This is a genomic window from Aeromicrobium sp. Root495, from assembly GCF_001426755.1.
GTDB lineage: Bacteria > Actinomycetota > Actinomycetes > Propionibacteriales > Nocardioidaceae > Aeromicrobium.
This window is the reverse complement of the sequence record NZ_LMFJ01000001.1, coordinates 355,545-467,972: the sequence shown is the minus strand read 5'-3', so window position 1 is coordinate 467,972 and position 112,428 is coordinate 355,545. Positions and strand designations below refer to the sequence as shown.

At 71.7% G+C, this 112,428-nt stretch carries 111 protein-coding genes (1 of these 111 cut by a window edge); 31 read left to right on the top strand and 80 right to left on the bottom strand.

Features of this window, described 5'->3' with window-relative positions; translation table 11 throughout:
- The 5 genes in view from ASD11_RS02530 to ASD11_RS02510 are tightly spaced (at most 32 nt apart) and all read left to right on the top strand, a layout consistent with a single transcriptional unit that may run on beyond the window.
- Positions 1-348, top strand: partial view of a hypothetical protein gene (locus ASD11_RS02530; protein ID WP_056282849.1) — the 3' end only. 2,571 nt of this gene lie to the left of the window's left edge; 348 of the gene's 2,919 nt are visible here — the last part of the coding sequence; its start codon lies beyond the left edge, outside the window; its stop codon occupies positions 346-348.
- A complete protein-coding gene (locus ASD11_RS02525; protein WP_056282847.1) occupies positions 345-881 on the top strand; it encodes a hypothetical protein in 537 nt (178 codons plus the stop codon). The genes ASD11_RS02530 and ASD11_RS02525 overlap by 4 nt, the downstream gene beginning before the upstream one ends.
- Entirely contained in the window at positions 878-1,510 is a 633-nt protein-coding gene (locus ASD11_RS02520; protein ID WP_056282844.1) for a spermidine synthase, read from the top strand. The genes ASD11_RS02525 and ASD11_RS02520 overlap by 4 nt, the downstream gene beginning before the upstream one ends.
- Positions 1,511-1,533: 23 nt before the next feature.
- A complete protein-coding gene (locus ASD11_RS02515; RefSeq protein ID WP_056282841.1) occupies positions 1,534-3,237 on the top strand; it encodes a fumarate hydratase in 1,704 nt (567 codons plus the stop codon).
- A gap of 32 nt (positions 3,238-3,269) precedes the next feature.
- A complete protein-coding gene (locus ASD11_RS02510) occupies positions 3,270-4,661 on the top strand; it encodes a class II fumarate hydratase (RefSeq protein WP_056282840.1) in 1,392 nt (463 codons plus the stop codon).
- A gap of 7 nt (positions 4,662-4,668) precedes the next feature.
- On the opposite strand, the gene ASD11_RS02505 is transcribed toward ASD11_RS02510, so the two are convergent.
- From ASD11_RS02505 to uppS, 7 genes are all read right to left on the bottom strand, one after another.
- Positions 4,669-6,003, bottom strand: coding sequence for a DUF2079 domain-containing protein (locus tag ASD11_RS02505; RefSeq protein ID WP_056282837.1), 1,335 nt, complete (start codon positions 6,001-6,003; stop codon positions 4,669-4,671).
- Positions 6,000-7,160 carry an ABC transporter ATP-binding protein gene (locus ASD11_RS02500; protein WP_056282836.1) on the bottom strand — a complete coding sequence of 387 codons (1,161 nt, stop codon included), beginning with the start codon at positions 7,158-7,160 and terminating at the stop codon, positions 6,000-6,002. The genes ASD11_RS02505 and ASD11_RS02500 overlap by 4 nt, the downstream gene beginning before the upstream one ends.
- Positions 7,157-8,125 carry a carbohydrate ABC transporter permease gene (locus ASD11_RS02495; protein ID WP_056282833.1) on the bottom strand — a complete coding sequence of 323 codons (969 nt, stop codon included), beginning with the start codon at positions 8,123-8,125 and terminating at the stop codon, positions 7,157-7,159. The genes ASD11_RS02500 and ASD11_RS02495 overlap by 4 nt, the downstream gene beginning before the upstream one ends.
- Positions 8,122-8,976, bottom strand: a complete 855-nt coding sequence (locus ASD11_RS17985) for a carbohydrate ABC transporter permease (RefSeq protein ID WP_056282831.1) — start codon at positions 8,974-8,976, stop codon at positions 8,122-8,124. Before ASD11_RS17985 ends, ASD11_RS02495 begins: the two co-directional genes overlap by 4 nt.
- Entirely contained in the window at positions 8,973-10,208 is a 1,236-nt protein-coding gene (locus tag ASD11_RS02485; RefSeq protein ID WP_156464550.1) for an extracellular solute-binding protein, read from the bottom strand. Before ASD11_RS02485 ends, ASD11_RS17985 begins: the two co-directional genes overlap by 4 nt.
- 53 nt (positions 10,209-10,261) lie before the next feature.
- On the bottom strand, positions 10,262-11,575 hold the full coding sequence (locus ASD11_RS02480) for a PhoH family protein (protein WP_442854178.1): 1,314 nt from the start codon (positions 11,573-11,575) through the stop codon (positions 10,262-10,264).
- Between the two features lie 180 nt (positions 11,576-11,755).
- Positions 11,756-12,517: a polyprenyl diphosphate synthase gene (gene uppS, locus ASD11_RS02475; protein WP_056282823.1), complete on the bottom strand. Its 762-nt coding sequence runs from the start codon at positions 12,515-12,517 to the stop codon at positions 11,756-11,758.
- Between the two features lie 17 nt (positions 12,518-12,534).
- Between uppS and trhA the strand changes: the two genes are divergently transcribed.
- Positions 12,535-13,236: a PAQR family membrane homeostasis protein TrhA gene (gene trhA / locus ASD11_RS02470; protein ID WP_056282820.1), complete on the top strand. Its 702-nt coding sequence runs from the start codon at positions 12,535-12,537 to the stop codon at positions 13,234-13,236.
- Between the two features lie 15 nt (positions 13,237-13,251).
- Here trhA and ASD11_RS02465 read toward each other — a convergent pair whose 3' ends face one another.
- Positions 13,252-14,607: a phosphomannomutase/phosphoglucomutase gene (locus ASD11_RS02465; protein ID WP_056282817.1), complete on the bottom strand. Its 1,356-nt coding sequence runs from the start codon at positions 14,605-14,607 to the stop codon at positions 13,252-13,254.
- A complete protein-coding gene (locus tag ASD11_RS02460) occupies positions 14,607-14,945 on the bottom strand; it encodes a DUF3499 domain-containing protein (protein WP_056282814.1) in 339 nt (112 codons plus the stop codon). Before ASD11_RS02460 ends, ASD11_RS02465 begins: the two co-directional genes overlap by 1 nt.
- 48 nt (positions 14,946-14,993) lie before the next feature.
- On the opposite strand from ASD11_RS02460, the gene ASD11_RS02455 reads away from it, so the two are divergent.
- A complete protein-coding gene (locus ASD11_RS02455; RefSeq protein ID WP_156464549.1) occupies positions 14,994-15,491 on the top strand; it encodes a metallopeptidase family protein in 498 nt (165 codons plus the stop codon).
- Between the two features lie 37 nt (positions 15,492-15,528).
- Here the strand turns inward: ASD11_RS02455 and ASD11_RS02450 are convergent, their stop codons facing one another.
- Genes ASD11_RS02450 through ASD11_RS02440 form a run of 3 tightly spaced genes read right to left on the bottom strand, consistent with a single transcriptional unit; the run spans position 15,529 to position 20,068 of the window.
- On the bottom strand, positions 15,529-16,956 hold the full coding sequence (locus ASD11_RS02450) for a DUF5719 family protein (protein WP_056282809.1): 1,428 nt from the start codon (positions 16,954-16,956) through the stop codon (positions 15,529-15,531).
- Complete coding sequence (locus ASD11_RS02445; protein ID WP_056282806.1) at positions 16,953-19,754, bottom strand: glycosyltransferase; 2,802 nt, start codon at positions 19,752-19,754, stop codon at positions 16,953-16,955. Before ASD11_RS02445 ends, ASD11_RS02450 begins: the two co-directional genes overlap by 4 nt.
- 59 nt (positions 19,755-19,813) lie before the next feature.
- Positions 19,814-20,068 carry a WhiB family transcriptional regulator gene (locus tag ASD11_RS02440; protein ID WP_056282804.1) on the bottom strand — a complete coding sequence of 85 codons (255 nt, stop codon included), beginning with the start codon at positions 20,066-20,068 and terminating at the stop codon, positions 19,814-19,816.
- 118 nt (positions 20,069-20,186) lie between these two features.
- Here ASD11_RS02440 and ASD11_RS02435 point away from each other — a divergent pair, with 118 nt between their 5' ends.
- Genes ASD11_RS02435 through ASD11_RS02425 form a run of 3 tightly spaced genes read left to right on the top strand, consistent with a single transcriptional unit; the run spans position 20,187 to position 22,483 of the window.
- Positions 20,187-20,852 carry a TIGR03089 family protein gene (locus ASD11_RS02435; protein WP_056282800.1) on the top strand — a complete coding sequence of 222 codons (666 nt, stop codon included), beginning with the start codon at positions 20,187-20,189 and terminating at the stop codon, positions 20,850-20,852.
- A 40-nt stretch (positions 20,853-20,892) separates the two neighbouring features.
- Positions 20,893-21,750, top strand: coding sequence for an ABC transporter permease (locus ASD11_RS02430; protein WP_056282796.1), 858 nt, complete (start codon positions 20,893-20,895; stop codon positions 21,748-21,750).
- Entirely contained in the window at positions 21,734-22,483 is a 750-nt protein-coding gene (locus tag ASD11_RS02425; RefSeq protein WP_056282793.1) for an ABC transporter ATP-binding protein, read from the top strand. Before ASD11_RS02430 ends, ASD11_RS02425 begins: the two co-directional genes overlap by 17 nt.
- A 160-nt stretch (positions 22,484-22,643) precedes the next feature.
- Here the strand turns inward: ASD11_RS02425 and ASD11_RS02420 are convergent, their stop codons facing one another.
- From ASD11_RS02420 to ASD11_RS02410, 3 genes are all read right to left on the bottom strand, one after another.
- Entirely contained in the window at positions 22,644-23,375 is a 732-nt protein-coding gene (locus ASD11_RS02420; RefSeq protein WP_056282791.1) for a S66 peptidase family protein, read from the bottom strand.
- Positions 23,376-23,382: 7 nt separating this feature from the next.
- Positions 23,383-24,858: an LCP family protein gene (locus ASD11_RS02415; protein ID WP_056282788.1), complete on the bottom strand. Its 1,476-nt coding sequence runs from the start codon at positions 24,856-24,858 to the stop codon at positions 23,383-23,385.
- Positions 24,859-24,937: 79 nt separating this feature from the next.
- A complete protein-coding gene (locus tag ASD11_RS02410) occupies positions 24,938-26,389 on the bottom strand; it encodes an LCP family protein (protein WP_056282786.1) in 1,452 nt (483 codons plus the stop codon).
- Between the two features lie 142 nt (positions 26,390-26,531).
- On the opposite strand from ASD11_RS02410, the gene ASD11_RS02405 reads away from it, so the two are divergent.
- Positions 26,532-27,677 (top strand): LCP family protein, encoded by a 1,146-nt coding sequence (locus ASD11_RS02405; protein WP_056288260.1) that lies wholly within the window; start codon positions 26,532-26,534, stop codon positions 27,675-27,677.
- A 27-nt stretch (positions 27,678-27,704) separates the two neighbouring features.
- Here ASD11_RS02405 and ASD11_RS02400 read toward each other — a convergent pair whose 3' ends face one another.
- Together ASD11_RS02400 and ASD11_RS02395 are read right to left on the bottom strand one after the other, a co-directional pair.
- The gene (locus ASD11_RS02400; RefSeq protein ID WP_056282783.1) at positions 27,705-28,025 is read right to left on the bottom strand and encodes a putative quinol monooxygenase; all 321 of its coding nucleotides are present in this window, start codon (positions 28,023-28,025) and stop codon (positions 27,705-27,707) included.
- Between the two features lie 58 nt (positions 28,026-28,083).
- Positions 28,084-29,271, bottom strand: a complete 1,188-nt coding sequence (locus ASD11_RS02395) for an acyl-CoA dehydrogenase family protein (RefSeq protein WP_442854177.1) — start codon at positions 29,269-29,271, stop codon at positions 28,084-28,086.
- Between the two features lie 226 nt (positions 29,272-29,497).
- On the opposite strand from ASD11_RS02395, the gene mqo reads away from it, so the two are divergent.
- Positions 29,498-31,012, top strand: a complete 1,515-nt coding sequence (mqo, locus tag ASD11_RS02390) for a malate dehydrogenase (quinone) (protein ID WP_082554112.1) — start codon at positions 29,498-29,500, stop codon at positions 31,010-31,012.
- 24 nt (positions 31,013-31,036) lie between these two features.
- Here the strand turns inward: mqo and purE are convergent, their stop codons facing one another.
- Genes purE through ASD11_RS02330 form a run of 12 tightly spaced genes read right to left on the bottom strand, consistent with a single transcriptional unit; the run spans position 31,037 to position 42,455 of the window.
- Positions 31,037-31,543, bottom strand: a complete 507-nt coding sequence (purE, locus tag ASD11_RS02385) for a 5-(carboxyamino)imidazole ribonucleotide mutase (RefSeq protein ID WP_056282780.1) — start codon at positions 31,541-31,543, stop codon at positions 31,037-31,039.
- Entirely contained in the window at positions 31,536-32,675 is a 1,140-nt protein-coding gene (locus ASD11_RS02380) for a 5-(carboxyamino)imidazole ribonucleotide synthase (RefSeq protein WP_056282777.1), read from the bottom strand. Before ASD11_RS02380 ends, purE begins: the two co-directional genes overlap by 8 nt.
- A 10-nt stretch (positions 32,676-32,685) precedes the next feature.
- Entirely contained in the window at positions 32,686-33,684 is a 999-nt protein-coding gene (locus ASD11_RS02375; RefSeq protein WP_056282773.1) for an adenylate/guanylate cyclase domain-containing protein, read from the bottom strand.
- The gene (locus ASD11_RS02370) at positions 33,681-34,184 is read right to left on the bottom strand and encodes a PH domain-containing protein (RefSeq protein WP_056282769.1); all 504 of its coding nucleotides are present in this window, start codon (positions 34,182-34,184) and stop codon (positions 33,681-33,683) included. The genes ASD11_RS02375 and ASD11_RS02370 overlap by 4 nt, the downstream gene beginning before the upstream one ends.
- 47 nt (positions 34,185-34,231) lie before the next feature.
- Entirely contained in the window at positions 34,232-35,419 is a 1,188-nt protein-coding gene (locus ASD11_RS02365; protein ID WP_082554110.1) for an MCE family protein, read from the bottom strand.
- The gene (locus tag ASD11_RS02360) at positions 35,416-36,585 is read right to left on the bottom strand and encodes an MCE family protein (RefSeq protein ID WP_056282766.1); all 1,170 of its coding nucleotides are present in this window, start codon (positions 36,583-36,585) and stop codon (positions 35,416-35,418) included. The genes ASD11_RS02365 and ASD11_RS02360 overlap by 4 nt, the downstream gene beginning before the upstream one ends.
- Positions 36,585-37,679 carry an MCE family protein gene (locus tag ASD11_RS02355; RefSeq protein WP_156464548.1) on the bottom strand — a complete coding sequence of 365 codons (1,095 nt, stop codon included), beginning with the start codon at positions 37,677-37,679 and terminating at the stop codon, positions 36,585-36,587. The genes ASD11_RS02360 and ASD11_RS02355 overlap by 1 nt, the downstream gene beginning before the upstream one ends.
- A complete protein-coding gene (locus ASD11_RS02350; RefSeq protein ID WP_056282762.1) occupies positions 37,679-38,641 on the bottom strand; it encodes an MCE family protein in 963 nt (320 codons plus the stop codon). Before ASD11_RS02350 ends, ASD11_RS02355 begins: the two co-directional genes overlap by 1 nt.
- Entirely contained in the window at positions 38,638-39,684 is a 1,047-nt protein-coding gene (locus ASD11_RS02345; RefSeq protein WP_056282759.1) for an MCE family protein, read from the bottom strand. The genes ASD11_RS02350 and ASD11_RS02345 overlap by 4 nt, the downstream gene beginning before the upstream one ends.
- Positions 39,681-40,850 (bottom strand): MCE family protein, encoded by a 1,170-nt coding sequence (locus ASD11_RS02340; protein ID WP_056282758.1) that lies wholly within the window; start codon positions 40,848-40,850, stop codon positions 39,681-39,683. The genes ASD11_RS02345 and ASD11_RS02340 overlap by 4 nt, the downstream gene beginning before the upstream one ends.
- Positions 40,847-41,659 (bottom strand): MlaE family ABC transporter permease, encoded by an 813-nt coding sequence (locus ASD11_RS02335; RefSeq protein WP_056282755.1) that lies wholly within the window; start codon positions 41,657-41,659, stop codon positions 40,847-40,849. Before ASD11_RS02335 ends, ASD11_RS02340 begins: the two co-directional genes overlap by 4 nt.
- 13 nt (positions 41,660-41,672) lie before the next feature.
- Positions 41,673-42,455, bottom strand: coding sequence for an MlaE family ABC transporter permease (locus ASD11_RS02330; RefSeq protein ID WP_082554108.1), 783 nt, complete (start codon positions 42,453-42,455; stop codon positions 41,673-41,675).
- 172 nt (positions 42,456-42,627) lie between these two features.
- Between ASD11_RS02330 and rarD the strand changes: the two genes are divergently transcribed.
- Complete coding sequence (rarD, locus tag ASD11_RS02325) at positions 42,628-43,557, top strand: EamA family transporter RarD (RefSeq protein WP_056282752.1); 930 nt, start codon at positions 42,628-42,630, stop codon at positions 43,555-43,557.
- A gap of 3 nt (positions 43,558-43,560) precedes the next feature.
- Here rarD and ASD11_RS02320 read toward each other — a convergent pair whose 3' ends face one another.
- From ASD11_RS02320 to ASD11_RS02240, 18 genes are all read right to left on the bottom strand, one after another.
- Positions 43,561-45,930, bottom strand: a complete 2,370-nt coding sequence (locus ASD11_RS02320) for a hypothetical protein (RefSeq protein ID WP_056282749.1) — start codon at positions 45,928-45,930, stop codon at positions 43,561-43,563.
- A 103-nt stretch (positions 45,931-46,033) separates the two neighbouring features.
- A complete protein-coding gene (locus tag ASD11_RS18785; RefSeq protein WP_268750672.1) occupies positions 46,034-46,162 on the bottom strand; it encodes a hypothetical protein in 129 nt (42 codons plus the stop codon).
- A 235-nt stretch (positions 46,163-46,397) separates the two neighbouring features.
- Positions 46,398-47,063, bottom strand: a complete 666-nt coding sequence (locus ASD11_RS02315; RefSeq protein ID WP_056282746.1) for an SDR family oxidoreductase — start codon at positions 47,061-47,063, stop codon at positions 46,398-46,400.
- Between the two features lie 4 nt (positions 47,064-47,067).
- On the bottom strand, positions 47,068-48,078 hold the full coding sequence (locus ASD11_RS02310; protein ID WP_056282743.1) for a polyprenyl synthetase family protein: 1,011 nt from the start codon (positions 48,076-48,078) through the stop codon (positions 47,068-47,070).
- A gap of 31 nt (positions 48,079-48,109) precedes the next feature.
- Positions 48,110-49,744, bottom strand: coding sequence for an NADH-quinone oxidoreductase subunit NuoN (gene nuoN, locus ASD11_RS02305; protein ID WP_056282740.1), 1,635 nt, complete (start codon positions 49,742-49,744; stop codon positions 48,110-48,112).
- Positions 49,744-51,291, bottom strand: a complete 1,548-nt coding sequence (locus ASD11_RS02300) for an NADH-quinone oxidoreductase subunit M (protein WP_056282737.1) — start codon at positions 51,289-51,291, stop codon at positions 49,744-49,746. Before ASD11_RS02300 ends, nuoN begins: the two co-directional genes overlap by 1 nt.
- The gene (gene nuoL, locus ASD11_RS02295; RefSeq protein WP_056282731.1) at positions 51,288-53,165 is read right to left on the bottom strand and encodes an NADH-quinone oxidoreductase subunit L; all 1,878 of its coding nucleotides are present in this window, start codon (positions 53,163-53,165) and stop codon (positions 51,288-51,290) included. The genes ASD11_RS02300 and nuoL overlap by 4 nt, the downstream gene beginning before the upstream one ends.
- A 4-nt stretch (positions 53,166-53,169) precedes the next feature.
- Positions 53,170-53,463: an NADH-quinone oxidoreductase subunit NuoK gene (gene nuoK / locus ASD11_RS02290; RefSeq protein WP_056282728.1), complete on the bottom strand. Its 294-nt coding sequence runs from the start codon at positions 53,461-53,463 to the stop codon at positions 53,170-53,172.
- The gene (locus ASD11_RS02285) at positions 53,460-54,227 is read right to left on the bottom strand and encodes an NADH-quinone oxidoreductase subunit J (protein WP_082554107.1); all 768 of its coding nucleotides are present in this window, start codon (positions 54,225-54,227) and stop codon (positions 53,460-53,462) included. Before ASD11_RS02285 ends, nuoK begins: the two co-directional genes overlap by 4 nt.
- On the bottom strand, positions 54,224-54,778 hold the full coding sequence (nuoI, locus tag ASD11_RS02280; protein WP_056282723.1) for an NADH-quinone oxidoreductase subunit NuoI: 555 nt from the start codon (positions 54,776-54,778) through the stop codon (positions 54,224-54,226). The genes ASD11_RS02285 and nuoI overlap by 4 nt, the downstream gene beginning before the upstream one ends.
- Positions 54,775-56,031 carry an NADH-quinone oxidoreductase subunit NuoH gene (gene nuoH, locus ASD11_RS02275; protein ID WP_056282720.1) on the bottom strand — a complete coding sequence of 419 codons (1,257 nt, stop codon included), beginning with the start codon at positions 56,029-56,031 and terminating at the stop codon, positions 54,775-54,777. The genes nuoI and nuoH overlap by 4 nt, the downstream gene beginning before the upstream one ends.
- On the bottom strand, positions 56,028-58,418 hold the full coding sequence (locus ASD11_RS02270; RefSeq protein WP_056282718.1) for an NADH-quinone oxidoreductase subunit G: 2,391 nt from the start codon (positions 58,416-58,418) through the stop codon (positions 56,028-56,030). Before ASD11_RS02270 ends, nuoH begins: the two co-directional genes overlap by 4 nt.
- A complete protein-coding gene (nuoF, locus tag ASD11_RS02265) occupies positions 58,415-59,740 on the bottom strand; it encodes an NADH-quinone oxidoreductase subunit NuoF (protein ID WP_056282715.1) in 1,326 nt (441 codons plus the stop codon). The genes ASD11_RS02270 and nuoF overlap by 4 nt, the downstream gene beginning before the upstream one ends.
- Positions 59,733-60,539 (bottom strand): NADH-quinone oxidoreductase subunit NuoE, encoded by an 807-nt coding sequence (gene nuoE, locus ASD11_RS02260; protein ID WP_056282712.1) that lies wholly within the window; start codon positions 60,537-60,539, stop codon positions 59,733-59,735. The genes nuoF and nuoE overlap by 8 nt, the downstream gene beginning before the upstream one ends.
- Positions 60,536-61,861, bottom strand: coding sequence for an NADH-quinone oxidoreductase subunit D (locus ASD11_RS02255; protein WP_056282710.1), 1,326 nt, complete (start codon positions 61,859-61,861; stop codon positions 60,536-60,538). Before ASD11_RS02255 ends, nuoE begins: the two co-directional genes overlap by 4 nt.
- 127 nt (positions 61,862-61,988) lie before the next feature.
- The gene (locus ASD11_RS02250; protein WP_056282705.1) at positions 61,989-62,717 is read right to left on the bottom strand and encodes an NADH-quinone oxidoreductase subunit C; all 729 of its coding nucleotides are present in this window, start codon (positions 62,715-62,717) and stop codon (positions 61,989-61,991) included.
- On the bottom strand, positions 62,714-63,268 hold the full coding sequence (locus tag ASD11_RS02245) for a NuoB/complex I 20 kDa subunit family protein (RefSeq protein ID WP_056282702.1): 555 nt from the start codon (positions 63,266-63,268) through the stop codon (positions 62,714-62,716). Before ASD11_RS02245 ends, ASD11_RS02250 begins: the two co-directional genes overlap by 4 nt.
- A gap of 102 nt (positions 63,269-63,370) precedes the next feature.
- A complete protein-coding gene (locus ASD11_RS02240) occupies positions 63,371-63,730 on the bottom strand; it encodes an NADH-quinone oxidoreductase subunit A (protein ID WP_056282699.1) in 360 nt (119 codons plus the stop codon).
- Positions 63,731-63,860: 130 nt separating this feature from the next.
- Between ASD11_RS02240 and ASD11_RS02235 the strand changes: the two genes are divergently transcribed.
- Entirely contained in the window at positions 63,861-64,373 is a 513-nt protein-coding gene (locus ASD11_RS02235; RefSeq protein WP_200940037.1) for an AAA family ATPase, read from the top strand.
- A 136-nt stretch (positions 64,374-64,509) separates the two neighbouring features.
- Here ASD11_RS02235 and ASD11_RS02230 read toward each other — a convergent pair whose 3' ends face one another.
- Entirely contained in the window at positions 64,510-65,205 is a 696-nt protein-coding gene (locus tag ASD11_RS02230) for a demethylmenaquinone methyltransferase (RefSeq protein ID WP_056282695.1), read from the bottom strand.
- 50 nt (positions 65,206-65,255) lie between these two features.
- Here ASD11_RS02230 and ASD11_RS02225 point away from each other — a divergent pair, with 50 nt between their 5' ends.
- Entirely contained in the window at positions 65,256-66,509 is a 1,254-nt protein-coding gene (locus ASD11_RS02225) for an isochorismate synthase (RefSeq protein ID WP_056282693.1), read from the top strand.
- Between the two features lie 25 nt (positions 66,510-66,534).
- Here the strand turns inward: ASD11_RS02225 and ASD11_RS02220 are convergent, their stop codons facing one another.
- The 7 genes from ASD11_RS02220 to ASD11_RS02190 form a co-directional block, all read right to left on the bottom strand.
- A complete protein-coding gene (locus tag ASD11_RS02220) occupies positions 66,535-66,963 on the bottom strand; it encodes a hypothetical protein (protein ID WP_056282690.1) in 429 nt (142 codons plus the stop codon).
- Entirely contained in the window at positions 66,963-67,730 is a 768-nt protein-coding gene (locus ASD11_RS02215; protein WP_056282688.1) for an SGNH/GDSL hydrolase family protein, read from the bottom strand. The genes ASD11_RS02220 and ASD11_RS02215 overlap by 1 nt, the downstream gene beginning before the upstream one ends.
- Before the next feature lie 35 nt (positions 67,731-67,765).
- On the bottom strand, positions 67,766-68,953 hold the full coding sequence (gene lhgO, locus ASD11_RS02210) for an L-2-hydroxyglutarate oxidase (RefSeq protein WP_056282686.1): 1,188 nt from the start codon (positions 68,951-68,953) through the stop codon (positions 67,766-67,768).
- Positions 68,954-68,977: 24 nt separating this feature from the next.
- A complete protein-coding gene (locus tag ASD11_RS02205) occupies positions 68,978-70,507 on the bottom strand; it encodes an aldehyde dehydrogenase family protein (protein WP_082554105.1) in 1,530 nt (509 codons plus the stop codon).
- Between the two features lie 2 nt (positions 70,508-70,509).
- A complete protein-coding gene (locus ASD11_RS02200) occupies positions 70,510-72,090 on the bottom strand; it encodes a GMC family oxidoreductase (RefSeq protein ID WP_056282681.1) in 1,581 nt (526 codons plus the stop codon).
- Positions 72,091-72,155: 65 nt separating this feature from the next.
- A complete protein-coding gene (gene menD / locus ASD11_RS02195) occupies positions 72,156-73,703 on the bottom strand; it encodes a 2-succinyl-5-enolpyruvyl-6-hydroxy-3-cyclohexene-1-carboxylate synthase (protein WP_056282678.1) in 1,548 nt (515 codons plus the stop codon).
- Between the two features lie 133 nt (positions 73,704-73,836).
- On the bottom strand, positions 73,837-74,787 hold the full coding sequence (locus ASD11_RS02190) for an o-succinylbenzoate synthase (protein ID WP_082554104.1): 951 nt from the start codon (positions 74,785-74,787) through the stop codon (positions 73,837-73,839).
- A gap of 50 nt (positions 74,788-74,837) precedes the next feature.
- On the opposite strand from ASD11_RS02190, the gene ASD11_RS02185 reads away from it, so the two are divergent.
- Positions 74,838-75,494: an SDR family oxidoreductase gene (locus ASD11_RS02185; protein WP_056282673.1), complete on the top strand. Its 657-nt coding sequence runs from the start codon at positions 74,838-74,840 to the stop codon at positions 75,492-75,494.
- On the opposite strand, the gene ASD11_RS02180 is transcribed toward ASD11_RS02185, so the two are convergent.
- Positions 75,491-76,525, bottom strand: coding sequence for an AMP-binding protein (locus ASD11_RS02180; RefSeq protein ID WP_056282670.1), 1,035 nt, complete (start codon positions 76,523-76,525; stop codon positions 75,491-75,493). The two genes, ASD11_RS02185 and ASD11_RS02180, sit on opposite strands and share 4 nt — an antisense overlap.
- Entirely contained in the window at positions 76,522-76,788 is a 267-nt protein-coding gene (locus tag ASD11_RS18340; RefSeq protein ID WP_056282667.1) for a hypothetical protein, read from the bottom strand. The genes ASD11_RS02180 and ASD11_RS18340 overlap by 4 nt, the downstream gene beginning before the upstream one ends.
- 35 nt (positions 76,789-76,823) lie before the next feature.
- On the opposite strand from ASD11_RS18340, the gene ASD11_RS02170 reads away from it, so the two are divergent.
- From ASD11_RS02170 to ASD11_RS02160, 3 genes are read left to right on the top strand one after another with little or no spacing between them, the layout of a single operon-like run.
- Positions 76,824-77,723: a 1,4-dihydroxy-2-naphthoate polyprenyltransferase gene (locus ASD11_RS02170; RefSeq protein WP_056282663.1), complete on the top strand. Its 900-nt coding sequence runs from the start codon at positions 76,824-76,826 to the stop codon at positions 77,721-77,723.
- A 40-nt stretch (positions 77,724-77,763) separates the two neighbouring features.
- Positions 77,764-78,846 carry a carboxylate-amine ligase gene (locus ASD11_RS02165; protein ID WP_156464546.1) on the top strand — a complete coding sequence of 361 codons (1,083 nt, stop codon included), beginning with the start codon at positions 77,764-77,766 and terminating at the stop codon, positions 78,844-78,846.
- Positions 78,843-79,343, top strand: a complete 501-nt coding sequence (locus tag ASD11_RS02160; protein WP_200940036.1) for a metallophosphoesterase family protein — start codon at positions 78,843-78,845, stop codon at positions 79,341-79,343. The genes ASD11_RS02165 and ASD11_RS02160 overlap by 4 nt, the downstream gene beginning before the upstream one ends.
- On the opposite strand, the gene ASD11_RS02155 is transcribed toward ASD11_RS02160, so the two are convergent.
- The 4 genes from ASD11_RS02155 to ASD11_RS02140 form a co-directional block, all read right to left on the bottom strand.
- Positions 79,336-80,487: an RNA polymerase sigma factor gene (locus ASD11_RS02155; RefSeq protein ID WP_056282658.1), complete on the bottom strand. Its 1,152-nt coding sequence runs from the start codon at positions 80,485-80,487 to the stop codon at positions 79,336-79,338. The genes ASD11_RS02160 and ASD11_RS02155 overlap by 8 nt on opposite strands.
- A 4-nt stretch (positions 80,488-80,491) precedes the next feature.
- Positions 80,492-80,899: a YciI family protein gene (locus tag ASD11_RS02150; protein WP_056282655.1), complete on the bottom strand. Its 408-nt coding sequence runs from the start codon at positions 80,897-80,899 to the stop codon at positions 80,492-80,494.
- 109 nt (positions 80,900-81,008) lie between these two features.
- Positions 81,009-82,094 (bottom strand): PLP-dependent cysteine synthase family protein, encoded by a 1,086-nt coding sequence (locus ASD11_RS02145; protein ID WP_056282651.1) that lies wholly within the window; start codon positions 82,092-82,094, stop codon positions 81,009-81,011.
- Positions 82,075-82,341, bottom strand: coding sequence for a DUF4229 domain-containing protein (locus tag ASD11_RS02140; protein ID WP_056282648.1), 267 nt, complete (start codon positions 82,339-82,341; stop codon positions 82,075-82,077). Before ASD11_RS02140 ends, ASD11_RS02145 begins: the two co-directional genes overlap by 20 nt.
- A 38-nt stretch (positions 82,342-82,379) precedes the next feature.
- On the opposite strand from ASD11_RS02140, the gene ASD11_RS02135 reads away from it, so the two are divergent.
- Positions 82,380-82,634, top strand: a complete 255-nt coding sequence (locus ASD11_RS02135) for a PLD nuclease N-terminal domain-containing protein (RefSeq protein ID WP_056282645.1) — start codon at positions 82,380-82,382, stop codon at positions 82,632-82,634.
- A gap of 21 nt (positions 82,635-82,655) precedes the next feature.
- Here ASD11_RS02135 and ASD11_RS02130 read toward each other — a convergent pair whose 3' ends face one another.
- Positions 82,656-85,010, bottom strand: coding sequence for an enoyl-CoA hydratase-related protein (locus ASD11_RS02130; RefSeq protein WP_056282642.1), 2,355 nt, complete (start codon positions 85,008-85,010; stop codon positions 82,656-82,658).
- Positions 85,011-85,057: 47 nt separating this feature from the next.
- Between ASD11_RS02130 and ASD11_RS02125 the strand changes: the two genes are divergently transcribed.
- A complete protein-coding gene (locus ASD11_RS02125; RefSeq protein ID WP_056282641.1) occupies positions 85,058-85,642 on the top strand; it encodes a TetR/AcrR family transcriptional regulator in 585 nt (194 codons plus the stop codon).
- A 93-nt stretch (positions 85,643-85,735) separates the two neighbouring features.
- On the opposite strand, the gene ASD11_RS02120 is transcribed toward ASD11_RS02125, so the two are convergent.
- The 3 genes from ASD11_RS02120 to ASD11_RS02110 form a co-directional block, all read right to left on the bottom strand.
- Positions 85,736-86,533, bottom strand: coding sequence for an MBL fold metallo-hydrolase (locus ASD11_RS02120; RefSeq protein WP_056282640.1), 798 nt, complete (start codon positions 86,531-86,533; stop codon positions 85,736-85,738).
- A gap of 23 nt (positions 86,534-86,556) precedes the next feature.
- Entirely contained in the window at positions 86,557-87,315 is a 759-nt protein-coding gene (locus tag ASD11_RS02115; RefSeq protein WP_056282637.1) for an enoyl-CoA hydratase/isomerase family protein, read from the bottom strand.
- A gap of 79 nt (positions 87,316-87,394) precedes the next feature.
- Positions 87,395-87,994: a TetR/AcrR family transcriptional regulator gene (locus ASD11_RS02110; RefSeq protein ID WP_056282636.1), complete on the bottom strand. Its 600-nt coding sequence runs from the start codon at positions 87,992-87,994 to the stop codon at positions 87,395-87,397.
- Between the two features lie 97 nt (positions 87,995-88,091).
- On the opposite strand from ASD11_RS02110, the gene ASD11_RS02105 reads away from it, so the two are divergent.
- From ASD11_RS02105 to ASD11_RS02085, 5 genes are read left to right on the top strand one after another with little or no spacing between them, the layout of a single operon-like run.
- Positions 88,092-88,916: an ABC transporter ATP-binding protein gene (locus ASD11_RS02105; RefSeq protein WP_056282635.1), complete on the top strand. Its 825-nt coding sequence runs from the start codon at positions 88,092-88,094 to the stop codon at positions 88,914-88,916.
- Complete coding sequence (locus tag ASD11_RS02100) at positions 88,916-89,635, top strand: ABC transporter ATP-binding protein (protein WP_056282632.1); 720 nt, start codon at positions 88,916-88,918, stop codon at positions 89,633-89,635. Before ASD11_RS02105 ends, ASD11_RS02100 begins: the two co-directional genes overlap by 1 nt.
- A gap of 1 nt (position 89,636) precedes the next feature.
- Positions 89,637-90,515, top strand: coding sequence for a branched-chain amino acid ABC transporter permease (locus ASD11_RS02095; RefSeq protein ID WP_056282629.1), 879 nt, complete (start codon positions 89,637-89,639; stop codon positions 90,513-90,515).
- A 2-nt stretch (positions 90,516-90,517) separates the two neighbouring features.
- A complete protein-coding gene (locus ASD11_RS02090) occupies positions 90,518-91,636 on the top strand; it encodes a branched-chain amino acid ABC transporter permease (RefSeq protein WP_082554103.1) in 1,119 nt (372 codons plus the stop codon).
- A 4-nt stretch (positions 91,637-91,640) separates the two neighbouring features.
- The gene (locus ASD11_RS02085; RefSeq protein ID WP_056282626.1) at positions 91,641-92,915 is read left to right on the top strand and encodes an ABC transporter substrate-binding protein; all 1,275 of its coding nucleotides are present in this window, start codon (positions 91,641-91,643) and stop codon (positions 92,913-92,915) included.
- Between the two features lie 12 nt (positions 92,916-92,927).
- On the opposite strand, the gene ASD11_RS02080 is transcribed toward ASD11_RS02085, so the two are convergent.
- From ASD11_RS02080 to ASD11_RS02025, 12 genes are all read right to left on the bottom strand, one after another.
- Entirely contained in the window at positions 92,928-94,235 is a 1,308-nt protein-coding gene (locus tag ASD11_RS02080; RefSeq protein WP_056282625.1) for an AMP-binding protein, read from the bottom strand.
- A complete protein-coding gene (locus ASD11_RS02075) occupies positions 94,235-95,323 on the bottom strand; it encodes an MSMEG_0565 family glycosyltransferase (RefSeq protein WP_056282624.1) in 1,089 nt (362 codons plus the stop codon). Before ASD11_RS02075 ends, ASD11_RS02080 begins: the two co-directional genes overlap by 1 nt.
- Positions 95,320-96,186, bottom strand: a complete 867-nt coding sequence (locus tag ASD11_RS02070; protein ID WP_056282623.1) for a carbon-nitrogen hydrolase family protein — start codon at positions 96,184-96,186, stop codon at positions 95,320-95,322. The genes ASD11_RS02075 and ASD11_RS02070 overlap by 4 nt, the downstream gene beginning before the upstream one ends.
- Position 96,187: 1 nt before the next feature.
- Positions 96,188-97,459 (bottom strand): MSMEG_0569 family flavin-dependent oxidoreductase, encoded by a 1,272-nt coding sequence (locus ASD11_RS02065; protein WP_056282621.1) that lies wholly within the window; start codon positions 97,457-97,459, stop codon positions 96,188-96,190.
- Positions 97,456-97,758 (bottom strand): MSMEG_0570 family nitrogen starvation response protein, encoded by a 303-nt coding sequence (locus ASD11_RS02060; RefSeq protein ID WP_056282619.1) that lies wholly within the window; start codon positions 97,756-97,758, stop codon positions 97,456-97,458. The genes ASD11_RS02065 and ASD11_RS02060 overlap by 4 nt, the downstream gene beginning before the upstream one ends.
- Complete coding sequence (locus tag ASD11_RS02055; RefSeq protein ID WP_056282616.1) at positions 97,751-98,611, bottom strand: carbon-nitrogen hydrolase family protein; 861 nt, start codon at positions 98,609-98,611, stop codon at positions 97,751-97,753. Before ASD11_RS02055 ends, ASD11_RS02060 begins: the two co-directional genes overlap by 8 nt.
- On the bottom strand, positions 98,608-100,056 hold the full coding sequence (locus ASD11_RS02050; protein WP_056282615.1) for an MSMEG_0567/sll0787 family protein: 1,449 nt from the start codon (positions 100,054-100,056) through the stop codon (positions 98,608-98,610). Before ASD11_RS02050 ends, ASD11_RS02055 begins: the two co-directional genes overlap by 4 nt.
- 2 nt (positions 100,057-100,058) lie before the next feature.
- Complete coding sequence (locus tag ASD11_RS02045; RefSeq protein ID WP_056282614.1) at positions 100,059-101,150, bottom strand: MSMEG_0568 family radical SAM protein; 1,092 nt, start codon at positions 101,148-101,150, stop codon at positions 100,059-100,061.
- A gap of 10 nt (positions 101,151-101,160) precedes the next feature.
- Positions 101,161-101,688, bottom strand: a complete 528-nt coding sequence (locus tag ASD11_RS02040; RefSeq protein ID WP_056282613.1) for an MSMEG_0572/Sll0783 family nitrogen starvation response protein — start codon at positions 101,686-101,688, stop codon at positions 101,161-101,163.
- 73 nt (positions 101,689-101,761) lie between these two features.
- Complete coding sequence (locus ASD11_RS02035) at positions 101,762-102,586, bottom strand: amidohydrolase family protein (protein WP_056282610.1); 825 nt, start codon at positions 102,584-102,586, stop codon at positions 101,762-101,764.
- Between the two features lie 94 nt (positions 102,587-102,680).
- Positions 102,681-103,298 carry a hotdog domain-containing protein gene (locus tag ASD11_RS18450; RefSeq protein ID WP_056282608.1) on the bottom strand — a complete coding sequence of 206 codons (618 nt, stop codon included), beginning with the start codon at positions 103,296-103,298 and terminating at the stop codon, positions 102,681-102,683.
- A gap of 57 nt (positions 103,299-103,355) precedes the next feature.
- Positions 103,356-104,450, bottom strand: a complete 1,095-nt coding sequence (locus ASD11_RS02025; RefSeq protein ID WP_056282605.1) for a TDT family transporter — start codon at positions 104,448-104,450, stop codon at positions 103,356-103,358.
- Positions 104,451-104,543: 93 nt separating this feature from the next.
- On the opposite strand from ASD11_RS02025, the gene ASD11_RS02020 reads away from it, so the two are divergent.
- On the top strand, positions 104,544-105,476 hold the full coding sequence (locus ASD11_RS02020; RefSeq protein ID WP_056282603.1) for a LysR family transcriptional regulator: 933 nt from the start codon (positions 104,544-104,546) through the stop codon (positions 105,474-105,476).
- Positions 105,473-106,435, top strand: a complete 963-nt coding sequence (locus tag ASD11_RS02015) for an NAD-dependent epimerase/dehydratase family protein (RefSeq protein ID WP_056282602.1) — start codon at positions 105,473-105,475, stop codon at positions 106,433-106,435. Before ASD11_RS02020 ends, ASD11_RS02015 begins: the two co-directional genes overlap by 4 nt.
- 18 nt (positions 106,436-106,453) lie before the next feature.
- Here the strand turns inward: ASD11_RS02015 and ASD11_RS02010 are convergent, their stop codons facing one another.
- Positions 106,454-107,005 carry a PepSY domain-containing protein gene (locus tag ASD11_RS02010; protein ID WP_056282601.1) on the bottom strand — a complete coding sequence of 184 codons (552 nt, stop codon included), beginning with the start codon at positions 107,003-107,005 and terminating at the stop codon, positions 106,454-106,456.
- 132 nt (positions 107,006-107,137) lie between these two features.
- Positions 107,138-107,815 (bottom strand): alpha/beta hydrolase, encoded by a 678-nt coding sequence (locus ASD11_RS02005; protein WP_056282600.1) that lies wholly within the window; start codon positions 107,813-107,815, stop codon positions 107,138-107,140.
- Positions 107,816-107,930: 115 nt separating this feature from the next.
- On the opposite strand from ASD11_RS02005, the gene ASD11_RS02000 reads away from it, so the two are divergent.
- On the top strand, positions 107,931-108,578 hold the full coding sequence (locus tag ASD11_RS02000) for an NADPH-dependent F420 reductase (RefSeq protein WP_056282598.1): 648 nt from the start codon (positions 107,931-107,933) through the stop codon (positions 108,576-108,578).
- A gap of 86 nt (positions 108,579-108,664) precedes the next feature.
- Here the strand turns inward: ASD11_RS02000 and lpdA are convergent, their stop codons facing one another.
- Positions 108,665-110,065, bottom strand: a complete 1,401-nt coding sequence (lpdA, locus tag ASD11_RS01995; protein ID WP_056282595.1) for a dihydrolipoyl dehydrogenase — start codon at positions 110,063-110,065, stop codon at positions 108,665-108,667.
- Between the two features lie 142 nt (positions 110,066-110,207).
- On the opposite strand from lpdA, the gene ASD11_RS01990 reads away from it, so the two are divergent.
- Complete coding sequence (locus tag ASD11_RS01990; RefSeq protein ID WP_056282594.1) at positions 110,208-111,983, top strand: CocE/NonD family hydrolase; 1,776 nt, start codon at positions 110,208-110,210, stop codon at positions 111,981-111,983.
- A 43-nt stretch (positions 111,984-112,026) separates the two neighbouring features.
- Positions 112,027-112,410 carry a nuclear transport factor 2 family protein gene (locus ASD11_RS01985; RefSeq protein ID WP_056282593.1) on the top strand — a complete coding sequence of 128 codons (384 nt, stop codon included), beginning with the start codon at positions 112,027-112,029 and terminating at the stop codon, positions 112,408-112,410.
- The last annotated feature ends 18 nt before the right edge of the window (positions 112,411-112,428 follow it).

Here is a 112,428-nt window from a genome sequence, read left to right as displayed (position 1 = left end):
CTGTCGGACATGTCACGCCTAGCCGACAACGCGCAGGACGACTGGAACGACCGCACGGGCGACAGCTTCAGCTTCAACGACACGTATGACGACACGTTCGACACCTCCCTGGAGAACGCCAACGCCGACAACGACAACACCGACGAGGACGGCGAGGCCGTCGAGCCGACCAACACCGACGTCCACGACGACGAGGCCATGCGCCGCTACCTCTACGGCCGCCACCTCGACGAGTGGTACGCCGAGAACCCGAAGCCTGAGGGCGGACCCCAGTACCGTGGCCGTCAGCCGGTGGCGCCGGAGAACGACTGGTCGCCGCAGGAGGACCACGTGGGAACGGATCGATGAGGCTCGCCGCCTTCCTGCTCATCGGTGCGCTCGCGCTCAGCGGCTGCACCTCCGACGACGACTCCCCGGAGCCCACCGTGACCCAGACGACTCCGTCCGACGACAGCCCCAGCACGTCTGCCTCTGCCTCTGCCCCCGGCGAGGACCAGGACGTCGTGGACGACGCCGTCACGTCCGCCATCACCTCCAAGGACACCTCGGCGCTGCGCACCGCGCTGCGTGAGGCGGGCGAGGCCGACGGCAAGGCCGCAGCAGACGGACCCCGCGAGCTGACCGCCGACGCCGATCTCCGCAGGAACTACCGGGTCGCCGGCTGGTGGAGCGACCGCTACAGCAGCGAGGCCGACTTCTCCGCGCTCTTCGACGACGGGGCGCTGCGCCCCTACGACGAGATCGCCCAGGACTCGGCCTCGCTCACGAGCCTGGCCACCCTCGCCGACCGCGTCGAGAACGACTGGCAGGACGAGACCGGCCAGCGCCTGAGCCTCAACGACACCTACGACGCCACGTTCGACGAAGCGGCCGGTCGGTGACCGAGGGGCCGGCCCCCGAGACCGACCCCGTCCACCTCCGACGCCGGGCCGACGGCGCGCTCGAGCTGCGCGTCAACGGCGTGTTCGTGATGGACGACGTCGAGACGACCTCCGAACGGCTCCTCGCCACCCACGTGCTCGACCAGGGCGCCCGTGAGGTGCTGGTGGGCGGTCTCGGCCTCGGCTTCACCGCCGCGGAGATGCTCGCCCAGGGCGCCCGAAGGGTGGTCGTGGCCGAGCTGCACAGGACGGTGGTCGCGGCCGTGCAGGACGGGCACGGGGCCGGACCGCTCGACGACGATCGCATCGAGATCGTCGTGGGCGACGTGCGCGACGTCGTGGCGGCCCAGGACCCGCAGAGCCTCGACGCCATCTGCCTCGACGTCGACAACGGGCCCGACCACCTCGTGCACCAGCACAACGCCGAGCTCTACCAGCCCGACTTCCTGCACGTGTGCGCCGAGCGCCTGCGCCCTGGCGGCCACCTCGTGGTCTGGTCGTGGGCCGACTCCAAGGAGCTCCGCCGCGACCTGCGCACCCACTTCGAGAAGGTCACCTCAATCCGCGTCCCGGTGCTCCTCGGGAACCGTGAGTCCGACTACTGGCTGATCTCCGGCAGGAAGCCGTAGCCGGCGCGGTATCGTCCCTGATCGTGGCTGACGCAGAGTTCCTCTACTCCGACCTCCTTCCGACCGGACCGGACGACACGCCCTACCGACTCGTCACGAGCGAGGGCGTCCGCACCGTCGAGGTCCCGCTGCCGGACGGGTCCACCAAGACCTTCCTCCAGGTCGACCCGGAGGTCATCCAGCGCCTCACGAGCGAGGCCGTGCACGACATCAGCCACTACCTGCGCCCCGCCCACCTCGCCCAGCTCCGCACGATCATCGACGACCCGGAGGCGTCCGGCAACGACCGCTTCGTGGCGCTCGACCTGCTGAAGAACGTCAACATCTCGGCCGGTGGCGTGCTGCCCATGTGCCAGGACACCGGCACGGCCATCGTCATGGGCAAGAAGTCCGAGGGCGTCCTCACGGGCAGCGACGACGCCGAGTGGATCGCGAAGGGCGTCTACGACGCCTACACGAACCTCAACCTGCGGTACAGCCAGCTCGCGCCGCTCACCACGTACGAGGAGAAGAACACCGGCACCAACCTCCCGGCGCAGATCGAGCTCTACTCCACGCCCGGCACCGAGGGGAAGGCCCCCGAGTACAAGTTCCTCTTCATGGCCAAGGGCGGCGGCTCGGCCAACAAGTCGTTCCTGTTCCAGGAGACGAAGGCGATCCTCAACCCCAAGCGCCTGCTCGAGTTCCTCGACGAGAAGATCCGCGGGCTCGGCACGGCGGCGTGCCCGCCGTACCACCTCGCCGTCGTCATCGGCGGCACGAGCGCGGAGTTCGCCCTCAAGACGGCCAAGTACGCCAGCGCGCACTACCTCGACGCCCTGCCCACCGAGGGCTCCATGAGCGCCCACGGCTTCCGCGACCTCGAGCTCGAGGATGAGGTCTTCAAGCTCACCCAGTCCTTCGGCATCGGCGCGCAGTTCGGCGGCAAGTACTTCTGCCACGACGTCCGGGTGGTGCGGCTCCCCCGCCACGGCGCCTCCTGCCCCGTGGCCATCGCGGTCTCCTGCTCGGCCGACCGCCAGGCGCTCGGCAAGATCACGGCGGAGGGCGTCTTCCTGGAGCAGCTCGAGACGGACCCGGCGCAGTACCTGCCGGACACCACCACGGAGAACCTCATCCAGGGCGGCGAGGTGGTCCCCATCGACCTCACCCTGCCCATGGAGGAGATCCTCGCCGAGCTCCGCAAGCACCCGGTGAAGACCAGGCTCTCGCTCACGGGACCGCTCGTGGTGGCCCGCGACATCGCCCACGCCAAGATCCAGGAGCTTCTCGACGCCGGCCGGCCCATGCCGGAGTACATGAAGAACCACCCCGTCTACTACGCCGGACCGGCCAAGACGCCCGAGGGCATGGCGTCGGGCTCCTTCGGCCCCACGACGGCCGGGCGCATGGACTCCTACGTGAAGGCCTTCCAGGCCGCCGGCGGGTCCATGGTGATGCTGGCCAAGGGCAACCGCAGCAAGCAGGTCACGGAGGCGTGCCAGGAGTTCGGCGGCTTCTACCTCGGCTCCATCGGCGGCCCGGCGGCTCGCCTGGCCCAGGACTGCATCAAGAGCCAGGAGGTGCTGGAGTACCCCGAGCTCGGCATGGAGGCGGTCTGGAAGATCGAGGTGGAGGACTTCCCGGCGTTCATCGTGGTGGACGACCAGGGCAACGACTTCTTCACCGACCCCTCCGGCACCGTGACCGTCCCGGTCACCGGCCTCAGGGTGCGGTCGGCCCAGTAGCGCTCGCGAGGGGCGCAGGTAACGTCGGCTCCATGACTGAATCTGGCTTCCGTATCGAGCACGACACCATGGGCGAGGTCAAGGTCCCCGCCGACGCCCTGTGGCGCGCGCAGACGCAGCGGGCCGTCGAGAACTTCCCCATCTCCGGCACGCCCATCGAGTCCGCGCAGATCCGCGCCCTCGCCCAGATCAAGGGCGCCTGCGCCCAGGCCAACGCCGAGCTGGGGATCCTCGAGCAGGACCTCGCCGACGCCATCGTCACCGCGGCCCGCGAGGTGGCCACCGGCGCCCACGACGCGCACTTCCCCATCGACGTCTTCCAGACCGGCTCGGGCACATCGAGCAACATGAACACCAACGAGGTCATCGCGACCCTCGCCACGAAGGCTCTGGGCCGCGAGGTGCACCCCAACGACCACGTCAACGCCTCGCAGTCGAGCAACGACGTCTTCCCCACCTCGATCCACGTGGCCGCCACCGCGTCCACCCTCAACGAGCTAGTGCCCTCGCTCGACCACCTGGCCACGTCGTTGGAGGCGAAGGCCGCCGAGTTCTCCCACGTGGTGAAGTCGGGCCGCACCCACCTCATGGACGCCACGCCCGTGACGCTCGGCCAGGAGTTCGCCGGCTACGCGGCCCAGGTGCGCAAGGGCGTCGCCCGGGTGGAGCGGGCCCTCGCGTCCACCGCGGAGGTCCCGCTCGGCGGCACCGCCGTGGGCACGGGCATCAACACGCCGCCCGGCTTCCCCCAGCGCGTCATCGAGATCCTCGCCGCCGACACGGGGCTGCCCATCACCGAGGCCACCGACCACTTCGAGGCCCAGGGCGCCCGCGACGGCATCGTCGAGCTCTCAGGGGCCCTGCGCACCGTGGCGGTGAGCCTCATCAAGATCTGCAACGACCTGCGCTGGATGGGCTCCGGTCCGCGCACCGGTCTGGGCGAGATCAACCTGCCCGACCTGCAGCCCGGCTCGAGCATCATGCCCGGCAAGGTCAACCCGGTCCTGCCGGAGGCGACCCTGCAGGTGGCCGCGCAGGTGATCGGCAACGACGCGACGATCGTGTACTCAGGCGCCTCGGGCAACTTCGAGCTCAACGTCATGCTCCCCGTCATCGCTCGCAACGTGCTGGAGTCCATCCGGCTCCTCGGCAACGCCTCCCGGGTGCTTGCGGACCGCTGCATCGACGGCATCACCGCCAACGTGGAGCGCTGCCTCGAGCTGGCCGAATCGAGCCCGTCGGTCGTGACGCCCCTCAACCGGCACATCGGGTACGAGAACGCGGCCGCCGTGGCCAAGAAGGCCGTCAAGGAGCGCAAGACCATCCGCGAGGTGGTGCTGGAGGAGGGCTACGTGGAGCGCGGCGACCTCACGGAGGCCCAGCTCGACTCCGCGCTCGACGTCATGAGCATGACCCACCCCTGAGCGAGCCTCACTGACGCTGGGCCAGCTGGTAGCCGTTCTCGTCATAGACGCTCGTCCACGACCCGCCGTGGGCCTCCTCGGCGTACGCCACGGCGTCGGGCGGTGATCCGACGCCGGCGTCCTGGTCGAGCAGGACGAACTCGGGACTCGCCTCTCCCACGCTCCCGATCCAGTAGACTCGGTGGTCGCTCACGAGGTGGGTCATGAGGCCGATGTCGGTCTCCACGCTCGCACCCTCGGGGACGAGCGAGATGACCTCGCGGGCCGCGGCCGCGCGCGGCGGGTCCTTCCACGTGTCGCCGTCGAGCAACGTCGAGAGCGGGGACCCGACGAGGGTGGTTGCCGTGACGACGACAGCAGGCAGGACGGCGAGGCGCAGGAGGGGGCGGCGCCTCATCGCGTCGACGGCAGCCACGAAGACGATGGGCATGAGCAGGAGCGAGTAGTGCCAGTCGGTGCCCCAGTAGTAGGGGTTGTCACCCACGAACCGCCACGCGAAGGTGGGCAGCACGAGCAGGACCCACGGCGAGAGCAGCGCGGCGAGGCCGGTGACCCCCAGCGTCAGCAGCACCGTGTGGGCCTTGCGACCAGGATCGTCGAGCAGGGTCTCGAGGACGCCGCGGTCCCCGCCCACGCTCGAGGCGTAGTCGTAGCCGCCACCGGGGTTGAACGAGGGGATGATCAGGACCAGCACGACGGCGGCGCCCAAGAGCCCCGCCACCGCCAGGCCCACGCCGCGGCGCCGCTCCCCCACGACCCACAGCGCGACGCCGACCATGAGCACCGTGAGCCCCAGGTCCTCCTTGACCAGCAGCAGCGGGAGGGACCAGCCGATGACGGCGCGGTACCGCTGCTCCACGAAGGCCGCCCCGGCGAGCGCGAGCAGCGGAGCACCGAAGGCCACCTCGTGGAAGTCGGCCTTCACCGCCGACTGGAGGCCGAACGAGAGCCCGTAGGCCACGCCGAGCGCCGTGCCGGCCCACCACCCGGTGTGCCGCACGGCCAGGGCGAAGATGACGTAGATCGAGAGTCCGAGCAGCACCGCCTGGGCCACGAGCAGCGTCTCGGCCACCGGCCAGATCCGGTAGAACGGCGCGAGCAGCGCGGTGACCGGCGAGAAGTGGTCGCCCAGGATGTTGAAGCCGGGGCCCTTGATGTCGACGATGGGCCAGCCGAGGCCCGCGTACCCGCGGACCGCCTGCTGGAAGATGGCGTTGTCGTACGAGGCCAGCTCGAAGCGGTCGTACCGGCGGACCGACAGCGTCGCGTAGGCCGCCGAGCACGCCACCGCCCAGAGCAGGACGGGCCAGACGGGACGCCAGGTCAGGAGTCGGTCCTTCACCGCGAGAGGCGCTCGCCGGTCTCGGCGTCGAACACGTGGATGCGGTCGCGCGGCACCACGAGCCGCACCGACTGGCCCGCCTTGAGCAGCTCGGCAGCGGACAGCTCGGCCACGCAGAAGTTCTGGAAAAGGTCGAACTCGATGAGGTCCTCGATCTCCTCCAGCCAGGCCTCCACCTCGGGCTCGATCTCGAAGCCGACGTAGACCAGCTGCGTGCCGCCGCGCCACTCGACGTCGTCGACGCGCGAGGTGAACTCGACCCGGTCGGTCACGGCCTGTCCCTCGGCCGAGGTGGCGTCGAGCCAGTCCTCGGGCCGGACGCCGACCACGACGTCGGTCCGATCACCGACGAGCCGCTCGAGCTCGCCGTCGAGGAGCATCGTGAAGACCGGGGTGACGAGCTGCTGACCCTCGGGCCGGGCCGGCAGCAGGTTCATGGCGGGCGTGCCCAGGAATCCGGCCACGAAGAGGTCGGCCGGGTGGTCGTAGATCTCCTGGGCCGAGCCGACCTGCCGGATCTCGCCGCGGTGCATCACCGCGACGCGCTCGCCGAAGGTGAGGGCCTCGGGGACGTCGGACGTGGTGAAGACGGAGGTGGTCCCGGACTCGCCGAGCCACTGCGTCGTGACGGAGCGGACGTGCGGCCTGACCCGGTCGGGCTGGGCCGAGAACGCCTCGTCGAAGAGCTGGACGTCGGCCCCGCGCACGAGGGCCTTGCCCACGGCGATGCGCTGACGCTGGGCGTCGGTGAGGTCGGAGGGCTTGGAGTCCAGCTGGTTCGTGAGGGCGAGCAAGTCGGCCACGTCGTCGATGCGCTCGGCGAGAGCCAGCTTGTCGACCTTCTTGCGCAGCCGGGCCGCGAAGGCCAGGTTGTCGTGGACGTCGAGGTGCGGGTGGAGGGCGAAGTCCTGGAAGACCAGGCCGATGCTGCGTCCTCGGGCATCGAGCGAGGTGACGACGACGTCGTCGAGCACCACCTCGCCCTGCGTGGGGGCGTCGAGTCCCGCGATGACACGCAGCAGGCCCGACTTGCCCGAGCCGGGCGGACCCACGACGGCAAGGGTGCTCCCGGACGGCACCGTGAGGCTCACGTCGTCGATCACCAGCTCGCCGCGCGGGGTGACACGCGTGAGGTTCCGCAGCTCCAACGAGGTCATCGGTAGGTCCTTCCGAGAAGCGTCAGGGCTCGACGCGGCATGACGAGCGCGATCACGAGCACCGGCAGGAGCCAGAGCAGTCCGGCCGCGGCCACGACGGCGTGGTCGTCGCGGTCGGCCGCGAGCAGGAGCGTGGCCGGCAGCGGACGCGCACCCTCGCTCGCGCTGAGGGCAGCCCCCAGCACGACGTCGTGGCACGCCACGACGACGACGAGCACGCTCGAGAGCAGCAGGCCCGGCCCGAGCGCCGGCACGGCGAACGTGCGGAGCTGCTGGCCCCGGGTGGCGCCGTCGGCGCGCACGGAGTCGAGCAGGTGCCACGGGGCGTTGCGGGCGACGGTGACCACGAACCACGTGGCGAGCGGGACGGTGACCCCGAGCATGGGGAGCAGCAGCGACCAGCGGTGGTCGAACCAGCCCAGGTCGAGCAGCTGGTCGGCCCAGGGGCCCGCGAACGCCACGAGGGGGGCGAGGAGGGCGGCCACCACGAGGCCGTAGACCACCCGACCGCCCCGGAAGGGCCGCCGCACGAGCACGAACCCTGCCGGCACTGCGACGAGCATGGCGATCACGGCCGCCGTCACGCCGACCAGCACCGACGTGGCGGTGGCGCGGCGGTACGTGGCGTCGCTCAGGACGGTGTCGAAGGCCGACCACGAGATGCCCTCGGGCCACAGCCCGCTGGGAGCCTGCGACGACGTGGCGACCGTGAACGTCCAGAGCAGCGGGAGGGCCGTGAAGACCGCCAGCACCTCCAGGCCGAGGACCGCCCACAGCGAGAGGCGCCGGGGCGTGTCGGCCACGAGCACGCCGACGGCCCCGGTGACCATCAGGACGGCGGCCACGCCGACGAGCAGCCAGCGGTCGGGTCCCGTGACGAGCAGGATCGCGACGTTGGCGACGGCGAAGCCGAGGAGGAACGACGCGGCGGCGGCGACGAGCCGCGAGCGGACGGTGGGGATCACACGACCCTCCTCACACGCAGGCCGAGGACGAGGACCGCCGCGACCACGGCCGCGAGCACGAGCAGCAGGACCGACATGGCGGCGCCCAGGCCGGTCTCGAAGGAGGAGAACGTGGTGTCCCACGTGAGCGACGTGACCGAGTCGAACCCGCCCGGACGGGCGGCGGGCGACGCGAGCAGCGGGGCCTCGAAGGAGCGGAGGGCGTCGAGGGCACGATAGGTGACGGCCACCGCCAGGGCGGGTGCGACGGCCGGCAGGACCACGCGCGTGAGGCGTTGGCGGGCGCTCGCACCGTCGACCACCGCCGACTCCAGCAGTCGAGGAGAGACGCGCTGCAGGCCGGCCAGCAGGATGATCGTGGTGATGCCGGTTCCCCGCCACACCTCGCTCGCGAGGACCGAGAGGACGGCCGAGGCGGTGCTCGTGCCGCCGAGGTCGAACCACTGCTGGACGAACCCGGTGGTGAAGGCGTCGCGCCAGACGGTGGCGGTGCTGATGCCCAGCAGTCCGAGCGGCACCAGCACCAGGACGCGGACCACGGGGGCGGCGACCGTGACGCGGCGCAGCGAGGCCGCGAACGCCGAGGCGAGGACGAGTTGCAGCAGGACCGCTGCGACCACGAGGCCGAGGGTGACGGCCACCGCGGCCCACCAGCTCCGGCTGCCGAGGAGTCCCGTGAGGTTGTCCAGGCCGACGAAGGTGTCGTCGGCCGGGGTGGAGAGCGAGGAGCGGTGGAGGGCGAGCCACACGCCGCGACCGAGCGGCCACAGCGTGGTGAGGAGGAGGAGGACGACGGCCGGCACGACCCACGGCCACGACGAGCCGAGGACCCGGCCCAGGCGCCGCCTCATCGGAGTCCACCCCCCACGAGGGTGCGCACGGCCTTCTGGCTCCGGGCGGGCGTGCTGGTGCTGCTCACGTCGTCGACGGGGAGCCACGTGTCGTCGAGAGCGACCCGTACCCGCTGCCAGTAGGGCGTGGACGGCAGCGCCACGCCCGAGGTCACGGCGGCCTCCACCACCGGTCCGAGGGGGTAGCCGGACCGCACCGTGGGCGAGTCGAAGGTGGAGGACTTGGCCGACGCGTGCCCGGCGCTGGTCATGAGCCGGGCGAGGGACTCGTCGGACTGCAGGCACGCGATGGCGTCGTAGGACTGCTTCGTGTGACGTGCGTAGAGCGGGACGCCGAGGCCGACGCCGGTGAGCGGCGCGACGCTCGTGCTGCTGACGGCGGGGTACGAGGTCCAGGACAGGTCGGTGGCCACGTCACGGAGTGCCGGGTCGGAGATGACCGAGCTGGGCGCGAGCAGGAACCCGTTGGGGTCGGCGGCGAACCGGGCGGGGGCGTCCTCCGACGGGCCCTCGCCGAGGCCGACCTCGGCGTAGTACTCCACGACCCCGGCGGCCACGCGTCCTGCGGCCGAGTCGAGGCCGAGGTCGGGCTTGCGCCCCGAGCCGTCGAGCAGCGTCCCGCCCGCGCCGGCCACGAGGGCGTTGACCCACGACGCCAGGCCCTGGCCGTCCGGGTCGTCGATCTGGACCGTGCCCCCGAGCCGCTCCGCACCGGCCAGCAGGTCGTCCCAGACGATGGGCTTGGTGGTGTCGAGACCGGCCCGCTCGGCGGTGTTGCCGCGATACCAGAGCAGGTACGGGTCGTACCACCACGGCGCCACGACGAGGGAGCCGTCGACGCTCGCCGCACCGAGGGCGGCCGGGAAGACGTCTTGGGCGAACGAGGCCTTGAGGTCCTCCGGGACGGGCGCGAGGTACTGGCCCGCGGCGAGCTCGGCGGTGAACGAGGAGTCGACGCTCAGGATGTCGATGCCGTCGTCCTCGGCCGCGAGCCGGCGCACGACGAGGCTGTGCCGGTCGTCGACGTCGGCCGGGAGTCGCACCACCTTGACGGTGTACTCACCGTCGGAGGCGGCCGTGCAGGTCTCGGCGAGCGAGTCGGCATCGACCCGGTCGGGACCCACGTACCAGCGCAGGGTGATGCCCTGGTCGCGCTGCGCCGGTCCCCCGCACGCAGCGAGGAGCACCAGCACGAGCGCGGCCATGACGCGCATCACTCCCCGGCTGCTCACGGCGACACTCTGCCACAGCAGCAGGCCTCGTTCGTGGAGCAGCCGGGAAGCGGTCAGAGACTGACGTCCTCGAGCATCTCCGTGACCAGGGCGGCCACCGGGGAGCGCTCCGAGCGCGTGAGCGTGACGTGTGCGAACAGCGGGTGGCCCTTGAGCTTCTCGACCACCGCGACGACGCCGTCGTGACGTCCCACCCGCAGGTTGTCGCGCTGGGCGACGTCGTGCGTGAGGACGACCTTGGAGTTGGCGCCGATGCGCGACAGCACCGTGAGGAGCACGTTGCGCTCGAGCGACTGGGCCTCGTCGACGATGACGAACGAGTCGTGCAGCGATCGCCCGCGGATGTGGGTGAGCGGCAGGACCTCCAGCATGCCCCGGTCGAGGATCTCCTCCACGACGTGCGGCGAGGCGACGGCCCCCAGGCTGTCGAAGACCGCCTGGGCCCACGGACCCATCTTCTCCTCGGAGCTGCCCGGGAGGTAGCCGAGGTCCTGGCCGCCGACGGCGTAGAGCGGGCGGAAGACCACGACCTTCTTGTGCTGGCGTCGCTCCATGACGGCCTCGAGTCCGGCGCAGATCGCCATGGCCGACTTGCCGGTTCCGGCGCGCCCGCCGAGGGACACGATGCCGATCTCCGGGTCGAGCAGGAGGTCGAGCGCGACGCGCTGCTCCGCGCTACGGCCCTTGATGCCGAAGGCGTCGCGGTCGCCACGGATGAGCTGCACCTGCTTGTCCGCGGTGACCCGGCCCAGGCCGCTGCCCTTGTCCGAGAGCAGGACGAGGCCCGTGTGGCACGGGAGGTCGCGGGCTGCGTCGAGGTCGATCGTGCCCTGGTCGTAGAGGTCGTCGAGGTCGAGGCTGTCGACCTCGAGCTCGGTCATGCCGGTCCAGCCCGACTCGAGGGCGAGCTCGGCGCGGTACTCCTCGGCGGCCAGGCCGACCGACGAGGCCTTGACCCGCATGGGCAGGTCCTTGGAGACGATCGTGACGTCGAGGCCCTCGTCGGCGAGGTTCTTGGCCACGGACAGGATGCGCGTGTCGTTGTCGCCCAGGCGGAACCCGGACGGCAGCGCGTCGGGGCTCGTGTGGTTGAGCTCGACGCGGATCGTGCCGCCCTCGGTGCCGATGGGCAGCGGGCGGTCGAGCATGCCGTGCTGGACCCGGAGGTCGTCGAGGAAGCGCAGCGCGGTGCGGGCGAAGTAGCCCAGCTCGGGGTGGTCGCGCTTGTTCTCGAGCTCGGTGATGACCACCACGGGGATCACCACCTCGTGCTCGTGGAACCGGGTGACGCTCGCCGGGTCCGCCAGCAGGACGCTGGTGTCGAGGACGTAGGTGCGGGCCTGGGGGGCGCTCTCACGTGAAGTCACGGCTGTCTCCTCGATGAGCCCGCGCGCCTCCTGCGCCGGCCCTCAATCGTCGGTGCGAGTGGGGCGGCTGATCTCAGGGGCGAGCGTCAACACCTTCGCAACGTACGTCCGCGAGATGGCGTCCCGGCGGCGACACGCGGGAGCGCGTCTGTAACGGCTGCGTGAACGGTGGACGCCGGGTCAGGCGCCGAAGCGGCGCTCGCGGCTCGCGTAGGAACGCATGGCGCGCAGGAGGTCGACGCGGCGGAAGGCCGGCCACAGGACGTCGGAGAAGTAGAACTCGCTGTGGACGCTCTGCCACAGCAGGAACCCCGAGAGCCGCTGCTCCCCCGACGTGCGGATCACGAGGTCGGGGTCGGGCTGGCCCTTGGTGTAGAGGTGCTCGGCGATGTGGTCGACCTCGAGCGTGTGCGCCACGTCCTCGAGGGAGCGGCCCTTGGCGGCCTCGTCGAGGAGCAGCGACCGCATGGCGTCGGTGAGCTCCTGGCGTCCTCCGTAGCCGACACAGACGTTGACCTGCATCTCGCCGTTCTCCGGCGAGCGACCTGCCCTCTCGACGAGGCGAGAGCGGGAGTCGACCGGCAGGAGGTCGAGGCTGCCCAGCAGGCGGACGCGCCAGCGGCCGTCGGCGGCGAGACGCTCGACGAGACCCTCGACGGCGGCCAGGATGCTGACGAGCTCGGCGTCGGGACGCTGCAGGTTGTCGGTGGAGAGCACCCAGAAGGTCACGGTGCCGACGCCGAGGTCGTGGCACCAGTCGAGGAACTCGTCGACCTTGGCGGCGCCGGCGAGATAGCCCTGCTCCAGGTCCTTGCGCGCGTCCTTGGCCCAGCGTCGGTTGCCGTCGACGATCGCGCCGACGTGACGCGGCAGACGGTCGGTGTCGAGGTTCTTCAGGAGACGACGCTCATATGCGCCGTACGCCAGGTCGCTGAGCCCCATGCCGCTAATCTCATCACATGACCAAGACCGAGCCCGAGGGCGTCCTGCGCGAGGTCAGTGACCGGCTTCCCCGGACCCTCGACGAGATCAAGCCCAAGCTGCGAGGCTGGCTCCACGCCGCCACCGCTCCGCTGGCCTTCGTGTCGTTCCTCGTGATGATGGTCATCGCCGACCGCACCATCGTGCGGGCCGGCGTCGCGGTCTTCATGGTCTCCGCGCTCCTGCTGTTCGGCTGCAGCGCCCTGTACCACACGCGCACGTGGTCCGACGAGGCTCGGATGATCTGGAAGCGCATCGACCACGCCAACATCTTCCTGCTCATCGCAGGCTCCTACACACCGTTCTCGCTGCTCATCCTGGAGCCCGCGCACGCGGCCATCATGCTGGGCCTCGTGTGGGGCGGTGCGCTGCTGGGCGTCGGCTTTCGCATCTTCTGGGTGGGTGCACCGCGCTGGCTGTACGTCCCGCTCTACGTGATGCTCGGCTGGGCCGCGGTCCTCTACTGGGGCGAGTTCTCCGACCAGGCCTCCACGGCCGTCCTCGTCTGCATGGTGGTGGGCGGCGGCCTGTACACCCTGGGCGCGCTGGCCTACGGCTTCAAGCGTCCCAACCCGTGGCCCCGTTGGTACGGCTTCCACGAGGTCTTCCACACGCTCACGATCGCGGCGTTCATCGTGCACTACGTGGGTCTGAGCATGCTGGCCTACGAGGTCAGGTAGCCGGACCGTCCCGGCCTAGCCGCGGATGAGGGCCAGGACCTCGTCGCGGACGCGGGACATGGTGGGCTCGTCGGCGCCCTCGACGTTGAGGCGCAGGAGCGGCTCGGTGTTGGAGGCCCGCACGTTGAACCACCAGTCCGGGGTGGTGACGGTGAGGCCGTCCATGCGGTCCTGCTCGGCGTCGGCGTACTGCTGGGCGATGGCCTCGACGACGCCCTGCTGGTCGGCGACGGTGCTGTTGATCTCGCCCGAGGCGGTGTAGCGCGTGAACTCGGCCATGAGCTCGCTCACCGTGCGGTCGCCCTCGGCCAGGGCGGCAAGGACGTGCAGCGCGGCGAGCATGCCGGAGTCGGCCAGGTAGAACTCGCGGAAGTAGAAGTGGCCGGAGTGCTCGCCACCGAAGACCGCGCCCGTGCGGGCCATCTCGGCCTTGATGAGGGAGTGGCCGACGGGCGTGCGGACCGGGACGCCGCCGTGCTCCGCGATGATCTCGGGGACGGCGCGCGAGCAGATGACGTTGTGCAGGACCGTGGCGCCCGGCTCGACGGCCAGGGCACGCGTGGCGATGAGACCGGTGATGGCCGAGGGCGCCACGACGGCGCCCTTCTCGTCGACGACGAAGCAGCGGTCGGCGTCGCCGTCGAAGGCCAGGCCGATGTCGGCGCCGGTCTCCAGGATCGCGGCCTGGAGGTCGACCAGGGTGGAGTAGTCGAGCGGGTTGGCGTCGTGGTTCGGGAAGGTGCCGTCGAGCTCGAGGTAGAGCGGGACGAGCTCGACGTCGAGCTGGGAGAACACACCCGGCACGGTGTGGCCGGCCATGCCGTTGCCGGCGTCGACGACGACCTTGAGGCGTCGGCCCGAGACGGGCGCGAGGCCGAGCAGGGTGTCGGCGTAGGTCTGGAGGAAGTCGAGCTCCTCGAGGCTCCCCGTGACCTCGGGCAGCTCGGTGCGGTCCAGGAGCGGGCCGGCTGCCTCGGCCATGGCTCCCAGCCCGGTGTCGAGTCCGATGGGGCGCGCGCCCGCGCGGCACATCTTGAGGCCGTTGTCGGGGCCGGGGTTGTGGCTCGCGGTGACCATGATGCCGGGCAGGTCGAGGGCGCCGGAGGCGCAGTAGAGCAGGTCCGTGGACGCGAGGCCGACGCTCACGACGTCGGCGCCGCGCGCCCGGATGCCGTCGATGACGGCGGCCGAGATCTGCGGGGAGGAGACGCGCATGTCGTGGCCCACGACGGCCTTGCCACGGCCGTCGCTGATCCCCGTCTCGTCGGCGAACGCCTCGCCGAGTGCTCTCGCGATCGTGGGGTCGAGCTGCTCGGGGACGGTTCCTCGGGTGTCGTAGGCCTTCACGATGGGCGCGAGACGGGGGTGCATCAGGGGTTTTCTCCCTCGGTGGAGCGGACGAGACGAAGGGGCGGGCCGTCGGGACGGGGCTCGGGCACCCGGCCCGCCTCGCGGACGGCGTCGGCGAGGGCGAGCAGGTCGTCGTGGCTCGGCTCGATGGTGGTGGGGTCCGGCGCGAGGCGCAGGACGGTCCACCCGCGCGGGGCCGAGAGACGCTGGGAGTGGTCGGCGCACAGGTCGTACGTGTGGGGCTCGGCCGAGGTGGCCAGCGGGCCGAGCACGGCCGTGGAGTCGGCGTAGACGTACGTCAACGTCGCGACGGCCTGCTGGGAGCACGCTGAGCGCGTGCATCGACGAACTGCAACCACGCCGCGAGCGTAGCCGCCCGGACCGACGCCGGCCTATAGGCTCACCGCATGACGTCCGGTACACCTGCGCCCTCCGGCGGGTCCTTCCCCGTCGAGGGCGTCATCAGCGGACCCCGACCCGGCCGGATGCGCCGCCGCCGAGGACGCGGACCCCGCGGCCCCTTCGCCCTGCCCGGCCCCTTGTCGCCGCGCTCGGTGCCGGCCCACCGCTCCCCGCGGGACTCGTTCGACCACCTCGTGGCCGCCGTCCTGGAGGCGCTCGAGAAGCACTTCGCCGCCGAGCCCGACGAGGTCGACGTGGTGGTGGAGGACGTACCGCTGCTGCCACCGGAGTGGACCGACGACGTCCCCCTGAGCTCCGTCGCGCGCCCGCCCGCGTCGGCCGAGGCCGGGACGCAGGATTCGGCCCGCATCGTCCTCTACCGGCTGCCGATCGTGGGTCGCAGCGTCGGCCCGCTCGACCTGGAGGACCTCGTGTGGCGCGTCGTCCTCGACCGCCTGGCCGAGGTCTGGCACGTCTCCCCCGACGACCTCGACCCGCGCTGACGGCACGCCGGGGCCGCGGGTCGACGCAGGACCCTGGCTAGGGACCGACGACGCGGACCCGCGGGCCGAGGGCGGTGACGGGCGTGGCAACCAGCGGGACCGACGCGATGCGTGAGCCGCTGGCGTAGGTGGCCGCCCCCACGACGTCGCCGGCGCCGCGCACGAGCACGACGGCGGCGCCCTTCGTGGTCAGCTCGTCGGCCAGGTCGAGGACGTCGGTCCGGCCGGCCTCCACCGTGACGGTGGCCTCGTCGACCTTCTTCATGGCGGCGTCGTAGGACACGAGGCGCACGGTGGCCGAGCGCCGGCCCACGCCGCTGAGGATGAGGTCGGGGACGCCCTTGGTCTCGTCGAGGCCGAGCGGCACGGCCGCTGTGCCGTCGAGCACCGGGGCGGACTCGGCCCGGGCGAAGTCGTCGGTGTCGGGCTCGAGGCGCACCGATGCGGCCACGGGCTCGTCCGACGTGAGCCTCAGCGCCACGGCGCCCGAGCCGACGGTGCGGGGCAGGACGACCTGACGCAGCCGCCCGGCACGGACCTTGAGGTCGGACAGCCCCTCGGGCACGAAGCGCCCCTTGGCGCCGAACGCCGTCACGCTGACCCGGGCCGTGGTGTCGCCCGGGTTGACGAGGACGAGGGTGCGACCCTTCTCCCCTGCGACGACGCCGGGGACCCACTGCGTCCGCGCCGGGTCGACGCTGCCGGTGGAGATCTCCGAGCCCTGGAAGACGGCGGTGGAGGTGTCGAGAGCCGACACGGTGAGTGCCCCGCGCAACCGGACCACGTGGACCGCGAGCTGGCGCTCGCCGGCCGCGAGGTCGGCCAGGCGGACGCGACGGGAGGCCCCGGCCGGGACGACGATGCCGTCGTTGTCGATCGCGTCGACGACCCCCTGGGTGTTCCACAGCTCGACGTCGACGGCGGCCGGGGTGTCGGCGGTGTTGGTGAGGAGCAGGGTGGACTGGTGCTTGGAGCCCGAGCCCAGCCCGGTGAACCAGGCGTCGTCGGCCACCGAGGGACACCCCGCGACGACCAGCCCTCCGCCGTCGTCCTTGGCGAGCCGTCCCGACACGAACCCCACGGCTCCGGTCCCTCGGCCCGACTGGGAGACCACCGTGGAGCCCTCGGGCGTGGTGGCCGAGCGCCAGGTCCGGGGATCTGCCAGTGCGTCGACCGACCTCGCGTCGGGCGCGTCGACCGAGTCCGACGTCACGAGGGGCAACGAGCGGGCGGTGGCCTCGTCGCCGGGAGACAGCTGGCCGGCCGTCGTGGACAGGCCGCCGGGGCATGCGTACGAGCCGCGGTCGAGCCGCACCTCGCGGGCCGGGGTGGACGACGGCTCGGCGGGGCCCACGACCAGGCCCGCCGCTGCGATGGCGGCCGTGACCAGGACCGGGAGCGCCAGCAGCCAGCGCGGGACACGGGTCCCGCGGCCGGCGCGCCCACCGCTCTCGATGCGACTCATGCGTCCACCTCCTCACCGAACGTGGGCTCGACGCGACGGCGCCTGACCGGGGCCGTCAGGACGAGCGCGGCGACCCAGAGGACGGCCAGCACGACGGAGCTGATCCAGCGCCAGCGTGCTGCCTCGGGCTCCTCCTGGCTCGCCGGGACGGCGAGCGTCCAGACCCGTGAGGTCTCGCTGTCGCTGCCGGCCCGCTCGAGGAGCGGCGCGGCGTCCACCCGGCCCTCGAGGTCGGGGTCGACGTCGGGCGCGTAGACGGAGTCGATGCCCACCGACGCCAAGGTCTTGACGTCGTCGGCGTCGGGTCGGGTGAGCAGGCTCTCCACGACGTCCTGCACGTCGCGGGAGCGGCCCCGCGGCAGGTCGAGCGCCTCCTGCCCGAGGTACGGGCCGGCGCCGTGCACCACGCGTGCGCTCACGCCGTCGGCGATCGTCCCCCGCAGGACCAGGACGTCGCCCGGGCGGGCCGTGAGGAAGACCGGCACGACGTCGGGCCGGGCGCGCTGGAGCGGGTCCTCGACCCCACGCCCCAACCACCAGGCAGCGGTGCCGAGCGGGAGGACGAGGGCCAGGACCGTCACGGGGACGAGCAGCCTGCGCGGGGCACCCACGAGCTCGCGGGCCGCGAGGAGCACCGCGGTGCCCAGACCCGCCACCCACACCACGACGGGCACACCGACCCAGGGGACGAGCTGTCCGCCCCCGGGCAGCGTGGAGGTGGTGGTGACGCCGAGGACCGCGAAGGCCAGGCCGACGACGGCGACGAGCCAGGACCGCAGGACAGCGGGGCGCGAGGCCTGAGGCACCAGCGCCAGCACGGCCAGCACCAGCAGCGTGGCCCCGAGCCACTCCGGAGCTGCGCCCGGCCCGCCGGCGCGTCCTAGCAGGACGTCGCGCACCGTGGCTTGTCCCGACAGGGCGTACCCCGCCTCCCACCACCAGCGCCACGGCACGGCGGCGCGCTGCCACGTCCAGGGGCCGAGCAGCAGGAGGGTCACGACGAGGGTGATGCCGACGTCGCGCCACGACACCCGGCGGGCCACCGCCAGGACCAGGAGCCCCACGAGACCGATGGGGAGCACGACGGGCGCGAAGGCGGTGGCGACCGCCCACCAGATGCCGAGCCGCAGGGCCACCTGCCAGCGCGGTCGCTCGGCGAGCTGGAGGGCCGTGTTGACCACGACCGGGAGCACGATGAGGGCCACCACGGTGCCGATGCGCCCCTGGGCCACCGCGCCCGTCGCGACGACGGCCAGGGCGTAGCCCGCGGCCCACACGATGCGGGTGGGGCGGTGCGGCGTGAGGATCCGCCCCAGGCGGTGCGCGGTGAGGCCGGCGAGCGGGACGCTGAAGAGCATCAGGGCCGACACGACCAGGCCCGGACCGAACCAGACGGGCGTGGCGACCACGGCCAGGAGCCCGGCGAACGTGGGGGCGAACCCGGAGGCGCCCAGCCCGACGTCGTGGCTGCGCTCGACCATGAGCTGCCACCAGCCGCCGGCGGTGTCGGGCGACGCCGGGAGCGCTCCACCGAGCAGCGACGCGCCGTCGAGACCGCCGAAGAGTCCGCGGCCCGCCACGAACGAGGCCACCACGAGCAGGAGGACCGTGACGAGCCACGGCCGCCGACGCAGCAGCGACGGGCCGTCCTCGAGGTCGTCGTCGTCGGGGTCCTGGTTGCCGAGCACGGGAGCCGTGGAGCGGCGGCCCACGGTCTCCGAGGTCTCGGGCCGCACGAGCGCGACCCCCACGTCGAGCACGGCGTCGAGGGCGTGCCGGTACGGCAGCCAGAACGGGGCGAGCAGGTGGCGGACCTCGCGGTGGCCCCGCCGGGCCTGCTCGGCCTTGCGGCGGCGGGCCGCCCGGATCCGACGCGGGTGACCGTAGACCGCTCGCACCGCCTGCAGCTCGTCGCCCGCGGACTCCGGGTCCTTGGCCACGAGGAACCCCAGCACGCGCAGCATGGCGCCCAGGAAGAGTCGCACCGACTGCCATCCGGCTCGCGCGCCCGTGGTGTTGGTCAAGATGGTGTGGAGGGCCGCGTGCCTGGCCTCCCACGGCTTGGGGTCGCCGACGGCGTGCGGACGGACCCGCCGGCGGCTCGCCTCGGCGTGGAAGATGATGCCCCGGGGCGCGGTACGGGTGCGGTAGCCCGCCCGGGCCACGCGCCAGCCGAAGTCGATGTCGTCGAAGAAGAGCGGGAGCTCGGGGTCGAACCCGCCGAGCTCCTCCCAGACCTTGCGCCGCACGAGCATGCCGGCGGAGTTCACGGCCAGGACGTCTCGCGCCCAGTCGTGCTGGCCCGCGTCGGGCTCACCCGTCTCGAGCCCGGTCTCCCGGGCGCCGGTGCTGGTGATGGTGAGGCCCACCTCGAGCAGCCGCTTGAGGGAGGGCCACTCGCGCACCTTGGGACCGACCACCGCGATGTCGTCGGCCGTGGTGGCCTCGTCGAGCAGACCGGCCAGGGTCCCGGACTGCACGGCGGCGTCGTCGTGCAGGAGCCAGATCCAGTCGGTGGGAGGCAGCGCCTCCACCCCGAGGCGGACGGCCTCCCCGAAGCCCGTGCCCGACCCGGCGTAGATCATGCGGTCGGCTCCGAAGGAGTCGCGCAGCAGGTCGGCGCCACGGTCGGTGGAGCCGACGTCGACCACGCGCCAGGCGGTGGGCGCGTACTCCATGTCGGCGAGCGAGGCCAGGACCTGGGGCAGCCAGCGGCCGCCCTGGTGGGCCACGAGAACGGCGCCGACGGTGGGTCGCGAGGGCAGCCAGGGGTGCTCTAGCTGCTCCTCCTCGTCCATTCCTGCCACGCTAGCGGAAGGAGCAAGGCGGCGGCTCGGACGGGCCGGGCCGCTCGGGCCTAGGCGCGCTTCTTGAGCTTGCGACGCTCCCGCTCGGAGAGACCGCCCCAGATTCCGAAGCGTTCATCGTGGCCCAGGGCGTACTCCAGGCACTCCGTCCGGACGTCGCACGTGAGGCAGACCCGCTTGGCCTCGCGCGTGGAGCCGCCCTTCTCGGGGAAGAACGCCTCGGGGTCCGTCTGGGCGCACAAGGCACGCTCCTGCCACAGGAGCTCCTCGTCCTGCTCCACGGGCAGATCCAGATCGAATGACATGGCCGTAATTACACGCTGGGTGACTAGCCCACGTCAAGCCGAATGCCAAAGATGTTGCCGATCCTCGGCGTGTCGCGCCGAATTACCCCCGATCACCGACCCCTGGCACGATGGACGCGTGACGACTCTCGCCGACCTGCTCCCGCGCCGGTCCTCCCCCGCCGGGCCGCTCGTGACCTTCTACGACGACGCGACGGGCGAGCGCGTGGAGCTGAGCGGGGTCACCACGGCCAACTGGGTGGCCAAGACGGCCAACTTCCTCGTCGACGAGCTAGACGCCGAGCCGGGGACCCGTGTCCGCATCGGCCTGCCCACCCACTGGCTGCGGCCCGTGTGGCTCCTCTCCGCCTGGGCCGTGGGCGCCGTCGTCACCGACCACGGCGCGCACGTCGGGGTGTCCGGACCGGAGCTCGAGGCCGACGAGCCCGTGCGGCTCGCCGCGTCCCTGCGCCCGCTGGGTGCACGCTTCGCCGAGCCGCCCGCCGGGTTCCTCGACGTCGGCGCCGAGGTCCCGTCGCACGGCGACGTCTTCGTGCCCCTGGACCCACCGCGACCGGACACCGCGGCCCTCGAGCTGGACGGCTCCGCGTGGACGCACGGGCAGTGGCTCGAGGCATGCGAGCCCGATCCCCGCCGACTCGTGGTCGAGGCCGCCGACCTGCAGGACGACGCCCGCCGGCTCGTGAGCGCGCTGCGCGGCGACGGCTCGCTCGTGCTGGTCGTGAACGCGGGTGCCGACACCCTGGATCGTGTCGCGGCCCAGGAGCGGGGCATCCGTCCGTGATGCGTAGACTCTGCGGAGCACGAGAGGACAGGACCCCCGCATGACTCTGGCCGACGAGGCGTCGCGCGCTGGCCTGCACAAGGTCGGTGGCCGCCCACCCTTCGGGAGCTACCTGCGCCAGGTGTGGGAGCGGCGCGAGTTCATCTATGCCCTGGCGCGCTTCCGCGTCGAGGCCGAGAACGGGCGCAATCGGCTGGGCATGGCCTGGGTCATTCTCAAGCCGCTGCTCAACGCGGGCGTCTACGGGCTCATCTTCGGACTCATCCTCAGCACCCACAAGGGCGTCGACGACTTCGTGCCGTTCCTCGTCATCGGCGCGCTCATGATCGAGTACTTCTCGACGTGCCTCACGATGGGCGCCAAGTCCATCACCTCCAACGCCGCCCTCGTGCAGAGCCTGAGCTTCCCGCGCATGGCCCTCCCGCTGGCGCTCGTGACCCAGCGCCTGCTCATGTTCATCCCCACGGTCGGCGTGATGCTCCTCGTGGCCGTGGCCTGGGGCAACCGGCCCACGTGGGAGTGGCTGCTGATCATCCCGGTCACCGTCACCTTCACGATCTTCAACACCGGCGTCACACTCATCACGGCTCGGCTCACCGTGCACTTCCGCGACATGACGCAGCTGCTGCCCTTCATCTCGCGCTTCATCTTCTACAGCACCGGTGTGTTCTTCTCCTTCGAGGAGCGGTTCCGGGACCACCCCACGGCGCTCGAGATCGTGGCGTTCCAGCCGCTCCACGAGTTCCTGACGCTGGGCCGCACGATCTTCCTGGGCGGGCCCCAGTACGAGGTCGAGCCCAAGTTCTTCATCTACAGCACCGTCTGGGCGATCGTCGTCCTGGCCCTCGGTGCACGATTCTTCTGGGCTGCGGAGGAGCGCTATGGACGCACCGACTGAGCGTCGTCCCGTCGTCGTCGCCGACGACGTGCACGTCGAGTACAAGGTCCTGGCCACGGGCAAGAAGCCCGGCGCGGCCGACTCCGGCCGACGGCTCATGCAGCGCACCCGCTCCACCCGCACCGTGCACGCGCTCAAGGGCGTCTCGTTCAAGGCCTACGAGAACGACAGCATCGGCGTGATCGGCTCCAACGGCTCCGGCAAGTCCACGCTCATGCGGGCCATCGTGGGCCTCACGCCCGCCTCGCGCGGGAGCATCTACGCGGCCTCGCGACCCAGCATGCTCGGCGTGGGCGCAGCCCTCATCAAGGACCTCTCCGGGGAGCGCAACGTCATCCTCGGCGGTCTGGCCCTCGGCCTCTCCATGGAGGAGATCCAGGCCAAGTACGACGAGATCGTCGACTTCTCCGGCATCCGCGACTTCATCGAGATGCCCATGCGCACGTACTCCTCGGGCATGACCGCGCGCCTCAAGTTCGCCATCGCCACGGCCAAGGACCACGAGATCCTCATCGTCGACGAGGCGCTCGCCGTGGGCGACAAGGGCTTCCGCGACCGCAGCGAGGCGCGCATCCGCGACATCCGCGACAACGCCGGCACCATCTTCCTCGTGAGCCACTCGATGCGCTCCATCCAGGACACGTGCAACCGCGTCATCTGGATCAACAAGGGCACGCTCATGATGGACGGGACGCCCGACGAGGTCCTTCCCGAGTACGCCAAGAGCACCTGAGCCCGGCGGCCTCCCCCGAGACGAGGGTGCCGCTCCCGAACGGGATCGTGGGCGCGCCCGGCGCGTGCCCGAAGCCCAGCTCCCCGACCATCGGGACGCCGAGCGGACCCAGCACCTCCAGCACGAGGTCGTGCACCTCCTCGACGGGGTCGCAGTCCTTTCAGCTCCCCAGCGCCACGCCTGCCACGCCCTCGAACCACCCGGCCCGCAGCAGCGCGTTGAGGTAGGCGTCGAGCCGGTACGTCCGCTCCCCCACGTCCTCGAGCAGGGCGATGCATCCGACGTGGTCGGGCACGGGTCCGGCGCCCAGGGTCATGGCCAGGAGCGCGACGGTCCCGCCCACGAGCGGGCCGGTCACCGGCGCACCGGTCTGGAGCACGACCGTGTCCGGTCCCCGCACGAGGACGGGCTCGTGCGGGGCGAACAGCGCCGAGCGCAGGCTCGTGACGGCGGCGGGGTGGTCCAGCAGCGGCGCGCTGGCCAGCATGGGCGAGAACCACGAGACGTCCGGGACGCCCAGCACCTCGCGGAGCCAGTCGTGCAGGGCCGTGACGTCCGAGCTCCCGAGGACGGGCTTGGGCTCGGCCGCGGCCATGCGCGCGACGTCGAGCCGGTCGAGCAGGCGGATCGTGCCGTACCCGCCCCGCAGGCAGAAGATCGCCCGGACCGACGGGTCGCACCAGGCGTCCTCGAGGTCGCGGGCCCGCTGCTCGTCGCCGCCGGCGAGGTACGGCGCGCGCGGGTGCCGGGCCGTGGCGCTGGGGCACGTCACCGGCACCAGGCCCCACGAGACGAGCAGGTCCTGCGCGCGCTCCAGGTTGGCGGCGACGATCGGTCCGGCCGTGGCCAGCAGGGCCACCCGGTCACCTGCCACGAGCGGGGCGGGGCTCATGGCGGGGTCAGCAGGCGCTGGTGAGGTCGCTGGCGTTGTTGGCCGATGCCTGCGAGTCGTCGTCCGACGGCGTGGCCGACGGGCTGGGCGAGGCCGAGGGGCTCGACGACGGCGACTCGGACGCATCGGGCGAGGCCTTCTTCTCGGCCACCCTGGCGTCGATCCGCTCCGACTTCTCGATCCCCTCGGCGATGAGCCGGTGGATGGCCGGGAAGTCGGGGTTCACGGTGTCGACGGCGGGAGGCACGAGCGAGACGGTGGAGATGTTCTGGCCCCGCGCCTTGAGGGCGAGGTCGGCGAACGGCCCGAACTCCTTGCCCGGGATGCTCGTGGAGATGAGCTCCTTGCTGGAGTTGCCCAGCTCGATGGCGTTGGCCAGGACCTTCTGCGGGCTGAGCTGGCCGAGCATGGCCGACATGAGGCACTTCTGCCGGCCCATGCGGGTGTAGTCGTCGGACTGCACGCGGCTGCGGGCGTACCAGAGGGCCTGCTGGCCGTCGAGCTTCTGCCGGCCGGGCTCGATGTACTTCTGCTTGTAGGCGTCGTCGTGGCCGAACATCGCGATCTGCGTCTTGACGTCCATCTCGACACCGCCGACGGCGTCGACGAGCTTGCGGAAGCCCTTGAGGTTGATCATGACCCAGTAGTTGATCTTGAGGTCGGTGGCGCCCTGGACGGCGTCGATCGTGGCCTCGAGGCCGGGGTCCTTGGCGTTCGGGTACAGGTCCTTGCGGTTCTGGGCCGTGGTGTGCACCGCGTTGATGAGGCACTCCGAGCCGCAGTTGTAGCCGTTGGGATAGGCCTGCAGCATGGGCGAGCCCTTGGAGAACGGCACGTTCTGCAGGTTGCGCGGCAGCGAGACCAGGACGGCTCGGCCCGTGTCGGCGTCGATGCTGACGACCGTGAGAGAGTCGGGCCGGATGCCGGTGCGGTCCTTGCCGGAGTCCGAGCCCATCAGCAGGATGTTGTACCGACCCTTGAGCGGCTGGCTGATCTTCTTGGCGGTGAAGACCTTGGTGACCACCTCGCGCTGCGCCTTCACGATCTGGGAGGCGTAGGCCGTCCCGCCCACCACGGCGACGCTCGTGGCCGTGGCCAGGAGCAGCACGAAGCCCCGGCGCCAGCGCGGCAGCAGCCGGGGACGCGCCAGGCGGATGGCGTCGACGAAGAGGATGAACCAGAGCACCGCGCCGCCGATGAGGACGACGCGCAGCCACAGGAGCACGGCCGGGTCGACGGCCAGGTTGAGGAGCTGGGCACGGCCGTCGCGGTGCGTCCAGAAGACGTAGCCGGCGGCGCCGACCACGCCGAACCACACGAGGGTGGCGAGCCAGCCGAGCACCTTGTGACCCTTGGCCACCTGGGCCGAGCCGGGCAGGAACACCGACATCAGCCCGAGCGTGAGGGCGCGACGGAACCTGAGGCGCGGCGAGTCGAACCTGTCGTCGTAGCCGCGGCCCAGGAGACTCGCGCGATGCGTCATGGTTCCTCGTCAGTCCGGCCGTCGAAGGTCCAGTATGACCGAAGGGTCGCGATGGTGGTGGCCAACCCGACTCATCGCGTCAGCAGGTCGAGGAGAGGTCGGCGGTGTCGTTGGCCTTGACCGGGTCCTTCTCGGCGGTCCCGACCTCGAGCGTGGGGAGCCGTGCCGCCGTGACGCCGACCCGGGGAGCGGCCTTCTTGCCCTCGGCCTTGTCGATGGCCTTGGACACCATGGACCGGACCTTCTTCCAGTCCGGGTTGCCCGTGTAGATGGCCGGCGGGACGAGGGAGACCGTGGAGAGCGGGGCCGACTTCGCCTTGAGCGCCAGGTCGATGAAGGTGGCCAGGTCGGACTGCGGGATGTCGGTGTCGAGGAGCGTCTTGCTCGAGTCGGCGATCTTCTGCACGTTGAGCAGGACCTTCTGGGGACTCAGCTGGTGCAGCATCGCGTTCATGACGCACTTCTGGCGGCCCATGCGGGAGAAGTCGTTGTTGAGCACGCGACTGCGGCCGTACCAGAGGGCCTGGTCGCCCGTGAGCTGCTGCTCGCCGGGCTCGATGTAGCCACGGATGGGCGACCCGATGCCGCCGATGGCGGTGCGCTCGCGGACGTTGAGGGTCACGCCACCCACGGCGTCGATCAGCTCGGAGAAGCCGTGCATGTTGACGAGCCCGTAGTAGTTGAGCTTGAGGCCCGTGGCCTCGGAGACGGCGTCCATCGTGGCCTGGATGCCCGGCGTGCGCTGACCGACGGTCTTGGCGCCGAGCTCCTTGGCGTGGTCGTTGGCCCAGGTGTTCAAGGCGTTGAGGTAGCAGCCGTCGCAGTCGAAGGTGTCGGGGAACGCCTTCTTCATGAAGGAGCCCTCGGGGAAGCGGATGTCCTGCAGGTTGCGCGGCATGCCGATCAGCACGGTGCGGCCGGTCTCGGCGTCGATGCTCGCGACCGTCATGGAGTCCGGGCGCATGCCGCTGCGGTCGGGGCCGGAGTCGGTGCCCATGAGGAGCACGTTGTAGCGGCCGGCCTCGGGCTTGCTCGTGGTCTCGGACGCGAAGACCGCACCGATGAACCCGTTCTGCACGCTCACGAGGTGGGCGGCGAAGAACATGACGCCGGCGGTGACCATGCAGAGCACGCCGTTGAGGCCCGTCATCCACAGCCGGTGCTTGCGCGGCAGCTGGAGGGGTCGGCCGAGTCGCCAGGCGTCGAGGAGCAGCAGGACCCACGTGACGGCGCCCAGGATCAGGAACCAGCGGCCGAGGGTGGAGATGCGCGGGTCCAGGAGGAGCTTGAGCAGGGTCTCGCGCGACGTGAGCGCCAGGAGGAGCAGGACCGAGCCGACGGCGAGGCACGTGAGCCAGACGCGGATGGCGATGCGGCCGATCGTGCGGTGACCGGTGACGAGCTGTGCCGACCCCGGCATGACGAGCGTCATGAGGGTCAGCGTGACGGCCCGGCGGAGCTGGATGCGGTCGGCTGAGGAGCGCGGGTCGCCTGCCAGAGCAGGTCGCGCAGCGGGGCCTTGGACGTCCATCGTGTCCTCACTGGGGAAGGGAATGAGGTCGTCCCGATCCTCACACAGAAGTCTCAAGGCGAGGTCGAGGTTGCCGCGCGACACGCCGAGCCGTTTCGCGCGGTGCGACGAGGGCGTGCACCCCGTCATCTACGCTCGGTCCATGCCCGAGCAGCGACCCGAAGACCGCTACGGCTGGCTCTACGGGGGTGCCGGCGAGGACGACCGAGCCACCCAGGTGGCCCCCGCCGGTCCCGACCTCCCCCCGCCCAACCTGCCGCCCCCCGGGCGCGGCGGCCGCGGCCCGGGTGGTTCGGACGGCGGCGGCGGGTCCAGCCGTCGCAGGGCCGGCACCGGCAAGCGGGTCTTCCGCATCGTCGTCGTGGTGCTCCTGGCGTGGCTCGCCTACCTCGTCATCGCGCCCTGGCACGCGTACTCCACCGTGAGCAAGGTCGAGTCCAGCCCGTCCGGCGACCGTCCCGGCTCGCAGCCGGGCACCACGTTCCTGCTCGTCGGCTCCGACAGCCGCAAGGGCCTCACCAAGGCCGAGCAGAAGGAGCTCAGCACCGGCGGCGACGGAGGCGGTCGTGGCCGCACCGACACCATCATGCTGCTGCACTCCGGCAGCGGCCCCTCGCTCCTCATGTCGATCCCGCGCGACTCCATCGTCGACATCCCGGGCTACGGCACCACCAAGATCAACGCGGCCTACGCCTTCGGTGGGCCCAAGCTCCTCGTGAAGACCATCGAGCAGAACACCGGCATCGCGATCGACGACTACGTGGAGGTCGGGTTCGGCGGTCTCGTCAACGTGGTCGACGCCCTCGGCGGCGTGGAGATCTGCCCCAAGGAGAACCTCAAGGACAAGGACTCCGGGCTCGACGTGAAGAAGGGCTGCCAGGACGTCGACGGCCGGACGGCCCTCGCCTACTCACGCAACCGCCACAGCTTCGCCTCGCAGGACATCCAGCGGGTGCAGAGCCAGCGCGAGGTCATGTCGGGCATCGCCCAGCGCGCCGCGCGCCCGTCCACGTTCCTGAACCCGTTCCGCTACTGGGGCGTCACCCACGGGGCGGCGTCGTCGGTGCAGGTGGGCGACTCCACGGGAGCGTACGACCTCGTGAAGTTCGCGCTCGCGCTCAAGGGCGCCATGGGCCAGGACGGTCTCAGCTGCACCGTCCCCGTCGCCGACTTCTCGGTGCGCTGGGACCCTGAGCGCAGCCAGAAGATGTTCGGCTACATCAAGGCCGACCGCACGCAGTCCATCGGCGACCTCTGCACCAAGGACGGCCTCCCGAAGGGCAGCTGAGCCAGCGCGCCGCTCGACGTGACCGGGTCAGTCGACGGTCATCTCGCCCAGCTCGGACCACTCCGTGCCGGGGACGGTCGCGTTGATGACGCGGGGCGTCTCCTCGAGGTGGGCGGGGAGGTCGGCCTGGGCCTGCTTGAAGTGCGCCGACGTCACGTGCGCCTCGGCGGCGTCGTCCTGGAAGGCCTCGATCAGGACGTACTCCTGCGGGTCCTCGAGGCTGCGCGACCAGTCGAACCAGAGGTTGCCCGCCTCGGCGCGCGTGGCCTCCGTGAAGGCTCGGGTGATCTGGGGCCACTCGTCGGCGTGCTCGGCCTTGACCCGGAAACGTGCGGTGATGACGATCATGGCTCCACCCTGCCCCCGCCCCGTGGACAGCGCAAAGGGGCGGGAGCAGGGCGCCCGGTCAGAGCGTGGACTGGACCCCGGCGAGGAGCTGGCGGGCCATCACGATGCGCTGGACCTGGTTGGTGCCCTCGTAGATCTGGGTGATCTTGGCGTCGCGCATCATGCGCTCCACGGGGTAGTCGCGGGTGAAGCCGTAGCCGCCGAGCAGCTGCACGGCGTCGGTCGTGACCTGCATGGCGGTGTCGGACGCGAAGGCCTTGGCCGCGGCGCCGAAGAACGTGAGGTCCTTGTCGCCGCGCTCGGAGCGGCCGGCCGCCGCGTACGTGAGCTGGCGAGCGGCCTCGACCTTCATGCCCATGTCGGCGAGCATGAACTGCAGGCCCTGGAACTCGGCGATGGCCTTGCCGAACTGCTGGCGCTCCTGGACGTAGCCGATCGCGTAGTCGAGCGCGCCCTGGGCCACGCCCACGGCCTGCGCGGCGATGGTCACGCGCGTGTGGTCGAGCGTCTTCATGGCGATGGAGAAGCCCTCGCCGACCTCGCCGATGATGCGGTCGCCGGGGATCCAGACGTCGTCGAGGTAGACCTCGAGCGTCGGCGAGCCCTTGATGCCGAGCTTCTTCTCCGGGGCGCCGAAGGAGACGCCCGCGTCGGACTTCTCGACGACGAAGGCCGTGATGCCCTTCGTGCGCTTCTCGGGGTCGGTCTGCGCGAGCACCGTGTAGTACTCGGACTCGCCGGCGTTGGAGATCCAGCGCTTCACGCCGTTGAGGCGCCAGCCGTCGCCGTCGCGCACGGCGCGCGTCTTCTGGTTGGCGGCGTCGGAGCCGGCGTCGGGCTCGGAGAGGCAGTACGAGAAGCCGCCCTCACCGCGGGCCAGCCGGCCCAGGTACTTGGCCTTGATCTCCTCGTTGCCGCCGATCTGCACCGGCAGCGACCCCAGCTTGTTGACGGCGGGGATGAGGGAGGCCGAGACGTCGACCCGGGCGACCTCCTCGATCACGAGGACGGTGGCGAGCGCGTCGGCGCCCGCTCCCCCGTACTCCTCCGGCACGTGGGGCGCGTGGAAGTCGAGTGCCTTGAGCGCCTCGTTGGCCTCGTGCGGGAAGCGTGCCCGCTCGTCGACGTCGGCGGCGAAGGGAGCGATCTTGGCCTCCGCGACCTGGCGGACCGCCTGGCGGATCGCCTGGTGCTCCTCGGAGAGGACGAACAGGTCGGGGGCGGTGTCGGTCAAGAACGCGGTCACGTGGGGGTGCTCCTCAAAGAATGCTTGGACGTCCTAGTGATTCTACGTCGCGAGAGGCTCGGACCCCGACTCGAGAGGCCTCCGGGCGACGAAGATCACAACAGGCCGATGAATGTCACACGCGTACGAGTCGCGGGACACCGGTACCTCCAGGCAGAGTTGATCTGTTGGGCCTGCAGTGTCTGGCCCTCCCCCCGCCATCCTCGACCCACTGGGAGATGACCGCGTGACCTCGAGCGCGAACGTTCCTGCTGCACGTCCCTCCGCCACCCCCGAGCGCATCACCACCGACGTGCTGCTCGTGGGCGCCGGCATCATGAGTGCCACGCTCGGAGCGATGTTGAAGACCCTCGAGCCCGACTGGTCCATCACGCTCCTGGAGCGTCTCGACCGACCCGCGCGCGAGAGCTCCGATCCCTGGAACAACGCCGGCACGGGCCACTCCGCCCTGTGCGAGCTCAACTACACGCCGCAGATGCCCGACGGCTCCGTCGACGTCAGCAAGGCCATCACCGTCAACGAGCAGTTCCAGCTCTCCCGCCAGTTCTGGTCGCACTCCATCGAGAACGGCCTGCTCAAGGACCCCGCCTCCTTCATCAACCCCGTGCCCCACGTGAGCTTCGTGGAGGGTCGCCAGAACATCGACTACCTGCGCAAGCGCTACGACACCCTGGCGGGCAACCCGCTCTTCGCCGGCATCGAGTTCATCGACGACAACACCGAGTTCGCACGGCGCCTCCCGCTCATGGCCGAGGGCCGTCCGGCCGACCAGGACGTCGCCATCAGCTGGACCGACCACGGCACCGACGTCGACTTCGGCGCCCTCACGACGCAGTACATCGACCACCTCTCCGACGAGGGTGCCGACGTCCTCTACAACCACCACGTCAAGAACCTCGAGCGCAACAGCGACGGCTCCTGGACCGCCAAGGTCAAGGACAAGGACGTCGGCCGCACCGTCACCGTCCACGCCAGGTTCGTGTTCGTGGGCGCCGGTGGCGGCGCCATCACGCTGCTGCAGAAGGCCGGGATCCCCGAGATCCGCGGCTTCGCCGGCTTCCCCGTGAGCGGTGAGTTCATCCGCTGCACCGACGAGGCCGTCGCCGAGAAGCACGACGCCAAGGTCTACGGCATGGCTCCCGTGGGCGCGCCGCCCATGTCCGTCCCGCACCTCGACACCCGCGTCATCGACGGCCGACGCTCCCTGCTGTTCGGCCCCTACGCCGGCTGGACGCCCAAGTTCCTCAAGGAGGGCTCGTTCACCGACCTGCCCTTCTCGATCCGGGCGCACAACCTCGCGCCCATGGCGGCCGTCGGCGTCACCTCCTGGGGTCTCATCAAGTACCTCGTGCTGGAGCTGGCCAAGACCCGCAAGGCCAAGGTCAACAACCTGCGCGAGTTCGCCCCGCTGGCCCAGGACGACGACTGGGAGCTCATCACCGCCGGTCAGCGCGTCCAGGTCGTGCGCAAGAAGGGCCACGGCGGTGCGCTCGAGTTCGGCACCACCGTCGTGAGCGCCGCCGACGGCTCCATCGCGGGCCTGCTCGGCGCCTCCCCGGGTGCGTCCACGGCCGTGTCGGCGATGCTCGACGTGCTCGAGCGCTGCTTCCCCTCGCGCATCGGCACGTGGGAGAGCAAGCTCAAGGACCTCGTTCCGTCCTACGGCGTCGACCTCTCCGACAACCCCTCGCTCCTCGAGGACCTGCGGCTCTACACGAACCGCACGCTCGGCCTCGACTGAGGCGGAGCCGGCGGGACGGACCGGCTAGCGGTCGCGGACGTTCGCGCCCTTGGCGCGGGCGACGTCGGCCAGCTCGGCCTGGAAGTCGAGCATCCGCTCGGTGAGCACGAGGTCACCCGTGGCCAGGATCCGCACCGCCAGCAGTCCCGCGTTGCGGGCGCCGCCGATGGAGACGGTGGCCACCGGGACGCCGGCCGGCATCTGCACGATGGAGAGCAGGGAGTCCATGCCGTCGAGGTACTTGAGCGGCACGGGCACGCCGATGACCGGCAGCGGCGTGACGGACGCGAGCATGCCCGGCAGATGGGCGGCTCCCCCGGCGCCGGCGATGACGACCTCGAGCCCGCGCCCGTGGGCCTCCCGGCCGTAGGCCAGCATCTCGTCGGGCATGCGGTGCGCCGAGACGACGTCGGCCTCGTAGGCGACACCCAGCTCGCTGAGGGCCTCGGCGGCCGCCTGCATGGTGGGCCAGTCGGAGTCCGACCCCATGACGATGCCGACCCGGGGGCGGGCCTGCGCGGACTCACTCATGTGGTGCTCCTTCGAGGAGGGCGACGGCGCGGCGTGCGGCGTCGAGCGTGGCGTCGAGCTGGGTCCCGGTCACGGTGACGTGACCGACCTTGCGGCCCGGCTTGACCGCCTTGCCGTACAGGTGGGCCTTGGCCTGGGGCACGGCGGCGAGGACGTCGACGAGAGCGGCGTCGAGGTCGTTCACGGCGCCGCCCAGCACGTTGACCATGACGGTCCACGGTGCCAGCGGCGTGGACGGCCCGAGCGGCAGGTCGAGGACGGCGCGCAGGTGGTTCTCGAACTGGCTCGTGACGGCCCCGTCGATGGACCAGTGACCGGTGTTGTGCGGTCGCATGGCCAGCTCGTTGACCAGCACCCGGCCGTCGGCGGTCTCGAACAGCTCGACGGCGAGCATGCCCGTGACGTCGAGCTCGGTGGCGACCAGGACCGCGATCTCCTGCGCCTGGGCGGCCAGGGCCGGGTCGAGGTCGGGCGCCGGGGCGATGACCTCCTTGCAGATGCCGTCCTTCTGGCGGGACTCCACGACGGGGTAAACCTCGGTCTGGCCCGAGGGGTTCCGCGCCACCTGGGCCGACAGCTCGCGTCGGAAGTCGACCCGCTCCTCGGCCAGGAGCACCCGGCCGGACGCGAAGGCCTCGGCGGCCTCGGCCGCCGAGTGGACGAACCAGACACCCTTGCCGTCGTAGCCGCCCCGCGTGGTCTTGACGACCACCGGATATCCGCCCACGGTCGCTGCGAACGCGTCGAGCGCCGCCGGGTCAGCCACGACCGCAGCCGCGGGCCCGGGGACGCCGATCTCGTGCATGCGCTCCCGCATGAGCGCCTTGTCCTGCGCGAAGAGCAGGGCGTGCGGTCCCGGACGGCAGGCGTGCCCCTCGGCGGCCAGCGCCTCGAGGTGCTCGGAGGGCACGTGCTCGTGGTCGAACGTGACCACCGGGGCGTCGGCCACCGCGGTGCGCAGGTCGGCCAGCACCGTGTGGTCCCCGACCACGTGGTCGGGGATGACCTGGGCCGCGCTCACGTCGGGTCCCTCGGCCAGCAGCCGCAGGTGGAGCCCCAGGGCGATGGCGGGCGGCTGCATCATCCGGGCCAGCTGGCCTCCGCCGATCACGGCGAGCTCACGTCCTGTCACGCGCGACAGCCTATCCGTGCGCGCGGAAGCCCCGACGCCGAGAGACCGTGATGGGCGAGACCTCGCCGAAACCACGCAGGGACCGCTGCGGCAGGGGCCGCGTCTCGAACTCCGCCGGGTCGAGCGCGCCGGCCGTGACCGAGTCGACGAGGACGCGGTTGCTCCGCGCCACGTCGGAGAGCCGAGCGGCCAGGTTGACCGGTGGGCCGAACACGTCGCCCAGCCGGTTGAGCACCGAGCCGGTGGCCAGCCCCACGCGCACGGACGGCAGCTCGGGCCGCTGGCTGATGTGCTGCACGACGTCGAGCGCCGTGACGACGGCTGCCCGAGGATCCGGGTTGACGAACAGGACGGCGTCGCCGAGCGCCTTGATGACGCGACCGCCGCCCGCCACGACGACGTCGGTGGCGCGGTTCTCGAAGTTCTCGACCAGCTCGCCCAGTCCCGCGTCGTCGAGCGTGTTGGACATCGCCGTGAAGCGGGACAGGTCGGCGAACCCGACGGTCATGGACGTGGACAGCAGCTCGGCGTCGACCGCACCGAGCGCCTCGACCCGCGCCGCCGCGGCGGCCAGCTGACGCCGCCACGCGTAGAGCATGACCCGCTCGAAGTCGGGCACCGTGGCGCGCGCGAGATCGACGGCCGACGCGAGGCGACTCTCGGCCCGGCCCTCCAGGACGTCGGCGCCGATCTGGTCGACGATCGTGGTGACCTGCCAGTCGGCGAGGCGCGCCATGGTGTGGCCCAGGGCCCGCGCGAGCCGCATGACGGTGTCCTCGTGCAGCATCCCCGACCGCATGGCACCGACGATGATCTCCACGACCTCGACGTCGGTGTCGCTGTACGCCACCTCGTCGCCGGCGTCGGGGAAGCCCAGGGAGCGCCAGAAGCGCTCCACCGTGACGAGGTCGGAGCCGGCCTTCTCCGCGACGTCGGCGCTCGTGAGGGAGCCGGCGTCGCCACGGATCAGCTGCGCGAGCTCCTCACGGAGTCGGACTCGATCGATCACACGGCTTCACCGGCGCCGTGCGCCACGTCGACGAGACTCGCGATGGTGCGGTGGAAGTCCTCGATGTGCGGGATGTCGCGGAGCTCGAGGCCGGCCTGCTCGCTGGCGTCGTGGATGATCAGCGTGCCGCAGCCCAGGACCCGGTCGTTGAGGTTCTTCTCGAAGGCCACGTCGTTGACGCGGCTCAACGGGATCACGCGACCCTGACGCGTCAGGATCCCCTTCTGCTCGACGAGTCGCTTGTTGGTGAGCGTGTACGTCCAGAGGTACCAGCGCAGGAACGGCAGCACCGTGCCCCAGAGGACGAGCACCACGGCGACCGCGAGCACGACGTAGCCGAGATTGCCGTCCCACGTGTCCTTGGTCTTGCCGAAGAGGAAGCCTCCTGCCGCAGCCACGACGATGAGGATCAGGAACGGGAGGAACAGCACCTTCACGTGCGTGCGCGTGGTGGTGATCGACTTCTCGCCGTCGAGCATGAGCTTGCGGGACAGGGCCATGACGGGATTCTCTCACCCCGGGACCTGCCCGCGTCACCCCTTCGGCATCACCGCGTCAGCAGAGGGGCCGTGAAGAGGGAGCGGAAGTCCCCCGGCCCGTCCACGGGGCCGATCACCGCGGCGCGACCCCGGTCGTCGCTGCCGGAGCCGACGTACGAGCGTTCCGAGACGCTCGCCGACCCTCGCGGGATGGTCCCCCGCGCCTCGGCACAGCCGACGTCGTCGCTCATGGGGGCCTGGGTCAGGTCGTTGGGGCTGCGCCACCGCCCGGCCGGGACGTAGCCCTGCCGGCACGGGTCGGGCGTCAGGGCCTCCACGAACGAGAAGTGGGCCAGCCCGTCGCGGCCGGGCGTCCGGGCACTGGCGAGGGCGTACGGCAGCGCGACGAGCGCCTGCTCGACGCCGTCGATGCGGTCGAACGTGATCTGCCCCAGGTCGGCGAGGCTGCCCAGCAGGGGGCCGAGCGAGGGCTGGAGGTCCTCGAACAACGCCGCCGTCTCCTGGGCGGCCGGCCCACCGCGACTGAGGATGAGGCGCAGGTCGCCGTCCTGGTCGCCGACGACCCCGGCGACGGTGCTGAGGTCCCCCAGGAAGCTCGCGATGACCGTGGACTGGTCGTCCTGGGTCTGGAGCACCGTGCCGCCGTCCCTCAGGACACGGCGCAGCGCGGGGAGGGAGGTCCTGGCCTCCTGCAGGATCGTGGCGGAGCCGTCGAGGATCTTCTGCAGGTCCTTCCCCGCGCCGTCGAAGGCCGTGCCCAGCTCGTCGACGACGGTCCTGAGGTCGTCGCGCGGCACGGAGGTGAGGAAGCGGTCGATCGTCAGCAGCAGCTCGGACTCGTCGACCGGCGTGGACGTGTCGGCGCGGTCGATCGTGGCGCCGGCCGCGAGGTAGGGCCCGGCGTCGCGGCGCGGCACGAGGTCGATGTACTGCTCGCCGACGGCCGATCGGTTGTGCACCTCGGCCGCGAGGTCGGACGGGATCCTCCAGGCGGGCTCGATCGCGAGGTGGGCGACCACCCCGTCCGTCCGGAACTCCAGCTCGTCGACCCGGCCCACCGTGACACCGCGGAAGGTGACCTCGGCCCGCTCGAACAGGCCACCGCTGTCGGCGAGCTCCACGGCCACCTCGTAGGTGGTGGGGCGGATCCGCTCCCACAGGCCGGCGTAGCGCACCCCCACGAACGAGGTGGCCACGAGCGCGACCACGGTGAAGAGCAGGAGCCGGCGCCTCATCGTCCGCCGCCCGTCAGGAGGCCGAGGAGCCCGTCCAGCGGCTCGGCCGCCGGGGTGGTCGCGGGCCCGGGGGCCGGGAGCCCCGTGGGGACCGGCCGGGGCAGGACCGTCGGAGCCCGGCCGGACGCGGGGACGTCGGGGACGACGGGCGAGAGCCCGGGGACCAGGTCGACGAGGCCCTCCCCGAAGCCCTGGTCGCCCCCGATGTTGCCCAGCAGGCCGAGCGGCGAGAGGTTCACCGTGACGTTCAGGTTGGTGTAGTCGCCCTTCACCGCGTCGAGGACGTTCTCGGGGAACGGGAAGTTGAGCGCCGCCGCGACGGCGTCGGGCAGTCCCTTGCCGTAGGCATCGAGCTGGGCCAGCACGGGACGCAGGGCCTCCAGGTCGGCGACGAGGTCGTCGCCGGACTCGCGGATGACGGCCGACGTCACGGCGCCGAACCGGGAGAGCCTCCCCAGCATGGCGACGAGCTGCTTGCGCTGAGCGGCGAGGCTCCTGATCCCTGGACCGATCTCGTCGAGGGCGCGCTCGACCGTGTCGCGGTCGGCGTTGACGGTCCTCGTCAGCCGGTCCACGTTCTCGAGCGCTGCCACGATCGTGCTGCGGTTCCGGTCCAGCGTGGACACGAAGGTCTCGAGCTCGCCCAGGAAGTCCCGGGCCCGGCCGTCGTCCAGGGCGGTGTCCAGCTCGCGGGTGATGGTCTGCAGCTGGGCCACGCCGCCGCCGTTGAGCAGCAGCGCCAGGGCGCCGAGCGTCTCCTCCACCTCGGTCCCCCGGCTCGTGCGCTCGAGCGGGACGGTCGCGCCGTCGGCGAGGCTCCCCCGCGGGTCGCCCGGCGCCTGCAGGTCGACGTACTTCTCACCGAGCAGGCTGGTCTGGGCCACCCGGACCCGCACGTTCGACGGGACCGGGACCGACCGCTCGAGCTCCATCGTGATGACGGCCTTCCACCCCTTGCGCTCGATGGCCGTGACCTTCCCGACGGTCACGCCGTCCCTGCGCACGGTGGAGTCGGTCGTGAGGTTGAGGACGTCGTCGAGCTCGGCGGTGACCGTGCGCGGATCGGGGCCGGCGTCGGGCGATCCCGGCAGCGGCAGGTCGGACAGCCCGCTGAAGCCGCATCCGGTCAGGAGCAGCACCAGGAGGACCGGGAGGAGGCGTCGCATCACGATCCTCCCGGGAGGTCGAGTCCGTCACGGATGATCGGCAGACCGTCGATGAGCCGGGTCAGCACGTCGCACACGGGCTTCGCGCCGTCGCCGGCCGACTTCTCGACGGCCGCGCAGACGACCTTGTCGATCGCGCGCGCGATCTCCGTGAAGTTGGCCCGCGTGCGGACCGAGCCGGCCGGCGCGTCGTAGGTCTCGACGAGGTTGGTGAAGCCCAGCGGCAGGAGGTCGACCACCTCCGCCAGGGCGGCCTTCTCCGAGACCAGGGTGTCCGCGACGTCACGCAGGCCCGAGACGTCGCGGGCGAGGGTGACGCGGTTGTCGCGCACGAAGGACTCCACCTCGCCGAGGCCGGTGGCCAGCGTCCTGAGCAGCGTGGAGATGTCGGCGCTGTCGTCGGCGAGGGTCGAGGACACTGTGGCGAGCTCCTCCGTGAAGCTGCGCACGTCGTCGTCGTAGTCGGCGAGCGTCCCGGTCACCTCGCTGAGGTTCTGCACCGTCCTCGACGCGTCGGCGCTGCCGTCGGCGAAGGTCTCGGTGGCGTCGGCGACGTCACGCAGCGCCCCGCGCAGCGGTGCGCCCTGGCCCTCGAGGAGGTCAGCACCCACCCCGAGCAGACGTGAGAGCGCGCCGTCCCGGTTCGCGCCGTCCGGCCCCAGCGCGCCCAGGAAGCGGTTCGTGGCGTCGAAGGTCTGGTCGAGCTCGATCGGCACGCCCGTGGACCTCACCCCGAGCGTGGCGTGGTCGGGCAGCGCCGCGCCACCGCGGTACGACGGGGTGAGCTGGACGAAGCGGTCGGCGATGACCGAGGGAGCGACGATGACCGCCTTGGCGTCGGCCGGCAGGGTGTACCGGGCGTCGTACGTCATGGAGACGAGGACTGACGTGCCGCGCGGACTGATGGACCGCACCTCACCGACGTTCACCCCCATGATCCGCACGTCAGAGCCCTCGTAGAGCCCCACCGTCCGGGGGAACACGGCGTTGACCGTCCGTTCCGTGTCGCGCGTCGCCACCAGGATCCCGGCCACGAGCAGAAGGGACGCGACGACGAGGACGACGAGGCGGGGGCGCGGTGCGGAGATCGGCATCACGGAGCCTCCTCCAGCCGCACCGAGTCCGGGACGTTGCCGAGGTAGGAGTCGAACCACGGGCCGCTGCCGATCGTGTTGTTGAAGACCCGCGCGAAGACGGCGAGCCGGTGGACCGTCAGGGCGAGGTTCTTCTGCTTCTTCCTCAGCAGCGTCACGACGGTGTCGAGGTCGTCGAGCGCCGGACCGATGGTGGCCTGGTTGTCCTTCACGAGTCCGCGGAGCTGGACCGACAGGTCGGCGCTGTGCTCCACCACCCCGTCGATGGCCTCGCGGCGACGATCGACCTCGCGAAGCAGGAGGGACGCGTCGCGGACGAGCGCCCCGACGTCGTCGCGGCTGTCGGCGAGCGAGCCCGTCAGGGTGGCCGAGTGGTCGAGCAGCCGACGGATCTCGGTGTCGCGACTGGCTACGGTGCGCGACAGTCGTGACAGCCCCCTCACCGCCGCCCGGACGTCGGGGCCGGACCCCTCGAACGTGTCGGAGACAGCGTCGAGAGCCGCAGCGAGCCGGGTGCTGTCGATCGCGTCCACCGTCTCGGTGAGGTCGCCGAAGGCGGCCACCACGTCGTAGGCAGGGTCGGTGCGACCGGTGGGGATCGCGCCCTCGAGGCGCCCCGTGCCCGCGGGGGTGATCTCGAGGTACTTGCTGCCGAGCAGGCTGCCCACCCGCACGGCGGCGGACGTGGACCCACCCAGCCGCACGACCGGGTCGATCGTGAAGCGCACGCGCACGTGGTCGCCCTCGATCGCGATGTCCTCGACGCGGCCCACGCGGACCCCTGCCACCTCGACCGGGTCGCCCGTGGACAGGCCGCTCGCGTCGGTGAAGTCGGCCGCGACGCTCGCCCCGCGCCCGATCGGGAGGTTCCCCACCTGCATGGAGCCCACGAGGAGGAGGACGCACACGGCGATGCCCACGAGGCCCACGACCGCCGGCCGCTCCTTCAGCCTGTCGATCATCCGGAGCACCTCGCGGCCGTGTCGACGAGCCTGATCCGCTCGAGCAGGTCGCCCACCACGGCGTCGATCGGCATCGCGGTGTCGATCCGCAGCCCGACCGAGCACACGTAGTAGTTGAACCACGACCCGTAGGAGGCCGTCCGCACCATCGTCTGGAGCTTCCCGGGCAGGAAGTCGAGCGTGTGGTCGACCACCGCCGTGCCCTCGGCCGAGCCCAGGGCCGCCGCCACCTCCTTGAGGTGGGCGAGGTCGGCCCGGGTGGACGGGCGGGCCTTCGCCACGAGGTCGGACGAGAGGCTCGTCAGCTCGTCGATGTGCCCCAGGGAGGCGCCGATGGCCTTCCGGTCCTTCGCGAGCCCCGAGACGAAGGACCGCAGCCCGGCGAGGAGGCCCTCGAGCTCGCGGTGCCGGTCGGCGACGGTCCCGACCGTGGTGTCGAGGTTGGTGACGACCGAGCCGATCAGCTCGTCGCGCTCCGCGAGTCCCGTGGTGAGCGCCGCGGTGCGTGCCACGAGCCGGCGCACCGTCCCGCCGTCACCCTGGAGCGTCTTCACGATGTCGAGGGCGAGGGCATTGACCTGGTCGGGGTCGAGGGCGGCGAAGAGCGGCTTGAAGCCCCCGAGGAGGTCGTTGAGGTCGAGGGCCGGCTGGGTGCGTGCGGTGGTGAGCATGGTCCCGGTGGGCTGGGCCGTGTCGCTCGAGCCGTCGTCGACCAGGGCGACGTACCGATCGCCCACCAGGTTCAGGTAGCGGACCTGCAGGCGCGACGCCGTGGTGAGGGCCAGGTCGTCCGCGACGTCGAAGCCGATCCTCGCCCGCGCGTCGGGAGTCACCGAGACCTTCGTGACCCGGCCGACCTTGACGCCCGCCACCCGGACGTCGTCGCCCACCTGCAGGCGGCTCGCCGACGTGAGCTCGGCCGTGTACGACCGGGTGGCGCCGCTCGAGCCGAAGGGGCGGATCGTGGCGGCGATCGTGACCACCACGAGGACCGAGGCCACGGCGAACAGGGCCAGCTTGAGGCCGGGCAGGCGGGGGTTCACAGCGACCCACCGAGCAGGAGGGAGGCGAGCGAGGAGGGCTGGACCCCGGTCGCAGCGGCCGCCTCGGGTCCCACCCCGTCGTCGAGGTCGATGGACGGATAGGGGATCTCGACGTCCGGCAGGCCCCGGCAGCTGGGGCCGGTCCCCACCTCCCCGTTCACCAGCGCGTCGTCGGCGGTGTAGCCCGCGGCCGGCTGGGTGATCGTGAACTCGCCGTTCACCGAGCCGCCACGGATCTGGGCCGCCGCGTCGTCGCGGGCCGCCTCGAACCCCTGCAGCGAGCACACGAGCTCGGGCGAGTACTCCGCGAGCAGCTCGAGGGTCGGGCGGCTCACCGACGTGGCCCGGCGGATGTTCTCCCGGCTCGAGGTCAGCAGCCTCGTCCCGGCGTCGGAGACGTCGCTCAGCCCCAGGACGAGCGACTCCAGGTCGTCCGAGCGGGTGGCCAGGGTGCGCGCCGTGGTGGACGCGTCGTCGGCCACCGCCAGCAGGTCGGGCGCGACCTCGGCGTACTGGCCGCTCACGTCGCGCAGCAGGGCGAGGTCACGCTCGAACGTCGGGGTCAGGCGGTTGAGGTCGGCGAGGTAGGCCGTGGCCGTCTCCATGGTCCGGGCCAGCTGGGTGCCCCGCCCGTCGAGGCTCGAGGAGAGGGCTCCCAGGGTGGCGGCGAGCTTCTGCGGCTGCACCGCGGTGAGCACGGGCTGCAGGTCGTCCACCACCTGGGTGAGCTCCACCGCCTCGGCCGATCGGTCCTCGGCCACGTGGTCGCCGTCGTCGAGGTGGTCGTCGGCCCGGACGACGTCGGCCGAGGTGAGCTCGACGTACTTCTGGCCGAAGAGCGTCGTGGGCATGATGCTCGCCCTCACCGCGGCCGGGATGCGCCGCGAGGCGGTGCGGTCGAGCTGGAGGTGCACGGCGGCACCGGACGCCGAGGAGTCGACCTTGCTGACCCGTCCCACGATGGCGCCGTTCATGCGGACGTCGCCGCCGACGTTCAGCTGCGCACCGGCCCGTCGCGCGTCGACGACCACGGTGATGTGGTCGGTGAACACCTTCTGGTAGGCGGCGACGGAGACCCAGACCAGGCCCGCGACGACCGCCACGTAGAGCAGTCCCTGCCCCCGCAGACGCCACGCGTCGGCGCGGCTCGTGGCGAGACCGCTCATCCGGTGATCCTCACGGTCGTGGTCGAGCCCCACACCGCGAAGCTGATGAAGAAGTCGATGAGGGTGAGGGCCACGATCGACGTGCGGATCGCCCGGCCCACGGCCACGCCCACCCCGGCGGGACCGCCCGAGGCGTAGTAGCCGTAGTAGCAGTGGACGAGGATGATGGCGGCGGCGAACACGAGCACCTTGCCGAACGACCACATCACGTCGACGGGTGCCAGGTACTGCGTGAAGTAGTGGTCGTACGTGCCGGCGGACTGCCCGAAGAGCCCCGTGGTGACGACGCGGGTGGCGTAGTACGACGAGAACAGGCCGATCGCGTACAGCGGGACGACCGCGATCACGGCCGCCACCATCCGGGTCGTCACGAGGAACGGGATGGACGGCAGACCCATCACCTCGAGCGCGTCGACCTCCTCGTTGATGCGCATGGCTCCGAGCTGGGCCGTGAAGCCGCACCCCACCGTGGCGGCCAGCGCGACCCCGGCGATGAGCGGTGCCGACTCACGGGTGTTGAAGTAGGCCGACAGGAAGGCGGCGAAGTTGGTGGCGCCCAGCTGGTCGAGCGCGGCGTGGCTCTGCAGGCCCACCTGGGCCCCGACGGCGTACGAGAGCGCGATCATGACACCGACCGTGCCGCCCACCACGGCCAGCGCACCCTGGCCGAAGGCGAGGTCGGCGAGGACCGAGCGGACCTCACGGCGGTAGCGCGCCAGCGTCCGCGGCGTCCACGCGACGGACTGGCGGTAGAACCGCAGCTGGTGGCCGAGCCGCTCGAACGGGCTCCACCCGTCGACGGCACTCATGACCGCGCCGCCCTCATGCGGACTGTCCGGGGAAGAGCTGCAGGTAGACCGCGCTCATGGCGTAGTTGACCGTGAACAGCAGGAGGAAGGTGATGACGACCGACTCGTTGACGGCCTGGCCCACACCCTTGGGGCCGCCGCCCGCCCGCAACCCCTTGAACGAGCCGACGACGGCCGCGATGGCGCCGAAGACGGCGCCCTTGAGCAGGCTCGAGGCCAGGTCGGGGATCGTGGCGAACTGGCGGAACGACTCCACGAAGACGCCTGACGTGCCGTGCTGCAGGACGACGTTGAAGAAGTACCCGCCCGCGATGCCGACGCCCATGACCATGCCGGTGACGAGCGTCGAGACCACGACGGCCGCGACCACCCGCGGGACGACGAGCCGGTACACGACGTCGACGCCGAGGACGCGCAGGGCGTCGATCTCCTCGCGGATGTTGCGTGAGCCGAAGTCGGCGCAGATGGCCGAGCCACCCGCCCCGGCGAGGAGGAGGGCTGTCGCGAGGGGCGCTCCCTCGCGCACGATCGCCACGACGGACGCCGCTCCCGAGAAGCTCTGGGCCCCGAGCTGCTGGGTGAGGCTGCCGACCTGCAGCGCCACGACCGCGCCGAGCGGGATGGACACGAGGGCCGTGGGGATGACCACGACACGCACGAGGTTCCAGCCCTGCTGCACGGCCTCCTTGGCCTGGAACGGTCCCGCGAACAGACCGCGGACGATGTCGGCCACGAACAGGAAGAACTCGCCGACGGCGTCCAGCACGGTGGGGCGCCGGGTCGTCACGCTCGTCATCGCGTCTCCGTTCGTCCGTGGGTCAGGCCTGTGACCTGAGGCACATCGCAGGACCGTACCATACCCGAGGGTACGGAGGGCCGATCCGCTGTGGCGCCGCTCACGCCGTGCAACGAGCCAGAGGCCCCGAGGCGACGGTCGGATCGGTACCGGACGGGCGTAATGTCGACGCGTGACGCACGCACCCGCCCCTCCGCAGAACGACGGCCGCGGCATCACGCTGGGTGTGGCCGCGTACCTGTGCTGGGGGTTCTTCCCGCTGTACTGGCCCCTGCTCGAGCCGGCCGGTGCGCTCGAGATCCTGGCGCACCGGATCGTGTGGTCGCTCGTCTTCGTGCTCGCGCTCATCGCGGGGACCGGTCGCTGGCGGGCCTTCACCGCGATCGCGCGGCAGAGCCGCCTCATGGTCGCTCTCACCCTCGCGTCCATCACGATCGCCCTCAACTGGGGCGGGTTCATCTACGGCGTCACCAACGGACACGTCATCGAGACGTCGCTCGGGTACTTCATCAACCCGCTCGTCACGGTGCTGCTCGGCGTCTTCGTGCTGCGCGAGACGCTGCGGCCGGCCCAGTGGGTGGCCGTGGCCATCGGCGGCGCTGCGGTCGTCGTGCTCGCGGTCGACTACGGCCGCCCGCCGTGGGTCGCCCTGCTCGTCGCGTTCTCGTTCGCCACCTACGGCTTCCTCAAGAAGAAGGCCGACCTCGGCACCTTCGAGGGACTCGGCATGGAGACGCTCATCCTCGCGCCGTTCGCCCTCGCGTTCCTGGTGGTGCTCCAGCTCCGCGGAGAGCTCGCGTTCGGCCACGAGGGCGCGGGGAACGTCCTGCTGCTGGTGGGCACCGGTGTGGTGACGTCCATCCCGCTCCTGCTCTTCGGCGCGGCCGCGACACGCCTGTCGCTCTCCACCATCGGCCTCCTGCAGTACCTCGGACCCGTGCTGCAGTTCGTCCTCGGCCTGCTCGTCTTCGACGAGGCCATGAGCGCCGCCCGCTGGGCCGGCTTCGTGCTGGTGTGGACCGCCCTCGTGATCTTCACCGTCGACGCGGTGCGCTCCCGGCGCCAGACCCTGAGGGTCGCCGCCGAGAGTGCCGCGTACTGACGGCTAGCGGGCGACCCGCGACGTCTGAGCGCTCACCCGGTAGGTGGACGTGAAGCCCGTCTTGGTCCCGGTGACCTTGACCTTGAGACGTCGGCCCTTCGCCCACGACGGGATCTTGAACTTCGACCGGACCGCCCCGGTGATCGGCTTGTTGTTGGCGTACCAGCGATAGCTGAGCTTGACCGGCGTCGGGCGCCACGTGCCGGCGTAGGCCGTGAGCGTCCGACCCACCTTGGCCGTGCCGGAGACCCGGACCGCCGACGCCGTGATCGTCCCGGCCTTGACGGTGGCGGTGGCGGCGCTCGTGCGGATGGCCGTCACGTACCCGGACTTCTCGCCCTGGATCGTCAGGCTGATCGTCTTTCCGAGAGCCGAGGCCGGAACCACGAGGGTCCTGCTCGTGCCGCTCATCAGCGTCACCCCGGCCGACGTTCGCCAGATGAAGGTCAGGCTCGAACCCAGGGGCGACCACGAGGCGGCCGTGCCTCCCGTGAGCGTCTGGCCCACCTTGGCCGTCCCGGTGATGGTGGGGGTGGCGCCGCCCATGCTCGCGCCGGCCACCGTGCTGGTCTGGCTCGTGCGCGTGACTGGGGTGTACCCGGACTTGCTGCCCGTCACCGCTACGGCCACCGTCCTGCCCGCGTACTCAGGGCGCAACGTCAGGTTGGCCGACTTGGCGGTCGTCAGGATCTGACCGTCGAGATACCACTGGTACGAGAAGGTCACCGGCGCAGGTTCCCACGTCCCGGGAGAGGCCGTGACGGTCTGTCCCGCCACGACAGAGCCGGCGATCGTCGGCACGGGGGTGCTCGTCATGTCCTGCGTCAGGACGGGCGAGGTCTGGGCGCTGGAGATGGCGCGGTCGTTGAAGTTCAGGCGCTCGGCCGTGACGACGACGACCAGCTTCTTGCCCGCCTGCGCCGAGGTCACCGTGAAGTCCGAGGCCGTGGCGCCCACGATCTTGGTGAGCAGCGTGGAGTCCGGCGCCACCTGGAACCACTGGTAGGACATGGTGTCCTGACGCGGCTTGAAGTCCGCTGCCGCCGCCGACAGCTTGTCACCCACCCGGATCTTGCCGTCCGGGCTCGCCGTCTGCTGAGAGATGACGGGGAGGCTCGGCTCCGCGAACACTCCGTTGCCGATCGGCAGGGTCGCGTTCCACGTGTCAGCGGTCGGGCTGGGGAAGGTCTCGTGCCGCCAGCCGTCCTTCACGCCGGTGACGAGCGCCACGAGGCACAGACCCTTGTCCGCGGCCGTGGGCACGTAGGACTGGCGGTCGGCGTCGGGGATGGGGGACCACTTGTCCATGTCCGTCGAGAGAGCGGCACCTGCCGTGCACAGGTACTGCGTGCGGTACCAGCGGAAGCGCAGGTCGACCCCGCGAGCGCTTCCGGCGAACCAGCCGTTGTCCAGCTCGTCGTAGCGCTCGATGGCGTCGGTGGCAGGGACGGGGTCGACGGTCAGGGTGTTGCCGATGCCGCGGTCGCCGCGGACGACGAAGTTCTGGGTGGAGAGTCCGGTGTAGGCGTTGCTCGACGTGGAGCACCTGGAAGCCACCCTGACCCGGTCGACGAGAGCGGCCGAGTCGAGGAGGTCGTTGTTGGCGTCGTTGATCGCAAGACGGACGACGTTGTCCTGTCCAGCGGGCAGCGGGACCTCCAGGGTCTCGACCCGCGTGACGTGGTCGAAGGGGGTCACGGACGACTCCGCCCATGGATTGGCCTGGTCACCGACCGCACGGTCGCCCTCGTCTCCAGGGGCGTGCCAGTAGTCGATGGCGTTGACGGAGTAGTCGACCGGCTCGGCCGGTGACGTCGCCTGGCTGAAGTACTGCGCTCCGGGCTGCCGTGCGTACTGGGTCTCGTCGCCGTCGCGCTTGAGCGAGATGGTGTCGCTCGGCGAAGCGGTCGTGTACGTGTGCACGCGCTCCTCGGTGGACATCGCGAGGTCCACCAGCAGGCAGCGGCTCGCCGCGGCCGAGGTAGCCGTCAACGTGAGCGCGGCGGTGTCACCGTCGTCCTCGGCACCGAGGTCGGTGGAGGGCTGACGCGAGGCACCGAGTGCGGACTCGTCGAAGATCTGCGCCGCCCTGCCCGTGGACATCACGAGGTACTGGCCGTCCTGGCCGTACGTCTGCGCCGAAGCAGCGCCCGCGGGGCTCCGCCGGGGGAAGTCGTTGAACGCCTTGGTGGCGATGACGGCTGCTGCCGGGTCACCGGCGAAGGCGGCCGTGATGCCCGCGGGCAGGCCGAGCGCGGTGCCCAGCTGCTCGGAGGTGGGGGCCACGGCGGCGGCCCCGGCTGCGACCGGCACAGCAGCGACGGTGCCGGCCACCAGCGTGGCGGCGATGAGATGGACGACATGACGTCGCATCGGACTCTCCCTTGTCCTGGGTGTTCCGTCGAGAGCGCTCTCCCAAGCGCTGGACGACGATTGAAGCGGTGCTGCGTGGTGCGTGGTGCGGTGCTGCTGCGGCTCAGTGACCGAGCAGGACGCCGACCGATCCCATGGCGTCCGAGGATGCCATGGCGGAGGTCTGGCTCATCAGGACGCAGGCTGCGGCAGCAGCCCACGCGACGATCAGTGTGGTGGCGCGACGATCCATGATTCTTTCTCCCTCGTGCTGAGCCTCCGGTCCCTCAACCGGCGGCTACTCCCTGCGCACAGTGTGGCATCGCGGAGGGGTCACTGGGAACGTTTTGGCCCGATCGGCTGCTGGCCGGCCGTCGCCGACCCCCACAGGGCGGTGGATCTGCCACCGTATGGGCCGTCATTCGGTGGCAGATCCACCGCTCACCGCGGGTGCTGGTTCTTTCGGTGGCAGATCCACCGCCCGACGGTCAGTAGCGGGCGGTGAAGCCGCCGTCGGCGTTGAGGAGCTGGCCGGAGACCCAGCGGCCGGCGGGCGAGACCAGGAACGCCACGACGTCGGCGATGTCCTGCGGGCGGCCGAGCCGCCCCAGCGGGTGGTACGGAACGAGACCCTCGCGCGTCTCGTCGTCCATCCAGCCGGTGTCGATCGGACCGGGGTTCACGACGTTGGCGGAGATGCCCTGCCCGCCCAGCTCGCGGGCGGCCGAGATGACGATGCGGTCGAGGGCTCCCTTGGACGCGCCGTACGGCAGGTTGCCGGTGGTGTGGTCGCTCGTGAGCGCCACCACCGCTCCCCCGCCGTCGGGGACCTGGCGCGCGAACGCCGCGATGAGCAGCAGGCTCGCGCGAGCGTTCACGGCGACATGACGGTCGAAGCTCTCGGCCGTCGTGTCGAGGATGCCGGACTCCACGCCGTGCGCGTGGCTCAGGACGAGTGCTTCCACCGGGCCCCGTGCCTCCACGACGGCCTCGAGCAGCGCTCCTGGACCATCGGGCGTCGAGAGGTCGGCATCGAAGTCGGTGCCGGCCAGGTCGGACGTCGCGACGTCCCAGCCGTCGGCACGCAGACGCGTCACGATCCCGGCGGCGATGCTGTCGGCGCGGGCGGCGCCGGTGACGAGGGCCAGGGGCACGGGGTCAGCCGAGGCGGGAGGCGACGGTGTCGCAGAGCAGGTCGAGGGTGGCGCGGGCCGGTCCCTCGGGCAGCTGGTGCAGGAGCTCGCGGGCGCGGTCGGCCTCGGCCTGGACGAGCCCGCGGGCCTCCTCGAGGGCCGGGTGCGTACGCAGCGTGGCGATGACCGAGGCCACCGTGTCGTCGTCGTGGATGGGGCCGGACAACAGGCGCACGAGCTCGGCGTCGGCCGGGTCGGTGGAGCGGCGGGCCAGCAGGGTGGGCAGCGTGGGCACGCCCTCGCGCAGGTCGGTGCCGGGCGTCTTGCCGGAGTCCTCGCTGTCGCTCGCGATGTCGAGGATGTCGTCGGCCAGCTGGAAGGCGGCGCCGATGCGCTCGCCGAACTCGGTGAGGAGGTCGATGACTTCCGGCGTGGCACGCGAGGTGAGCGCACCGAAGCGGGCCGAGGTGGCGATCAGGGAGCCGGTCTTGTCGGCCACGACACCGAGGTAGTGCTCGAGCGCGTCCTGGCCGTCGCGCGGACCGATGGTCTCGCGGATCTGGCCGTTGACGAGCCGCGAGAAGGTCTCGGCCTGTAGGCGCACGGCCTCGGGACCGAGGGAGGCCGTGAGGCGGGAGGCCTCGGCGAACAGGTAGTCGCCCACGAGGATGGCCAGCGTGTTGTCCCAGCGGGCGTTGGCGCTGGGCGCACCGCGGCGCACGTCGGCCTCGTCCATGACGTCGTCGTGGTAGAGCGAGGCGAGGTGCGTGAGCTCCACGACGACTGCCGAGGGCACGACGTCGGGGTGCAGCGGGTCGCCGAACTCCGCGGCGAGCAGCACGAGGAGCGGTCGGAAGCGCTTGCCGCCGGCGTCGAGCAGGTGGGCGGCGGCCTCCGCGACGAACGGGTCGGTGCTGTGGACCGTCTCGTGGAGCAGCGTCTCCGCCTTCTCCGAGCCGGCCTGGACGCGCGCCTCGAGGGCGTCGTCGGTGAACGATGCACCGAAGACGGAGCTGCGGGGGCGGGGCGTGGTCACCTCGGGACTCCTCAAGGAATGAACGATGGGGCTAGCGCACGAACGCACCCGCGTGCTGAGCCAGGTCGAGCACGGGCCCTGGGACCAGGCCCAGTGCGACGGTGGCCGCAGCGGATGCGGCGATCACCACGGTAGTCACCCGGCTCGGCGCCGCCACGGTCGGCCCTGGCGCGTCGGTGGGATCGGTGAAGAACATCAGCACGATCACCCGCACGTAGAAGTACGCCGCGACGGCGCTGACGAGCACGCCGACCACGACGAGCGGCCAGTAGCCGCCGGACCAGGCGGCGCTGAAGATGCCCCACTTGCCGATGAAGCCACCCGTGAGGGGGATGCCGGCGAACGACAGCATGAAGAGCGCGAAGCACCCGGCCAGGAAGGGCGACTCCTTGCCCAGTCCGGCCCACCGCGAGAGGTGGGTGGCCTCGCCGCCGGCGTCGCGGACGACGGTGACGATCGCGAACGCACCGATGGACGAGACGCCGTAGACGCTCAGGTAGAAGAGGATGCTCGAGACCGACGTGATGCGGTCCTCGTTGCCGGCGGAGCCGACGTAGGCTCCGGCGAAGCCCACGAGCAGGAAGCCCGCGTGGGCCACCGAGGAGTACGCGAGCATGCGCTTGACGTCGGTCTGGGCGATGGAGACCAGCGCGCCGAGCACCATCGTGATGATCGCGACGACCCAGATGGTGGGTCGCCAGTCCCACTGCGCGCCGCCGAAGGCCACGAAGAAGACCCGCAGGAACGCGATGAACGCCGCCGCCTTGGTGCCGGCGGCCATGAAGGCGGTGACCGGTGTGGGTGCGCCCTGGTAGACGTCGGGCGTCCACTGGTGGAACGGCGCGGCGCCGATCTTGAAGAACATCCCCACCGCGATGAGCGCGATGGCCGCCAGGAGCAGCGGCTGGTCACCGGTGCGGGCGCTCACCGCGAGGTCGATCTCCGCGAGCCCGAAGCTGCCGGAGAACCCGTACGCCAGGGCGGCGCCGTAGAGGAAGAACACCGACGAGAAGGCGCCCAGCAGGAAGTACTTGAGGGCCGCCTCCTGGCTCACGAGACGGCGCCGGCGCGCCAGCCCGCAGAGCAGGTAGAGCGGGAGCGAGAGCACCTCGAGCGCCACGAACATCGTGATGAGGTCGTTGGCCGTGGCGAAGAGCATCATCCCCGACAGCGCGAAGAGCATGAGGGGGAAGACCTCGGTGTGCTCCAGTCCGGCCTCCACGGCCTCGGCCTCTCCGGCCGAGCCGGGTGCGTCGGCCGCGCGGCCGGTGAACGGGCTCAGCCCGTTCTCGAGCCGGCGCTCGGCGAAGAGCCCGAGACTCAGGAGTGCGAAGACCAGCAGGATGCCCCACGTGAAGACGCCGGGTCCGTCGATGCTGAGGGCGCCCTCGAGCGCGACCTGGCCGCGGCCCTCGAGCGAGCTGCCCTGGACGGTGTCGAGCGAGCGGTAGACCCACACGGTGTCGGCCAGGGCCGCCACGACGCCCACGACGGCGACGCCCACCTGGGGCAGGAACCGCTTGCCGCGCGGCAGCACGGCCTCGAGCACGATGCCCACGAGCGCAGCCCCGAGGATGATGAAGACGGGCCCGATGAGCGCGTACTGGATCTCGGGGGCTGCGATGTCGGGCAGGTCGGTGGCGGTGAGGAGCGCGGTGCTGGACATCAGTGCCCCCCTTCCTCGGTCTTGGCCTGCTCACTCACGTCGACGGGTGTCCGTGGCGGCGGGTCGCCCTGGCCGACCTGGGAGATGACCTCGTCGACCGCCGGGTTGATGACGTTGAGCATGGGCTGGGGGTAGAAGCCGAGCCCCACGATGAGCACGAGCGTGGGAGCGAGCGCCGCCACCTCGCGCGAGCCGAGGTCGCGGAAGCCCTCGAGCCCCTCACGCAGCGGCCCGGTCATGACCTTGGCGTACATGATGAGGATGTAGAGCGCCGCGAGCACGATGCCGAGCGTGGCGACCGCCGCGGCCGGGACCGAGCGCGTGAAGGTGCCCGCGAGCACCATGAACTCCGAGACGAACGGCGCGAGCCCGGGCAGCGAGAGGCTCGACAGGCCGGCGACGAGCAGCACGCCCGACATGATGGGCGCCACCTTCTGCACGCCGCCGAAGTCGCCGATGCTGGCCGAGCCCCGCCGGGCGATCATGAGCCCGGTCACGAGGAACAGCGCCGCGGTGGAGAGCCCGTGGTTGAACATGTAGAGCGTCGAACCCGCCGTGGAGACCGTCGTGAAGGCGAAGATGCCCAGGATGATGAAGCCGAAGTGGGAGACCGACGTGAAGGCCACGAGCCGGCGGATGTCGTCCTGGCCGATGGCGCACAGCGCCCCGTAGACGATGCTGATGACGGCGAGCGTGATGACCACGGGGCTCGCCCACTCCGAGGCGCCCGGGAAGACGCCGAGGCACCAGCGCAGCATGCCGAAGGTGCCGATCTTGTCGATGACGCTGACCATCAGGACCGACGTCCCGGGCGTGGCCGACGCCGCGGCGTCGGGCAGCCAGGTGTGGAACGGGAAGAGCGGGGCCTTGATGGCGAACGCCGCCATGAACCCGCAGAACAGCAGCCGCTCCGTCGTGGTGCTCATGTCGACGTTCTGCAGGTCGCTCAGCAGGTACGACGCGTTGCCGTCCTTGGCCGACACGACGTAGAGCCCCACGATCGCGGCCAGCATGAGCAGGCCGCCCACGAGGTTGTAGATGAGGAACTTGACCGCGGCGTACGTGCGCTGCGGGCCGCCGTACGAGCCGATCAGGAAGTAGATCGGGATGAGCGTGGCCTCGAAGAGCACGTAGAAGAGGAACGCGTCGGTGGCCGCGAAGACACCGATCGCGAGGCCCTCGAGGACGAGCATCCAGGCCACGTAGGAGTTGACGCTGCGCCGACCGGGCAACCGGTCGTCCCAGGCCGCGAGCAGCACGACGGGGACCAGGATCGTGGTGAGCAGGATGAGGACGAGCCCGATGCCGTTGACGCCGAGCGAGTACCAGGCGCCGAGCTGCCCGATCCACTCGTGCTTCTCGGTCATCTGGTAGCCGCCGGACTCCACGTCGTACCGCGCCATCACCACGAGGGAGAGGGCCAGGGTGAGCGCGCTGAAGCCGATGGCCACCGCCTTGACGGTGGACGCGTTGGCCGAGCCGCGGGGCAGGCAGGTCACCACGAGGGCGCCGAGGAGCGGCGTGGCCGCCAGGAGGGTGAGGATCATGCGAGCGTCACCGCCAGGAGCGCGACCAGGACGAGGGTGGCACCGGCGAAGATGCCGAGTGCGTAGCTGCGGACCAGCCCGTTCTGCGGCTTGCGCAGGGCCTGGGACGCCTCCCCCAGCCGGTCGGCGAGTCCGGTGACGAAGCCGTCGATCCCCCGTCCGTCGAGGAACACGAGCGTTCGGGTGGTGTGCTGGACGGGTCGCACGACGAGCGCCTCGTTGATCTCGTTGCCGTACATCTCGTGCCGTCCGGCCCGGACGGGCCAGCGGACCTGGGAGTCCAGCGGGGCCACGTCGGCGACGGGCCGACGGCCGTAGGTGAGGTAGGCGAGCGTGGCACCCACCGCCACCACGGCGACGATGATCGCCGACATGGCCAGCGCCGGGATCGCGAGCTCGTGATGCTCGGTGTGTCCGACGACGGGCTCGAGCCAGTCGACGATCCAGTCACCCGCCAGCAGCGCGCCGCCGAGGAGCGACGCGGCGCCGAGGACCATGAGCGGGATCGTCATGACGAGCGGCGACTCGTGCGGGTGCACCTCGTCGCGCCAGCGCTTCTCCCCGAAGAAGGTCATCATCATGAGCCGCGTCATGTAGAACGCGGTGACGCCGGCGCCGAGCAGCGTGCCCAGCCCGACCCAGACGTTGTAGCCGAACGCCGCCTCGATGATCTTGTCCTTGCTGAAGAAGCCGGAGAACCCGGGGAAGCCGATGATCGCGAGGTAGCCCAGCGCGAAGGTGGCGAACGTGATGGGCAGCGACGTGCGGAGCGCGCCGTAGTGCCGCATGTCGACGTCGTCGTCCATGGCGTGCATGACCGAGCCGGCGCCGAGGAACATGTTGGCCTTGAAGAAGCCGTGGGTGATGAGGTGGAAGATCGCGAACGCGTAGCCCGCCGGGCCGAGTCCGGCCGCGAGCATCATGTAGCCGATCTGGCTCATGGTGGAGCCGGCGAGCGCCTTCTTGATGTCGTCCTTGGCGCAGCCGATCCAGGCGCCCACGAGCAGCGTCACGAGACCCACCACGACGACCGCCGTGCGCGCGGCCTCCGAGGCGTCGAAGATGCCGTTGCTGCGCACCACGAGGTAGACGCCGGCCGTGACCATGGTGGCCGCGTGGATGAGGGCCGAGACCGGGGTGGGGCCCTCCATGGCGTCGAGGAGCCAGCTCTGCAGCGGTACCTGCGCGGACTTGCCGCACGCACCCAGCAGGAGGAGCAGGCCCATGGCGGTGGCCACCGAGGTGCTGGCGGACCCGATGGAGGCGTTGACCGACGCGATGTCGGTGGTGCCCAGCTGGGCGAACATCAGCATGATCGCGAGCGCCATGCCGAGGTCACCGACGCGGTTGACGACGAAGGCCTTCTTGGCGGCGGCCGCCGCCGAGGGCTTGTGCTGCCAGAACCCGATGAGCAGGTAGGACGCCAGACCGACGCCCTCCCAGCCCAGGAAGATCACGAGGTAGTCGGCGGCCAGCACCAGCGTCAGCATGGCCGCGACGAAGATGTTGAGGAAGCAGAAGAAGCGGCGACGCCGCTCGTCGTGCGCCATGTACCCGATCGAGTACACGTGGATGAGCGTGCCGACGCCCGTGATGAGCAGCACGAAGAGCGCCGCCAGCGGGTCGTAGTGGTAGGCCATGTCGACGTGGAACGGACCGGCCTCGATCCACGTGAAGAGCACGTGGGTCACGGAGCGGTCGTCGGCGTCGCGGCCGGCCAGCTCGATGAACGCGACGACGCCCAGGACGAAGGAGGCAGCGGAGGCGACGGTGGCCACGAGGTGGCCCCAGGCGTCGGCCTCCTTGCCCCAGACGAGGAGGCCCAAGCCGCTCACGAGGGGGATGGCGACGAGCAGCCACACGAGATCGAGCACGCGTCTATCCCTTCAGCAGGTCGGCGTCGTCGACGGAGGCCGAGCGACGCGTGCGGTAGATGGACACGATGATGGCGAGCCCCACGACGACCTCGGCCGCGGCCACGACCATGACGAAGAACGCCGCGATCTGGCCGTCGAGGTTGCCGTGCTGGTGCGCGAAGGCGACGAGCGCGAGATTGGTGGCGTTGAGCATGAGCTCGATGCACATGAAGACGACGATCGCGTTGCGGCGCACGAGCACGCCCACCGCACCGATCGTGAAGAGGATGAGCGAGAGGCTCAGGTACTCGGTCACTCCTCGACCTCCCGCGGACCGGTGTCGGTGGTGTCGGCGGGATCGACGGGGTCCTTGGCGCCAGGCGCGGGCCGCACCTGGCCGCGGTCGCGCAGGACCTGCGACACCGAGTCGGGTGCCGAGGTGCCGTCGGGCAGGCGGGCGGGCAGGTCGACCGCGTTGTCCCGGGCGTACACGCCGGGCGTGGGCGGGTTGCCGGGGTGGCGACCCGTCTCGGCGTACTCGCGCATGCGGCGCTCGGCGAGCGTGGCCTGCGAGGCCCGGGCCCCGAGGCGCTCACGGTGCGCGAGCACCATGGCGCCGAGGGCGGCCGTGATGAGCAGTGCGCTCGTGAGCTCGAACGCGAGGACGTACGGGCCGAAGAGCAGCTCGGCCAGGCCGAACGGGTTGCCGTTCTCGTTGGCCTGGCCCAGCCCGGTGACGGCACCCGTGACCGTCTGGCCGATGGCGAGCACGGCCACGACGCCGAAGAGCAGGCCCACGACCGTGGCCGCGAGCCGCTGACCCGCGATGGTCTCCTTGAGCGAGTCCGAGGTGTCGACGCCCACGAGCATCAGCACGAACAGGAACAGCATCATGATGGCGCCGGTGTAGACGATGATCTGCACCGCGAACAGGAACGGGGCACCGAGCGCCGCGTACTGCACGGCGAGGCTGATCATGACGACGGCGAGGCACAGGGCCGCGTGCACGGCCTTGCGGGCGAACAGGAGCCCGAGGGCCGCGACCACCATGACGGGGGCAAGGGTCCAGAACGCGGTCATGGGCGCGTGTCCTGGGCCGGGTCCCGCGGCAGACGGGGCAGCGTCTTGCCGGCGTAGTAGTCGTGGTGGTCGTCGCTGATGAGCATGTCGTGCGGCGGCTCGAGCATGCCGGGCAGGAGCGGAGCGAGCAGGTCCTGCTTCTCGTAGATGAGGTCGGCACGGTTGTCGTCGGCCAGCTCGTACTCGTTGGTCATGGTGAGGGCGCGCGTGGGGCACGCCTCGATGCAGAGGCCGCACAGGATGCAGCGCAGGTAGTTGATCTGGTAGACGCGGCCGTAGCGCTCCCCCGGGCTGAAGCGGCCCGAGCCGTCGGCGTCGTCGATGTTGGAGGCGCCCTCGACGTAGATGGCGTCGGCGGGGCACGCCCACGCGCACAGCTCGCAGCCGATGCACTTCTCGAGCCCGTCGGGCCAGCGGTTGAGCTGGTGCCGGCCGTGGAAGCGAGGCGCCGTGGGCACCTTCTCGAACGGGTACTGCTCGGTGACGGTCTTGCGGAACATCGTCCGGAAGGTCACGCCGAAGCCGGCCACCGGATCCCAGAGCGCGCTCATCGCCGCACCTCCTTCTCCCGCTTCTCGCGGGTCGTCGGTCCTTCGGGCATGGGGGGCACGGGGTAGCCGCCGGCGAACGCGTCGGGCTCGGTCGGCTCGACCGGCTCGGGCTCGTCCTTGGACTTCCGCTCGGGCAGCAGGAACGACAGCGCCAGGACGACGCCGGCCGCGACGGCCGCCCAGACGAGCAGCTCCTGGTCGACCGAGCCCTCGCTGCGGAGCTTGCGGATGACGGCGACGGCGATGATCCAGGCCAGCGAGACCGGGATGAGCACCTTCCAGCCGAAGCTCATGAACTGGTCGTAGCGCATGCGCGGCAGCGTGCCGCGCAGCCAGATGAAGATGAAGATGAAGCCCAGCGTCTTGCCGAGGAACCACAGCACCGGCCAGTAGTCCTCGTTGAGCGCGCCGCCCCAGGCCTGGGACAGGCCGAACGGGGCGCGCCAGCCGCCGAGGAACATCGTGGTGGCCAGCGCCGAGACCGTGACCATGTTGACGTACTCGGCGAGGAAGAACAGCGCGAACTTGAGCGACGAGTACTCGGTGTGGAAGCCGCCCACGAGCTCGCCCTCGGCCTCGGGGAGGTCGAAGGGAGCGCGGTTCGTCTCGCCCACCATGGCGATGACGTAGATGACGAACGACGGCAGGAGCGGCAGGAAGTACCAGAGGTCGGTCTGGGCCGCCACGATCTCGCTCGTGGACATGGAGCCCGCGTACATGAAGACCGCCACGAGGGAGAGGCCCATGGCCACCTCGTACGAGATCATCTGGGCGCTGGAGCGCAGGCCGCCGAGCAGCGCGTACGTGGAACCGGACGACCAGCCGGCGAGCACGATGCCGTACACGCCCACCGACGTGACGGCGAGGATGTAGAGCACCGCGACCGGCAGGTCGGTGAGCTGCAGCGGCGTGACGGTGTCGGTGAAGGGGATCTTGGCCTCGGGGCCGAACGGGATGACCGCCCAGGCGAGGAAGGCCGGGATGGTGGCCAGGATGGGTGCGAGGACGTAGACGACCTTGTCGGCCGCCTTGACCACGAGGTCCTCCTTGAGCGCCAGCTTCACGCCGTCGGCGAGGCTCTGCAGCAGGCCGAACGGACCGTGCACGTTGGGACCGATCCGGTGCTGCATGCGGGCCACTACACGACGCTCGAACCAGATGTTGAAGAGCGTGTAGACCACGAGGATCACGAAGATCAGCACGGCCTTGAGCGCGACGACCCAGAACGGCTCGTTGCCGAAGAGCGGGCTCATGCCTGCACCACCTGGGAGGGTCCGGGCTTGAGGGTGACGGCGCTCGCGTGGTCGGCCGACAGGGCCGCGCGCAGGTTGACGCCGGAGTTGCCGGGCGCCCACACGACGCCGTCGGGCAGGTCGTCGACGACGGCGGGGAAGGTGGCCGAGCCGGCCCGGGTGGCGATGGTGGCGGGAGCGCCGTCCTCGATCCCGGCCGCGGCGAGGGTGGCCGCCGAGGCGCGGATGACGGCCGGGCGTGCCGTGGCCCGGTACAGGGCCTGACCGTCCTGGCCGCGTCCGTCGTCGACGAGCTGGCGCCACGTGGAGAGCACGACGGCCCCCTCGGCCGGACCGGCCGGGGACACCGTGGGTGCCGGGGCGCGCTCGCCGTCCCAAGGACCCACCTGCTGCATGAGCGCGGTGGCCTCGTCGGTGGAGCGGAAGCCCAGGGGCCGGCCCATCTCCTCCGCGATGCCGGCCAGGACCCGGACGTCGGTGAGCGAGCCGGCGACGTCGAGCACGCGACCGAAGCGGCGCGGGCGACCCTCCCAGCTGACGAACGTGCCGGACTTCTCGACGGGCGGGGCCACGGGCAGGACGACGTCGGCCAGGGCCGTGACGTCGCTCGCGCGGACCTCGAGGCTCACGACGAACGCCTTCTCGAGCGCGTCGCGCGCGACCTCGGGGTCGGGCAGGTCGTCGACCTCGACGCCACCGACCACCAGGCCACCGAGCTCGCCGACCGTGACGGCCTCGAGGATCGCCTCGAGACCACGACCGGGCTCCGCGGGCCAGGCAGCGACGCCGGGGACGGGGATGGCCGCGACGAGGTCGGCGCGGGCCGCTGCGGAGGACACGGGTCGACCACCGGGCAGCAGGGTGGGCAGGGCGCCCGCCTCCACCGCGCCACGGTCGCCTGCCCGCCGCGGGACCCACGCGAGCCGTGCCGGGCTGGCCGCGGCCGCGCTCAGGGCGCCGGGGACGAGGGCGAGGCGCTCGCCCACGAGCAGGATGTCGGCGGGGCCGAGGTCGAGGTCGGCGATGGCCCGGGCCTCGTCGCCCGGGCGGGTGGCGACCAGCTGGGCGTCGAGCTTGCGGGAGCCGCGCGTGAGGTGCGACGCGATGGTGACGACGCGCGTGCGACCGGCTCGGACCCCCTTGCGCAGGCGCAGGAAGATCATCCCGGCCTCGTCCTCCGGCTCGAGACCGGCCAGGACGACCCGCGGAGCGCGCTCCAGGTCGGTGAACGTCACGTCGGACCGCAGCGCCACCGTGGAGGCCAGGAACGCGGCCTCCTCGTACGAGTGGGCGCGGGCGCGAAAGTCGATGTCGTTGGTGCCAAGGACGGCACGGGCGAAGACGCTGTACGCGAAGGCGTCCTCGGCGGTCAGACGTCCGCCGGGCAGCACACCCACGGAGCCGGCGGCGGCGAGCCCACGGGCAGCGACGGCCAACGCGCCAAGCCACGACGTGGGCACGAGCTCTCCGGACTCGGGGTCGCGCACGAGCGGCGTGCGGAGCCGGTCGGGCTGCTCGGACCACGTGAACGCGAAACGGTCCTTGTCGGTGATCCACTCCTCGTTGACCTCGGGGTCGTCGCCCGCGAGACGGCGCATGACCTTGCCGCGCCGGTGGTCGACACGGATGGCCGAGCCGGAGCTGTCGTGCTCGGCCACCGACGGGGTGGACACGAGGTCGAACGGGCGGGCGCGGAACCGGTAGTCGGCGCTCGTGAGGGCGCCCACGGGGCAGATCTGGATGGTGTTGCCGCTGAAGTAGGAGTGGAACGGTGTCTCGGGACCGATGCCGACCTGCTGCTGGGCGCCGCGCTCCACGAGGGCGATGAAGGGGTCACCCGCGATCTGCTCGGAGAACCGGGTGCAGCGCGCGCACAGCACACAGCGCTCGCGGTCGAGCAGGACCTGCTCGGAGACCGGGTACGGCTTGGGGAACGTGCGCTTGGTCTCGGCGAAGCGGGTCTCGCCCTGGCCGTGGCTCATGGCCTGGTTCTGCAGCGGGCACTCGCCGCCCTTGTCGCACACGGGGCAGTCGAGCGGGTGGTTCACCAGCAGGAGCTCCATGGTGCCGACCTGGGCCTTGGCCGCCACCGCCGACGTCACCTGCGTCTCGACGACCATGCCGGCCGCCACCTCGAGCGTGCAGGATGCCTGCGGCTTGGGGAACCCGCGACCGTTGCCGGCGTCGGGCACCTGCACGAGGCACTGGCGGCACGCACCCACGGGCTCGAGCAGGGGGTGGTCGCAGAAGCGCGGGATCTCGGTGCCCACGAGCTCGGCGGCGCGGATGACGAGCGTGCCCTTCGGCACGCTCACCTCGACACCGTCGATGGTCAGGGTCACGAGCTCGACGGGGACCTGGGTCTCCTGGGAGGCCTCGAGGGTCATCGCGCCACCTCCGGTCGCTGCAGCATGGATGCCTCCGGCGGGTACAGCTCGCGGCTGGGCGCGAGCATGCCCGCCTCGAACTCGTCGCGGAAGTACTGGATGGCCGACGTGATGGGGCTCGTGGCGCCGTCGCCGAGAGCGCAGAAGGAGCGGCCGAGGATGTTGTCGCACAGGTCGAGCAGCAGCTCGATGTCGCCCTCGCGGCCCTGGCCGGCGTCGATGCGCTGGAGCACCTGGACGAGCCACCACGTGCCCTCGCGGCACGGCGTGCACTTGCCGCACGACTCGTGCTTGTAGAACTCGGTCCAGCGCAGGACGCACCGCACGACCGACGTGGTCTGGTCGAAGACCTGAAGCGCCTTGGTGCCCAGCATGGAGCCGGCCGCACCCACGCCCTCGTAGTCGAGCGGGACGTCGAGGTGCTCGGCGGTCAGGAGGGGGGTGGACGAGCCACCCGGGGTCCAGAACTTGAGCCTGGAGCCCTCGCGCATGCCGCCGCCCAGCTCGAGGAGCTCGCGCAGCGTGATGCCGAGCGGCGCCTCGTACTGACCGGGACGGGCGACGTGGCCCGAGAGCGAGTAGAGCGTGTAGCCCTTGCTCTTCTCGGTGCCCATGGAGCCGAACCACTCGATGCCGCCGCTCACGATGCTGGGCACGGAGGCGATGGACTCGACGTTGTTGATGACGGTGGGGCTCGCGTAGAGGCCCTCGACGGCCGGGAACGGCGGGCGCAGCCGGGGCTGGCCGCGGCGGCCCTCGAGCGAGTCGAGGAGAGCCGTCTCCTCGCCGCAGATGTAGGCGCCCGCGCCGGCGTGGATCACGAGGTCGACGGTGCGGCCGGACCCGAGGACGTCGGTCCCGAGGTAGCCGGCCTCGGCGGCCTCGCGGGCGGCGGCGCGCAGGCGGCGCACGACGTGCAGCACCTCGCCGCGCACGTAGATGAAGGCCTTCTCGGCCCGGATGGCCATGGCCGCGATGATGACGCCCTCCACGAGGGTGTGCGGGCTCGCCATCATGAGCGGGATGTCCTTGCACGTGCCCGGCTCGGACTCGTCGGCGTTGACCACGAGGTACTTGGGCTTGCGACCCGCCTCGGTCTCGGGGTCCTGCGGGATGAAGCCCCACTTCATGCCGGTGGGGAAGCCTGCGCCGCCGCGGCCGCGCAGGCCGGAGTCCTTGACGAGCGTGACGATCTCGTCGGGCGTCAGGGTGACGGCCTTGCGCAGGGCGTCGTAGCCTCCCTGCGCCTCGTAGGCCTCGCGCGTCCAGGCGCGGTCGTCGCCCCAGTTGCGGCTCAGGACGGGCGTCAGGGTGTCAGTCATCGGATCCGCCTCCCTTCACGTCGGCGTCGGACTCCTCGGCCACGGTCTCGGACTCGGCCCGCGCGGTGTCGGCCTCGGCGGCCCCGGCCTCGGCCGACTCGGTGGGGACCTCGTTGTCCTTCGAGTCGGCCTGGTCGACGTCGGGTGCCTTCCAGCCGCGCTCGGCGGCGATCTCGAGGCCCGCGAGCGACGGCCCGGCGGCTGCGGGGCCCTCGTCGACGCGTCCGTCCTCGAACCCGGCGAGCACGCGCTCGGCCTCGCGCCAGCTCGTGATGGTGGCCCCGCGCGTGGCGGTGACCGTGTCGCCGGACCGCAGCCGGTCGACGAGCTCGACGGCGGACTCCGGCGTCTGCTGGTCGAAGAACTCCCAGTTCACGGTGAGCACGGGGGCGAAGTCGCACGCGGCGTTGCACTCGATGTGCTCGAGCGTGACCTTGCCGTCGGCCGTGGTCTCGTCGTTGCCGACCTCGAGGTGGTCCTTGAGGCGCTCGAAGATGGCGTCGCCGCCCATGACGGCGCACAGCGTGTTGGTGCAGACGCCCACGTGGTGGTCGCCCATGGGGCGGCGCTTGTACATCGTGTAGAAGGTGGCGACGCCCGAGACCTCGGCCGCCGAGAGGCCGAGCAGCGCGGCGCACGTCTCGATGCCCTCGGTCGTGACGCTGCCCTGGACGGACTGCACGAGGTGCAGCATGGGCAGGAGTGCCGAGCGGGCCTGCGGGTAGCGGCCCATGAGCTCCTGGAGCTCGGCGACGGTCTCGGCGGGGAGCGTGGCGGCTCCGCTGACCTGCTCGCTCATCGGTCGACACCACCCATCACGGGATCGATGCTGGCGATGGCGACGATGACGTCGGAGATCATGGATCCCTCGCTCATGATCGAGGTGCCCTGCAGGTTCACGAAGGACGGGTCGCGGAAGTGCACCCGGTACGGCCGGTTGCCGCCGTCGGAGACGGCGTGGCAGCTGATCTCGCCGCGCGGCGCCTCGATGGACGCGTACGACTGGCCGGGCGGCACGCGGAAGCCCTCGGTGACGATCTTGAAGTGGTGGATGAGCGCCTCCATGGACTCGCCCATGATGTGCTTGATGTGCTCGACCGAGTTGCCCTGGCCGTCGCCGCCGACGGACAGCTGCGAGGGCCACGCGATCTTGGGGTCGGCCACCATGACCGGATCGCCCTGGGACTCGGCGAGACGGTCGACGGCCTGCTCGACGATGCGCAGGGACTCCCACATCTCCTCCAGGCGCACCCGGAACCGGCCGTAGGCGTCGGGCTCGTCCCACGTGACGACGTCGAAGTCGTACGTGTCGTAGCCCCAGTAGGGCTGCTTCTTGCGCAGGTCCCAGTCGTAGCCGGTGGCCCGCAGCACGGGACCGGTGAGGCCGAGGGCGAGGCAGCCGGCGAGGTCGAGGTGACCGATCCCCTTGAGCCGGCCCTTGAAGATGGGGTTGGCGTTGCAGAGCGCCGCGTACTCGGGCAGGCGCTTCTTCAGCAGGCTCAGCGTCTCGCGGATCTTCTCGACGGCACCGTACGGCAGGTCCTGGGCCACGCCGCCGGGCCGGAAGTAGGCGTGGTTCATGCGCAGGCCGGAGATGAGCTCGAAGAGGTCGAGGATGAGCTCGCGGTCGCGGAACCCGCACGTCATGACGGTGAGGGCACCGATCTCCATGCCACCCGTGGCGATGCAGACCAGGTGCGAGCTGATGCGGTTGAGCTCGAGCATGAGGACGCGGATGGCCTGCGCCCGCTCGGGCACCTCGATGTCGAGGAGCTTCTCCACGGCGGCGACGTAGGCGGCCTCGTTGCTGAAGGGGGCGACGTAGTCCATCCGCGTGCAGAACGTGACGCCCTGCGTCCAGGTGCGGAACTCCATGTTCTTCTCGATGCCGGTGTGCAGGTAGCCGATGCCGGGGCGGGCATCGGTGACCGTCTCGCCGTCGATCTCGAGCACGAGGCGGAGCACGCCGTGCGTGGAGGGGTGCTGGGGTCCCATGTTGATGACGATGCGGTCGCCCTCGACAGCCGAGGAGTCGATCGTGTCCCAGTCCTGGCCGGTGACCGTGAAGACCGGGCCGGTGGGGCTGTCAGTGGTGCCCGCGTAGGGGTCGGTGGTGGTCATGAGTAGCTCCTCCGCGTCTCGGGGGGTGCGGTGGTGCCGCCCTTGTACTCCACCGGGATGCCTCCGAGCCCCCCGCGAGCGCAGCGAGCGGAATGACGGAGTGTCCGGACTGGCCGCTGGGCGGTGATCACGAGTAGCTCCTTCGCGTCTCGGGGGGCGCCGTGGTGCCGCCCTTGTACTCGACGGGGATGCCGCCCAGCGGGTAGTCCTTGCGCTGGGGGTGACCGTTCCAGTCGTCGGGCATGAGGATGCGCGTGAGCGCGGGGTGGCCGTCGAAGACGAGGCCGAACATGTCGTAGGTCTCGCGCTCGTGCCAGTCGGCGGTGGGGTAGACGGACACGACGCTGGGCACGTGCGGGTCGGCGTCGGGGGCGGTGACCTCGAGGCGGATCCGGCGGTTGTGGGTCATGGAGAGCAGGTGGTAGACCGCGTGGAGCTCGCGGCCCTCCTCGTGCGGGAAGTGCACGCCGCTGACGCCCGAGCAGAGCTCGAACCGGAGGGCCGGGTCGTCGCGCAGGTGCTGCGCGGTGGCCACGAGGGCGGCGCGGCGGATGAAGAACGTGACCTCGCCGTGGTCGACGACGACCTTCTCGATGGCGTCGGGGACCTCCTCGAGCTTGACCGCGACGTCGTCGAACCAGCCGCCGTACGGCTTGGCGCTCGCGCCCGGCATGGCCACGGGGCGCGTGAGGCCGCCGTAGCCGCTCGTGTCGCCGGTGCCGTGGACGCCGAACATGCCCTCGCGGACAGCCACGACCTCGAGGGTGGTGCGGTCCAGAGGAGACGGCGTGGCCGGGACGTCGGCGCCGTCCGCCGCCCGCGACCCGGCACCCCCGCCGGCTGTCTCGTCGCTCATCGCATGAGGCCCTTCATGGCCGACGTCGGCAGCGCGGTGAGGGCGGCTGCCTCCTGCTCCTCGATCTCGGCCAGTCGGTGGGCGCCCAGCTTGGTGTGCTGGACCTTGTCGTGGAGCTTCAGCACGGCGTCGATCAGCATCTCCGGACGCGGCGGGCAGCCCGGGAGGTACATGTCGACCGGCACGACGTGGTCGACGCCCTGGACGATGGCGTAGTTGTTGAACATGCCGCCCGAGCTGGCGCACACGCCCATGGCCAGCACGTACTTGGGCTCGGCCATCTGGTCGTAGATCTGGCGCAGGACGGGCGCCATCTTGTTGCTCACGCGGCCGGCCACGATCATGAGGTCGGCCTGGCGCGGGCTGGGTCGGAAGACCTCCATGCCGAAGCGCGAGGAGTCGAACCGCGGGGCGCCGAACGTCATCATCTCGATGGCGCAGCACGCGAGCCCGAAGGTGGCGGGCCAGAACGAGGCCTTGCGCATGTATCCCGCGAGGCCCTCCACGGTGGACAGCAAGACACCACTGGGCAGTTTTTCCTCAATTCCCACGTCGGCCCCTCCTCGGTCCGTCGTGCTCCTGCGCGTCTGCGCGGGAGTCGGGCCCGACGCGGGGCCCCGAACGTGCAGTGCTGGATCGTTCCTTCGCTGCGCTCAGTCCCATTCCAGGCCTCCTCGGCGCCAGACGTAGGCGTACGCGATGAACACGGTCGCCATGAACAGGAACATCTCCACGAGCGCGAACCAGCCGAGCGAGTCGAACGCCACGGCGAACGGGTAGAGGAAGATGATCTCGATGTCGAAGACGATGAACAGCATCGCGATGATGAAGTAGCGGATCGACACCTTGCCGCCACCGTCGGGCAGCGGGCTGGGCTGGATGCCCGACTCGTAGCGGTCGAGCTTGGCGCGGTTGTAGCGCTTGGGTCCGGTGAACGGGGCGATGCCCACGCTCATGATCGCGAACCCGGCAGCCAGCACTCCGAGCACGAGGATCGGGGTGTAGACGTTCACAGCACCTCCTGGGCCGCTGGCGATCGTGCGCTTGTGAAAGCGTTCACAACGTGACGCGGGTCTCACCCTACGCCTGCCCCGGGGCGCTTGTAACTTAGGTCACACTAAGGTGACCGGAAGGATGGAACCGATGCAGCGGATCCTCGTCGCGGGGACCACCGGGACAGGCAAGACGACCGTCGCGAGAACCGTCGCGGAGCGGCTCGACCTGCCTCGCACCGAGCTCGACGCGCTCTTCCACGGACCGGGCTGGACGCCGCGTCCGGAGTTCCTCGACGAGGTGCGCGCGCTGGCGGCGTCGGAGCGCTGGGTGACCGAGTGGCAGTACCCGGCCGCCCGTCCCCTGCTCGCCGCGCGCGCCGAGCTGATCGTGTGGCTCGACCTCCCGGTGCGCGTCACGATGCGGCGGCTCGTGCGGCGCACCGTCCGACGTCGGCTCCGGCGCGAGGAGCTGTGGAACGGCAACCTCGAGGCGCCGCTGTGGACCGTGCTCACCGACGACGACCACGTCGTGCGCTGGGCCTGGAGCACGCGGCACCTGCTCGCCGAGCTCGTGCCCGCGGCGCAGCGCGAGCACCCCCACCTCGAGGTGGTGCGCCTGCGCACCCAGCGCGCCGTCGACGCCTGGCTCGCCACCCTCTGACCCCCCAGGTCGGTTTACCACGGGGTGTTGGTAAACCGACCCATCCCTACGGAAGCTTCCGTAGGGATGGGTCAGGTTGCCGAGGGGAGGACGGTTTACGTAGTTACCGTGGTAAACCGACCTCGGGGCGAAGGGGTCAGGCGGGCTTGGTGGAGTGGTGGAGAGCCACGATGCCGCCGGAGAGGTTGTGCCAGTCGACCTTGCCCCAGCCGGCCTCGACCATGCGGAGCGCGAGGCCCTTCTGGTCGGGCCAGGCACGGATGGACTCCGCGAGGTAGACGTACGAGGCCGGGTTGGACGACACCTTGCGGGCCACCGGCGGCAGCGCCTTCATGAGGTAGTTGGTGTAGACCGCACGGAACGGCGCCCACGTGGGAGCGCTGAACTCGCACACCACGATGCGGCCCCCCGGCTTGGTGACGCGCAGGAGCTCGCGCAGGCCCTGGACCGGGTCGTGGATGTTGCGGAGCCCGAAGCTGATGGTCACGGCGTCGAACGACTCGTCGCGGAACGGCAGCGACATGCCGTCGCCCGCCGTGAACGGCAGGTGCGGCAGCTGCTTCTTGCCGACCTCGAGCATCCCCAGGGAGAAGTCGCACGGCACGACGGTGGCGCCGGCGGCCCGGAACGGCTGGCTCGAGGTGCCCGTGCCGGCCGCCAGGTCGAGCACGGTCTCGCCCGGCCGCGGGGCGACGAGATCGACGACGCGCTTGCGCCACCGACGGTCCTGGCCCAGGGAGAGGACGTCGTTGGTGATGTCGTACCGCTGTGCGACGTCGTCGAACATGCGGGCGACGTCTCGGGGTTGCTTGTCCAGTCCGGCGCGGCTCACCTGTTCAGCGTAGGCCCCACCGCCTCACGAGAGCCCGGTAGGCTCGACAGGTGACTGAAGCCGGACTCGATCCCTCGGCGGCGCCGCTGGTGGCGCGGACCCGGCGCATCGACGACGCAGGCGACCTCGTCGCGCTGCTCCCGCCGCTCGACGACCCCGTCGCGTGGGTGCACCACGGCGACGGTCTCGTCGGCTGGGGTCGTGCCGCCGTCCTGGAGACCTCCGGGCCGGGACGTTTCGCCGAGGCCGACGCCTGGTGGCGCGAGCTGGCCGCACGCAGCGTCGTGCGCGACGAGGTGGGCGTCCCCGGCAGCGGCCTCGTGGCGTTCGGCACCTTCACCTTCGACGACGACGCCACCGGATCCCTCCTGGTCGTTCCCGAGGTGGTGGTCGGCCGCCGCGACGGCACCAGCTGGGTCACGGTCATCGGCACCTCCCTGGGCAGCGCTCCCCCGCTGGAGCCCGCCTCCGAGCCCCGCCGGACCGGCCCTGTCACCTTCACCGACGCCGAGGTCGACGCCGATGCGTGGACCGACGTCGTGGCCGCCGCCGTGAGCCGCATCCAGTCCGGACAGCTCGACAAGGTCGTGCTCTCCCGTGCTGTCGACGCCACCCTCGACGCCCCGCTCGACGTCCGCGCCCCGCTGGGCCGGCTGGCTCGCGACTACCCCGGCTGCTGGACGTTCCACGTCGACGGCTTCTTCGGTGCCACGCCGGAGATGCTCGTACGGCTCGAGCGCGGCCTGGTCACGTCACGCGTGCTGGCCGGGACCATCCGGCGCACCGGCGACGACGAGCGCGACCTCGCCCTCGCCGGGTCGCTGGCCCGCTCGAGCAAGGACCTCGAGGAGCACGAGTACGCCGTGCGCTCGGTCGTCGACGCGCTCACCCCGCACTGCTCCAGCACCAACGTGCCCGAGTCGCCGTACGTGCTGCACCTGCCCAACGTCATGCACCTCGCGACCGACGTCACCGCGGTCATCCGCGACGAGACCACCGCCCTCACCCTGGCTGCCGCCCTGCACCCGTCGGCCGCGGTCGGCGGCACGCCCACGGACGAGGCCGTCCGCCTGATCCGCGAGATCGAGGGCCTCGAGCGTGGCCGGTACGCCGGACCCGTCGGCTGGATCGGGGCGTCGGGCGACGGCGAGTGGGGCATCGGGCTGCGCGCGGCCCAGGTCGCGATCGACGGGGAACGCGTCCGGCTCTTCGCGGGCTGCGGCATCGTGGCCGACTCCAGGCCCGCCGACGAGCTGGCCGAGTCGCGCGCCAAGCTCATCCCGGTCATCGACGCGCTGCGCTGAGCCTCGACCGGTCGGGCTCGGGACGTCAGCGGTAGACGTCGGCCTCGAGCGACTCGCCCATGATGCGGGCGGCGAGCAGGCGGTGCAGACCGTCGAGGTGCCACAGGCCGGCGTCGCGGCCGGCGTCGGTGATGCGGGCCGCCTTGAGCTGCTCACCCGCCTCGAGCTGCTCGAGGTAGTAGCTCACCTTGGCCACGCCCACGTGCTCCTGCGGCGTCATGACGACGGTGTGGGGCGTGAGGACCATGGTCTCCCCCGCCCGCTTCACGTTGCTCTGGTCCTTGAGCTTGAGCGGGCCGGCGAACACGACGGCGAGCCACAGCAGCCGTCGCGTGCTCACCACCTTGGCGTCACCGGCCATGCGCAGGAACTCGTCGAGACGCTCCTGCGAGGAGTCGTCGAGGTCGGTGGGCGGGGCCGCGAGCTTGGGGCCGAGCCGGGGCAGCCTGACCATCAGGGGCCGTCCACGGGGAGCAACGAGGGGCGACGGGCGCTGAGCGAGTCGCCGGAGGACGTCCCCGTGAGCCGGCGCTTCACCCACGGCGCCGCGTGCGCACGGGCCCATGCCAGGTTGGCTGCGCGACGCTCGGCAGCCGTGAGCCGGGCCAGGGGCGGCAGCGGGAGGGGCTCGAGACGGTGCCGGACCCCCAGGGCGTCGAGGACGGCCACGGCCATGCGCTGGTGGCCGACCGACGACATGTGCATGCGGTCGACGTCCCAGAACCGATCGTCGCGGTAGTCACGCAGGCGCCAGAAGTCGACCAGCGTGGCGTCGTGGCGCTCGGCCACCTGCCGCACCAGCTCGTTGTAGACGGCAAACCGGCCCCGCAGGGCACCGAAGACCGGCGCGCCCCCGGGGTCGTAGGCCGTGAACATCACGACGTGGGCGCCGGCGGCGTGCAGCCGCCCCACGGCCCGGTCGTACGCCTCGACCAGCCGGTCGATGTCGATCCGCGGACGGAGCACGTCGTTGGCCCCCGCGTAGATGCTCACGAGGTCGGGCTGCAGGGCGAGCGCGGGCTCCAGCTGCTCGTCGATGATGGGGAGCAGCTTGCGGCCGCGGATCGCGAGGTTGGCGTACGAGAAGTCATCGACCTGGCCGTCGAGCACCTCGGCCACCCGGTCGGCCCAGCCCCGCACGCCGTTGGGACGCGTGGGGTCGTGGTCGCCGACTCCTTCGGTGAAGGAGTCCCCGAGCGCCACGTACCGGTGGAAAGTCACGTGCCCAGATTAGGCCAGGAGTCTTCCTCGCACCCTCAGACGACGTCCTCCAGGGCGTCGGCCAGGTGACGCCCGATCTCGAGGGCGGCCGTCGCTGCGGGGGACGGAGCATTCAGGACGTGAAGCTGCCGCGGACCACGACGCACGAGGAAGTCGTCGACGAGGGCCCCGCTGCGGTCGACGGCCTGGGCGCGGACACCGGCCTGCGCGGGCACGAGGTCGGTGGCGGTGAGCTCGGGCACGAGCTCCTGGAGGCTGCTCAGGAAGCGCTTCCGCGAGAGCGATCGCGCGACCTCGTCGACCCCCGTGCGCCACCACGAGCGGGCGAGCCGCCACGTGCCCGGCCAGCCGGCCAGGTCGGCGACGTCGCGCGCCCGGACGGTGCCCCACGTGTAGCCCTCACGGGCCAGGGCCAGGACGGCGTTCGGGCCGGCGTGCACCGTGCCGTCGAACATGCGGGTCAGGTGCACCCCGAGGAACGGCAGGTCGGGGTCCGGGACGGGGTAGACGAGCCCCTTCACGAGGTGGGCAGCGTGCGGCGTGAGCTCGAGGTACTCACCGCGGAACGGGACGATGCGCACGCCGGGGTCGACGCCGGCCAGCCGGGCGACGCGGTCGCTCTGCAGACCGGCGCAGGCCACGAGGTGGTCGGCACGGAAGACCCCCGACGAGGTCTGCACCACGACCCCCGACGCGTCGGCCCGGACCTCCTCGACCACGGCGCCCAGCACGAGCTCCCCGCCACCGTCGACGACGAGGTCGGCCAGGACGCGGCAGACGCCCACGTAGTCGACGACGGCCGTGGAGTCCACCCGGATGGCGGCGACACCGGCCACGTGCGGCTCCCGCTCCCGGAGCTCGCCCGGGTCCACGCGACGGCACGGGACACCGTTGGCCACGCCGCGGCGGAGCAGCTCCTCGAGGGCCGGGAGCTGCGCCGGACCGGTGGCCACGACCAGCTTGCCGCACCGGTCGACCGTGACGCCGTGCTGGCGGGCGAAGTCGGTCATGGACGTCGCACCCGCCGTCCCGAGCCGCGCCTTGAGCGAGCCGGGCGCGTAGTACAGCCCCGAGTGCACGACCCCCGAGTTGTGACCGGTCTGGTGCGCCGCGAGACGGTCCTCCTTGTCGAGGACCGTGACGTGGTGGCCGCGCCGGGTCAGCTCGTGGGCGGTCGCGAGGCCGACGATGCCGGCGCCCACGACCACCACGTGCTGACTCACGGGGCCAGCCTGCCAGTCACCGCCCTACTTGAGCGTCTTGCTCCCGCCGTGCAGGACGTTGAGGAGCGTCACGAGCCGCTTCTCGGTGGCGGCGTCGCGGGCGAAGGTCGTGAGGGCGAGCACGGGCTTGAACTTCTGCTTCGTGATGGCCTTGGCGTACGTGAACTCCTTGAGGCCGTCGGGGCCGTGGATGCGCCCGAAGCCCGACTCCCCCACGCCGCCGAACGGCAGGGTCGGCACGCCGGCGAAGGCGATGACGGAGTTGATCGACGTCATGCCCGAGCGGATCTGCTGGGCGATCTCCATGCCGCGCTTGGCCGAGAAGACCGCGCCGGCGAGGCCGTAGGCCGTCGCGTTGGTGAGGGCGATGGCCTCGTCCATGTCCTTCACCGGGTTGATGGCCAGGGTGGGGCCGAAGGTCTCCTCCGTGATCTCGGTGGAGTCCTCCGGGACGTGCGTGAGGATCGTGGGCTGCACGAACCGCTCGCCGATGGCGGTGGGGCCGCCCATCACGACGTTGGCGCCCTTGTCGACCGCGTCCTGGACGTGGCTGCGGATGATGTCGAGCTGCGACGGCATGGTGGCCGGGCCGAGCTTCTCGCCGGGAGCGGCCTTGAGGTCCTTGGCCTGCTCGGTGATCTCGCGGACGAACTCGTCGAAGACGCGCTCGTGCACGTAGACGCGCTCGGTGCCGATGCAGGTCTGGCCGGCGTTGGACATGCCGCCCCACAGGGCCGCCTCGGCGGCCGCCTTCACGTCGGCGTCCTCGTCGACGATGAGCGAGTCCTTGCCACCGGCCTCGATGATGACGGGGGTGAGGTTCTCGGCACACGCCGCCATGACCTTGCGGCCCGTGCGGCCCGAGCCGGTGAAGGCGAGCTTGTCGACGTCGGCCACGCACAGGGCGTTGCCGGTCTCGCCCAGCCCGGTGACGGTCTGCAGGACGGGACGTCCGGCCACGACCTCGGAGAACGTGTCGGCCAGCCAGCGGCCCACGCCCGGCGTGTACTCGCTCGGCTTGAAGACGACCGTGTTGCCGGCGGCGAGGGCGTACGCGATGGAGCCGAGGGGCGTGAAGACCGGGTAGTTCCACGGACCGATGACGCCCACCACGCCGAGCGCGTTGTACTGGACGTAGGCGGACTGGTTGGCCATGACGAGGCCCGAGGAGACCTTCTGCTGGCCCAGGACCTTCTCGGCGTGCTTGGCGGCCCACGCGATGTGGTCGATGGCGATGCCGATCTCGAGGATGGCGTCGCCGTGCGGCTTGCCGGTCTCGCGGTGCGACAGCTCGGACAGCTGAGCGATGCGGCGGGTGATGACGCTGCGCCACGTGAGGAGGTACTCGCCGCGCTCCTTGAACGACAGGGCGCCCCACCAGGCGGCGGCCTCGCGGGCCCGGGCGACGGCGTCGTCGACGTCGGCCTTGGTGTGGATGGGGTGGGTGCCGACGATGTCGCCGGTGGCGGGGTCGAGCGAGGTGAACGTCTCGCGGTCGGGCCCGGGGGCGTTGGCGACGGGGGTGGTGCTGGTGCTCTCGACGGTGGCAGTCATGGTCAGGCTCCCTTGATGAGGTCGGCGGCCTTCTCGCCGATCATGATGGTCGGTGCGTTGGTGTTGCCGCGCGGGACCCGCGGCATGACGGAGGCGTCGGCGATGCGCAGCCCCTTGACGCCGCGGACGCGGAGCTCGGAGTCCACGACGGAGTCGTCGTTCGAGCCCATCGCACACGTGGCGACGGGGTGGTACAGCGTCTGGCCCAGGCGGGCGATGGTCTCGAGCAGCTGCTCGTCGGTGGGCTCGAACGTGGGCGGCTCCCACGGTCCCTCGATGAGCTCGTTGAGCGGACCGGTCTTCACGATCTCGAGCGCCGTCCGGTAGCCGGCGAGCATGGCGTCGACGTCGGCCTGCTGCGTGAGGTAGGCCGCCTCGATCTCGGGGTGCCACGTGGGATCGGCCGAACGGAGCTTGAGGTAGCCCTCGCTCTCGACGCGCACGAGCGTGGGCGCGACCGTGATGGCCCGGCGGGTGGGCTCGTGCAGCCCGTTGTCGTAGAACCCCGTGGGCGTCATGTGGATCTGCAGGTCGGGGAGGTCGAGGTCGTCGCGCGAGGTGAAGAACGCGCCGGCCTCGGCGACGTTGGAGCTCAGCGGGCCACGTCCGAGCTTCTGTGCCTTGAGCATGTTGGGCAGGTCGAGGAACTCGGCCATGTCGGTGGTGTTCTGCGTGTAGGCGAGGATCCCCGCGACGGGGTGGTCCTGCAGGTGCTGACCCACGCCGGGCGAGTCGACCTTGACCTTGATGCCGTGCTCCTTGAGGTGCGCGGCGGGGCCGACACCCGAGAGCATGAGGGTCTGCGGAGTGTTCACGGCGCCGCCGGCGAGCACGATCTCCCCGCTGGCCCGGACCTGGTGCAGCGCGCCGTCGCGGACGTACGAGACGCCGACCGCACGGCCCTTCTCGATGTCGATCGTCGTGACGAAGGCCTCGGTGCGCAGCGTGAAGTTGGGGCGGCTCATGGCCGGGCGCACGTAGGCGTCGGCCACGGACCAGCGACGGCCCTTGCGGCACGTGACCTGGTAGTAGCCGGCGCCCTCCTGCTCGGCGCCGTTGAAGTCGTCGGTCTCCTTGATGCCGGTGGCGACCGCGGAGTCGATGAAGGCCCGGGAGAGCTCGTGGTTGTAGCGGCGGTCCTCGACGTGGAGCGGTCCGTCGCTGCCGTGGAAGGAGTTGCGCAGCCGGGTGTTGCCCTCGGCCTTCTTGAAGTAGGGCAGGACATCGTCGAAGCCCCAGCCCTCGGCGCCGTAGACGTCGCGCCACTCGTCGTAGTCGGCGTGGTTGCCGCGGATGTAGATCATGGCGTTCATCGAGGAGCAGCCGCCGAGGCCGCGCATGCGGGGCCAGTCGGCCCGGCGTCCGCCGAGCATCTTCTGCGGGTTGGTCTGGTAGCCCCAGTCCCACTTGGTCTTGAAGAGCGTCGAGAACCCGGCGGGCAGGTGGATCATGTCGTCGTCGTCCATGGGCCCGGCCTCGAGCAGCAGGACCTTGACGGAGGGGTCCTCGCTGAGCCGTGCGGCCACCACGCCACCGCCGCTCCCGGAGCCGATGACGACGTGGTCGAAGGTCTCGATGGGCATGCATGGCTCCTCATGACGACGTGACCCTGGACACACGGGCTGGCCCCATCGTGACACAAGAGGTGTCAGCGTGAGAACAGGTGCCGCGCGGCTTCGTCGATCCGGCCGGCGAGGGCCCGGCGATCGGCCCGGCTCACCGGGACCTCGACGACCTCGATGCCGCTCTGCGGGCGGGCCAGCGCGGCAGCCAGGTCAGGCGCTCCCACGCGCCGGTGGCCGACGCCGTGGGCAGCGCAGAGCGCCGCCAGGTCGGTTCCCGTGGGCGTCCCGAAGACCCGCTCGAACGCCTCGGCGTAGTCCGGAGCGCCCTGCTCGAGCGTGGAGAAGATGCTGCCGCCGTCGTCGTTCACCACCACGATCGTGAGGTCGGGTCGGGGCTCCTGCGGTCCGACGAGCAGGCCGTTGGCGCCGTGGAGGAACGTGAGGTCGCCGACGACGGCGAGTGCCCGTGCCTCGGGGGTGGCCAGGGCGGCGCCGATCGCCGTGGAGAGGGTGCCGTCGATGCCGGCGAGCCCGCGGTTGGCGAGGGCGCGGGGGGCGTCTGCGCGGGGCGTGGCGACGAGGTCGAGGTCGCGGATCGGGCTCGAGGAGCCGATGACGAGGAGTCCGTCGGAGGCTGCGTCCCAGACGGTGCGGGCGACGTCGAGCGGGGTCGTGCCGTCGAGCTGCGCGTCGACGGCCGCGCGGACCTGGGCGTCGGCGTCGAGCCAGGCCTGGAGCCAGCCGGGGTCGGCGGGGCCCGTGACCGCGAGCTCGTCGACGAACCTCACGTGCGGGCCGGCGGGGACCGGGAAGGTGGACTGGTCGCCGACGTGGACGATCTCGAGGTCCTGGCGGGCCAGGAGCTGCGTCACGGGCCTGGAGAGCGTGGCGTGTCCGACGCTGATGACGCGCTCCACCTCGGCGGCGAGGGGGCTGTGCGCCAGCACGAGCCGACCGGCGGTGAGGGCCGTGGGACTCGTGCGGAGACCCGAGCTGGGCTCGGCGATGACGGGCAGCCCGTCGGGAACGGGGGTGGCGGAGTCGCCCGCGACGACGACCGTGCGGGTGGGGTCGACCGTGTGCAGCACACGGCCGTCGCGCGGGATCGACATCGACCACTCCGGGCGTGCGGGCGAGTCCCACTCCCAGACGCGATCGGGGTCGAGGAGCGGCTCGTCGAGCTCGAGGTTGAGGTGGAACGGCGGCTTCGGGATCTCGTCGAACGAGTCGACGTACGGGAGGCCGGGAAAGATCTCTCGCTGGTCGGTGGTCTGGTTGGCGCCGGTCCCCCGGAGCCGGGCCGGGCGGTCGGCGGTGACGGCGATGACCGGGATCTTCGCGTGGAGCGCCTCGAGCATGGCCGGGTGGAGGTTGGCCACGGCGGTGCCTGACGTCGTGATGACAGGGACCGGCCGGCCGGACGCCTTCGCGAGGCCGAGGGCGAGGAATCCGGCCTCGCGCTCGTCGACCCGGACGTGGAGACGGAGGTGCCCGGCCCGGTCAGCGGCGTGGAGGGCGACGGCGAGCGGTCCGGAGCGCGACCCGGGCGCCAGGACGGCATCGTTCGCGCCCATGAACGTCCAGACCTCGACGAGCCGATACGCGACGAGTGACGCCGAAGCCCGACTCATGCCCCTCCTTCGTCCGACCGGAAATGATGCATTCCGGTAGCCAGGGTGACCCGGATGCATCGTTCCTCGTCCCCGGCCGGGCGGTGGCCGACGCGAGATGATGCAGAGCGGCTGCTCCGGCTACCCGGATGCATCATCTCCGGTCCCCCGCGAGGGCCTGGACACGGGCGAGGCGGTCGAGCCAGCGGGCGGTGGTCTCGGGGTCGGCGGCAGCAGTCGCCAGCGCGGCGGCGTCGGGCGTGACCCGGCCGACGGGCAGGTAGCCATCGACCGGGACGAGGGGCGCAGAGACCACGTCGCCGTCGAGCAGCGACGTCGTGGCGAGACCGCAGGCGTAGGGCAGCTCGGGCAGGGCGGCCGCGAGCGCGAGCCCGGCAGCGAGCCCCACCGACGACTCCACCGCGCTCGAGACCACGACCGGCAGACCGATCTGCTCCGCGATCCGCAGGCACGCGTGCACCCCGCCGAGCGGCTGGACCTTGATGACAGCGATGTCCGCCGCCTCGAGGTCGCGCACCCTCAAGGGGTCCTCGGCCCGGCGGATGGACTCGTCGGCGGCGACGGGCACCTCCACCCTGCGCCGCACGAGCGCCAGCTCCTCCACCGTGCGGCACGGCTGCTCCACGTACTCGAGCGTGGCGGCGTCGTGGAGCGCGCGCACCGCTGCCACGGCCTGCTCCACGTCCCACAGACCGTTGGCGTCGACCCGCACGCGGCCCCCGGGCCCGAGCGCCTCGCGGACCGCGCTGACCCGCTGCACGTCGTCGTCGAGGCTCTGCCCGGGCTCGGCCACCTTCACCTTGGCCGTCTGGCAGCCGGAGGCCCGGACGACCCGCGCCGCCTCCTCGGGACCCACGGCCGGGACGGTGCAGTTCACGGGCACGCGGTCGCGCACGGCGGCGGGCCACTCCCGGTGGGCGCTGTCCTGCGCAGCCCGCCACCAGCCCAAGGACTCGGCGTCGTCGTAGTCGAGGAAGGGACTGAACTCGGCCCAGCCGGCCGGCCCCTCCAGCACGACGCCCTCCCGCCGGGTGATGCCACGGAACCGCGTGGGCATCGGCAGGGAGTAGACGTGCGGCTTCACCCTGCGAGCGTAGTGGTGCGGCGTTGGGGAGACGTGCCTACGGTGAGGACATGTCGACCATTGCCATCGTGGGGGGCCACGGCCAGATCGCCCGCCGTCTCATCCCCCTCCTCGCCTCCCGGAACCACACGCCACTCGCCCTCGTGCGCAACCCCGCGCAGGTGGCCGAGCTCGAGGAGCTCGGCGCCCGCGTCCGGATGCTCGACATCGAGGCCGACGAGGCCGACGCCTTCGCCCAGGCCTTCGACGGCGCCCACGCCGTCGTGTTCGCCGCCGGCGGTGGCCCCGACGGCGACGTCGGACGCAAGAAGAGCGTGGACCTGGGCGGCTCGCTCAAGTCCATCGACGGCGCCAAGCAGGCCGGGATCCACCGCTTCGTGCAGGTGTCCGCCGTCGGCGTGGACGACCCGATCCCCGACGACACGGGCGCCGTGTGGCGCGCGTACGTGGAGGCCAAGCGGGACGCCGACGCCGCCCTGCGCACGTCGGGCCTGGACTGGACGATCATCCGTCCCGGCGGCCTCACCGACGACCCCGGCACCGGCAAGGTCGCGCTGGGCTCCGACGTCGCCCGCGGCGAGGTCACGCGCGACGACGTCGCCGCAGTCCTGGCCGAGGTGATCGACACCGGTCACGGCATCGGCAAGCAGTGGACCCTCATGGGCGGCGACACCGAGATCAAGGACGCCGTCGCCCAGGCCGACTAGCCAGGCCCGGTCGCCTGCTCGCGCAGCCGGACCCGGTCGGTCTTGCCGCCGGGCAGGCGAGGCACCTCGTCCACCAGCAGGACGTCGCGGGGCGCCCACCACCGGTCCACGCCCGACGCCTCGAGGGCCTCACGCACCGACTCGGTGCGCAGCGCGTCGAGGCAGACGGCGTCGGCGGGCACGACGAACGCCACCACCCGGTTCCCCCACTCGGTGTCGGGCACTGCCACCACCGCAGCGTCGTGGACCTCCGGCAACGAGCGGACGGCCTGCTCGACGGCGGGGAGCGGGACCTTGGAGCCTCCCACCTTCACGACGTCGTCCAGACGGCCGACGATGCTCAGCACGCCGTCGGTGAGGGTGCCGAGGTCGCCCGTGGCGAACCAGTCGCCCTGCCACGGCTCGTCCCCGTAGCCGTCGAGCAGCACCGGGCCGGACACGAGCACCTGCCCGTCCTCGTCGAGGCGCAGGTCCACCCCGGAGAGGGGCACACCGTCGTACACGCAGCCGCCCGCCGTCTCGCTCATCCCGTAGGTGCGGACCACCCGGACACCGGCGGCGCGCGCGGCCGCCACGAGGTCAGGGTCCACCGCGGCCCCTCCGACCAGCAGGGCGTCGAGGGTGCTGAGCGCGTCGAGCCGCCCCGCCGCGGCGAGCCGGTGCAGCTGGGTGGGGACGAGCGAGGCGTACCTGCGCTCGCCGCTCATGGCAGCGAGGGCCTCCTCGAGCCCCGCGTGCTCCTCGGCGACCACGGGCGGGTGCCCGGCCAGAGCCGACCGCACCAGCACCTGAAGGCCTGCGACCCCGGTGGTGGGCAGGGCGAGGAGCCACTGGCCCGGTCCGCCGAGCCGGTCGTGCGTGGCCTCGGCGGAGGCGACGAGCGCCTCCCGGGAGAGCACGACCTCCTTGGGCTCGCCCGAGCTGCCGGAGGTGTGGATGCTCAGCCGTCCTCCCGGCTCCGAGAGCCAGACGTCGAGCAGGGCGAGCAGCCGGCGCGGGTCGCCGCCGACGGGGTGCAGCGAGGCCGTCACGGTCGTTCGTCCGCGCCGTCCCAGGGGTCCTCGGGGGACGCCGACCGGTCGGCGGGCTGCGTCTGACGGCTCTGGTAGATCGCTGCTGCGGCGAACAGCAGGGCGCCCACCACGCACGACACCTTGATCCAGCCGGCCTCCGTCGTGATGGCCGACCACCCGGCGAAGCCCGTGAGGGCGAAGAGGACGAAGGGGAACGGCGGCTGCTTCGGCTTCTCGGCCTCGGGAACCCCCGCCTCGTCTGGAACGTCCGGCTCGGTCATGCAGCCAGGCTAGGCGACTGGCAGACTGATCGGTCGTGAGTACTGCTTCCGCCTCTCCGTCCGGGCTCGCCCTGTGGATCGAGGGCGCCCGTCCGCGCACGCTGCCCGCCGCCGTCGCACCGGTGCTGGCCGGCACCGGCGCCGCCGTCGTGGCCGACGGGTTCGTCTGGTGGAAGGCCCTCCTCGCGCTCGGCGTCTCGCTCGCGCTGCAGATCGGCGTGAACTACGCCAACGACTACTCCGACGGCATCAAGGGCACCGACGACGACCGCGTGGGTCCCCTCCGGCTCGTGGGCTCCGGCCTCGCCACCCCGGCAGCGGTCAAGCGCGCCGCCCTGGGCTTCCTCGGTCTCGGCGCCGCCCTCGGCGTGGCCCTGGCCGCCACCACGACGTGGTGGCTGCTCCTCGTGGGCGCCGCCGCGCTCGTCGCCGCCTGGACGTACACGGGCGGCCCGAGCCCCTACGGCTACCGCGCCCTCGGCGAGGTGAGCGTCTTCCTGTTCTTCGGCCTGGTCGCCGTCCTCGGCACCACCTACGTCCAGCTCGAGGAGGTCACCGGCACCTCCGTGGCCGCCGCCGTGGGCGTCGGCGCCCTCGCGTGCGCCATCCTCGTGGCCAACAACCTGCGCGACATCCCCACCGACACCGTCTCGGGCAAGCGCACGCTGGCCGTCGTGCTGGGCGACGCCACGTCGCGCCGCTTCTACGCGCTGCTGTGCCTCGTCGCCCTCGTGGCAGCGGTCGCGGCCGCGGTGGCCGCCGAGTCGTCCTGGCTGCTGCTGGCCTTCGTCTGCGTGCCGCTCGTCGCGCGGTCGGTCCGCACGGTCCTCGCGGGCGCCACCGGACCCGCGCTCGTCCCGGTGCTCAAGAAGACCGGCGTCGCCGAGCTGCTCTACGCCGTGGGGCTCACCGTCGGCTGCATCATCGGCTCCTGACGCGGTTGCCGCCTCGTCGGGGCTGCACCACGCTGGACCGGTGACCACCAGACGTATCGGGGTGGAGGAGGAGATGCTCCTCGTCGATCCCGCCACCGGCCACCTGACCGCGGCCTCGGCCCGCGTCGTCGAGACGGCCGACGACGACGTGGAGCAGGAGCTCTTCCTCCAGCAGCTCGAGATCCAGACCGACCCGACGGACGACCTCGACGACCTGCGCGGCCAGCTGCGCTCGGCCCGTCGGCGGGCCGCGCTCGCTGCGGAACGGGCCGGCGCCGCGCTGCTCGTGAGCCCCACCCCCGTGCTCGGGGGCGACCCGCACGACGTGACGCCCAAGGCGCGCTACGACCACATGATCAGCGCGTTCGGCGCCGTGGGCCGCCAGGCCATCACGTGCGGCATGCACGTGCACGTGGAGGTGGCCGACGACGTCGAGGCCGTCCGGATCGCCGACGCCGTGCGCCCGTGGCTCCCGCTCGTCGTGGCGCTGTCGGCCGGCTCCCCCTTCGACCACGGCGCCGACACCGGGCTGGCCAGCTGGCGCGAGCAGGTCTGGGACGCCTGGCCGAGCGCAGGACCGGGTGAGCCCTTCGGCGACGTCCGCGGCTACCGCGAGGTGGTGGAGCGGCTCGTCTCCACGGGCGCCGCCATCGACGCCCACGGGGTGTACTTCGACGTGCGCCTCGCAGAGGACCTGCCCACCGTCGAGCTGCGCGTGGCCGACGTCTGCACCGACCTCGACGACACCGTCCTCGTGGCCGCCCTCCTGCGAGCACTCGCCGAGACGGCGAGCCACGAGAGCGAGCCGGCCGCCTGGCGGGTCGAGCTGCTGCGGGCGGCCCGCTGGCGCGCCCGTCGGGACGGGCTCGAGGGGCACCTGGTCGACCCGCTCAGCCGACAGCTGGTCCCTGCCGCCGACGCCCTGGCCACGATGCTCGACCACCTTGACGCCGCCCTGCGCGAGAGCGGCGACCGCGAGCTCGCCCACGACGGGGTGCAGCGCCTGCTCACGCTCGGCTCCAACGCCGCACGCCTGCGCCACGTGGCGGGCGAGCCGGTCGACCTCGACGCCGTGGTGCGCGACCTGCGGACCCGCACCGACGCCTCCTGGCAGGACGCATGACGCGGCTGCTCGTGGGCGTCGTCTCCGACACCCACGCCCCGCGGTTCTGGAAGTCGATGCCGGCGGCGGTGGCCCGCGAGCTGCGCGGTGTCGACCTCGTCCTGCACGCGGGCGACGTGTGCCGGCCGTCGGTCCTCGACGAGCTGGCGGAGATCGCGCCCGTGCACGTGGTCCTGGGCAACAACGACGGCGACGACGTGGCCGCGTGGGGAGCACCCGAGACCCTCGAGCTGGAGCTGGCCGGCGTGCGCGTCGCGATGATCCACGACGCCGGCCAGAAGCAGGGACGGGTCCGACGCATGCGCCGCCGCTTCCCCACCGCCGACCTCGTGGTGTTCGGCCACTCCCACATCCCGTGGGACGAGACCGAGGACGACCTGCGCATCCTCAACCCGGGGTCCCCCACCGACAAGCGACGTCAGCCGCACGGCACCCTCGGCCGCCTCGTGCTCGCCGACGGCCGGGTCGAGTCCTGGGACCTCGTCACCGTCACGTGAGCCGAGGACCTGCTCCGTTGAGTCGGGCCGCCCGCCGCGTGAGGTGGTCGCGCTCGGCCTGGCTCGTCGCCCTCCGGGCAGCCTCGACGTAGAGCTCGGCAGCACGGGCTGGGTCGCCGTCGCGCTCGCGGAGGTAGGCCTCCACGGCGAGGTACCTCGGCACGGTCTCGTCGACCTCGTCGAGGGCGGCCAGTCCCGCCCGTGGGCCGTCCGCCTCCCCGACCGCCACGGCCCGGTTGAGCCGGACCACGGGGCTGTCGGTGATGCGCAGGAGCTCGTCGTACCACTCGACGACCTGCACCCAGTCGGTCTCCTCGGCGCTCGGGGCGTCGGCGTGCAGGGCTGCGACGGCCGCCTGGGCCTGGTACTCCCCCAGCCGGTCCCGTGCCAGGGCCCGCTGGAGGATGCCGATCCCCTCGGCGATCATCGCGGTGTCCCAGAGCGTCCGGTCCTGCTCCGCGAGCGTCACGAGGCCGCCGTCGGCGCGGGTGCGGGCCGGCCGCCGGGCGTGGTGGAGCAGCATGAGCGCCAGCAGTCCCAGGACCTCCGGGTGGTCGATGAGCCCGGACAGGAGCCGGGTCAGCCGGATGGCCTCGGCCGCGAGGTCGACGTCGCCGGAGTACCCCTCGTTGAAGACGAGGTAGAGCACGCGCAGGACCGTGGCGACGTCTCCCGGCTGGTCGAGGCGGACGTCGGCCAGGGTGCGCTTGGCCCGGCTGATGCGCTGCGCCATCGTGGCCTCGGGCACGAGGTAGGCCTCCGCCACCTGACGGGTGGTGAGGCCGCCGACGGCACGCAGCGTGAGCGCCACGGCCGACGACGGCGTGAGCGAGGGGTGCGCGCACAGGAAGTACAGCTGCAGGGTGTCGTCGCTGCCGCTCGCAGGTCCCGGCTCCGGCTCGTCGTCGACGCGCTCCTCGCGCAGGCGCCGGGCGGTCTCGGACCGGGTGGCGTCGATGAAGCGGCGCCACGCCACCGTGACGAGCCAGCCCTTGGGGTCGCGCGGCGGGTCGTCGGGCCACACCCGGACCGCCTCCACGAGCGCGTCCTGGACCGCGTCCTCGGCCGCCGCGAAGTCTGCTCCGCGGCGGACGAGGACGCTGATCACGGTCGGCGTGAGGCTGCGCAGCAGGACCTCGTCCACCGGTTCACTCCGTGATGGTGGGCATGGACTCCAGCAGCGGGCGCAGCTCGAGCCACTCGTGGATCGGTGCGCCGTCCTTGCCCGGGGCCGCGGACAGCTCCCCCGCGAGCTCGACGGCCCGCTCGTGGCTGTCGACGTCGATGATCATGAACCCCGCGATGAGGTCCTTGGTCTCGGCGAAGGGCCCGTCCGTGACGGGCGGCTTCCCCGCACCGCCGTGCTGGACCCACGAGCCCTCGGGCGCCAGCGCCGCCTCGCTCACGAACTCTCCCGACTCGCGCAGGCGGTCGGCGAACTCGTTCATGTAGCGGATGTGGTCCGAGATCTCCTCGGGCGTCCACTGGTCCATCGTGACGAAGCCCTCCGGGGCCGGCGCGCCGCGGTAGTGCTTGAGCATCAGGTACTTGGCCATGGTGTTCTCCTCCGGGTGGTGCGACCCATCATGGTCGCGTTCACACCGGGGACGGAGCCGACGCCCCGTTCTCGACATGTCGAGCCTCGACATGCTGTCGAGACTTCTCTCAGACGATCTGCGGCAGGAGGCCCGTGGCCTCGTACTCCTGGAGGCGCTCGGTCCAGGGAGCGAGGTCGAGGCCCCGCTCGGCGAGCCAGGCGTCGTCGTAGTAGGTGCTGAGGTAGCGCTCGCCGCCGTCGCACAGCAGCGTGACGATGCTGCCGTCCTGGCCTGCCTCCCGCATGCGGCTCGCGACCGTGAGCGAGGCCCACACGTTGGTGCCCGTGGAGCCGCCCACGAGGCGCCCGAGCCGGTCGCTCGTCCAGCGCATCGTGGCGATGGAGGCGGCGTCGGGGACGCGCAGCATGTCGTCGATGACCCCGCCCACGAAGGACGGCTCCACGCGGGGCCGGCCGATGCCCTCGATGCGCGACGCCGTGCCCGTGACGACGTCGGAGACGTCCTGCTCCCAGCCGTCGAGGAACGCCGAGCCCTCCGGGTCGGCCACGAGGAGCTGCGTGGGGTGGCGGCGGTACCGCAGGAACCGTCCGATGGTGGCGGACGTGCCGCCGGTGCCGGCGCTCACGACGACCCACGTGGGCACCGGGTGCCGCTCGGCCGCCATCTGCTCGAAGATCGACTCGGCGATGTTGTTGTTGCCGCGCCAGTCCGTGGCCCGCTCCGCGTAGGTGAACTGGTCCATGTAGTGGCCGCCGCACTCCTCGGCCACGCGCCGGGCCTCGTCGTACACGGCCGACGGAGAGTCCACGAAGTGGCACCGGCCGCCGTACCACTCGATGAGCGCGATCTTCTCGCGGCTCGTGGAGGCCGGCATGACGGCGACGAACGGCAGGCCCACGAGCCGGGCGAAGTACGCCTCGCTCACGGCGGTGGAGCCGCTCGAGGCCTCGACGACCGGGGCGCCGGGGCGGATCCACCCGTTGCACAGGGCGTGGAGGAAGAGGGATCGCGCCAGCCGGTGCTTCAGGCTGCCGGTGGGGTGGACCGACTCGTCCTTGAGGTAGAGGTCGACGCCCGGCGTGGCGATCTCGAGCGCGTGCAGGTGCGTGTCGGCGCTGCGGTTGGCGTCGGCCTCGACCCGGCGGATCGCCTCCGCGATCCAGGCGCGGTCGTCAGTCGACGTCTTCGGCACTGCGTGACTCCTCGATGCGTGCCGACATCCGCTCGGCCCGCTGCTGGACGTTGATGGCCAGCTGCTCGCGCAGGTGGGCGAGCGCGAAGACCGAGATGATCGACGACACGATGAGCGAGATCAGCAGGACCACGAGGTTGGCGAGGGCCGAGAGGTCGAAGACGAAGTAGCCGATGGTCCACGTGACGGCGTAGACCGCCGCGAACACCGCGAAGCGCGCCAGCGTGTACGTCCAGAAGGCCTTCATGGGACCTGAGCCTACCGGCGCCCCGGTACCGTGGAGGCATGGGCAAGGCGCTGATTCTCGTGTTCGCGGTCGTGCTCCTCGTCTATGCGTTCTTCGACCTCGTGGCCACGCCCGCCTCGCGCGTCAAGGTCCTGCCCAAGCCGCTGTGGTTCCTCGTGGTGCTCGTCCCGTTCGTGGGACCGCTCCTGTGGGTGGCCGCAGGCCAGCAGCGTCACCGGCCCGGACCGGGCGGTCGCCCGCATCCCCGTGCCCAGGGACCTGACGACGACCCCGACTACCTCCGCGGCCTCTGACCCCCTCTCCGGCCGAGCGGGTCAGTAGCCCTTCCACTCCGGGGTGCGCTTCTCGACGAACGCCATGACGCCCTCCCACGTGTCGGCGCTCACGAGCAGGTCGTCGAGCACCTCCTCCGCGCGCGTGATCGCGTCGACGGTGTCGGGGACGTCCTCGGCGAGGTCCATGGCCCGCAGCGACAGCCGGACCGACGACGGCGAGCCGGCCACGACGCGCTCGGCCATCGCCCGCGCCGCCTCGAGCGCCCCGCCCGCGGGCGCCACCTCGTTCACGACGCCCAGCTCGTGCGCCTCGGCGGCCGTGAGCCGACGGCCCGCGAGCAGCATCTCGTTCGCCACCTTCCTGGGGACGGTGCGGGGCAGCCGCACGAGCCCGCCCGCGGCAGCGACGAGACCCACGCCGACCTCGGGGACGCCCAGCCTCGCCCGCTCGTCGGCGACGGCGAGGTGGCAGGCCAGCACGATCTCCAGGCCGCCGCCCACGGCGTGACCGTTGACCGCGGCGATGATCGGCTTGTGCACGTCCTTGCGTGACGTCAGGCCGGCGAACCCGGTGCGCGGGAAGTACGGCTGGGCGCCGCTCGCGGTGTAGGCGAGGTCGTTGCCGGCACAGAAGCCGTCGCCCGCCCCGGTGATGATGGCCGCCCACAGCTCGGGGTCGGCGAGGTAGGCGTCGAGCACGCCCTCCAGCTCCTCGTGCGCGGGCGGGTGCAGGGCGTTGCGGGAGTCCGGGCGGTCGAGCGTGATCTCCAGGACCCGGCCGCGGCGCTCGACACGGATGAACTCGTAGGTCTCGCGGAAGGCCGGTGGCTGCTTCGCGAACGGCGCGGGTGTCGTGGCGACCCGGTTGCCCTGGCCCTTGCCGTGCACGTAGACCCGCTGGCCGAGAGGGTCGGCCTCGCCGTCGAGGAGTGCCACGATGCCGGGGTCGGAGCGCTCGGGCAGGGCCACGAAGCGTCGGCCGTCGGCCTCGAGCCGGCCCACGACGACGGGCTTGGGCCCCGTGCGCGGGTGGAGCACGGTGTAGGTCTCGATCCGCGCCCACCCGTCGGCGCGCCCGGCCAGCTCCACCCGAGGTCCGGCGTCGAGCTCGCCCTGGAGCCGCGCACTGTCGTCGTCGCGCCAGGCCCGGGGCTCGGTGGAGTAGACACCGACGGCGTACTTGGAGAGCAGGCCACCGTTGGCGCCCACGAGTCCCTTCGTGCCGTCCGCGCGGACGCGCTGCACCACCTCGGCGATCGCGTGCAACGAGTAGCCGTTGCCGGGGCCACCGAAGTACGGGAGGCCGCCCGTCACCGTGAGTCCGCGCGGGTCCTGCGGCGAGAGACCGAGCCCGTCGCAGACCGCCAGGACCGCGATCGGGTAGCAGCTGTAGAGGTCCCACCAGCGGACGTCGTCGATGCCGGTGCCTGCGATCTCGAGCGCGTGCTCGACGGCGGCGACGGCAGCCGGGTTGGCTCCGAGGTCGGGCCGCTCGAAGGAGGGGAGCTCCCGCAGGGAGGAGGTCCCGTGCAGGAAGACGAGCCTGGAGGGATCGACGCCCAGCTCGAGCGCCTTCCCGTACGACATGAGCAGCACCGCGGCCCCCAGGTTGACCTGGTCGCGGGCGACGAGCCGACGCGGGTAGGGGTCGGCGATCATCCGGTTCCCGTCGGCGACCGTCGTGAGCTCCTCCGGCGCGTGCTCCTCCCGGTCGGCCGCGAGCGGGTTCTGCGCGGCCACGTGCGTGAAGGGGGCGAACACCTCGCCCATCTGCCGGGCCAGCTCCTCGCGGGTGAGTCCCAGCCGGGCCCGCCGGGCGTGCTCGAAGAGCGCGTACTGCGACGTCGTGTCGATCAGGCCGTGCTCGACGTGGTGCCGTGTGACCATGCCGGAGAGTCCGAGTCCGCGATCCTCCATGGCGCCCTCGGCGTGCTCGGCGAACGACGGCTTCTCGTCGAGCGTCCGGGCGTGACGCTCGGTGGAGATGGCCTCGCCCGAGACGATCAGCGCGACCTCCTCGCGACCGGCGGCGATGTCCTGGCAGAGCTCGCGCACGAGCGCCTGGGGCGTCTGGCCGCCCGTGGCGTCGTAGATCGCACGGCTCGGGTCGGCTCCGATGCGCTGCGCGACCGAGCGCGGCGGGTTGTCGCTGCGACCGAGCGGCGCCATGGACGTCGGGATGGAGTCGGCGAAGGTGCGCGTGACCACGAGGGTGCCGAGCGCGGCCAGTGCGGCGTCGGCGTCGGCACCGGAGTCGGCCAGCGCGGCACGCGCGGCCTCGGCCCCCAGGTCGACGGGCGACAGCGCGCGGTACCCGGGGTCCCCGACCGGGTCGACGGCCTGGCCGACCCCCACCACGACGGGGGTGCTGAGCGGTACCTGCTGCTCCGACATGCGACTCTCCTCTTTACGGAACGAGTTTCGTCCGCAATGCTGAGGGTATGACGAGCCCGGTGACCGGCGCAACGGCGGGGCGCCCACGCGACCCTGCGATCGACGCCCGCGTCCACGAGGCCGCCTGCCTCGTCTTCGGCGACGTCGGGTGGGCGGGCTTCACGATGGACCGCGTCGCGCAGCGCGCCGGGGTCGGCAAGGCGGCGCTCTACCGACGCTGGCCCTCGAAGGCCGCGCTCCTTGCCGACGCCCTGGCGTCGATGCTGGCCACGGCACCGCACCCCGTGTCCGACGACGTCCGGGCCGACCTCGTCGGGCTGGTCCGCAGCACGACCTCGCTCTACGCCGGACCCCTCGGCGGAGCGGCCCGGCGCCTCATGACCGAGGCGGCGCTGCTGCCCGAGCTCGCCGAGGCCTGGGAGGCGATCCGGCACCGTCAGGTGTCGTCCGCCCGCGACGTCGTGGAGCACGCGGTGCGTGGCGGCCGGCTCGGGACCGACGTCTCGATCGGCCTGCTCCTCGAGGCGCTGCTCGGCGGCGCGTTGATGCACGCGGTCCTGGCCCCCGACGACGACCACGGGGCTCACGCCGAGCGCCTCGTCGACGCCGTCGTCGGACCGCTCCTCACCTGAGCCGATCCCGCGAGTGGCGCAAAGTGGGACCCGAGTGGCGCAGATTGGCACGACACGCCGTCTCGAAAGTGCCAATCTGCGCCACTCGCGAGGTCAGATGCGGATGGTGGCTGCCTCGCCGGGGTCGAGCCAGTGGATCGTTTCGGAACGGTTGGCCTGGGCGAGGCGGGTCTCGGCTGCCGGCCGGTCCTGCTGGAAGTGCGACCAGCCCTCGTAGTGCACGGGGATCACGGTGTGGGCCCCGACGAGATCGATGAGCTCGGCGCCCTCGGCGGCGTCCATCGTGTAGCGGAGCCAGCCCGAGAGGTAGCGGAACCGCACCGACCCGAGGTGGATCACGAGCGTCCCGACGTCGAGCCGCTGCGGCACCTCGCGCAGGTCCGGGTACAGCACGGTGTCGCCCGTGATCCAGAGCTCGCCGTGCTCCTGGCCCTCCCAGCGCAGCGAGAACCCGACGACGGGTCCGGTGATGGGCTCGGAGCCCACCGGACCGTGCCGGCAGGGGGTCGCGGTGATCGTGATGGTGGGCCTGTCGGGCGCCTCGAGCGTGGTGGTCTCCCAGGCGTCGAGACCGACGAAACGGGGGTCGGCGGCCCCCAGCGCCTTCGCGCCCTTGCGGGTGGTGACGACCGTCGGGACGTCCGCGAGCATGGCCCGGCCGGCATCGTCGAGGTTGTCGCCGTGGTGGTGGTGGCTCACGAGTACGGCGTCGACCGGTCCGACGTCGTCGAGGGCGAGGCCCGGGTCGGCGAGCTTGCGCGACGTCGTGCCCCAGCCGAAGAAGTAGCGGCGACCGGCAGCGTCGAACGTGGGGTCGGTGAGGATGCGCCAGCCGGCCACCTCGACGAGCGTGGTCGGTCCGCCGACATGGGTGATCTGAGCAGCCGTCATGGCCGCGATCCTGGCAGGCCGGGCTACCGCTTGGCCAGGAACTTCTGGATGCGGGCCTGGGCCTCGTCGGTGCCGACCCGGGCGGCGATCGTGGCGGCCTCGTCCTGGCCGACCTCGGCGCGGGTGGACTCCCAGCCGCTGCGGACGAGGCGACGCGCCTGGCCGTAGGCGCCGGGCACGGAGTCGGCGAGCTTCTGGCCGAGGGAGCGGGCCCGGTCGGCGGCACCGGCGTCCACGACCTCGCTCACGAGGCCCCAGTCCAGGGCGGTGTCGCCGTCGAGGACGCGGCCGTTGAGCAGGAGCTCCATGGCCCGCACCTGGCCGACGGCCCGAGGCAGCAGGTAGGAGAGCCCGATGTCGGGGGTGAGGCCGATGCCGGCGTAGGCCGTGACGAACTTGGTGGAGCGCTCGGCGACCACGAGGTCGGCGGCGAGCATGACGCTCAGCCCGGCGCCGGCCACGGCCCCCTGGACCCCGGCCACGACGGGCTTGGGGAGGGCGGCGAGGCGCTGCATGGCGCCGTCGAGCACGTCCGCGAGCTCGCGGAGGTAGGCCTGGGGGTCGTCGGCCGCGGCGAAGCTGGCCACGTCGCCCCCGGCGCAGAAGCGCGGCCCGTTGCCGGTGAGCACGACGACCGTGGCGTCGTCGTCGGCCTCGATGCGCTCGACGGCCTCGGTGACGGCCTGCGCGGTGGGCAGGTCGAAGGAGTTGGCGTCGGTGGGGCGGTTGAGCGTCAGGTGGGCGACCCCGTCGCGGACCTCGAGCAGCACAGCATCAGACATGGTCGCAGTCTCTCAGGTGCACCCACCGCGCCTGCGGTGACGTTCTGACGCGACTCGCCGGCGCGTCGCGGTCAGGACGTCACTGCGGGCGGAGAAGGGTCGTGAGGGTGCTCCGCATGACGTCGGCGGACTCCTCGACGCCCAGGCCGAAGTCGTGGCGGAGCGAGCTCCACGAGGGCCAGCTCGAGGCGATGAACAGTGCCTTGCGCAGCACCTCACGACGCTCACCCGCAGCGGCGACCTCCTGGGCGAAGACCTCGTCGGCGTCGCCCTGCACACGGTCCACGTGCTGGCGACGGCTCTCCTGGAGCGCGGCCGAGAACGGCTCGCCCAGAGCAGCCGAGCGGGCGGCCGGTGCCAGGTGCTCGAGCCTGGCGACCCGCATCGCGACGTAGGCCTCGATGCGCTCCTCGAGCGGCAGGTCGGCGTCGATGCTCACGCGCAGCTCGAGGTCGGCCTCGAGCCAGTAGCCCGTCGTGGCGACGAGCAGCGCCTCGAGGTCCTTGTAGTTCAGCCAGACGGTCCGCAGCGAGATGCCGGCCCGTTCGGCGATGGCCTTCCCGGTGGGCTTGAGCACGCCTTCTCGGACGAGCTCTGTGTGGGCGGCCACGATCGCGTCGCGGGTCCGCTCGCCCCGGGCGATGCGGCCGTCGGTGTTGTGCTGGCGCGGCACGGCCATCGGCGGAGCCTCCTCTCGGGTCGGGCCCAGTATGTCCTCCCGGCGGTCGTCCCCGAGGAAGGTTGACGCGGACGGAAAAAAGATACACCCTGTGTGCATGATTCCTGAGAGCCGCGTCACACCGGCCCCCTCGACGCCGCCGGAGACCGCCGGCGCACGCCTCGACGTCGAGGGCGTGACCGTCCGCTTCGGCGGCATCACCGCCCTCGAGGAGGTGTCCTTCTCCGTGCCCTCGGGTCACGTCGTCGGCGTCATCGGGCCCAACGGCGCGGGCAAGACCACGCTCTTCAACGTGGTGTGCGGGTTCGCCAGGCCGCAGCAAGGACGGCTCGCGCTCGACGGCTCGACGTTCAGGCCGAGACCTCACCGGCTCGTGCGCTCCGGGATCTCCCGCAGCCTGCAGGGCCTGGGCCTGTTCCCGGGCCTGTCGGTCGTGGAGAACATCGTGGCCGGGGCCGGCACGACGGCACGGACGGGCTGGTGGTCCGGCCTGCTGGCCCTGCCCCGCAGCGACCGGGACGAGCGCGAGCTGCGGGAGCGCGCCGAGATGCTGATGGACGAGCTCGACCTCACCCGGCACGCGCACGCCCAGCCCGGCACGCTCCCCTACGCCACCAGCAAGCGCGTCGCCCTCGCCCGCGCCCTCGTGAGCGAGCCGCGCCTCCTCCTGCTCGACGAGCCTGCGGGTGGGCTCGGCCACGACGAGGTCCTCGAGCTGGGCGAGCTCGTCCGGAGCCTGCCGTCCCGTGGCGCCGGCTGCTCGGTGATGCTGGTCGAGCACCACGTCGACCTCGTCATGGCCGTGTGCGACGAGCTGGTGGTCCTCGACTTCGGTCGCGTCATCGCTGCGGGGTCGCCGGCCGAGGTGCGCGACGACCCGGCCGTCGCCGAGGCCTACCTGGGCGCCGCGGTGGACGTCTGATGACCGCACCCCTCCTCCAGGTCAGGGGGCTGACCGCCGGGTACGGCGGGGCACCTGTCCTCCACGACGTCGAGCTCGACGTCCCCGCCGGCTCGATCGTCGCCGTCGTCGGCGCCAACGGCGCCGGCAAGACCTCTCTCCTCAGGGCGCTCTGCGGCACGATCGGCGTCACCGCGGGAAGCATCACGTGGGACGGCAGCGAGCTCAGCGGAACCCGGACCGAGGACCTCGTCCGGCGTGGCATCGCCCACGTCCCGGAGGGTCGGGGCGTCATCACCGAGCTCACGGTCGAGGAGAACCTGCGCCTCGGCCACGTCTGGCGCAAGGACAAGGCCGACGGCCGCCGGGCCACCGACGAGGTCTACGCCATGTTCGAGCCGCTCGTCCGCCGCCGCGGCAGCGCCGGCCACCAGCTCTCCGGCGGCGAGCGTCAGATGCTCGCCATCGGCCGCGCTCTCGTGGCCCGTCCGCGGCTGCTCCTCCTCGACGAGCCCTCGCTGGGGCTCGCGCCCAAGGTGACGGCGCAGATCATGGCGCTCCTGCGCCGGCGCTGCGACGAGACCGGCCTGACCGTGCTGCTCGTGGAGCAGAACGTCCGCAGCGCCATGTCCATCGCCGACCACGGGGTCGTGCTGTCGCTCGGCCGCGTCGTCGCGAGCGACACCGCCGAGCGCATCGGCGCCGACGACGACCTCCGCCACGCCTACCTGGGGTTCTGACATGGATCGCTTCCTCTTCCTCACCGTCGACGGGCTCGCCCGCGGGGCGACGTTCGCCGCCTTCGCCCTGGCCCTCGTCCTGATCTGGCGCGGCGCCAGGCTCGTGAACTTCTCCCAGGGCGCCATGGCCGCCGCCACGACGTACGTGGCCTACAGCGTCACGACGGCGAGCGGCTCGTACTGGCTCGGGCTCGTGGCGGCCGTCGTGGCCGGCCTGGTCATCGGGGCCGGCACGGAGCGCCTGCTCATGCGGCACGTCGACGCGAGCCAGCCGCTCAACACCGTCATCGTGGCCCTCGGACTCGTGCTGGTGATCCAGGCTGTGCTCGGCATCCTCTACGGGAGCGAGTACCGCCCGATGGACGTGCCCTTCAGCCGCACGCCGCTCAGCATCGGCGACCAGCCGCTGCTGTCTCCGTACGACCTCTTCGTCCTCGGCACGGTCGTCGCGGTCATGGCGGCGCTGGGCTGGGCCTTCACCCGCACCGACCTCGGACTGACGATGCGGGCCGCCGCCTTCGCCCCCGACATGGCGCGGCTCCTGGGGGTCGACGTCCGACGCATGCTCACGCTGAGCTGGGGGGTGGCGGGCGCGGTGGGTGCGCTCGCAGCCCTGCTCATCGTGCCGACGGAGCTGGGGGCGCACCCTCACGCGACCGACCTGGTCTTCGTCTATGCCTTCACCGCCGCGGTGGTGGGAGGCCTGGACAGCCCGGTCGGCGCCGTCGTGGGCGGCCTGGGCGTGGGGCTCGTCCTCTCCTACGTGAGCGGCTACTCCGGCAGCGACATCTCCGCCGTCGTCATCCTCGGCGTCCTCGTGGCCGTCCTGCTGCTCAAGCCGTCCGGCCTCCTCGGCCACACCTCGGCGCGGGTGGTGTGACGATGCTCGACCGCCTGTCGCACCACACGCTCCTGCGCCACCTGCTGCTGACGCTGGTCGCCGGAGCCGCCCTCGTGGCCCTGACCTACGGGCTGTCGCCGTACCGGAGCTACCAGCTGGCCACGGGCGCCGCCTACCTGTGCGCGACCGCAGGGCTCACGCTGCTCGTGGGCCTCTCCGGCCAGCTGTCGCTCGGGCACGGCGCCCTCATGGCCGTGGGCGCGTACGCCTGCGCCCTCACGTCGGCCGAGCTCGGCGACGCCGGGACCACAGGTCCCCTGCTGCTCCTCCTCCCGCTCGCGGCCGCCGTCGTCGTGACAGCCGCCGTGGGTGGCGTCGTGGGCCTGGCCGGGGCGCGGCTGCACGGCCCCTACCTCCCGGAGCTCACGTTGACGCTCACGATCGTCGTCCCCTCCATCACCACGACCTTCGCCGACCGGCTCGGCGGCGACCAAGGGCTGTCGGTACTCGTCGAGCCCGCGCCCGCCGGCCTGGGGGCCACCTTCCCGCTCGAGCGGTGGCAGGCCTGGATCGCGTGCGGCGCGGCGCTGCTGACGATGTTCCTCCTGGCCAACCTCGTCCACAGCCGCTTCGGCCGCGAGGTGCGCGCGGTCCGGGACGACGAGGTCGCGGCGCGCCTGGCCGGGATCGACGTGGCCAGGACCAAGGTCCTCGTCTTCGTCGTGAGCGCCGCCACCGCCGGGCTCGGCGGGGGTCTCCTCGCCGTGCTGACCCAGGCCGTCTCCCCCGGCGGGTTCTCGCTGGCCTTCAGCCTGTTCCTGCTCATGGCGGTGGTGATCGGCGGCATCGGACGGCTGGCCGGCGCGGTCTGGGGCGCCCTGCTCCTCGTCGTGCTGCCCGACCTCACCACGTCGCTCGCCGACCGCGTGGGCTCCTCGCCCGCGCTCGCGGAGCGTCTCGACGGCAACCTGTCGCTCCTCGTCTTCGGCGTGGTCCTGATCGTCGTGACCATCGCGTTCCCGCAGGGCATCCAGGGCCTGCTGTCCTCGGCCGCGGCCCGCCTGCCCCGCCCCTCCCGTCCCGGCCCGAGCCCGTCCAGCCCCACCCGATCCAGCCCGTCCCGTCCCACCTCAACCAGTTCGGAGTCCATCGATGTCTAGCCCCATGCCCCGTCTCCGGCGATCGCTCACGGCGATCGCCTCCCTGAGCCTCGTCGGCTCGCTCACCGCCTGTGGCGGAGGCGGCGACTCCGCCGCGTCCGCGCCCGGCGTCACGGCCGACTCGATCCTCGTCGGCACCCACCAGCCCCTCACCGGGCCCGCCGCCGCCGGGTACTCGACGATCTCGCCCGCCACGAAGGCGTACTTCGACTACGTCAACGCCAACGGCGGGGTGCACGGCCGAAAGATCACGTACACGGTGAAGGACGACGGCTACAACCCGGCCAACACCCAGAAGGTCGTCCGCGAGCTCGTGCTCAAGGACAAGGTGTTCGCCATCGTCAACGGCCTCGGCACGCCCACCCACACCGGTGTGCTCGACTTCCTCAAGACCAACAAGGTCCCCGACCTCTTCGTCGCGTCGGGCAGCCGCAGCTGGAACCAGCCGGAGAAGTATCCGACCACCTTCGGCTTCCAGGCCGACTACACGACCGAGGCCAAGGTCCAGGCCACGTACATCGAGGAGAACCTCGACGGGAAGAAGGTGTGCTTCCTCGGCCAGGACGACGACTTCGGTCAGGACACCCTGCGAGGACTCACCCAGGTCCTCGGCGAGGACGGCGTGGCCGAGCGGCAGAAGTACGTCACGAGCAACACCAACGTCGCCCCGCAGGTCGGCAAGCTCAAGGCCGCCGGCTGCGAGGTCGTGGTCCTCGCGACCGTGCCCGGCTTCACCGCCCTCGCGGTGGGCACGGCGGCCCGCCTGAAGTTCGCGCCCCAGTGGATCAGCACCTCCGTGGGCGCCGACCTCGCCACGGTGGGCGCCGCGCTGGGCGACGCGGCGCCGCTGCTGGAGGGCTTCCTGAGCACCAACTACCTGCCCTCGGCCTTCGACTCCGACGACCCCTGGATCACGCTCTTCCAGAAGATCAACAAGGAGCACAACGGCGACAAGCCGTTCACGGGCAACACCGTGTACGGCATGACGGCCGGATACCTCTTCGTGGAGGCGCTGCAGAAGACCGGCAAGGACCTCACGCGTGAGGGTCTGCTCGAGACCATGGCGTCCGGCGAGCTCGACGGCCCCGGCCTCACCTCGCCGCGGTACTCCGAGGACGACCACGCCGGCTACGGCGGCGCGCAGATGGCCAAGGTGACCGGGACGTCCCAGGACTACTTCGGCCCGGTCTACGCCACCGACGACCGCGAGAGCACGCCCGTGAAGGTGTTCGACGGCGAGGCGACCGCCCCACCCTCCGACGGCATCCCCAGCGAGTAGGTACCCGGCCGGCTAGCGCCAGTCGCGACGGCGGGACTTGCCCGTCGTCGCGCGCAGCGGCTCCGTCACGAGCTCGTACGACCGAGGTCGCAGCTCGGGGCGGAGCCGCTCGCGTGCCCAGTCGCGCAGCACGTCCTCGTCGGCCTCGTCGGTCTCGACGACGGCGTGCACGCGGTGACCCAGGTCGCCGTCGGGACGCGGCACCACCACCGACGACCGGACGAGCGGGTGCGAGTCGAGCACGGCCTCGACGTCGGCGGGATGGACGTTGACGCCGCCGGAGACGACGACGTCGTCGAGGCGGTCGAGCACGTACACGTAGCCGGCGTCGTCGATCCGACCGGCGTCGCCGAGCGAGTGCCAGCCGGGCAGCCCGCCGTCGCGCTGCATCTGGAGCTCGCCGTCGACCACGCGGAACCGGGACCCGGCACACGGTCGGCCCACCGAGCCCGGCCGGTCGAGCCACTCCCTCCCGTCGATCATCGTGAGGCCCTGCGACTCGGTGCCGGCGTAGACCTCGACGACCCGCTCCGGGCCGAGCCACCCGATCCAGGAGCGCTTGAGGTCCGGTGCGCAGCGCGCGCCGAGGTGGAGGACCGACGCCAGGCTCGAGACGTCGGCACGGTCGCGGTCCGGGTGCCGCCAGATGCGCTGCATCGTGGTGGGCACGAGCATCGCCCACGTGACGCGGTGCCGCTCCACCGCGGCGAGCCACTCCCCTGCGTCGAACCTCGGGAGGAGCACCAGCTCGTGCCCCGTCATGAGACCGCGCATCGCGTAGGTGAAGGGGGCGGCGTGGGTCAGTGGCCCGCTCACGAGCTGGACCGCGTCACGGGGGACGAACGGCGCCACGAGGCCGTCGGGGTCGACGGTCGCGGCGGCCGCGGCCCGGATCAGCTTGGGCGTGCCTGTGGTGCCCGAGGAGGTCGACAGCTTCCACGACGACGCCGTCCGGCTCTCGACAAGAGGCGGCCCCGGACGCCGAGCGACCTCGGGACGGTCGACGACGACCGCCGGCGCGGCAGCGTCGAGCACCGCCTGCCTCTCACGGACCGGAAGGTCGGAGGCGATCGCGAGCGGTACGCCCCCGGCCTTCCAGGCCGCCACGCACGCCACCACCAGGTCGATCCCGTTGGGCAGGCAGATCGCCACGACGTCGTCGACGTCGAGACCGTCCTCGACCCAGCGCCCCGCGACGGACGCGGCACGCGCGTCGAGCTGCGACCGGGTGAGGACCTCGTCGCCGCAGCGCACGGCCACGCGGTCCGGCGCCCGCGCGGCCAGCTCGGTGAACGCCTCCCCGATCGGCAGCGAGGGCATCAGGGCGTCGGGGCGAGGGACGCGTAGAACGCCTGGTGTGCCTGGGCGGCCCGCTCCCACGTGAAGCTGCGGGCGAGGTCACGGCCGGCCTCCCGGTCGGGCGGGGTCTCGAGCGCCTGGACCATGGCGGCGGCGAGCGAGAGCGGCGCGTCCCCGAACGTCACGGCGCTCCCGAAGACCTCGCGCAGCACCGGGACGTCGCGGGCGACGACCGGGACGCCGGCGGCCAGCGCCTCCATCGCGGCGAGCCCGAAGCCCTCCTTCGTGGACGTCATGGCCAGCACGGACGCCTCGGCCACGAGCGAGGGCAGGTCGGCCTCGTCGATCACGCCGAGCACCTCGTGGTCGACGTGCAGCTGCTGCGCCCGCCGCTCGAAGTTGCGCCGGTACTCGCGGTAGTCGAAGAGCGTCTCGCCGCCACCGAAGACGAGCCGAAGGTCGGGGCGGCGCCGACGCAGCAGCGCATAGGCCTCGAGCAGGTCGATGCTGCCCTTGCGCGGCTCGATGCCGCCCAGCGCGAGCACGTACGGGCCCAGCTTCTCGCGCCAGCGCTCGCGCCCGGCCGCGTCGAGCGCGCCGGCCTCGAAACGGGCCGAGTCGACGCCGTTGGGGATCACGGTGGGACGCAGGCCCCAGCCGAGCGCCACCTCGTCGGAGACGGTGCGCGAGACGCAGATCCGTGCCACGGGCTCGACGACCGCCCGCTCGTGGCACGCCGCGAGCTCGGGGGTCGTGAACTCGTCGAGGTGGTGGATGGTGCGCACGCACGGCATGGCCGCGTTGGCGCTGATGCAGTCCTGGGCGTGGACCACGTCGTAGCCGCCACGGTGGGGTGCGAACGCCCGGCGCAGCTCGGCGATGGAGCGGACGATCCGGGCGCCCACGTCCTCCCCGTCCACGGCCTCGAACGGGACGGCGTGCACCGTGACGGCCGCGTCCACCGGACGGAAGAAGGCGCGGTCGCCGCCGCGCGCGAGGGTCCAGACATGGACGTCCTCGCCCAGTGCGGCCAGGGCCTCGGCGAGCGCCAGCGTGTGCACCACGCCGCCGCGCGGCTTGGACGAGTACGTGAGCAGCGCGATCCTCATGCGGAACCGCCTTCCTGGTTCGATGCCGCAGCGGGCCGGCCGACGTAGGCGTCGGGACTGAGCTCCTTGAGGTGGTGCAGCACGCGCCGCGACCGCGCGACCTCGTGCTCGACGTCGACCTCGGCGACGGCGAGACCGCCCTTGGACCACGTGCGGGCCAGCACGTCGCCACCCGGCCCCACCACCTTGGCCTGGCCGAGGAACCTCAGGCCGCCCATGACACCGGTCTGGTTGGAGGACACCCAGATGACCTGGTTCTCGGCGGCTCGGGCGCTGTCGTAGAGGTCGAAGAGCCGCGACTGACGGTCCTGCGTCATGCGCGAGGCCCGGTCGGTGACGCTCGCGGGCCAGGCCGACAGGCACGCCACCACGGCCGCGCCGTCGAGGGCCAGCGAACGCGCGGCCTCCGGGAAGGTCTTGTCGTAGTCGATCATCAGCCCCATGCGTCCGACCGGGGTGTCGAACGCCCGGAAGGACGAGCCGGCCGCGAACGCGAGCGACTCCCCCGCGGGCTGGTGCACCTTGCGGTGGTGGCCCAGGAGCCCGTCACCGCTCACGCACACCGCCGACTCGTAGAGCTGCTCGCCCGCGTCCTCGGTGAAGCCGAGACACACCGTCATCTCGCCGGCGAGCTCCGCGACCTGCCGCAGCTCGGGCCCGTCGAGGGAGAGCGCCGGCGGGAGGGAGTCGGGGTCGGGGTGTCGCAGGTCGCCGATGTAGCCGCCGAGCGTGCCGTAGGGCAGCACGAGCAGGTCGGCCCCGTGGGTGCGGGCGTCCTCGACGATGCCCGCGATCTTGAGCAGCGCCCGCTCGACGTCGCGCCCGAAGTGGGCGGCGACGGCGGCCAGGCGCAGCGTGGGCACGTCAGGATCCGACCGTCACGGGGCTGCTCGCGCCCCTGCGCTCCAGAAGACGTCCGGCCACGTGCTCGGCGTCGCGGGCGATGCCGAGGAACCGGCCCGATCCCCACGTGTGCATCCACGGGAGGCCGACGAAGAACAGCCCGGGGACCGTCGTCTCGCCGCGCGTGTGGGTGGGGCGTCCGGAGCCGTCGAAGACGCCGACCTTCACCCACGAGTAGTCGGGTCGGTAGCCGATGGCCCACACGATCGAGGTGATGCCCTCGTCCCCCAGGTCGAGGGCGCGGGGCTCGTGGTCGGGCCTCCAGACCGGCTCGTAGTGCGGCTGCACCGGGGCGTCGATGCCGTTGGTATCGATGAATCGGTCGATGTCGCGGCAGATGGAGTTGTAGACGGCGTCGGCCGCGTCGAGCGAGCTGGTCAGCGTGGGCGCGAAGTCGAGCCGCGCGCCTTGGCCCTCCGTGAGCGCGCCGTAGAGCCGCATGCCCTCGCTCGCGAACTGGCGCAGGTCGATGTCCCGGCCGCCGTCGCGACCCGTCACGTAGTGGTTGGTCTTCTCGCGGGCCGCCAGCCCGCCGGGGTACTGCTGCACGGCGGTGTCGTAGAGACCCATGTCGCTCAGCCACGTCATGCAGTCACGGCCGCGGTAGGTGCGGGCCACGCGCGGAGCGGTGCCGAGCGCGAGGTGCACCTGCCGCCCCTCGAGGTGCAGGTCCTCCGCGATCTGTGCCCCGGACTGACCGGTGCCGACCACGAGGACCGCGCCCTCGGGCAGCTGGTCGGCGTTGAGGTACTGCTGGGAGTGGATCTGCGCGACCGCCGGGTCGATGGCCCGGGCGTAGGCCGGGACGACGGGTCGGTGGTAGCCACCCGTGGCGACGACGACCTGGCCGGCCTGGACCTCCTCGTGGCCGTCGGGGGTCCTGAGCGAGACGACGTAGCCGCCGTCCGGTGCGAGCCGGACCTCGGTGACGGTCGTGTGGGTGCGGACCGGCGGATCGAAGCTCTTGACGTAGCCGTCGAGCCAGGCCACCACCTCGTCGCGGGTCATGAAGCCGTCGGGGTCGTCGCCGTCGTACGTCCAGCCCGGCAGGCTGCAGTGCCAGTTGGGCGTGACGAGCGTGAAGTTGTCCCAGCGCGCCTCGGCCCACTCGTGGGCCGGCGTGGCGGAGTCGACGAGGACGTGGTCGACGCCCTCACGGGTCAGGTACCAGCTGATCGAGAGGCCGGCCTGGCCGGCGCCGACGACGAGCACCTCGGTGCGTGACGTGGTCATGGCTTCTCCTCGGGGAGGGGCGGGTGCATGCGGAGCACCTGGACGGTGTCGGCGGCGGCGAACGGGGCCGTCTCGCGGCGGATCTCCTCGAGCGTCGCGGCGGCCGACGTGCAGGCGAACCCGTACTTCGCGCGGACGCGGTCGCTCGCGATGCCGAGCGCCGTGGCGGCCCGGGTCACGAACTCGTCGACCGTGTAGGTCGTGCCCGGGCTGAGGTGGTCGTGCATCACGAGCGAGGGCGAGTAGAGGTCGGCACCGCGGCCGTCGGGCCAGCGGACCGAGACGGTCATCTCAGGCATGGACCGGCTCCAGGTACAGCTCGGGGCGGCGGTCGCGCAGGTGGAACATCGCGCGCCGCGCCGTGTCGAGCTCGGCCTCGACGTCGAGGTGCGCCACGGCGAGCCCGGCGTCGGTGCCGGTGGTGGCGCGCACGTCTCCGCCCGGCCCCACGATCTTCGCGTTGGCCACGAAGCGCAACGACCCGAAGGTGCCGTGCTGGTTGGCCGCCACCCACACGACCTGGTTCTCCAGGGCGCGGGCCTGGTCGAACAGGTTGAAGCGGTGCGTCCAGCGGTCGTCGGCGATGTCGTCGCCCGAGGCCGTGCGGGACGCCGGCCAGGCCGAGATGCACGCCACGACCTCGGCGCCGTCGAGGGCCAGCCCGCGGGCCGACTCGGGGAAGGCCTTGTCGTAGCAGATCAGCATGCCGAGGCGGCCGACCGGAGTGTCGAAGGCCCGGAAGACGTCGCCGGCCTCGTAGAACATGTTCTCGCCCAGCGGCTGGTGCACCTTGCGGTGCACGCCGAGCACGCCGTCGCCCGTGACCGCCGCCGCGCTGTTGTACCGCGTGCCGCCGTCCTCCTCGCAGAAGCCCACCACGAGGGTCATGTCACCGGCGATCTCTGCCACGCGGCGCAGCTCGGGCCCGTCGACGTCGGTCACCGGAGGGAGCGACTCCGGCGACTCGGCGTGGCTCCCGTCTCGACCGGCACCGAGCACCGAGAGGTACCCGCCGATGCTCGCCTCCGGCAGGGCGAGGAGCGAGACGCCCTGGGCGCGTGCCTCCTGCGTGAGGGCGGCGATCTGGGCGAGGTTCTGCTCGACGTCGCGGCCGAAGTTGGCGGACGCGGCCGCCACTGCTGTGAGGCTCATGCTGTTCCCATTCCTGTGACGGTGGAGGTGACGGCCTCGGTGACGACGCCGTCGGGCCAGCGCAGACCCACGCCACTGCCCTCGACGAGACCGCCGCACGGGCGGGACTCCACGAAGGGCGGGAGGTCCGAGGTGGCTGGAGGGACCCCCGCCGGTTCGGCGGTGATCATGGCGAAGCCGGGGAAGCAGGTGAACCAGTCCCCCGTGGTGACGCCCCCAGGGGTGGGCACGGCCGCGACGTCGAGCACGGCCCGGCAGCCGCTCGCCTCGGCGAGCATGCCGGCGGTGCCCACGAGGCCGGACATGCTCACGTCCTTGGCGGCCGTGGGGGCCAGGGCGGGGACGACGGTGCCGAGGGCGCGCAGCTCGTCGGAGGTGCGGTGGGACGAGCTGTCCCACTGGCCACCCGCGTAGCCGGGGCGCCAGCCACCGCCGAGGTCGGCGGTGAGCCGGAGCCGCTCGCCGGGGCTCGCGCCACCGCCGGGGACCGGACGGTCGGCACGTCCCAGGGCCGTGACCGAGAGCGCCGCCGGCACGCCGAGCTGGGTGTGGCCGCCCAGGACGGGGACGCCCCAGGCCTCGGCAGCAGATCGCAGCCCGCTCATGACGCGGCGGGCGAAGGACGGGTCGCGCGCGCCCACGGCGTCGAGCAGGCCGACGGGCGAGGCGCCCATGGCGGAGAGGTCGTTGACGTTCACGAGGACGGCGCACCAGCCGGCCCACTCGGGGTCGCGCTCGACCATGGCCGGGAGGATCGCGTCGCACGCGGCGACGAGGTCGGAGCCGGGGACGGGCGCACCGTCGTCGCCGACGAAGCCCTGCACGGCGCCGGATCCCGGTCCGGAGAGCCCCGCGAGGAGCGCGCCGAGCGAGGCCTTGGTGGCGTCGACGAGGCGCTGCACGCGGGCGATGGGCCAGTCGACGACGACGTGCGGGTGTCCGTGGACCGTGACGCGCTCGCGGCTCGTCCAGCCGAGGCGGGTGAAGAGGCGTTCGTTCTGGGCCTGGATGGTGGCGTCGAAGCGCAGGGCTCCCACGGCCTCCGCCCGGGCACAGGCCGCGCGGACCAGGGCTGCGCCCACTCCGGCCCCGGCCGGACCGATCGAGCCTCGGGCGTCGGCCTGGACGGCCAGGCGCGAGCCGCGCCACCAGCCCAGGTCGCGCTCGGTCTGCATCACCTCGGGTGCCGGATGGACCCGGACTCCGCCGAGCACGTCGCCGGCCGGGGTGCGGGCCACCAGCACGACGGTGCGCGGATCGTCGTCCACCAGGTCACGGTCGCTGACGCTGAACAGTCCCTGCTCTCGCACGAAGACCTCGCGGCGGAGCTGTCGGTAGGCCTGGACCTCACGGGTGTCGGCCTCGACGACGATGTAGTCCTCGGGCGCCTGCTGCGTGCTCCGTCGGCCGGTGAGGATCCCGTTGTCGGTGAGGTCGACCGTCATGGTCAGGCCCCCTCGCAGCTCAGGGCGCTGCAGGCACCGCACGCGGCGCAGCCTGCGGCCTGGTCGGCCCCGACCATGCCGGCGACGCGCAGCGCGGTGGCCACCTGCCGTGTCACGTGCCCGACCTCGCGCGGCTCAGGCGCCGGCACGTGGTCGACGTCGGTGGCGAGCGTCCCGGCGAGCGGTCGGAAGGGGACCACGAACGGGTAGACGCCCATGTCGATGAGCTCCTTGGCGCCCTCGACGAGCTCGTCGGGATCCTCCCCCAGGCCGACGAGGAGGTAGGTGGAGACCTGGTTGTGTCCGAAGACCCGGACCGCCTCGCGCCACGCGGCGCGGTACTCGTCGAGGGAGACCGTCGACTTGCCGGGCATCCACTGCCTGCGGACGTCGTCGTCGAGCGACTCCACGTGGATGCCGATGGAGCGGGCGCCCGCGTCGTGGAGGTCGGTGATGGACGCGAGGTCGGCCGGTGGCTCGATCTGCACCTGGATCGGCAGGTCGGGCAGGACCTCGCGGACGGCCCGGACACAACGGGCCAGGTGGGTGGCGCCGCGGTCGCGCCCGTTGGACGTCCCCGTGGTCATCACCATCTGCTGGACGCCGTCGAGCTCGACCGCCGCCTTGGCCACCTCGGCGACCTGCTTCGGGGTCTTCACCGCGATCGTGGCGCCCTGCTCGAGCGACTGCTCGATGGCGCAGAAGCGGCAGCGCTCGGACTCGTCGTACCGCACGCAGGTCTGCACGACGGTGGTGGCGAGCACGTTGGCCGCGTGGAGCCGGGCGATCTTCTCGTAGCTCACGCCGTCCTCGGTGACGAGGTCGTAGAACCTCGGGCGGGACACGGCCTCGACGCCGAGACCGGTGTCCGCGCCGTCGAGCAGGAGCCGACCCGCACTCACGCTGTAGGGACTGCGGGGGTTGAGCGGGATGGCCGCACCGAGCCCGTCGAGCAGCACGTGGCCGTCGGCGCTCGGGCCGGCGCCGTTGGGGCGCGTCACCGGGGCGTCGAGCAGGCGGATGCCCTGGATGGCGACGTCGACCCGTGTCGACGTCCTGGCATCGAGGCTTCTCTCGGGGCTGGGTGCAGTCATCTCGGCCGCCTCAGAGGTTGTACGTCGAGTTGATGATGGCGCCCTTGCGCGCGTAGTAGATCAGCGCGTCCTGGACGTCGAGCGGGTGCGCCGGGATGACGCCCTCGATGAGGTCCTCCTCGCGGAGGCCGTGCAGCGCGAGGCCGAAGCGGCAGCAGTAGACCGTGCCGCCCTCCTTGATGAACGTCTCGAGCGAGGCGTTCATGTTGAGCTCGCCCGGGAAGCCGGCGTCGCCGGTCGTCGGGAAGCCACGCGTGGCCATGCACGCCAAGGTGCCGGGACCGTAGAAGTAGATCGCCGACTCGAAGCCCTTCCGCAGTGCACGGGTGGCCTGCAGGATCGCGACGAAGCTGACGCTCGACTCGTGCGGGATGCCGTGGACGAGGGTGAAGTAGGTCTCGCCGTCCTGGGCCTGGAAGTCGGGGAAAAGCTTGGTCGAGCCGTAGAGGTTGCTTCCCGGGGGAAGCGACGGGTGCGGGATCTCGGCCAGCGAGGTCTCGATGTTGGCCTTGATCTGCGCGTCGAGGTCGTCGGTCATGTCGTCTCCTGAGGTGAGGGGGCGGTTCCTGCGCCGGCCACCGCGGTTCGGTGGGCGGGGATCGTGGGGGCGCTCATCCGTAGAGCGCCTCGAAGTTGCCCCGGAAGAAGGCCTGGGCCAGCTCGGGGTCCTTGGTGACGGAGGCGAGGCGGGCGTGCTCACCCTCGAAGTCGCCCCAGGGGGCGTCGGTCGCGAAGAGGATGCGGTCCTGGCCGATGCCGCGGCGCTCGATCTCCTGCACGAGCCAGACCGGGGCGAAGCCGATCGTCCAGCTCGTGTCGGTGTAGACCTTCTTGCCGGCCTCGATCCAGTCGAAGAGCCGGCCGCCGATGAGCTTCATGTGGCCGCTCATCCCGCCACCGAGGTGGACGAGGTGGATCTTGGTGTCGTCGCCGTACTTGTCCACGAGCGTGCCCACCTGGTCGACGTCGGAGGCCGCGCCGGGCGAGGTGTGCACGTGGACCACGAGGTCGAGGGCGGCCGCCGTGGTGAAGATGCGGTCGAGCTCCTCGGCGCAGTCGGGGTCGGTGGGGTGGCCGCCGAGGAGGAAGCTCGTCTTGAGCGCCTTGACGCCCTGCTCCTCGGCGAGGGCGAGCGACTCGGTGTTGCGGGCGGCGTCGGAGGCCTTGGGCGAGACCCACAGCCCGCACGAGACGCGGTCGTCCTTCTGCGCCGCCTCGAGGGCCAGCGCGTTGAGGTCGAAGGCGACCTCGGGGATGGGCACGCCGTAGTTGGGGAGGACGAGCGCGCGCTCGGTGCCCTCCTCGTCGAGCGTGGCGAAGAAGTCCTCGACCGTCTCCTTGGCGGTGACGTCGGCCTGGATGGCAGGTCCGCCGTAGAAGGGGAACTCGGGCAGCCGGCCGATGTGGCGGTGCGCGTCCCACGTGGTCGAGGTCATGACCCCAGTCAGCGCCCGGCTTGTTTCCGGATGGTTACTCCCGGAACAAGTGGTCTGACGAAGGTCGTTGCGGACGTGTTTCGTGTGGCGTGGGTTACGCGGTGCGGCGTCCCAGGCCCTGCTCGGGGAGCAGCTGGAGGAAGAGGGCGTCGGCCTCGGCACACACCGTCTCGCCGCGGCGGACCTCGCCACGGACGAAGATCTTGCGACCCTCGACGCGCTCGATCCATGCCACGACGTCGAGCTCGGCGTCGATGGGGGTCAGGGCCCGGAAGTCGGTGCGCAGGTAGGCGGTGCGGGTGATGGTCCGGGCCGTCACGGAGGCGAGGATGCCCAGGACCTCGTCGAACAGGAGGGTCACCGCGCCACCGTGCGCGGCCATGCCGCCACCGAGGAACCAGCGCCCGAACGTGACCGTGCCGTCCACCCGACCGCCGCCGGCCGAGGTGATGTGCAGCTCCGGGAGCATCGCGTGGCCGCGCACCGGGACGCTCGGGACCCGGCCGTTGACCTGCCCGAGCTCATCGGTCTCCCGCGCCGCAAGGCGCTCCCGCCACACGGCGAGGTCCTGCGTGAGTGCGTCGACCGTCGGCCGGTCGAAGCCCGCCGAGGCCAGGGCGTCGTGCATGGCGTGCAGCTCACGCACGAGACCACCCCACGCTGCGGCGTCGTCGGGGTCGAGGTCGGCACTGAAGTAGGACTCCCAGCTCACGAGGGCACGCTACGCCGTCAGGGAGGTGCGCCCGGTCGCGTGTCCCACCTGGTGAGGTCAGGGCCTGCGCAGCAGCCTGCCGCTCACGACACCGTGCGCCGTACGGGTCGCGACGACGGTCCACGCCGTCAGCAGCAGGACGAAGAGACCGACGGCCAGGCTCTGCAGGGCGGGGTTCCCGGTGAGCGCCGCGAGACCCGACGCGCCCGTGACCACCGTTCCGAGCGGGAACGTGAAGGACCACCACGTGAGGCTGAACGGGAGGCCGTTCCGGGCCGCTCGCACGACGATCGTCGCCGCGACGAAGAGCCAGACGAGGGCAAGACCGAGCATCGGCAGACCGAACGCCAGCGTGAAGCCGCGCGTCCCGCCGTCGACGCCCAGGTGGTGCGCCGCCGTGACGGACTGGCCCATCGGCCCGAGCACGATGAACAGGGTCGGCACGCCCGCCGCAGCACCAGGCCCCACCCTCACCAGCCTGCGAAGGATGAAGCCGATCATCACGGCACTCGTCACGAGCGTGAGGCCGAAGAAGGACCAGCAGACCACGAGCATCGCCTGCTGGGCGGGACCGGCGGGCAGGTGCGGGACGAGCGCAGCGCCCGTCGCTGCGCTCACCATGGGCGGGACGACCGGCATGAGCCAGCCGCCGAACGCGGTGTCGGGCTGAAGGCCGTGGATCCAAAGCACGCGGAGCGGGACGAGCACCGTCGTCGCGAGACCGAACAGGGTCCCGACGCTCCAGAGCATCGCATCGACGGCCACGGCCGCCGGCAGGCCGACGACGCGGTGCCCCACGAGCAGCGTGCCCGCGCCCACCGTCATGAGCGCCATCGCCGGGGCGCCGTAGAACAGGGCCGCCACGGGGTCGTCGAGGTGCCGACGCGCGGTGGCGCGGTGGTGCATCCAGTGACCTCCGGTCGCGGCCAGGACGAGGACGAGCAGCACGGCTGCAAGGACCCAGGCCGCCACCGCGAGCCCCTGGAGCCCCGGCACGCCGACCGGAAGACCTGCCGCGGCGACCGCGACGATCCCCGTGCCCATGACCGAGGCGAACCAGCTGGGCAGCACGTGGCCGAGGAGCGGTGCGCCCTCAAGCTCCCGCAGCCACAGGGCTGTCCCGGTGCGGCGAGGGAGCTGGAGCGTGGTCATGCGTCCAGCCTCGTCGCGTCGGGCCGTCCCCGGTAGAAGCCTCGTTCCTGTGGATCCACAGGCAGGACCTGTGAGCAGCGGTACGGTGTGCCCATGCAGCACCTTCCCGACCTCGCCGCGCTCCAGCTGCTCGTCGACGTCGCGAAGCACGGGAGCATCGGGGCCGCGGGGCGGGCCAACGGCATCACGCAGCAGTCGGCGTCGGAGCGGCTCCGGGCCGTCGAGGCGCTGACCGGGCTCACGCTCCTCCAGCGCAGCGCGAGCGGGTCGACCCTCACGGAGGCCGGCGTCCTGCTCGCCGGCTGGGCCGCGCGGCTGCTCGACGTCGCGCACGAGGTGGACACCTCCATCGCCACGCTGCGTGACGACCGGCGTCATCAGCTGAGCGTCGCGGCGAGCATGACGGTCGCCGAGCACCTCCTCCCCCTGTGGCTCGTCCGACTGCGGCAGCAGCACGAGACGGCCGCGAGCCTCACGGCCACCAACAGCGAGCGCGTCCGCGCCGCGGTGCGCGACGGCTCCGCCGACATCGGGTTCGTCGAGGACGGTGCCGACGTCGGCGGACTGGCCGCGCTCGTGGTCGGGCGCGACACGCTCGTCCTGTGCGCCGCCCCCGACGACTCTTGGGCCGCCCTCGGTCGTCCCGTCACCGTGCGCGAGGTGGCCGAGCGGGCCCTCACGTGGCGCGAGCGCGGGTCCGGCACGCGCCGGGTCGTCGAGGAGGCTCTGACCGAGCACGGGCTCACCTCCACGGCTCCGGCCGTCGAGCTCACCACGACGTCGGCGGTGCGTGGCGCCGTGAGCGCCGGGAGCCCGCCCGCGTTCCTGAGCCGGCGGGCCGTCCAGTCCGACGTCGAGTCGGGTCGCCTCGTCGAGGTCCCGACCGAGAACCTCGACCTCACCCGCGACCTCACCGCCATCTGGGTCGGCTCGGGCCGTCCGCCCGCCGGACCCGTGCGAGACCTCCTCGCCATCGCCACCGCGACCACCCGCACCAGCCCCGCCGACCCAGGAGCACCCTCATGACCAGCGTCTTCATCACCGGTGCCAGCGGCTTCATCGGCCGCGCCGTCGCCGCCCGCCTCCTCGCCGACGGCCACTCCGTCTCCGGCATGGACCGCGAGGCGGACCCCACCCGCGGTGTCGTCGCCGGCGACCTCGCCACTCCTGGCGGGTGGCAGGCAGCCGCCGCAGGGACGGACGTCATCATGCACACGGCCGCTCTCGTCTCCAACCGCCCGACGCTCGCGGAGTCGTGGCGGGTCAACACCGTCGGCACCCGCAACGTCCTCGACGCGGCGGTCGCGGGCGGAGTGGGCCGCGTCGTCTACCTCTCGTCGGTGCGCGCCTTCTCCGACCTCGGCTTCCCCGACGGCGTCACGGAGCAGCACCCGATCCGCCCCGACGGCAACCCGTACGTCGACACCCGCATCGCGTCGGAGCAGGTGGCGCTCCAGGCGCACGCCGCCGGCGAGGTCCCGGTCACGATCGTGCGTCCCGGAGACGTCTACGGTCCGGGCTCGCGCCCCTGGACCGTCCTGCCGGTCGAGATGATCAAGGCGCGGCAGTTCTTCCTGCCCGCCATGGGCCGCGGGATCTTCAGCCCCGTCTACGTCGACGACCTCGTGGACGGCATCGTCCGCGCTGGCTTCACGCCCGAGGCCGCCGGCCACGTCTTCACCCTCGCCGGCGGGGTGGGCGTGCCCACGAAGGAGTTCTTCGGCCACTACTACCGGATGCTCGGCAAGCGACCGGTCCTCGTGCCGACCTCGTTCGCCCTGACGCTGGCCACCGCGGCGGCCGGCGTGGCCAAGGTGTCGGGGTCCGACAGCGAGGCCAACGCCACCGCCGTCCGCTACCTCTGCCGCACCGGCACCTACTCCATCGACAAGGCCCGACGCATGCTCGGCTACGACCCGCAGGTCGATCTGGCCGAGGGCATGCGCCGGGCCGAGGCCTGGCTCACCGAGCAGGGACTGCTCTGACCCCGTGGGAGCAGCGGGTCAGCGGTCGATCTTGGTGACCGTGAAGGACTTGTCGAGCTCGACCGTCACGTCCTCGCCGCTCGGCAGCAGGACGTCGACCTCGTAGACGTGGTCGCGGTCGTCGCTGCCGCTCGTCTCGGTGACCCGACCCTCGCCGGTGGCCTTGAGAGCGGCCTTGGTCGCCTTGTCGAGGGTCGCCCCGGTGAGAGCGCGGTCGTCGTCGGCGACGGAGGCGCTGGACGAGGCGCTCGGGCTGGGTGCCGGCGAGTCCGACGGCGTCGCGGCCGCGAAGTCCGACGCCTTGGCCGGGCTGTTGGTGACGGCGAAGGACTCGTCGAGCTCGACGTCGATGTCGGTACCGCTGGGGAGGGTCACCTCGACCTCGTACGCGGCGTCGTCACCGTCGCCGCGCTCGGCGTCGGTCACCGCTCCTCCACCCACGTACTTGAGCGCGGCCGCCGAGGCCTTCGCGCGGTCCTCGGAGCTGATCTTCTCGTCGCCACCGCCGCACGCGCTGAGGGTGAGGGACGCGGCGAGGGCGAGACCGACGATGGTGAGGGGCTTGCGCATGAGGTGCTCCTGGGGAGTGCAGTGGTGGGTGGGTGGCTGGCTTACGGGACCACTACATCCGGTGCTGGTGAGGCCTTCGTGAGGCGTGCATGAAGGAGCTCTTATGTTTGCTGCGCCTCGTCCTGCGGCTGCTCAGACCTCGAAGGCCATGTCCCCCGCCAGCGCGCGCGACGCGACGCCCGGCTGGTGGCCGTCGAGCAGCACCCCGGCGGTGAAGTCGGCGGCCAGCCCGTCGAACGTTCCGTGCCTCGCGAGCATGGCGTGCTTGCCGCCGCGCACGTCGACGAAGGAGACGTCGGTCGACCTGGAGATGCGACGTGCCGCCTCCTTCGCCTTGGCCGGGTCGGCGATCCGGTCCTCGGTGCCGTGCGCCACCAGGACCTGGCGGCCGCTCAGGTCGACGTCACCGTCCTGCGGGTAGACCCACGGGTTCAGGGCCACGACGCTCTGCACGCCCGGCTCCGCACCGGCGAGGATGGCGGCGCGTCCGCCGAGCGAGTGGCCTACGAGCCCGATCGGCAGCGAGGTCCCGAGCCGCTCCTCCACCTGCGCGATGGCCCAACGCGCGTCGTCGACCGGGGTGTGGGTGGTGTCCCAGCCCCGCGTCGAGTTGAGCACGCGGTACACCGCCAGCCGCTTGGCACCCGCCCGCGCGACCCGCCGCGCGACGGGGATCATCCGCAGCACCGACAGCTGCGTGGGGCTGACCATGGGGTTGTCCCGACGGCTCGCTCCGCCGTGCAGCACCAGGACGACCGCCTCGGCGTCCTTCGGCTCGGTGGTGGGGATCAGACGGGGAGCGTTGGGCATGCCGTGAACGTACCCGGAAGCACCGGATCGTACGCCTGCGATCTTGTTCGTGCCGACGGTCCCGGCCCGCAGGACGAGGCTCGTCGCCGACCACCCCGGTCGTACGTTGGGGCACATGACGACCCTCGGACTCATCGGAGCAGGAAACATCGGCAGCGCGGTCGCCAAGGCGGCTATCGCCCAGGGCTGGGACGTGGTGCTCAGCAACTCACGCGGGCCTGAGACCCTCAGCGACCTCGTCGCGGACCTCGGGCCGTCGGCCCGTGCAGCCACCCCCGCGGAGGCCGCAGAAGCAGCCGACCTCGCCGTGGTCACCATCCCGCTCAAGGCCGTCGGCTCGGTGCCGGTCGAGCCTCTCGCCGGCAAGGTCGTCGTCGACACCAACAACTACTACCCCGAGCGCGACGGGAAGATCGACGTCCTCGAGGACGAGTCGACCACCACGGCCGAGCTCCTGCAGGACCACCTGCCCGACTCCAAGGTCGTCAAGGCGTTCAACCACATCGGCGCCCTCGACATCGAGGGTCACGCCAAGCCTTCCGGCTCCGAGGGACGTCGTGCCCTCGCCGTCGCGGGCGACGACGCCGCGGGCAAGGAGCAGGTGACGTCGTTCATCGACTCGGTCGGCTTCGACGTCGTCGACCTCGGCCCGCTCGCCGAGGGCTGGCGCATCCAGCGCGACACCCCCGGCTACGGCCCGAGGCTCACCGCCGACGAGCTGAAGCAGAAGACCGACGAGGCAAAGCGCTACCGCGACCTCTGACCGGGATCACGACAGAATCTGCATCCGGCCCCAACGGGGGTGCCGGAGGCAGATTTTTTCGTCCCACACGGCCCTGACCAGCGTGATCAGAAGTTGATCATGTGGCCGGTGAGGCCGTGGAAGCCCTCCTGCAGCGCCTCGCTGAGCGTGGGGTGGGTGTGGACGTTGCGGGCCAGCTCGAGCGCGCCGAGGTCCCACTTCTGGGCCAGCGTCAGCTCGGGCAGGAGCTCGGAGACGTCGGGGCCGATGAGGTGGCCGCCGAGGAGCTCGCCGAACTCGGAGTCGGCGACGAGCTTCACGAAGCCCACCGGCTCGCCGAGGCCGTGGGCCTTGCCGTTGGCGGTGAAGGGGAACTTCACGACCTTCACGTCGTGGCCCTCGTCCTTGGCCTGCTGCTCGGTGAGCCCGAACGACGCGACCTGCGGCTGCGTGAAGGTCGCGCGGGGCATCATCCGGTAGTCGCCCAGCTCCATCGTCTCGACGTCGCCGATGGTCTCGGCCGCCACGACGCCCTGCGCCTCGGCCACGTGGGCCAGCTGCAGCTTGGCGGTGACGTCGCCGATGGCGTAGATGTGCGGGACGTTGGTGCGCATGCGCTCGTCGATCGCGATGGCGCCGCGGTCGGTGAGCTCGACGCCGGTCTTCTCCAGGCCGAAGCCCTCGACCCGCGGGGCGAAGCCGACGGAGACGAGCACGCGGTCGGTCTCGGCAGTGACCTGCTTGCCGTCCTTGCCGGTGTAGACCACGGTGACGCCGTCGTCGTGGTCGGTGACCGACTCGACCTTGGTGCTCGTGAGGATCGGGATGCCGAGCTTCTTGTACGCCTTGGTGATCTCCTTGGAGACCTCGACGTCCTCGTTGGGCAGCGCGCGGTCGAGGAACTCGACGATCGTGACGTCGACCCCGTAGGCCTTGAGCACGTAGGCGAACTCCATGCCGATGGCACCGGCGCCGACGACCGTCATGCGGCGCGGCAGGTCGCTGTTGAGGATCTGCTCCTCGTACGTGACCACGTTCTTGCTCTTCTCGACGCCCGGCAGCATCCGCACGGTGGAGCCGGTGGCGATGATGGCGTTCTTGAACTCGACGGTCTCGGTGCCCCCGTCGCTCAGGGCGACGTCGAGGCTGTTGGGGCCGGTGAAGGTGCCCGTGCCGTCGAGCTCGGCGATCTTGTTCTTCTTCATGAGGAAGTGCACGCCCTTGACGCGGCCGTCGGCCACCTCGCGGCTGCGGTCGAAGGCCTTGCCGAAGTCGAAGGAGACGTCGCCGGAGATGCCGAACTTCTCCTTGTCGTGGCTGAAGATGTTGGCCAGCTCGGCGTTGCGCAGGAGCGCCTTGGACGGGATGCACCCGACGTTGAGACACACACCGCCCCAGTACTGCTTCTCCACGACAGCCACGGAAAGACCCAGCTGCGCGGCACGGATCGCGGCCACGTATCCACCAGGACCGGCACCCAGGACGACGACATCGACTTCACGGCTCATACCTGGAGTCAACCATGACGAACTCGCCGCGATTCCAGGGGCGGGCGCAGTGAGACCGAGACCACCAGTGCAGGAGCCCGTCCCGTGGGGCTGGTCACACCGTCCAACAAGTGGTACATATGTACTGGATTTGGAGGTCCTCATGAACCGTCTCGCCCGCACCCTCGCCGTGGCCGTCACCGCCGCCGCGCTCGCGGCCGGCTCCCTCGTGGCGCCGGCCCAGGCCGAGGAGCCCGCGCCTGCCGCGCCCGCTCCCACCACGGAGAGCAAGGCACTGCGCGTGACCACGACCACCGGGGTGTCGCTCGCGGCGCAGGTCAAGGGCGCGGCACCGCTCGCCGCCCGGCCGACGGTCGTCGAGTTCACGCCGTACGGCGAGAACGGGGCCAGCTTCACGGTGGGACCGGACTACAACTTCCTCACCGTCCAGATCCGCGGCACGGGCGACAGCGACGGCGACTTCGACGTGCTCGGCCCCAAGACCCAGCAGGACGTCTTCGACACCCTGCAGTGGGCGTGCCAGCAGCCGTGGAGCAACGGCGACCTCGCCGTCGCAGGCTTCTCCGCGAGCGCCATCACGCTGTTCAACTCGCTCCACCGCAAGCTCCCGTGCGTCAAGGCCGCCATCATGCGGTCCGGCACGTTCGAGCTCTACCGCGACCTCCTCGTGCCCGGCGGCATCTCCAACTCGGTGCCCGGCCTCGTCGTGCTCCTCGGCATCGGCGCCCTGGCCCTGGCCCAGGGGCCGCAGCGCGTCACCCGCAATCCCGCATCGACCCTCGACGCGGTCCGAGGCCTCCTCACCTCCGGGCTCGACGCCGGCCTGCTGAACCCCACCCTCAACACCTTCTGGAAGGAGCGCGGGTTCCGCGGTGACGCCACCCGAGTCCCGACGCTCCTGATCGACGGCACCTTCGACGTCGAGCCTCGCGGCGACTACCAGGCCTTCCAGCAGCTTCGCTCGCAGGGAACGCCGGCCCGCCTCCTCGTCGTCGGCGCCCACGACGGTGCTCCTCGCGGCACCGACTTCGGCGAGGCACAGATCAGCGCCTGGCTCGACCACTACGTCCGCGGCGTCGACAACGGCACCGAGGACGAGCCCGCGGTACAGATGCTGCTCGCCAACGGCAGCCGTCAGGACCAGCTGCTCGGCAAGTTCGTCCGCTACACGGGCGACGACTGGCCCATCCCGGGCACGACGTGGACGCCGCTGTCGCTCTCGGCCAAGAAGTCCGGGACCAAGGCCTCCCCGACCGACGGGAGCCTCGCCCTCACGCCCGACACCACCACCAGCCGGCAGAGCTACGCGTCGATCACGTCGGTGCCCACGCAGACCGACCCGACGACGATCGCGGCCACCGGCGGCGGCCCCGACGGCGAGGTCAACAAGCTCCTCCGTGCGCTCCCGTTCTCAGAGACCATCAACCTGACGAACCAGACCGGCATCACCTTCACGAGCCCGGCCCTCAAGGCGCCCGTCACCGCTGTCGGACCGGCCACGCTCGACGTCCGGCTGTCGAGCCTGCTCCCCAACACGCCCATCTGGGCCGTGCTGTCCGACGTCTGGCCCGACGGGTCGTCACACCCCATGACCACAGGACGCCTCAACACCGGGTTCCCCGACATCGTGAAGAGCAAGTCGCTCTACTCCGACGGGCAGCTCGTGCAGCCGTACGGCGACTACAGCGCCATGAAGCCGGCCCTGCCCCTCCAGGCGAGGGACTACCACGTGGAGCTCTGGCCCATCGGCAACCGCTTCGAGGCGGGTCACCGGATCCAGCTGACCCTCGTCGGGCAGTCGCCGCTGTCGCTCCCGAGCCTGCCGTCCATCAACACGGTCACGCTCGGCGGCACGTCGGGCACCCGCCTCATGTTCCCGACGGTCCCCGGCTCCGACCTCGCCGCAGCACTGCGCTGAGGGCGCGCCCCGATCCCGTCGGGACCGTGGTTGGATCGGCGACATGACGCCGGAGCAGCTGGTCACCGAGTACCTCGACGCCCTGGGCGCCGCCGACGTGGAACGGGTCCTCGCGCTGTTCGGCCAGGACGGCACGGTCGTCTCACCGCTCTACGGGACGCTGCCCGCCTCCGCGTTCTACCCGCTCCTCTTCGCCGACACCGCCGAGTCCCGGCTCACGCTGCGCACCACCATGGTCGGCGAGAAGGACGGTCGGACGGTGCTGAGCTTCTGGTTCGACTTCGGCTGGACCCTGGCGAGTGGGGAGCCGGCACCGTTCACCGTGGTCGACGTGGCCGAGCTCGATGCCGACGGCCTCGTCGAGCGGCTGCACATCATCTACGACACCGCCCCGATCCGCGACGCCTTCGACCGCCAGAAGAGCTGACCACGCTTTCCCTCCAGC

Bases quoted from the DNA above. Each gene is read 5' to 3' on its own strand.
- ASD11_RS02410 (WP_056282786.1), bottom strand. From the start codon at position 26,389: ATGGACGTCCAAGGCCCCGCTGCGCGACCTGCTCTGGCAGGCGACCCG.
- ASD11_RS02040 (WP_056282613.1), bottom strand. From the start codon at position 101,688: ATGACCGACGACCTCGACGCGCAGATCAAGGCCAACATCGAGACCTCG.
- ASD11_RS01990 (WP_056282594.1), top strand. From the start codon at position 110,208: ATGAACCGTCTCGCCCGCACCCTCGCCGTGGCCGTCACCGCCGCCGCG.
- ASD11_RS02020 (WP_056282603.1), top strand. From the start codon at position 104,544: ATGCAGCACCTTCCCGACCTCGCCGCGCTCCAGCTGCTCGTCGACGTC.
- ASD11_RS02255 (WP_056282710.1), bottom strand. From the start codon at position 61,861: ATGACCACCACCGACCCCTACGCGGGCACCACTGACAGCCCCACCGGC.
- ASD11_RS02525 (WP_056282847.1), top strand. From the start codon at position 345: ATGAGGCTCGCCGCCTTCCTGCTCATCGGTGCGCTCGCGCTCAGCGGC.
- ASD11_RS02105 (WP_056282635.1), top strand. From the start codon at position 88,092: ATGATTCCTGAGAGCCGCGTCACACCGGCCCCCTCGACGCCGCCGGAG.
- ASD11_RS02000 (WP_056282598.1), top strand. From the start codon at position 107,931: ATGACGACCCTCGGACTCATCGGAGCAGGAAACATCGGCAGCGCGGTC.
- menD (WP_056282678.1), bottom strand. From the start codon at position 73,703: ATGAGTCGGGCTTCGGCGTCACTCGTCGCGTATCGGCTCGTCGAGGTC.
- ASD11_RS02405 (WP_056288260.1), top strand. From the start codon at position 26,532: ATGCCCGAGCAGCGACCCGAAGACCGCTACGGCTGGCTCTACGGGGGT.
- ASD11_RS02095 (WP_056282629.1), top strand. From the start codon at position 89,637: ATGGATCGCTTCCTCTTCCTCACCGTCGACGGGCTCGCCCGCGGGGCG.
- ASD11_RS02150 (WP_056282655.1), bottom strand. From the start codon at position 80,899: ATGGCCAAGTACCTGATGCTCAAGCACTACCGCGGCGCGCCGGCCCCG.
- ASD11_RS02100 (WP_056282632.1), top strand. From the start codon at position 88,916: ATGACCGCACCCCTCCTCCAGGTCAGGGGGCTGACCGCCGGGTACGGC.
- ASD11_RS02300 (WP_056282737.1), bottom strand. From the start codon at position 51,291: ATGATCCTCACCCTCCTGGCGGCCACGCCGCTCCTCGGCGCCCTCGTG.
- ASD11_RS02140 (WP_056282648.1), bottom strand. From the start codon at position 82,341: ATGAAGGCCTTCTGGACGTACACGCTGGCGCGCTTCGCGGTGTTCGCG.
- nuoN (WP_056282740.1), bottom strand. From the start codon at position 49,744: ATGTCCAGCACCGCGCTCCTCACCGCCACCGACCTGCCCGACATCGCA.
- ASD11_RS02015 (WP_056282602.1), top strand. From the start codon at position 105,473: ATGACCAGCGTCTTCATCACCGGTGCCAGCGGCTTCATCGGCCGCGCC.
- ASD11_RS02010 (WP_056282601.1), bottom strand. From the start codon at position 107,005: ATGCGCAAGCCCCTCACCATCGTCGGTCTCGCCCTCGCCGCGTCCCTC.
- ASD11_RS02355 (WP_156464548.1), bottom strand. From the start codon at position 37,679: ATGCCGATCTCCGCACCGCGCCCCCGCCTCGTCGTCCTCGTCGTCGCG.
- ASD11_RS02200 (WP_056282681.1), bottom strand. From the start codon at position 72,090: ATGCCCATCGAGACCTTCGACCACGTCGTCATCGGCTCCGGGAGCGGC.
- ASD11_RS02450 (WP_056282809.1), bottom strand. From the start codon at position 16,956: ATGAGTCGCATCGAGAGCGGTGGGCGCGCCGGCCGCGGGACCCGTGTC.
- nuoF (WP_056282715.1), bottom strand. From the start codon at position 59,740: ATGACTGACACCCTGACGCCCGTCCTGAGCCGCAACTGGGGCGACGAC.
- ASD11_RS02220 (WP_056282690.1), bottom strand. From the start codon at position 66,963: ATGGTCAGGCTGCCCCGGCTCGGCCCCAAGCTCGCGGCCCCGCCCACC.
- ASD11_RS02455 (WP_156464549.1), top strand. From the start codon at position 14,994: ATGACGTCCGGTACACCTGCGCCCTCCGGCGGGTCCTTCCCCGTCGAG.
- ASD11_RS02120 (WP_056282640.1), bottom strand. From the start codon at position 86,533: ATGACGGCTGCTCAGATCACCCATGTCGGCGGACCGACCACGCTCGTC.
- ASD11_RS02050 (WP_056282615.1), bottom strand. From the start codon at position 100,056: ATGACGGTCGACCTCACCGACAACGGGATCCTCACCGGCCGACGGAGC.
- purE (WP_056282780.1), bottom strand. From the start codon at position 31,543: ATGAGTGAGTCCGCGCAGGCCCGCCCCCGGGTCGGCATCGTCATGGGG.
- ASD11_RS02365 (WP_082554110.1), bottom strand. From the start codon at position 35,419: ATGAGGCGCCGGCTCCTGCTCTTCACCGTGGTCGCGCTCGTGGCCACC.
- ASD11_RS02270 (WP_056282718.1), bottom strand. From the start codon at position 58,418: ATGACCCTCGAGGCCTCCCAGGAGACCCAGGTCCCCGTCGAGCTCGTG.
- ASD11_RS02370 (WP_056282769.1), bottom strand. From the start codon at position 34,184: ATGGCCCTGTCCCGCAAGCTCATGCTCGACGGCGAGAAGTCGATCACC.
- ASD11_RS02045 (WP_056282614.1), bottom strand. From the start codon at position 101,150: ATGACTGCACCCAGCCCCGAGAGAAGCCTCGATGCCAGGACGTCGACA.
- ASD11_RS02160 (WP_200940036.1), top strand. From the start codon at position 78,843: ATGACGCGGCTGCTCGTGGGCGTCGTCTCCGACACCCACGCCCCGCGG.
- ASD11_RS02110 (WP_056282636.1), bottom strand. From the start codon at position 87,994: ATGGCCGTGCCGCGCCAGCACAACACCGACGGCCGCATCGCCCGGGGC.
- ASD11_RS02500 (WP_056282836.1), bottom strand. From the start codon at position 7,160: ATGACCTCGTTGGAGCTGCGGAACCTCACGCGTGTCACCCCGCGCGGC.
- ASD11_RS02085 (WP_056282626.1), top strand. From the start codon at position 91,641: ATGCCCCGTCTCCGGCGATCGCTCACGGCGATCGCCTCCCTGAGCCTC.
- ASD11_RS02060 (WP_056282619.1), bottom strand. From the start codon at position 97,758: ATGCCTGAGATGACCGTCTCGGTCCGCTGGCCCGACGGCCGCGGTGCC.
- trhA (WP_056282820.1), top strand. From the start codon at position 12,535: ATGACCAAGACCGAGCCCGAGGGCGTCCTGCGCGAGGTCAGTGACCGG.
- uppS (WP_056282823.1), bottom strand. From the start codon at position 12,517: ATGGGGCTCAGCGACCTGGCGTACGGCGCATATGAGCGTCGTCTCCTG.
- ASD11_RS02360 (WP_056282766.1), bottom strand. From the start codon at position 36,585: ATGCGACGCCTCCTCCCGGTCCTCCTGGTGCTGCTCCTGACCGGATGC.
- ASD11_RS02400 (WP_056282783.1), bottom strand. From the start codon at position 28,025: ATGATCGTCATCACCGCACGTTTCCGGGTCAAGGCCGAGCACGCCGAC.
- ASD11_RS02185 (WP_056282673.1), top strand. From the start codon at position 74,838: ATGTCGACCATTGCCATCGTGGGGGGCCACGGCCAGATCGCCCGCCGT.
- ASD11_RS02440 (WP_056282804.1), bottom strand. From the start codon at position 20,068: ATGTCATTCGATCTGGATCTGCCCGTGGAGCAGGACGAGGAGCTCCTG.
- lpdA (WP_056282595.1), bottom strand. From the start codon at position 110,065: ATGAGCCGTGAAGTCGATGTCGTCGTCCTGGGTGCCGGTCCTGGTGGA.
- ASD11_RS02430 (WP_056282796.1), top strand. From the start codon at position 20,893: ATGACTCTGGCCGACGAGGCGTCGCGCGCTGGCCTGCACAAGGTCGGT.
- ASD11_RS02330 (WP_082554108.1), bottom strand. From the start codon at position 42,455: ATGACGAGCGTGACGACCCGGCGCCCCACCGTGCTGGACGCCGTCGGC.
- ASD11_RS02130 (WP_056282642.1), bottom strand. From the start codon at position 85,010: ATGTCGGAGCAGCAGGTACCGCTCAGCACCCCCGTCGTGGTGGGGGTC.
- ASD11_RS17985 (WP_056282831.1), bottom strand. From the start codon at position 8,976: ATGAGGCGGCGCCTGGGCCGGGTCCTCGGCTCGTCGTGGCCGTGGGTC.
- ASD11_RS02420 (WP_056282791.1), bottom strand. From the start codon at position 23,375: ATGAGCCCCGCCCCGCTCGTGGCAGGTGACCGGGTGGCCCTGCTGGCC.
- ASD11_RS02335 (WP_056282755.1), bottom strand. From the start codon at position 41,659: ATGAGTGCCGTCGACGGGTGGAGCCCGTTCGAGCGGCTCGGCCACCAG.
- ASD11_RS02415 (WP_056282788.1), bottom strand. From the start codon at position 24,858: ATGACGCATCGCGCGAGTCTCCTGGGCCGCGGCTACGACGACAGGTTC.
- ASD11_RS02510 (WP_056282840.1), top strand. From the start codon at position 3,270: ATGACTGAATCTGGCTTCCGTATCGAGCACGACACCATGGGCGAGGTC.
- ASD11_RS02035 (WP_056282610.1), bottom strand. From the start codon at position 102,586: ATGACCTCGACCACGTGGGACGCGCACCGCCACATCGGCCGGCTGCCC.
- ASD11_RS02115 (WP_056282637.1), bottom strand. From the start codon at position 87,315: ATGTCTGATGCTGTGCTGCTCGAGGTCCGCGACGGGGTCGCCCACCTG.
- ASD11_RS02205 (WP_082554105.1), bottom strand. From the start codon at position 70,507: ATGACTGCCACCGTCGAGAGCACCAGCACCACCCCCGTCGCCAACGCC.
- ASD11_RS18785 (WP_268750672.1), bottom strand. From the start codon at position 46,162: ATGGATCGTCGCGCCACCACACTGATCGTCGCGTGGGCTGCTGCCGCA.
- nuoE (WP_056282712.1), bottom strand. From the start codon at position 60,539: ATGAGCGAGCAGGTCAGCGGAGCCGCCACGCTCCCCGCCGAGACCGTC.
- ASD11_RS02055 (WP_056282616.1), bottom strand. From the start codon at position 98,611: ATGAGCCTCACAGCAGTGGCGGCCGCGTCCGCCAACTTCGGCCGCGAC.
- ASD11_RS02125 (WP_056282641.1), top strand. From the start codon at position 85,058: ATGACGAGCCCGGTGACCGGCGCAACGGCGGGGCGCCCACGCGACCCT.
- ASD11_RS02340 (WP_056282758.1), bottom strand. From the start codon at position 40,850: ATGAGCGGTCTCGCCACGAGCCGCGCCGACGCGTGGCGTCTGCGGGGG.
- ASD11_RS02235 (WP_200940037.1), top strand. From the start codon at position 63,861: ATGCAGCGGATCCTCGTCGCGGGGACCACCGGGACAGGCAAGACGACC.
- ASD11_RS02285 (WP_082554107.1), bottom strand. From the start codon at position 54,227: ATGACCGCGTTCTGGACCCTTGCCCCCGTCATGGTGGTCGCGGCCCTC.
- ASD11_RS02135 (WP_056282645.1), top strand. From the start codon at position 82,380: ATGGGCAAGGCGCTGATTCTCGTGTTCGCGGTCGTGCTCCTCGTCTAT.
- ASD11_RS02025 (WP_056282605.1), bottom strand. From the start codon at position 104,450: ATGACCACGCTCCAGCTCCCTCGCCGCACCGGGACAGCCCTGTGGCTG.
- ASD11_RS02005 (WP_056282600.1), bottom strand. From the start codon at position 107,815: ATGCCCAACGCTCCCCGTCTGATCCCCACCACCGAGCCGAAGGACGCC.
- ASD11_RS02465 (WP_056282817.1), bottom strand. From the start codon at position 14,607: ATGCACCCCCGTCTCGCGCCCATCGTGAAGGCCTACGACACCCGAGGA.
- ASD11_RS02080 (WP_056282625.1), bottom strand. From the start codon at position 94,235: ATGCCCTCGCTGCCGATCGGGGAGGCGTTCACCGAGCTGGCCGCGCGG.
- nuoI (WP_056282723.1), bottom strand. From the start codon at position 54,778: ATGAGCGCGCTCTGGGATCCGGTGGCCGGCTTCGGCGTGACCTTCCGG.
- ASD11_RS02445 (WP_056282806.1), bottom strand. From the start codon at position 19,754: ATGGACGAGGAGGAGCAGCTAGAGCACCCCTGGCTGCCCTCGCGACCC.
- ASD11_RS02320 (WP_056282749.1), bottom strand. From the start codon at position 45,930: ATGCGACGTCATGTCGTCCATCTCATCGCCGCCACGCTGGTGGCCGGC.
- ASD11_RS02090 (WP_082554103.1), top strand. From the start codon at position 90,518: ATGCTCGACCGCCTGTCGCACCACACGCTCCTGCGCCACCTGCTGCTG.
- nuoH (WP_056282720.1), bottom strand. From the start codon at position 56,031: ATGAGCCCGCTCTTCGGCAACGAGCCGTTCTGGGTCGTCGCGCTCAAG.
- ASD11_RS02350 (WP_056282762.1), bottom strand. From the start codon at position 38,641: ATGATCGACAGGCTGAAGGAGCGGCCGGCGGTCGTGGGCCTCGTGGGC.
- ASD11_RS02065 (WP_056282621.1), bottom strand. From the start codon at position 97,459: ATGACCACGTCACGCACCGAGGTGCTCGTCGTCGGCGCCGGCCAGGCC.
- ASD11_RS02250 (WP_056282705.1), bottom strand. From the start codon at position 62,717: ATGAGCGACGAGACAGCCGGCGGGGGTGCCGGGTCGCGGGCGGCGGAC.
- ASD11_RS18340 (WP_056282667.1), bottom strand. From the start codon at position 76,788: ATGACCGAGCCGGACGTTCCAGACGAGGCGGGGGTTCCCGAGGCCGAG.
- ASD11_RS02075 (WP_056282624.1), bottom strand. From the start codon at position 95,323: ATGAGGATCGCGCTGCTCACGTACTCGTCCAAGCCGCGCGGCGGCGTG.
- ASD11_RS02425 (WP_056282793.1), top strand. From the start codon at position 21,734: ATGGACGCACCGACTGAGCGTCGTCCCGTCGTCGTCGCCGACGACGTG.
- ASD11_RS01985 (WP_056282593.1), top strand. From the start codon at position 112,027: ATGACGCCGGAGCAGCTGGTCACCGAGTACCTCGACGCCCTGGGCGCC.